Raw genomic sequence first — 114,967 nt, 5'->3', positions numbered from 1 at the left:
CGGCGATCCGGCTTGGTGGAGATCAGACCGAGTTGGTGGCGCGTCTGGGACACCTCGGGGCGGTGGCCGCTTCGGCTGAACTGACCGGGTTGGCTGATCGAGCCATGACCATGGCAGTCGAGTACGCGCAAACCCGAGTGCAGTTCGGGAGGCCGATCGGTTCTTTCCAGGCCGTCAAGCACCTGTGCGCGGACATGCTCACCATTGTCGAGAGCTCACGGGCCGCGACCGCGGCCGCAGCAGCGTCCGCCGACGACAGGCCGGACGAGCTCGCCGTCACCGCCGCGATCGCCAAGGCATGGACGTCTGAACAGTGCCCTCTGGCAACCGAACTGCTGATCCAGATCCTCGGAGGCACCGGCTACACGTGGGAGCATCCCGCACATCTGCTCCTCCGGCGGGCGCGCACCCTGGCCGTGACCTTCGGTGACGCTGCGGACCATCGGGAACGTCTGGCCGAGTTGCTCGCTGCCCGCTGAGCATGGCGCCGGTGCGCCGAGATGGTTACCGGCGCAGGAGATCATTTCGCACTTATCGAGAGGATACGGATCAGCGGACTCGGGCGCTGCGTCAGAATGCGCGCTGCTCACGTCAGAGTCGCGCGCAGCGCCTTCTTGTCCAGCTTTCCGGTGGGAAGCTTGGGCAGTTCACCGACGGAGCGGAGAGACCTGGGCAATTTGTAGCGGGCCAGGGTCGGCGCAAGGTATTCCCTCAGTCCTTCGAGGGTGAGCCGAGCGTTCGATCGCAGGACCACCACGGCCGTAACCGCTTCGCCCCACCGCTTGTCCTGAACTCCGACGACGGCGCACTCGGCCACATCCGGATGTGCGCTGATCGCATCCTCGACCTCGAGTGAGTAGATGTTTTCTCCGCCGGAGATGATGACGTCCTTCTTTCGGTCGACGAGGTGCAGCAGACCGTCGTGGTCGACGATCCCGATGTCGCCCGTATGACACCAGCCGTCTCGGATCGTCTCCGCGGTGGTGATCGAGTTGTTCCAGTATCCGAGGAACATGGTCTCGCTGCGGACGATGATCTCGCCGGCGGTCCCGGTCGGCAAATCTTCCCCGTCGTCGTCGACAATGCGTACCCTGTTGCCCGGGAAGGGTATGCCGACCGACGACAGTCGGCGGACCGACCGTTCGCCGTTGCCCCTGGTGTGGAACTCGAACGGTAGTCCCGACGTGATGACCTCTGTCTGGCCGTACATGTTGGTGAAACCGGCGTCAGGCATCGCCGTCATGGCCGCGGCGAGTGTCGAACTCGTGATCGGCGCGGCGGAGTAGACCACGACGCGCACCCCGGTCAGGCGGTGATCGGTCCTGCTGTCGGCTTCCTCCAGAAGTGCCTGGAGCATCGTCGGCGCGAGATGCAGGGCGGTGATGTCATCGGATGCGATGACGTGGAGTGCGTCAGCTGGTTCGAACTGCCTGCGCAGCACACAGCAGCCGCCGCGCGCGTGGAGGGCGAGCCCGATCGCCATGGCGCCGATGTGGAACATCGGCATCACCAGCAGCACGCGATCGGACGAGCCCGTCCTCATCTCGTTGTTCGTCGTGAACGCAACACGATGCAACCCGCGCTGTCCAAGCATGCAGCCCTTGGGTTTTCCTGTCGTGCCGCTCGTGTAGATCAGGCAGGCGATGTCGTCGGGTCGCGCACAAAGGGTTCGCGAACGGCCGTCGGCGGACGCCAGGAAGTCCTCGTAGTCCTCGCAGTCGTCAGGTGTCGTACCCGCCAGCGGATCGAGCGCGACGATGACCTCGATGCAGCCGAGGGTTGGCAGCAACTCCGCCACCGATGCATAGCAGTCCGCGTCGACGAACAACACGCGTGGCGCTGCGTCCGCGAGGATAGCGACGACCTCGGCCGGGGCAAGCCGGAAGTTGACCGTGGCCACCACTATGCCGCTGACCTGTCCCATGGCCAGGACCTCGCCGAACTGGATCGAATTGCGGCCGAACACGGCGACCCGGTCCTGGCGGCGGAGGCCCCGCGCCTCGAGTGCCGCAGTCAATCGGTCGGCGCGTTCATAGAGTTCTCGGTGCGTCCTTACCTGACCGTCGGCCAGGTACGCGGGTTGGTCGCCGAACCGTCTGGCGTTGTCCGAGACGAGGTCTGCCAGACAGACGTCGAGAGTCATTTCGGTGCTCCTGGTGCCAGGTGATCGCTGGTGGTCCCGGGGGCAATCAGCGAGACGACCAGCGGGTGATCAGCTTGTCGGTTGTGGTCAGACCGGCAACCATCGCGATCGAATGCCGCAGCGCCATCTCGGCGTATTCAGGTGGCGTGCAGGCGACCGCGTCGCGTGGCACCACCACCCGGAACCCTGACTGCGACAGGTGCCCGGCAGTGAAAGGTAGTGCGACGTTGAGGGATACACCGACGAGAACCACCGTCGCGATCCCGTGTCCACGCAGCACCGGGATCAGTTCGGTGTCCAGTGTCGGAAAGAGTCCGTGATGGCGCGGGACCACGAGATCGACCGTGTCGAACAACGCCGACACCACCTGCGTTTCGGGGGTCCCATGCTCCCAGTGGGCAGTGGCGGGACCCAGGGATCGCCACAGGCGTGCGGTCCCGGGTATTCGAGCGCCGACGTTGCCTTCGTGCGTCGCGTGGATCACCTGGATGCCACTGGATCGCGCAGTGCAGAGCAGACGCGCGAGCGTGTCGACCAAGATCGTCGAGTCGGCGGCGAGTGCCGGTAACACGGCGTCGGGTCCGAGCACGCCGTTCTGGCACTCCACACACAGTACGGCCGTCGCGGCCGATGAATCATCGCCGGTTGTCATGTCGCGCGCTACTTGGGTTGGAACCTCTGAGCGCCGTCGAGCCGCAGTACCTCGCCATTGACGTACCCGTTGGTCAAGAGGAACGTCGCGGCATCGGCGAACTCCTCGGGTGTGCCGAGCCGCTTCGGGTAGGGCACATTGGCCGAGAACTTCGCGATGGCCTCTTCTCCGACGGACTCCATGATGGGAGTCTTCATCGTGCCGGGCGCAATGGTGTTGACCCGGATCCCGACCGAACTCAGATCTCGCGCGGCGGCGAGGGTCAGACCGATCACGCCCGCCTTCGCGGCCGCATAGGACGTCTGACCGATCTGCCCCTCGTACCCTGCGATCGACGCCGTGAGTACCAGGGCTCCGCGTCCGCCGGACGCAAGCTCGGGTGCTGTGGCGACAGACGCGGCCACCAATCGGGCCACATTGTATGTGCCGGTGAGGTATAGATCGATCGTCTTGGTGAACCCACTGAGGTCAGCGGGTGAGCCGTCGCGTTGCACCATTCGTTGGGCCACCCCGAAACCGCCGTGCGCAACGACGCCGTAGCGCAGCTGCCCGAGTTCGTTCGCCTTCTCGACGGCGCTGAGAACGCTCGCTTCGCTGGTGACGTCGGTCTTGACGAACGCTGCTCGCTCGCCGAGTTCCTTCGCGAGCTGCTCGCCCTTCTCCTCGGCGAGGTCGGCGATGACCACGGCCATCCCCTCAGCGTGGAGTCGGCGCACCGCGGCTTCGCCGAGTCCTCCCGCGCCGCCGCTGACTATTGCCGATGCTTCCTCGAATGCCGCGACCATCGTGGTCCTCCAGAATTATGTTCGGTGATCATTTGTTGACGATTATGTCAGATAACTACAGCCGAGGTCCGATGGCAAGCCCATGCGCTTCGCGCCGGTACGCCCGCAGGGCCGATTTTGATGCTCAACTGCAGCTTGGACCAGATTCATTGCTCCTGGGAAGACTGGTGTCAGATCATCTGTGACCGGTGGAAACGTCCCGTCTCGCCACATCATCGAGACTGCTAGGCGGTGATCTGTACTCCATGTCAACTGGCGCCCGGGGCGTCAGCGATATGCGGTGACTCGAGCGACGAGTGCGACCTTTCCGTCGTCGCCGATTGCGCGCGCGTCGCCCACAGCGGTGCTGCGTCCCACCCGGATCGCCGTGCCCTCGTATCGGGAATTCTCTCCTGCCATGAAGGGGCGGAGGAAGTTCACCCGCAGCGAGGCGGTCTGCAGCTCACCCATATGGCCGTGGTTGATCGCTGCAGACGCAGCGAGTTCGAGGCCGGCTGACGCCACACCGCCGTGCACGATGCCGATGTCATTGTTCAGGCAGGGGTCGGACTTCTGTACCAGGACTTGACCGCCATCCGCTGATCGCGGGCTTACCGCCATGAGGTCGGCGATCGTCGTCGCGGCGGTCCGCTCCAGGGTTTCCTGTGGCCGCGGAGACAGGGTGTCACCTGCGTCGATGAAGAAAGAGCGCACCGTACCCCCGCCGATCACGGTTCCGCGATGGGTCAAAGTGCAGATGCCCAGCGAGGTGGAGCCCGTCGAACCCAGGACGTGCGCGCTCGCAGACACCAGGCCGTCGAGATCCTCGACTGCGGAGAGGTTGAGTTCGAGCGACAGTTCACTGGAGACCGTCCACTGATGTGGTCCACGGCGATGATGGTTCACGATTCCCGCGGCAGCGTCGACGAGTATGGCCAGCGGGCCCACGGTCGGCGCGCCGGTGATCGGATTGCGGTACCGCTCCATCGGCATGGACATCACGGCACTGGCCGCGTTCGGGTCGTCCTCGTCGTACGAGATCCCGAATCGGACCTGAATGTTGTCGGGTGTCTCCAGATCGTGGTCGTCGACCCGCTGTTCTGCCTTGCTCATTTGACAAGCTGTATCACGAGAAAGGCGAATGAGCTGCGTCATCGACAGCGGACCATGCAAAATCTAACATCAGTGTCACAAGACGTATGCATCACTGACTGAGGAGAGCGCATGGCGTTGAGGGTCGGCATCATCGGTGTGGGATGGGGTGCCCACGTACAGGTACCCGGGTTCCGGGCGGCGCAGGGGTTCGAGCCCGTTGCGCTGTGTGCACGCACACCTCAGCGACTGGAACGTGTCGCGGCGCGCCTCGACATCGATAGCACCTCCACCGACTGGCGGGCATTCGTCGCCCGTGACGATCTCGACGTCATCTCGGTCGCCACCCCCACGGCGTTGCACCACGATATGGCGCTCGCCGCGCTGAACGCGGGCAAGCCGGTGTTGTGTGAAAAGCCTCTGGCCGGTGATCTCGACTCGGCTCGGGATCTTGTCCGCGCCGCCGCCCAGACTGGGTTGCCCACCGCGTGCGGTTTCGAAAATCGTTGGAATGCAGACTGGCTGGCGGTCGCCGCCAAGGTGCACTCAGGCTTTCTGGGGAAGCCCTACCTTGCGCGTGTCAGCCGTAGCGCCAGTTACTGGCATCCGGACCATCCGCCGCAGGCGGCGTGGATGTACGACCGGGATCAGGGCGGTGGCTACTTGGCCGGGATGCTGGTGCACGACATCGACTTTCTGTGCAGCGCGTTCGGCCGCCCGCAGTCTGTGTGCGCCGAAGTGCGCACCAGTGAGCCTGTCCGCGACCTGCCCGACGGTGGGCGCCTCGCGGTCACTGCCGACGACACCGCCGCGTTGCTGATGCGGATGGAGTGCGGTGTGATCGCCATCCTCAGCGTCTCGGTGATGGGTGCCCACACAGACCACTATCGACTCGAGTTGTTCGGCTCTGACGGGACGATCATCGGAGACGGAGGCCTACGGTCGGCCCGATATCGCGCCGGCCTCGCCGGCGACGACGGGTTGGCGCCACTCTCGGTTGACGAACGCGAGCCGGCCAACCCCGATGTGTTGCCGAGCGGCCTGGCCGGCCATGCTGCTCGTGCACTGGCGCTGATGCTGCACGATTGGTTGCCCGCGTTCGACGGCGCGCCAAGTGCGGCGCCGACATTCGCGGACGGCCTCCTGTCGCTGGCGGTGATCGACGCCGCGCATCGCTCGGCGACGGGCGAGGGGTGGGTCGACGTCCGTCTCTGATCACGGACGCGCGCGGAGCGTTCACTGCTGTCAGAAGTGACGGAGAATAGTCACTTTAGTTCTGGTCGAATTGACCTCGTTCGTCGCGACCGTGCAGTAATCCATGATGCAGATCAATGCGTGTCGCTCCCCGTTGCTGGCCAAGTTGACTCCGGAAGGGGTGACTTGTTTCCCGGTAGTGCTGGATTGTTGCCTAGATCACGTCTATCCTAATCTGGACGCAGTGTCAGAAACCGGACCGGCCTCAGTAGGTGGTTCCCACCTCGGGCGCTTGCGCGCCGAGATTTGCGGACCAGCGTGAGCCGTGCGTCGGACGTTTACGAACTTTCACGAGCAGGAGGCCCTATGCCACTCCAAGATCACCACCAGATCGTCTCGGTCGACGACCATCTGGTCGAACACCCGAAGGTGTGGCAGGACCGTCTGCCGGCCAAGTACCGGGAGCAGGGGCCGCGGATCATCGAAGTCGACGACAAGCATCTCTGGTCCTATGACGGTGCCGTGTTCCCCACCATCGGTCTCAACGCCGTTGCCGGGAAACCCAAAGAGGAATGGGGCATGGATCCGGTTCGCTACGAGGACATGATTCCCGGGTGCTACGAGCCCAACGCCAGGGTCAAGGACATGGACCTCGACGGTGTGCAGGCCGCCCTGTGTTTCCCATCGTTCCCGGGATTCGGTGGCGGGACGTTTGTGCGCGCGCAGGACAAAGAGCTGGCGTTGCTGTGTGTGAAGGCGTGGAACGACTTCTACATCGATGAATGGTGCGCGACCGCGCCCGATCGCTATGTGCCGATGTCGATCCTGCCGGTGTGGGATATCGAGGCGACGGTTGCCGAAGCCAAGCGGACGATCGCCAAGGGCTCACGCACGGTCTCTTTCCCGGACAATCCCATCCCGATGGGCCTGCCGTCGTTGCACTCTGATCATTGGGATCCGCTGTGGGCGGTACTCAGCGAATCCGGTGTCGTGGTGTCGCAACATTTCGGCTCCGGGTCGTTCGTCCCCGGATTCTCCTTCTCGTCGATGGCTCCCGTGGCCGGGCAGATGGCGATGCCGGATGCTCCGTTCGCGGTTGCCATCACGTTGTTCTCATCCAATCTGATGTGGACCACTGTTGACTGGCTCTTCTCCGGAAAGCTGCAACAGTTTCCGGATCTGCAGATCTCGCTCGCCGAAGGCGGCGTCGGCTGGATTCCGTATATCCTCGAGCGCGCTGACTTCGTCTGGGATCGGCACCGCTACTACCAGAACATCGACTTCGACGCGCGCCCCTCGGATCTGTTCCGCAAACACTTCTGGGGCTGCTTCATCGACGACGAGCACGGTCTCAAGAACCGCCACGCGATCGGCATCGATCGCCTCACATTGGAGATCGACTTCCCGCATTCCGACTCGAACTGGCCCAACTCGCGTAAGCGGGCTGCCGAGGTGCTTCGAGATGTCCCGGACGACGAGTGTTCGCTGATTGTCGAGGAGAACGCGCGGCGGATGCTGAACTTCCCCCGCGTCGACGTCCGCGACCCGGCAATCGTCCTCTGAGATACGCACCGTAGGGGAATGGGCATGAGTGACAGTGATTCCGGTCCCGATGCACCGCAACGCGAGGAGGCCGAAGACCACGATCTGCTGACCTACGGCGAAGCCGGTGTGCGAGTGTTCGCAGAGGTGGGCAAGCAGAAGGATCTGCTTGCCGAGATGATCGCCGCCGGCGCTGATGAGGCTGCGATAGTGCGGGCCCGGCAGCGTCTGTCTGCGCTGGAAGACGCGCAGGAGCGCAACCGTAGGCAGCCCATCAACGACGAGAACTTCGAGTCGTTCTTCGGATACCCCGGAACGGCTCGACGCAACACGTGAACGAGCCGTGCCGGCTTGTCACTTTCGTGACAAGCCGGCACGCAGCCGGTCCTGGCCTGTTCGGTGCCGTTGGTGAAGCGGACGACCACTGAGTTCAGGACCTTGACATCGAAAGTAGGAACGCAGATGGCGGATCGAGCTGAAGTCGAGGAAGCATTCAAGGAGTACGTCAGGGTCGGGCTGGTCGGTGAGGACTGGGAAGCATGGACGAAGCTGTTCACCGAGGACGCCACCTATTTCGACCACTTCTACGGCACGTTCACGGGGCACGACGAGATTCTGCGCTACATCGAGGGCACGATGGGTGCGGCGCCGCACGTGTACAGCGTGCTTGTCTGGTACAACGTCGACGGAGATCGTGTCGTCTACCAAATCGTCAATCGGGCAGACAATCCCGAGCCGGGTGCACCCCCGATCGACTTCCCCTCGTGGCAGGTCATCCAGTATGCCGGCGACGGACGCTGGAAGTCCGAGGAGGACATCTGGGTGATGGGTGAGATGAAGACATTCGCACGCACATACTCCGAGGCCGCGCTTCGTCATCCCCAGTCGCTTGACGAGCGCCTCAGCCGGAAGGACTGGGGGCAATGGGTTGACTGGGCGCGCCCGGAGCCCGGTCACGTGGCGCGCCCGTCCTGGTACGACCGCCCTGACTGGAAGCCATTGGCCTACAACGATATCGACTTCGGAATACGCAGTCACTGATCGACGTGGATACGAGTTGGGTCCAGTTGTGTGAGCGCGCTGTGATTGCGTTCGCTGAACTTCGGGCGGAGTCGAGTATGTTACCTGCCACTGTGAGGGACCCGCATGAGCGTCCGTCACATCATCGCCTCCGGCCGACGGCAGATACGACGGGTACGGACCCAGCTCAGCGGAGTCCGGAAACCGCGTCGGCGGTGTGGAGATCCTCGATCGCAATGCATGCACGCCGCCAGCCGGCTTCGGCGTTGTCGGGTGCTTGCAGTCCTGGCCAGGCAATCGTCATCGCCGTCGCATCCCACGCCTCCGCAGCGTAGACGCGATACTGATCGAACGCAGTCGCCCCATCAGGCACACCAGGTGTCCCGGCTGATCGAAGACCGTCCAGGTAGCGGTCGATCAGTCGCGTTCGTGGGCCCGGCGTGTCCCCGGCTCGAGTCCGGTCACCATCCAGTAGGTGACCTCACGCATGCCAGGGCCACGCCAGATGACCTGCCAGTCAAGCAGTCCCGAGCGACCGTCGGCGCGGGAGAAGGTGTTGCCCAGGTGAGAATCGCCGTGCAACAACGTAAGCGGCCCGGTTTCGAAGGCGCGGTAGAAGGCGTCGGCATTGCCGTCGAGAGCCGAGACCAGGGCCTTCGCAGCGGGTCCGGCTTCGGGGCGGTCGAGCTTCAGGGCGGCGTGGCGACCGCGCGAGTAGAACAATTCAGGAACTGGCTGCCCGGCCGCGTGCTCCACGGGCGTACCCAGTCGAGGTCCGTGGCGAAGCGCGAGCTGTCCCAGAATGTCGAATGCAGCCTGGCGAATGCGTCGATCAGTCCGCGCGTGGTCGATGGGACACGGGTCGGCCAGGGCGTACGGCCGCCCGCCTTCGGCGACCAGATGCTCCAGGACCATCAGGAATCGGGCCCCGCAACCGGCTCGCGCATACCAGGCGCGCGGAGCCACATCGCCGCCGAGCGCTGGTGCGAGCTCGTCGTAGAAGCGGACCTCGTTGACGGCCATGTCGAGGGTGCCGACCATGACCCGGTTCTTGGCCGATAACGGCGTGCTCTTGATGAAGACGTTCTCCGGCAGACCCGCCGATTTCCCTGTGTCGTTCCACGCCACCGCGAGTCGGACGCGATCGGTGGTGCCGGTGGTCCCACCGATCGGTCCGGGTGTTGGTCCGCAGACGTGTCAATCGGGCAGATGAGGGACGTGGCATTGGTGATTCGTTGTCCTTCGAACGACGAATGCCTGGCTTCGTGGGCCGCCGAGTGCCCACGGAGCCAGGCGGGACGATGCGTCAGCGCACGGTGAACCCTGCGTCGAGCGCCCATTCGGTGCCGGTGATGAACTGTGCCTCGTCGGAGACCAGGAAGGCGACCGCGTTGGCGATGTCCTCGGCGTCGAGGATCGAGATCGGTAGTGCGTTCTGCATCGCCGAGATGTTGCTGCCGATCTCGGCGGCCTTCTTGGCCATCGCCTCGTTCATCGTCATCCCGGAGATCACCCCGGTGGGATGGACGGTGTTCACGCGGATCATCTCTGGTGCATACTGATTCGCCAACACTTGCATGTATCCGACCAGGCCGCGCTTGGCGGCGGTATACGCCTGCGGGCTCGCATCCGGTGACGCGGTGCCCTTCAATCCCGCCGATGACGATGTCAGCACGATCGAGCCGCCCCGGCCACCCGCACGCAACTCGTCGATTGAGGCTCGGACGGCGTTGAAGGCGCCGGTCAGGATGACATCGAGGGTGTCCCGCCACTCCTGCTGCGGGTTCTCCTCGTCGGCATAGCGGATCATGCCTGCGTTGGCGATCACCATGTCGACCCGGCCGAACTCGGCGAATCCCGCGTCGAAGGCGGCCTTGAGTGCGCGGAAGTCGCGCACATCGGCCACCCCGGCGTGCATCCGCCGTCCCTCGTTATCCACGAGCTTCTTGGTTTCCTCGAGCTCATCGAGCGTCGCACACGGATAGTCGAAAGTCGCCATGTCCGCACAGATGTCGACGCCGATGATGTCGACGCCGAGCTGCGCGAGACGAACTGCATGCGCGCGTCCCTGGCCGCGCCCGGCGCCGGTGATGAACGCGACGCGGCCTTCCAGCGAGCCGACCGGTAGCTTCTGTCCTTCGAGATTCAACATCAGACCAATCCCATTCCCACACTCTTGACACGGAGAAACTCTTCGATTCCGGCGCGGCCGCCTTCCTTGCCGACACCGCTGATCCCGATCCCACCGAACGGACGATGGACCGCGAGATTCATCGCGCCGTTGATGAGTACCTCGCCGGTTTCCAGCTCGGCGGCGATCCTGGTGGCGCGCGTGAGGTCCCGCGTCTGGATGTAACCCGACAGACCGTATTTGGTGGAGTTGGCGATCTCGATCGCCTCGTCATCGGTGCGGAACTTCGTGATGGCGAGCACCGGACCGAAGACCTCGGTCTGGGCCAGTTCGGATGCCGGGTCGACGTCGGCGAACACGGTCGGCTCGATGAAGAAGCCCTCGCGCTCCATGCGCCTTCCGCCGTGGAGCAGGCGTGCACCGTCGGCCTGGGCTCGCTCGATCATGCCCATGATCCGCTCGACGGCAGCCTCGTTCACGACCGGTCCGGTCAGCGTGGCGGGGTCGAAAGGGTCACCGGGGGCGATGGACGCCGCCGTGGCGAGGACGCCGTCGAGCACCTGGTCGTAGACGGACTCGTGGACGAGTAGTCGGGTGGGGAACGCGCATCCCTGACCGGTCATCAGCCCGACCGACATGAATGCGGCGTGTTGGCAGGCCGTTGCCAGATCGGCATCCTCGAGCACGATATTCGCCGACTTGCCACCGAGTTCGAGGACGACCGGCTTCATCGACGGTGCGCAGGCCTCGAGAATCCGGGTGGCGGTGACGGGACCACCGGTAAACGACACCTTCTTCACCAGGTCATGGGTGACGAGCTGATGCCCGGCTTCGGCAGTGCCCGGCAGGATGTTGACCACGCCGGGTGGGATCCCCGCCTCCTCCACCAGGTCCATGAACAATTCGGGTGCGAAGGGCGTCATCTCGGACGGTTTGACCACCACGGTGTTGCCGGCGGCGAGCGCGGCCGGCACCTTCATCGCCAACGAGATGAGCGGTCCGTTCCAGGTGATCACGATACCGATCACGCCGTACGGCTGTCGTAGTGTGTAGCCCAGCTCGGAGTCCTGTAGCGGTTGGCCGGTCACCTCACCGGCGATCTTGTCTGCCCAACCGGCGTAGTAGCGGGTCCACTCCGCCGAGATCCCGATGCCGCCGGCCGCCAGGGACATCGGCATCCCGTTGTCCAGCGCCCCGCGGCGTGCGAACTCGTCGGCGTTCGCATCGATCAGGTCGGCCAGCTTCATGAGCATGCCGCGCCGGATGGCCGGTGGTGTCCGCCGCCACGAGTCGTATGCGGTGTGGGCGGCCCCGACGGCACGATCGACGTCATCCTTGTCGGCCAGGGGGATTCGGGCATTGACCGTTCCGGTGACGGGGTCGACGTGGTCGAAGAATCCCCCAGAGCCTTCAGGGAGCTTCTCGCCATTGAGGCGTAGGTGTACCGGTGGTGGTGTGCGATCGGTCATGTGATTCTCCTGTTCTGCGGTGATCAGAGTTCGATCAGAGGGTGAGCGCGGGGTTTCCGGCGACGTCGGAGCCTTCGCGGACGCCCGCGGTGAAGGTGGTGGGCAAGTTGACCCAGCCGTTGACCACACCGATAGAGCGGAATGGTTCGGCATCATCGGAGATGTGAAAATCGGGCATCCGACGCAGGATCTCCTCGAGAACCACGCGGAATTCCAGTCGCGCCAAGTTCGATCCGAGGCATCGGTGCACGCCGATGCCGAAGGACTGATGCCGGTTGGGGAATCGGTCCAGTTCGACCTTGTCGGCATCGGGGAACAGTGCCGGGTCGAAGTTCGCCGACGCCCAGGACAGGAAGAGCCGTTCGCCCTTGCGGATCTGCTGGTCGCCGATCACGCAGTCGTGCGTGGCCGTGCGCGCGAGTCCCTGCACCGGAGAGAAGAAGCGCAAGAACTCCTCGGTGGCCTGTGGAATCAAGCCAGGATCCGCGGCGAGCCGTTCGCGCTCATGTGGATTCGCCTCCAGCCATCGAAGCACACTGCTCAACAGGCTGCCGGTGGTGTCGACGCCGCCGAAGATGACCAGGCTGATGATCTCGAGCAGGCGCTGATCAGACATCGGCTCGCCGTCGATCTCTGCGTGGACCAACGTGGAGATGAGGTCATCGGTCGGATTCTGGCGGCGCGCCGAGATGGTTTCGGTGACCGTGACGAAGAGCTCCATGAGCCTCTGCGCGGCGTCGTCGGCAGCGAAGTTGCCATCGGGATCAGGTGGGGTGTGGACCATCTCGTGAATCGTGTCGGAGAAGCTGCGCCAGTCCTCGGTCGGCAGACCGAGCAGGGACAGGGTGGTGATGGCCGGCACGGGATTGAGGACATCAGCAACCAAATCGCAAGTGCCGCTATCGATAAACTGATCGATACAGTAGGTGGTCGCACTGCGGATGTAGTCTTCCCATTCGGCGATCACCGCGGGGGCGAAGGACCGGTTCAACAGCCTGCGGTATGCCGTGAACTCCGGGGGGTCCATCTCGATGGGTACCTGCCGGATCGGGCCGGCTGGAATCGTTGCGCCGGTGTGGGTGCCGTCGTCGAGTTCTTGGTACGAGGAGAATGCTGCGTCATCCTTGGCGACTGTCGCGATGTCCTCGTAGGAGGAGAGAACCCAGAATCCGCCGTGCGCGTCGGTATGGGCAACCGGGCACGCAGCACGGTTCTGCGCATTGATCTCGCGCCAATGGCGCGCGTAATGCTCGGAGTGATGGTCGAAGTCGATGCTGGGGACGGCGGGGATGTCGGTCGTCATGGACACCTTCTCTGGAGTGATCAGGGATCAATCAACAAGGGAGACTGCCTTTTCCGGGCAAGACAGCCGCACCCGTCGCGCGGCGTCGATGAGGTGGTCGGGCAGCGTCTCGTGGTGGGGTACGGCGTGGCCCTCGTCGTCGAAATCAACGAGTGCTGGTGCCGTCACGCTGCACATAGCGTGGCCCTGGCACGCGCTCGGCTCGATCGACAGTCTCATTCTCGACCTCCGGTCGATCGAAAAACAGATTAATAGGTCATCTGTATGGTGTGGATCACAGTCACAATATACGGAACGGGAATCGTCCGCAAGTGTTTTGTGTAGACACTGTCCCGCGTCGGAAACGCGTTTCGTGAGTTCGGTGATGGAACGTGGATGTGTCGCGCGGCGGTGCCGCTCAGTCTCGAGCGTGTTCTGTGGATACTCCGTTGAGGAGCAGGTCGACCAGAGGCGTCACGTGCTCGATGGCCGAGTCACGGGCCGCGGTGCGGTCGGCCGGGGCCATTGCGAGGACGTGCATGAAGACGGCGCCGAACAGGCATTCGGCGAGTGCGGCGGCTGAGGCGCCGGGTGACAGCGCGCCGCGTGCGACATTGCGCTCGAAGAAGCGGGCCACTGCTTCTCGGTGCGCCAGCACTATTCGCTCGTAGAACTGCGCGAGCGGCGCGGTGTTGTCGGCGGCGTCCACGGCAATACGCAAGGTGGCCCATCCCGCCGGGTCCAGAAAGTGGCACATCAATTCGGCTGCCAGCGCGATCGTGTCGGACCGAAAGTCGCCCTGATCGACTGTCTCCGTCACTGGTTGTGACCGAGCCTCCAGCGCATCGACCAAGAGCCCTTCCTTTGACTTCCAGCGCCGGTAAAGGGCCGCCTTCCCGACTCCCGCGCGGCGCGCGACGCCGTCCATGGTGAACGCCGCCCAGCCGGTGCGGCTGTACTCGAGCAGGGCCGCCTCGGTGATTCGTCGCGTGACCTCCGGGTCGCGCGGCCGCCCTTGCGTGTTGTCAACCGCAGTCATGCGTCCATCCTCCCAGTCAGACCTCGGCACCCGAGACATCCATCACGGACGGCTCCCGTATCGTAAGTGTTTGCCGTGGCAACCGCACCGGTTGTCGACTGGCGTATCGATCAGCGCACGTCACATCTGGCTGCGACCGCCCGCATTCCAGTAGTCCCGATTGTTCACGATCTTGCCGTCGCGAATCGCGCCGACCGATGATCCACGCAGGCCCGCGGGCCGCATGATCCACTCCGTGGCGAAGGCGTCGTCGGTGACCACGCTGTTCACCACTTCGTAGGTGGTTCCCGGGGTGAGTGCGATTGCGTGTTCGACGAATTCGCGTGCCTGCTCGGGTCCCGATGCGACGTGGGCCATCGGCACATCCTCCAACACGATGTCGTCGGCGAACCAGTTCACAATTTGATCGACGTCTGCCGAATCCCATGCGGCGTAGTAGTCGGTCACCCAGTTTGTGGTTTTGTCGGTCACGTCGGTCAACTCCCTTGTCGTGGTACATGTCCAGTGAAAATGCATTCCAATGATGCGATCAATGGCTCGGTCTGCACCCGCTCCGGCGCCGAGATCCCGGCCGCGGCCAGAGATGGGTGGATGGCGTCGCTCTGGGCCATCTGCCGCGTTGAGAGCCAACCCACGTACAGAAAATAGGTCGCGGCGAAGATCTCGACGCATTCCTGCTCGCCGAACCCGGCGCCTCGCAGGATGTCGAGTGCGGTCTCGGTGAGTTTACTTGCCGCCGGAGACTTTCCAGTCGCCGTCAGTGCTCGGGCGCCGGTTCCGGGGTAACGGAGGAAGGTTCTGTCCATGGCCAGGACGAGTTCGATGTATTGATCCTGCCACGAGGTCGACGGGTCCAACCGTACCGTGATCTCGCGTGCCACCGCCTCGACGACGAGTGTTGCCAGATCGCGCTCGCCACGGAGGTGGTAGTGAATTGCCGGCGGTGTGACTCCGCATTCGTCGGCGACGGCGCGCACCGTCAGTGCGTCCAGGGACGAGCGCTCGACCACGCGTAGCGCTGCATCGAGAATGTCGGCGGTTGCCAACGGCGCCGATTGGACTCCGCCGCGCTGCCTTGGCATTGCACCTCCAGTATGTCCTGATCTCAAGGGGGACTTCCATTAATTATGGGTAAATGCTATCCATTTAGTGACAGTAAATCAACGGATTGGGTCAGCATGAAGACTGATGTCGTCATCGTCGGCGGAGGAGTCGCCGGCAGCGCGCTCGCGGCCAGACTCGCTGCCGCGGACGTGGGTGTCGTGGTCCTCGAGCGGGAGTCGTCCTACCGCGACATGGTGCGGGGAGAAGCGATCGTTCCGTGGGGGTTCCTCGAGGCGGCCGCACTGGGTGTGGATGGCGCAATCATGGACGCCGACGGCGTCTCCGTCATCACACGCATGGTCCCGTACGACGCCGCGCTGACCGTTTCGGGCGCACAGGAGTTGGCTACGGACCTGTCGGATGCGGCACCGGGCGCACCGGGAGTGATCGGGATCGGTCATCCGGAACTACGCGAGGCCCTTGCCGATGCCGCGGTGAAAGAAGGTGCCACCCTCTACCGCGGTGTTCGCAGATCGACGGTTCGGGCCGGGGACAGTCCGGTCGTCACGTGCGAACTCGATGGGCGCACCGAAGAGATCTCATGCCGGTTGATCATCGCGGCCGACGGAAAGTTCTCGACGACGCGCGCTGCGCTTGGTGTCGAGATGGCGTCGACTCAGGCGCGCGTGAAACTCACCGGGATGCTCGTCGACGACGCCGGAGTCTGGGATCGGCGTGTGACGACGATCGCCGTGGACGGACGCAACCAGTTCATCGTGATTCCACGAGCCGACAACCGTTTGCGTCTGTACGTGGGTCGCCACGTTGACGATCCGGAACCGCTGACCGGACGTGAGGCGATCACCGCCTTCCTGGAGGCGTACCGCACCCCGATCTTCCCGGATTCGGACCGTCTCGCCGAGTCGACACCTGTCGGACCTTGTGCAACCTTCCCGATGTGCGATTCGTGGACCAGCACACCGGCGATGCCCGGCGCCGCCCTCGTCGGCGACGCTGCCGGGTGGAGCAACCCGGTGACCGCGCAGGGGCTGAGCATCGGTCTGCGTGATGCGCGTGTGTTGTCGGAGGTGCTGCTGGACAATCAGCGGTGGGGTCCGGAGGTGCTTGCGGCCTATGCAGTGGAACGGACCGAGCGGATGAGACGACTGCGTTTCAGCACCGCACTGGCTGATCTCGTCAGCGGATTCGGAATGTCGGATCGGGATACCCGCCGGGCACGGGTGCTCAAAGTGCTCGCGCGCCGGCCCGAACTGGGCCAGGCGCTGACCGCGATACACGCAGGACCGTGGAGTATCGGCGAGGAGGCATTCGGACCGGACATACTAACCACTCTTGCGCTTGCGTGAGATGCGATGTGTGGTCTGCAGGTTCCGCCACGGGGCGGCCGTTGACAGCGTGATCTGCAGCGCGTGCAGCACATCTCGGGGAGAATCGGGGATTGGTGGTCGCCACAAGCGTGGACAGCCCTGCGCCTCGAGCGCGACATCGTGCCATAGCCGGTATGTCTACACCTCGTACTTCCGCAACTGTTGGGCCGCGGTGGATCGAGCAACCTCCGGGTCGACAGCATCGGCAAATCGGTCAGCGAATACGTATAGGCCCGGCTCGTCGAGGTGCCGGTCGACCTTCTCTCGACATCGCCGTGATCGGACCGCGAGCCCGGTTCAGCTGAAGAGATCGACGAGCGGCATGTTCTGCGGATCGAACATGAACAGGTATTTGGCGGCGATCTGCATGTGGGACCGCCAATGCTTTTCGGCGCCGTCGCCGTCCCGTGCTTCGATCAGGCGAACCATTTTCCGGTAGGAGCGCAGAGTCTTGTCGATGCTCGGCGGTTGCGCCTGTTGCTCCCGGCTCATCCCCTGAGAGATGGTGCGGGCCAGGTGGGTTTCCACGATGTCGGCGAGCACGGCGCCCTGCACCGCGAGGGTCTTGTTGCCGCATCGCTGCAGGAGTAATTCGTGAAATCGGTATGTGGTCGCGCTCCACTGAGACATGTCCGGTGTCTGCTCCGGAGCAGACTTGATCAATGAGGAGAGCTTGGCGACCACTTCTTGCAGGTCAGCGAGATCCTCGTCGGTTCGGATCCTGGCCAGCATGCCGGCACAGACCGGCTCGGACACCATGCGCGCCTCATAGACGTCCTGGATCGTGGTGCCCTGAAGTTGTAGGAGCAACGCGACGTGTCGCGCGGCGACCATCGGGTCGGGCGCGAGAACCTGTGCTCCGCCGCGGGCACCGCGGCGTACTCCGATGAGGCTCTCCGCTTCCAGAATCCGGAATGCTTCTCGCAGCGTTGGCCGCGACACCCCGAACTGCTCCATGAGCTGCATCTCCGGGGGTAGAGTCTCGCCGGGGATCAGCTCACCTCTCACGATCTGGCGACGCAGATGTCCGGCGATGAGTTCGGCGGTCTTGGGGGCGCGCATCACCGTGCCGACCCGCGGGGCCTCGGCGGACGATCCTGTAGCTGCGACAGACATGTAGATAAATGTACCGTTTATAGGTGTCACACATTCGGGTCCCCGCCCGGTGTCGTGAATCGTCGCACCTTGGTCGGTCTCCCGTGTCGCGCACACCACGAGTCCGGGTGCGGATTCTCGGCCCGGCATCGGTCACCGGATCTGCACGAACTGTCAGGACCGGACCCGGATGAGTCCCTCCTGCATCGTCGTCGCACACAGCCGGCCGGTCCCGTCGAACATCTCCCCGCGACACAGCGCGCGGCTCGAACCCGCCCATCGCGAGTCCTGTTCGTACAGGAACCAGTCCTCAACCGACAGCGGCGCGTGAAACCAGATCGAGTGACTGACGGTCGCGAACTGGAGTTCGCCGCCCTGCAGCGTCAGCTGGTGCGGCCCGAGTGCTGCGGAGAGCAGCAGGAGGTCGGAGATGTAGGCGAGTGCGGCATCGCGGTCGGCCGACGTCGTGCCCACACGGCGCCGCGATCGCAGCCAGACGCTCTGTCGGGGGTCCACGCGATGGCCACGCGCGGCCGAGGATCGTGCCGGCAACATCGGGAACCGGGCGTCCACATCGATGCTGTCGGTCAGCCAGCGGACCCACTCCAGGTTCTCGGTATCGTCGGCGAACATCTCCTCGGGGGTGGGAAGGGTCTCGGGCCGAGGTGCGTCCAGCCGTGGTACCTGGTGTTCCAACCCTTTCTCCGGCCGCTGGAATGACGCGGTCATGGTGAAGATTACCCGACCGGCCTGGGACGCCCGGACGTGTCGGGAGCTGAACGACCGGCCATCTCGGCTCTCCTCGACCTCGAACTCCACCGGGACGGTGGTGTCGCCGGGGAGCAGGAAATGCATATGTGCCGCATGGATGTCGCGATCGGCCGAAACCGTTCGGTAGGCGGCGAGCACGGATTGGGCGGCGACCTCACCGCCGTAGGTGCGCGTCGGCGGACCCGGGCTGACGCCACCCCGGAATCGCAGAGGTCCGACCTCCACGAGCGCGATCCGCTCCGGGATCGGTCGGCTCAATGCGTCGTGCGTAGTCTCGACTGCCACGGAACCAGTATAATCAGTTAAATGTATATGGGGCGACTCTCGGTAGCCGTCTCCGGTCACGAAATAGTTTAATGAATTAGTCGAAAATCCTTGCGCCATCCGTGCCCGATTGGGCAGGATGAGTGGCAACGATCACAGTCCGACGACCGAAGTGAGAGCTCCACGATGAATGTGACCCCCGATCCTGCTGTCGCACCGCTTGCCGGACTTCGCGTCGTCGACCTGTCGAGCACGCTGCCCGGCGCTCAGTTCAGTCAGTTCTTCGCCGATGCCGGAGCCGACGTGATCATGGTGGAACCTCTGGGTGGCAGCCCCGTGCGTGACTATCGGGGTTGGCCGGGGCTGCTGCGCAGCCGCCGCAGCATCACCCTCGACGTCCACGACGACTCCGACCGTGACGTGCTTCGTGGCTTGCTGGCGGAAGCCGACGTCATGGTGAGCACCATGCGGCCGTCGACCGCCGAGCGTCTCGGGATGACCGCAGAGCGGCTCTCCGCCGACTATCCGCGCCTCGTGGTCGCCAGCATCACCGGCTGGGGCTCCAACAGCCCGTGGAGTCACTACAAGGGCTACGAGGGACTGGTCATGGCGAAAGCGGGCGTGTTGCACAACAAACGTCAACTCACCTCGCGGCCGGGTCCCGCGTACGTGTCCGTGCCGTATGCGTCGTGGGGTGCGGCACAGTGTGCTGTGCACGGAGTGCTCGCCGCGCTGCATGAACGCGAACGCAGCGGCCACGGGCAGGTGGTCGAGTCCAATCTCGTACTCGGGATCGGCGCGATGGACCCGTACAACTGGTTCTACGAGATGGTCTTGGAACGCTACCCAGGGGCATACACGCCTCAGGATGTGGCTTACGACGATCAGGGCAGGCCCGCTGCTCCGCTGCTGTTCGCCCTGCTCATCGCACCGAGCAGCGACGGCACGTGGCTCCAATTCGCCCAGACCGCACCACGATTGATGCAGGCGTGGCTCACCGAACTCGGTCTCATCGAATGGCTGGCCGATCCGAAATGGAAGGGCTTCCCGGTCCTCGAGGATCCGGACCTGCGCCAGGAGTTCTGGTGGGAGATGATCTCGCGCGTGGGGCAGCGGAGCCTTGCCGAGTGGCAGGAGGCCTTCGAGCGCAACCCGGATGTCAGTGCCGAGGTCTTCCGCACGCCGACAGGTGCGTTCGAGCATCCGCAGGTGGTGCACGAAGGTCGGGCGATCACCGTCGAGCATCCGGTACTGGGGCCGGTCAAGCAGCCGTCCACCCCAGATACAGGTGAACGGGCGCCCGCTCACCGAGCCGACCGCGGCGCCGATGCCCGGCGACCACAGCGCCGAGCTCCGTGCGCTCGCTGCCGCGGCGACCCCTGTCGGTAGCTCTACGGACGCGTCATCCGGGCTTCCTCTGGAAGGAATCACCATCCTCGAGTTCGGCGTGATGTTCGCCGGGCCGTACGGTGCGACCCTCCTGACCGACCTCGGTGCGCGGGTGATCAAGATCGAGGAGGCCGGTGGCGACAATATCCGTGTGCTGGTGCCGTTCCCCGAGGCAGGTGGCGCGAAGGTGTTGCAGGGCAAGGAGAGCGTCGTGGTGGACCTCCGCTCGGAGGAGGGGCAGGCGATTGTCCACGAGCTCGTCAAGGGCGTCGATGTCGTGCTCCAGTGTTTCCGTGCCGGCGCCGCCAAGCGGACCCGTGTCGACGAGGAGACGCTGAAGTCCATCAAACCCGACCTCGTCTACATCAGCGCAGTGGGTTATGGCGTCGACGGCCCGTACGGCGCTCGACCGGCATACGCACCCTCGGTCGGTGCGGCAATGGGATTGGCGTCGGTCGACGGCCGGGGGCGCAACGACACGCCGCATTCCGACGAGGAGATCCGCAACGGAGCGCGCATCTTGCACGCGGCCAACGCTGTTCCGGTGGCTCAGGCCGATGGCGTCGCAGCGCTCGGGGTGGCGTCAACGATCATGCTCGGCCTCTACGCCCGCGATCGCGGCACGTCGATGGACGGCATCACGACGACCATGCTGGGTTCGGCTCTGGGCGCGCTGATGCACCTCAACAACGAGTACGACGGCGCCACCAGTCTGCCGGTCGTGGACGAGGGCTTCTGGGGAATCCATGCGCTCTACCGCATCTATCCCGCCGAGGATGGCTTCGTGTTCCTGGCAGCTCCGAAGGAGTCGGAGTGGGCCCCGCTCGTCACGGCGCTCGAACCCTACGTCGATCTCGGCGGCGATGCTCGCTTCGCCACTGCCCAGGGGCGCCGTGAGCATGACGCCGAACTGACAGAGGTGCTTACCGGGATCTTCGGTAAGCGGGCAAAGCTCGACTGGGAAACCGAATTGCAGTCCCAGGACGTGGGTTGCGTTGAGGTCACCGAGCGCAACTCCGAGGCCCTGTTGCAGAGCGACGAGTACTACGAGGCGGGCTACAGCGTCGACGCCGTGAGCCCGATCTTCGACGAACACCGTCGGATCGCGCCGATGCTGCATTTCTCGCGGTCGGCCACCAAGGCCGATGCTGGCTGCACCATCGGACAGCACACCGATTCCGTGCTCGGCAAATTCGGTTACTCCGCAGAGCAACTCGCCGATCTTCGGGAACGAGGTGTCATCGCCTGACGGTGGGGTCGGCACCGACAGCAAAGCGCCTCGTCCGGAACGATTCGGGCGAGGCGCTTTGCTGTGTTCTCGCGCTACGGGTCAGCGCGGGGCGAAGCGCATGCCGGCGTCGAGTCGCAGGCACTGGCCGTTGAGCATGGCGTTCTCGGCGATCGCGACGGCGAGCTTGGCGTACTCCTCGGGCTGTCCCATCCGCTTGGGGAAGGCGTTGCCGGCGACGAGTGGACCGACCATGTCCTCAGGCAGCCCGGCGACCGCACCGGTGTTGAACAGGCTCGGCGCGATCGCCAGCACCCGGATGTGTACGACCCGAGGTCGCGAGCCATCGTCAACGCCATACCCGCGATGCCGGCCTTGGCCGCACTGTAGGCGACCTGCCCGATCTGCCCTTCGAATGCGGCGATGGACGAGGTGTTGATGATGACGCCGCGCTCGCCGTCTTCGTTCGGTTCGGACTGGGCCATGTGCGCGGCCTGCAGTCGGTTGAGGTTGAACGTGGAGATGAGGTTCAGATTGATGACGCTGGTGAAGGCGTCGAGCGCGTGTGGCCCGTCCTTGCCCAGCGTCTTGCCGACGATACCGCCGCCGGCGGTGTTGACCGCAATGTGTAAGCCGCCCAACGATGTGACGGCTTGCGCGAGCTGCGCCTCGATGCCCCAGTGATCGGTGATGTCGCCTTCGAAGAATACTCCGCCGATCGCGGTGGCGACTTCCTCACCGGCACCGCCCGGGCGGTCGATGATCGCGACCTGGGCCCCACGCTCGGCGAGCAGTTCGGCGCTGGCCCGGCCCATGCCCGAGGCGCCTCCGACGACGACGGCGAGTTTGCCTTTGATCTCCATGTGATGCGTCTCCTGGTCAGGTGAATGGTGTTGTGCGCGAGAGGGTCAGAAGCCCAGGTCGCGCCCGATGATGTCTTTCATGATCTCGGTGGTGCCGCCCAGGATGGTGCTGATCCGCACGTCCTGGTACGCCTTGGCGACCGGGTACTCGAGCATGTATCCGTAGCCGCCGTGCAGCTGGAGGCACTGGTCGACCACCTTTTTGTTCAACTCCGTGCACCACCACTTGGCCTTGGCTGCATCGACCGCGGTGAGCGTGCCGTCGAGGACCTGTTGGATGTAGTTGTCGATGTAGATCTGCGCGATGTCGAGCTCGGTCGCCATCTCGGCGATGGTGAAGCGGTTGGCCTGGAATGAGCCGATCGACTGGCCGAACGCCTCGCGATCGTGCGCGTACTGCACTGTCTGGGTAAAGATGCTGCGCGCGCCGGCCACGGCACTGATGCCGATGGACAGGCGTTCGGACGGCAGGTTCTTCATGAGGTGATAGAAGCCGCGGCCCTCGGTGCCGAGCAGGTTGCTCGCCGGAACCCGGCAGTCGGAGAAGAAGAGTTCCGACGTGTCCTGGGCATGGTGTCCGATCTTGGCGAGCTTGCGCCCGGGTTCGAAGCCGGGAGTGCCCTTCTCGACGAGAATCAGGCTGAATCCCTTGTGGCCCGCATCCGGGTCGGTGCGGCACACCACGATGACGACGTCGGAGAGAATCCCGTTGGAGATGAACGTCTTCTGGCCGTTGATCACCCACTCGTCGCCGTCGCGGCGCGCCGACGTCTTGATGCCGGCGAGGTCTGAGCCGGCGGTCGGCTCGCTCATCCCGATGGCGAATGTCAGCTCGCCGCTAGCCAATCCGGTGAGCCAGCGCTGACGCTGCGCCTCTGTGGTCAGACGCAGCAGGTAGGGCGCGATGATGTCGTTGTGCAACGTGAGGGCGGGTCCGGTCAGGTGGGAGGCGCCGAGCTCTTCGGCGACGATCGCGTTGTAGCGAAAGTCGTCGACGCCGAGTCCCCCGTACTCCTCGGGAACCGAGAACCCCAGCACGCCGGCCTGTGCCGCGGCCTTGTAGACGGTCTTGTCGACTTGACCGGCCTGCTCCCATTGTTCGTGGTAGGGCGCGACATCGCGGGCCAGGAAGTCGCGGACCACTCCGCGGAACTCTTCATGTTCGGGTGTGAACACCGAACGGGGTGCAGCCATGCTTGTTTTCCTCTCCGAAAATCAGATACGAAGACAGCTTAATCATTAAACTGATTATGTGCTAGTGTGCTGATGCGAAGAGACCCCATGGCGACCCATCGCCGGGACGCCGCGCCGGCAAGACCGGCCGATCCGACCGAAGACGAGGACGAGATGTCAGACGAGGTTGTTGTCGAACGCCGCGACGGCGTACAGGTGATCACCATCAACCGGCCCGAGGCCAAGAACGCACTCAACGGTGCGGTCGCCGAGGGAATCGCCGCCGCGATCGATGAACTGGAGGAGAGTGACGATCTCCGCGTCGGTGTCCTCACCGGTGCGGGCGGCACCTTCTGTTCGGGGATGGATCTCAAGGCATTCCTGAGGGGGAGAGCCCGGTCGTGGAAGGTCGCGGGCTCGGCGGGATCACTCAGGCGCCGCCGCGTAAACCCTTGATCGGAGCTGTCGAGGGCTGGGCCGTGGCCGGTGGCTTCGAACTGCTGCTCGCCTGCGACATGGTCGTCGCTGCCGAGAACGCGAAACTCGGCGTGCCCGAGGTGAAACGAGCTCTGGTCGCCGGCGCCGGCGCCGCCATGTTGCTCCCGCAGCGCATTCCTCAGGCCGTCGCACTCGAGTTGCTGCTCACGGGCGATCCGATCAGTGCCGAGCGCGCTGCCGCCCTCGGCCTGGTGAACCGACTCACGCCTCCCGGCGGCGCGCTCGACGGTGCTGTCGAGTTGGCGTCGGCCATCGCCGCGAATGGCCCGCTTGCGGTTGCGGTGACCAAGCAGATCGCCCGATCGTCGTCGGACTGGACCATCGATGAGGGATGGGCCAAGCAGATGGAGCTCATCGGGCCGGTGATGACCTCCGAAGACGCCCGCGAGGGCGCCACCGCGTTCGCCGAGAAGCGTGCGCCAGTGTGGAAGGGCCGCTGACATGGACAGCCGATCGCGATTCGCGGAGCTCCTCGACAACGCCCCGGCCGACGCGGAGGCGATCGAGTTCGAGGAGTCATGGACCACCTGGGGAACCCTGCAGGGTGTCGACCGCTCACTGGACTCTGTGCTGGGCGAGTACGGCCACGGTGAGGGCACCCGGGTCGGGTTGATCCTGGAGAACCGGCCCGAGTGCGTGGCGGTCCTGTTGTCGCTCATCGCGCGACGACGATGCATCGTGACGTTCAGTTCCCTGCAGCCGCCGGAACGGCTGAGTGCCGACATCGCCAGGGCTGACGTGCCCGTCGTGGTCGGAACGGCAACCGCACTCGCGGGTGACGGGGTGCGGGAGTCCGCCGGCGATGCACTGGTACTGGCGTTGGGCACCGATACGGTGCAGGTGTTCGACGACCGCGCCGTTCGCGCGGCGCGGCAGTCCGACATCTCGCCCGGCGTGATCGTCGAGATGCTGACCTCTGGAACCACGGGCCCGCCCAAGCGGGTGTTGCTGCGTGAGAAGCAGTTCGACACCGCCATCTCCACAAGTGTGCCGGCGCCGCCGAAGGATTCGCTGTTCCGTAGCGGAGTCAGCATCGTCTCGACCCCACTGGTGCACATCGGTGGCTTCTGGGGAGCGCTGGGTCCGCTGTTTGCCGGCAGGCGCATCGTTCTCATGACCAAATTCGCGCTGGAACCCTGGCTGAGGGTCATCACGCGGCATCGGCCAAAGGCGACCGGTCTGGTTCCGGCGGCGCTGCGTTCCATTCTCAACGCAGGCGTGACGGCCGACCAGCTCGACGGAATCGAGGTGGTCACCACCGGTACGACCTTCTGTCCGCCTGAACTGATCGACGACTTCCTGCAGACCTACGGGATTCGAGTGCTCCCGACATACGGCGCCACGGAATTCGCCGGTGCGGTCGCGTACTGGACAAAAGCACTCCACGAGAAGTGGTGGGAGTCGAAGGCGGGCAGCGCGGGCCGCCCACTGCCCGGGGTGACGCTGCGGGTCACCGATGAGAACGGGGCCGAGATCCCGGCTGGTGAGCAGGGACGGCTCGAGATCCGAACCGCTCAGTCGCCGGTCGGGGCCGACAGTTGGCTGCGGACCAGTGACCTCGCGGTGGTGGATGCCGACGGATTCCTGTGGATACGCGGCCGGGCCGACGACGCGATCGTGCGCGGTGGTTTCAAGGTCCATCCCGACACGGTCCGTAAGGTGCTCGAGCAGCACCCGTCAGTGCATGAGGCGGCGGTGGCGCCCAGGCCCGATGACCGCCTCGGCCAGGTGCCGGTGGCGGGCGTCGAGCTCGAGCCCGCCGAGGCCGGCACCGATCGGGCAGCCCTGGCCAAAGAGCTCGACGGGCTGTGCCGCGAGCATCTGCTGCCCTACGAGGTGCCGGTGCACATCGCCGTTGTCGATGCCTTGCCCCGAACTCCTTCGTCCAAGGTCAGCCGGATGGATCTGCTCGACGTCATCGCAGCCGACATGGCTACGTCGATCTCGGCATGACGACCGCAGGTCCATCGGCATCGGTCCTCACGATCGGCTCTGCGGCGCGGAACGCTACTGCTCGGCATCCTGGCGGACACGTGGTGGTGGTCAGCGACGAACGACCGTATCGCAGCACCATCGGGATGCTGGGATGCGACGCGCTGTCCCGGGCGGCCTGGCTGCAGTCCATCGGGATCGGGCGCGGCGACGTCGTGGCCCTGCAGCTGCCGAACTGGTACGAAGGACTCGTCATCCAGGCCGCGACGTTCCTGGTGGGCGCAACTGTCCTGCCGATCGTGCCCATCTACGGACCCCGTGAGGTCGAGTTCATCCTGCGTGACTCGGGAGCGACGGTGGTGGTCCTGGCGGCGCAGGTCAAAGGCCGTCTGGTGGCATCCGCGCTCATCGAGGCCGGTGCGGTGAAGTCGGTCGGCACAGTGGTGGTCGTCGGCGACGACATCCCATCCGGTGCGATCGGTTGGGGGGACACCGCCGCCGACTGGCGGGAGGGGGAGGACCCCGCTGAGCCCGACGACATCGCCCTGCTCGTCTACACCTCGGGAACCACCTCGGATCCCAAGGGGGTCAAGCACACCCATCGCTCACTCATCGCCGACACACTGTCGCCGGTGGTGGCCGACGGGGCCGGTCCGGACTCCTCGCACCTCAGTGTGTTCCCCTCCGGACACGTTGCGGCCGCCAATGGGCTGCTCCGGATACTGATCCATGCGACACCCACCGTTCTGATGGACGTCTGGAACCCCGTTCAAGCGGCGGAGCTGATCGACGAGTACGCGGTGACGTCGACGGCCGGGGCCCCGATCCATCTGTCCGGGCTCCTGGACGCGCAAGAGCGCGGCGAGGTCGCGCTTGCGACCCTGCGTGGCTACCTCGTGGGCGGCGCGTCGGTGCCGGCAGCACTCGTCGAGCGCGCCGACGCAGCCGGCATCGCGGCTTTCCGTGCCTACGGTTTGAGCGAGCATCCGACCATCGCGGGCGGGTCGCCCGACGATCCGATCGGCAAACGCACCCACACCGACGGCCGTATCCAGCCGGGCAACGAGGTCAGGATCGTCGACGACCTCGGTCGCGACGTCGCACCGGGAATCGACGGCGAGATCCTGAGCCGGGGGACCGAGCTCTTCGCCGGCTACCTGAGATCGGAACTGACGGCCGAGGCTTTCACCGATGACGGCTGGTTTCGCACCGGGGACGTCGGCAACGTCGACCGCGACGGTTATCTGACGGTGACGGACCGGAAGAAGGACATCATCGTCCGCGGCGGCGAGAACATCTCATCGCGTGAGGTCGAGGACGTGGTGTCCACGCATCCCAAGGTCGGCGAGGTCGCCGCGGTGGGAGCGCCGGACCCGATGTACGGGGAGCGGGTCGCGGTCTTCGTGGTGCTACGCGAAGGCGCGGAACGCCTGACCATCGACGAAGTGGGCGACCACTTCCGGCTTGCGGGAGTGGCGCGCCAGAAGACACCCGAGGTGATCCGCACGGTGTCCACGCTGCCGCGGACGGCGGCCGGCAAGGTGCAGAAGGCGCCACTCCGGCAGCAGCTCCGCGCTGGGACGAATCAGTCTATTCATCTAACGGATTAATGTGTTATCGTCGTCACTCTGGAGGACATCCGACAGACTTTCGACGGCTAGGAGTTGACGAAGTGAAGCTGCGAGTGGGACTGGCACTGGCAAGTGCCGTCGACACAACGAACGTGATCATCACACGAGTGCCCGACGGCGACGTCGAGTTGACCTGTGGCGGCGCCCCGATGGTCGAGAAGGGTCAAGCCGCGCCGGAGGCGAAGGCCGATCCGGCACAGATGAACGGAACGCTGATCGGCAAGCGATATGTCGATTCCGCCGATGTGATCGAGGTGCTGTGCACCAAGCCGGGTGAGGGCTCGTTGGCGCTCAACGGGGAACTCCTCGTCACCGCGCAGGCCAAACCGCTCCCGGCGTCGGACTGAGGGGAATCGGAATCGTGCGCCTTTCGATGCTGCTGGACATGGCCGCCGACGGATTCGGCGATCGTGTTGTTGTCGGCCGCCGAGCGTCCGGATTCACTGCGTCCGATCTGCGCGCCCGGGCGCTGACCGGGGCTGCCGCCATCCGTGCCGCCGGCGTGGATTCGGTGGTCTACCTGGGTCCGAACGGGCCGGCGTTCCCGGTGGCCATGTTTGCCGCCGCCTATGCCGGGGTGCCGCTGGTTCCGCTGAACTATCGCCTCGGCGACGACCAGCTCACGGGGTTGCTCGCCAAACATCCACGCGCCATCGGCATCGGCGACGAGACCGGCGTGGCTCATCTGCGTGCGGCCGGACTGTCGGCGCAGACCATGGGGGAGTGGCTGCAGTCCACCGCTGCCGACGGCGATCCTGCCGAGCCCGACGTCATCCTCGATGACGGGCCGGCCGTGGTGATCTACACGAGCGGGACGACGTCGGAGCCCAAGGGTGTTCTGCTTCGGCATTCGAACCTGGTGTCCTATGTGCTCGGGTCGGTGGAGTTCATGAATGCTGACGAGGACGATGCCGCTCTGGTGAGCGTGCCGCCTTACCACATCGCCGCGGTCGCCAACGTCATCTCCAACCTCTACGGCGGACGCCGCACGATAGTCCTGGAGCAGTTCGATCCGACGCAGTGGCTAGACACGGTCCGGACCGAGGGTGTCACCAACGCCCTGGTCGTGCCCACCATGTTGTCGCGGGTGATCGAGGCCATCGGCGACGGTGTCGACGGTTCGGTGCCCACGCTGCGGTCGCTTGCCTACGGCGGCGCTCCGATGCCGGCGGCCGTGATCGAGAAGGCGCTGCTCGCCTGGCCGGAGGTGGGTTTCGTCAACGCCTACGGCCTGACCGAGACCAGCTCGACCGTCGCGGTCCTCGGGCCCGAGGATCACCGGGACGCGTATGCCTCGGATGAGCCGCACATCCGGGCCCGCCTGGCATCGGTCGGCAAGGTACTGCCCACCGTCGAGATCCAGATTCGTGACGAGAACGGTGCTGCGCTCCCGCCCGGGGCTCCTGGTCGTATCTGCGTCCGTGGTGACCAGGTGTCCGCCGAATATGCGGGCATCGGGCGCGCGGTCGATGACGACGGGTTCTTCGACACCCGCGACAACGGCTACCTCGACGACGACGGTTACCTGTTCATCGGTGGGCGCATCGATGACACGATCATCCGCGGCGCCGAGAACATCGCTCCGGCCGAGATCGAAGAGGTGTTGCTGCGGCATCCAGACGTGCTTGATGTCGCCGTCGTCGGTGTCCCCGACGAGGAATGGGGCCAGCGGATCGAGGCCGCCGTCGTGCTGCGCGTCGGCGCCGAACTTCTCGACGCGGACCTCAGAGAATTCGCCCAGACGTCACTGCGATCCAGCAAGACCCCGGACCGGTTCTGGTTCTGGCCCGAGCTACCGCGGACCGAGACCGGAAAACTGGTGCGGCGCAACGTGCTCAGGAAGGTGCTTTCGGCAGAAGGGGTCACCGCGTGACCGTATCGGTCACCCGACCCGCCGAGGGCATCACGCAGATCACGCTGAGTCGGCCCGAGGCGCTGAACACACTTGACCGTCGACTGACCGGCGATCTGGTCACAGCCCTCGACGAGGTCGAGGCATACACCGACTGCCGCGTGGTGATCGTGACCGGGGCGGGGCGGGCGTTCTGCGCCGGACTCGATCTGAACGGTTACCTCCCGCCCGATGGGTGGGCCGACGAGCTCGATCGACTCGGGCGCGCACAGGCTCAGCTGGTCATCCAGCGCGAGATCGCCGGACTGGCCCAGCGGTTGCACTCGCTGCGTCAACCGGTGATCGCCGCGGTGAACGGCCCGGCGGCCGGTGGCGGACTCGCCCTGGTCGCCGCCAGCGACATCCGGATCGCCGCACCGGAAGCCGTGTTCGCCGTCTCGTTCATCCGCGCAGGGTTCTCGGCATGCGACATCGGCGTGTCCTGGCTCCTTCCGCGCCTGATCGGCGCGGGCCGGGCCCATGAGTTGATGCTGACGGGCCGTCGGTTCTCCGCCGAGTACGCCCGCGAGATCGGTCTGGTGACCGATGTCGTGCCCGCCGGAGAGCTTCTCGATCGCGCTATGGAACTCGCAGCGGAGATAATGCTCAACCCACCGATCTCGGTGGAACTCACGAAGCAAGGCATGTGGCTGGCGCTGGAGACGCCCGGATTCGATGCCGCGGTCGAGTTCGAGAACCGTCAGCAGGTCTTCACCTCATTCACCGAAGACCAACCCGAGGCGGTCGCGGCATTCCTCGGCAAGCGATCCCCCCGCTATCGCCGACGCTGACGTCGGGGAAATGTGGTCGGCCCCGATCAATCGTGTGCCTCACTGGGGCCTGTCGCAACTTCCATAACGCCACGGTAATCAGGTAACTTATTTTACTGAAAGGGCAGGAGCGTCGGTGACGCTCCTGCCGACCATGCAGCGGAGGATGACCATGATCACCGGATGGACCGACGACCACGAAGAGCTCCGAGCCGTGGTGCGACGCTTCCTGAGCGAGAAGTCGTCGACGGAGAAGGTTCGCGAGCTCGCCATCGCGGGCGCAGCGGGCGACCAGGCCGTGTGGCGGCAGATGGCCGAGCAGATGGACCTGCAGGGCCTGGTGATCCCTGAGGAGTTCGGCGGCGCCGGGATGGGTGCGGTCGAACTGGGCGTGGTCCTCGAGGAGATGGGCCGCGCACTGTATGTGGGACCGTATTTCTCGACGGTCGCGCTGGCGGTGCAGACCTTGACGGCGGTGGGTGACCGGGCGGCACAGGCCCGATGGCTACCGCGCATCGCGGGGGGAGATCTCACCGCCACCGTGGCAATCGCCGACGACGCGCCGTCGTTCGACCTCACCGCGGTCACGGCCACGGCCACGGCGTCGGGCGACGGCTGGAGTGTGTCTGGCGCCAAGGCGTTCGTCATCGACGGGATGACCGCGGACCTCATTCTGGTGGCTGCTCGTACCGATGGCGATCTGGGCCTGTTCGCACTCGCGGGTGACGCCGCCGGATTGCATCGCGAAGCGGTGCCCACCGTCGACGAGACCCGGGCGCTCGCGCGAGTCGAGTTGGATGCCGTACCGGCGGTTCGGGTCGGCGACGATGCCACACAGACGCTCGCGCGTGCCGGTGACCTTGCCGCTGCCGCCTTGGCCGCCGAACAGATCGGTGGTGCCGCTGCGGCACTGGACATGGCGGTTGACTATGCCAAGATGCGTGTCCAGTTCGAGCGTCCGATCGGCTCCTTCCAGGCGATCAAGCATCGATGTGCAGATCTCAAGGTGCAGATCGAATCAGGGCGGTCCGCAGCATTTTTCGCGGCTGCGCTGCTCGATGACGGTGATCCCGAGGCGGCGATCGCCGCGTCGACAGCTCAGGCGTGGTGTTCGGCGGCCTACACCAAGGCGAGCATGGAGAACATCCAGTTCCATGGTGGAATCGGCTATACGTGGGAGTGCGACGCGCACCTCTACCTGCGCCGGGCCACCGTTTCCGACGTTGTCCTCGGCGCTCCGCGGGCGCATCGCGCCCGGATCGCCGAGCTGGTGGAGATGTGAGATGACACAGCAGATCGAGACAGGCACAGTGATGACGATCGAGAGCGACGACGAGTTCCGCGCACGGATTCGCCAGTGGTTCGCCGACAATCGCCCCGCCAAGCGCCCCAGGGATTCGGCTGAGCGCAAATCGTGGGTGCGGGCCTACCACGCCCGGATGTACGACGCCCGGATGACCGGGCCGTCGTGGCCGCTGGAATACGGCGGCATGGGCCTGTCCTTTGCGCAACAGGTGATCTATCAGGAAGAACTGGCCAAGACGCGTGTGCCCTCGCCGCTCGGGACCGGTCTCGGGATCGTCGCGCCGACGATCATCACCTACGGCACCGATGAGCAGAAGCAGCGCTGGCTCGGGCCGATGCTGCGCCAAGACCTCATTTGGTGTCAGGGTTATTCGGAGCCGGGTGCGGGTTCGGATCTCCCGGCTCTACGCACCACCGCCCGCCGTGAGGGCGACTTCTATGTGGTCAACGGCCAGAAGGTGTGGACCACACACGCCACCGACGCGGACGTCTTCTTCACGTTGGTGCGCACCGGGACCCAGGAGTCCCGGCAAAAGGGCATCACTTACCTGATCATCGATGCGCATGCTCCCGGGGTGACCGTGCGCCCGCTGAAGGACATCACCGGCGGCGAGCACTTCGCCGAGGTCTTCTTCGATGACGTGCGGGTACCCGTCGCCGATCGTATCGGCGAGGAGAACCAGGGCTGGCCGCTCGTCCGGACCTCGCTCGGGCACGAACGTGCCGCGGGAGCGATGAATCAGGCGACGAACTATCGGCGGATTCTCGACGAGCTGGTCGCACTCGCCCGCGAGCGTGGGCTGACGACCGACCCGCTGACCCGGGACCGCCTGGCCGACTTCGAGATCCGGGTGCGATTGATGAAGTACAACGCCAGCCGGATCATCAACGACATCATCGCGCACGGCGAACCCGGTCCGGCGTCATCGGTGTCCCGGCTGTTCATCACGATGTTCGAACAGGAACTCCACGAGTTCGCCGTCGAGATGCTCGGCGCCGACGGAATCGTCACCCGCGACTCCGAGCGCGCCATCCAGCGAGGTCGGTGGCTCACCGGTTTCCTCGGGTCGCGGGCATCGACGATCGGTGCCGGAACGTCGGAGATCCAGCGAAACACGATCGCCGAGCAGGTCCTCGGTCTGCCCCGCGATCCGGCCATGCCGGCGCGCTGAACCCCGGCCGTTTCAGGCGTCGCGTGCTCACCTCAGGCCGGTTGTCGCCAACATCCCGGTCGAGAATCTCCCGATGCGACCTGATTGACTGGACCGAGGTGCCGGCAGAGACCAGGTTGGGGATGACCCGGACTGTGACACAGCCGATGGGCGGCGAATGACGGTGGGCCATCGATTGAAGTTGGCGATTCTGGCGGCGGTCATGGTCGCGGGCGTCGTGGTGGCCGCGACCGTCGACATCCCCGATTCGACGACGATCCGCGACTCGGTGTCCGCCGCGGGCGTACCTGGGGTGCTGGCATTCATGCTCATTCTGGCCGCGCTGACGTTGACCCCGTTCCCCATGAGTGTGCTCACCGTGGCCGGCGGACTGATGTTCGGTTTGGTCCCCGGTGCGCTCATCGTGATCGTCGCGGCGACGTTCGGTGCCTGGGCCGGCTACTGGCTGGCCCGATCACTCGGGCGTGCATCCTTCGCCCAGATCAGTTGGTCGAGAATCGTCGCGCTCAATGCGGTGCTCGAGCGTCGCGGTATGAGTTCGATGATGGTGGTGCGACTGATCCCGGTGTTCCCGTTCGGCCTGGTCAACTATGCGGCCGGGCTGAGTTCGGTCCGGCAACGCGACTATCTGGTCGGTACCGCGATCGGCATCGTCCCGGGGGCGATCGCCTACAGCGCGGTCGGCGCCTACGGGACCTCCCCGCTGTCCTGGCCCTTTGTCGCAGCAATCGCGGCGGTGGTGGTCATCGGTGGGGGATCGGCAGTGCTCGCGCGCCGCCTGGGCGTCACCGGTTCGATTCGCGGTAACCAGACGCCGGTGTAGCCGACCGGGACCGGCAGTCTCGCCCCGCAGGCCCGACCCCTCCCGTATCGACCACCCCGCGCTTCGGGCCCGAGTGTTCTCGAGGATGGCCGCTGCCGTCGGCGGTCAGCCGGGCAACTGCGCCATCCGGTCGTGGTGGAACGCGGCATCCCCAAAGAGCACCTCGTCGACCTTGGCGCGCCGGAGGTAGAGGTGCAGATCGTGCTCCCAGGTGAAGCCGATCCCACCATGGGTCTGTAGGGCCTCACCGGCGATCGCGGGTACCTTCTCGGCGGCAAATGCCTTGGCAACACTGGCTGCGCTCGATGCTTCGGTCAGCCCGGCGTCGAGTGTCATCGCCGCGTAATACGTCGCTGCCCGGACTCCGCGCAGCGCGATCAGCATGTCTGCGGCCTTGTGCTTGATGACCTGGAACGAGCCGATCGGCCGCCCGAACTGCTCGCGCACCTTGGCGTAGTCGACGGTCATCTGCAGGAGTCGTTCGCCGACGCCGAGGGCATCCGCGGCGACCAGCACTGCAGCGGCATCGCGGACCGACTGGGCATCGACGTCGAGCAGGTGACCACCGTCCGCGATATCGCCGATCGCATAGAAGCCTCGGCTCTCGTCGAGAGTGCGGCGACGCCGAGTTGTGGACGAATCGGCCTCGACGAGCCGCACCTGCGCGTCGTCCACGATCAGGAACCAGTCCACGGCTGCGGCGGCCTGGACGAGCGCATGATCGATGACCACTGCGGCGCGTCGTCCCCCCGACGCCAGTTCGTCGACCACATCGTCCGGTGCGCCGCCGCGATGAGCTACGTACGCCGTGAGAGCGGTATCGACCCACGGGCCCGGCGCCGCCGCCCGGCCGATCTCCTCGGCGATGAGGCAGAGTTCCACGAGGCCCGCGTCGGCACCGCCGTGACTTTCCGGGACGGCGAGGCCGGTCCAGCCGATCTCCGTGCCGCGCTGCCATAGCTTGTCGTCGAGGTCCCGACCGGTGGTCGAGACCTCACGGACCAACTCAGGTGTGCAATGTGCCGACAACATGCTGCGCGATACGTCGCGTAGCATCTCCTGCTCGTCGCTGAGCTCGAAGTCCATGGCGCATTCCTCCCGTTGCGGGGCTGTCTCTCGACGGCTACGTATGATTAGATACGGTAAGATCATATAACTAATTAGGCAACGTGGACACAGGAGGTCCGAAGATGCGGATCGAGACCGACGCTCATCTCGAACAGCTCCGGGCCGAGGTGCGCGCATTCATCGCCGAGCACAATCCCGGAATCAAGCATCACACGGGTGTGCGCGCCCCGGGCCCCGATCTGGTCCCGGAGATCCGACGGTGGACGGCCATGCTGTTCGAGGCGGGTTACCTGGGCGCGGAGTGGCCGGAGCGGTTCGGCGGTACCCCGGGTGTCGACCCGCAGCGTGCGTTCGTCGTTGCCGAAGAGATCGCTCGCGCGCGGGTGTGGGCACCGATCGGGGCCTATCAGCTGGCATCGGCCGCGCTCATCGACTTCGGCACCGATGCCCAGCAGCAGTACTACCTTCCGCGGATCCGGGGCGGGCAGGACATCTGGTGCCAGTTGTTCAGCGAGCCCGGGGCCGGCAGCGACCTCGCCTCGCTGCGTACCCGCGCACAGCTCGACGGCGACCATTACGTGATCGACGGGCAGAAGGTGTGGACCACCAACGGGCAGCACGCCGACGTCGGCTACCTCTTGGCGCGCACCAATCCGGACGCCCCGAAGCACCGAGGTATCACCGCCTTCGCGCTCGACATGACGTTGCCGGGAGTGCAGGTTCGTCCGCTCCGCGAGATCACCGGCACCGAGGATTTCAACGAGGTCTTCCTCGATGGGGTGCGGGTGCCCGTCGATGCGGTGATCGGCAAGGTCGATGATGGCTGGCGAGTGGCCAATTCGAGCCTGGCGCACGAGCGGACCGGGGTGGCGTCGATGGCAACCGAGTTGCTGCAGAACGTCGACCGGCTGGTGACGCTCGCCAAGGATCGAAGCGATGATGCCGGCCTGCGACGCGACGTCGGACGTATCGCCACGCATGCCCGTGTGATCGATCTGATGAGCAAGAGCGTGCAGTCGGGGATGCTGGCCGGTCGCACCGACGTCGCCGACGCCCCGTCGGTGAAGATCTTCTTCAGTGAGACCAACCTGGCGATGACCGAGCTCGGGATGGCATTGCAGGGTTCGGATGCCGTCGCGGTCGAGGGCGACGAGGGTGCGGTCGCCGACGGGTGGTGGCAGGACGCGTTCCTGTACGCCCGGGCCTGGACCATCGCCGGCGGCGCGAACGAAGTACTCAAGAACGTGATCGCCGAACGTGGGCTCGGTCTGCCACGCGACCCGTCCTGACAAACGTCTGATCTGAAAGCGAGCCTGGATCATGGGTTTCGACACCATCCTCTACGACGTCACCGACCACGTCGCCACCATCACGATCAACCGCCCCGAGGTGCACAACTCTTTCAACGCGACGATGGTCGACGAGTTCCGGCGGCTGTGGAAAGATATCCGCGAGGACGACGATGTGCACGTCGTGGTCCTTCGTGCCGCCGGGGACAAGGCGTTCTGCACCGGGGTGGATGTCCGTGAGGGACTCGACCTCCACGAGAACTTCTGGAGTCAGGATGATCCCGGTCAGGGGCTGTCCCCGCGCGCCAACAAGGTCTGGAAGCCGGTGATCGCCGCAGTGCACGGCATGGTGGCCGGCGGTGCCTTCTACTGGCTCAACGACTGCGATTTCATCGTCTCGGCCGATGACGCGACCTTCTTCGATCCCCATGTGTCCTATGGGCTGACGTCCGCGCTGGAGCCGATCGGTCTGGCCCGGCGGATTCCGCTGGGCGAAGCGATGCGCTGGGCGTTGGTCGGCCTGGACGAACGGATGTCGGCGGAGCGGGCGTTCACCATCGGACTCGTGTCCGAACTCAAACCGCGCGAAGAACTCTGGGAGCACGTCGACGGTCTGGCACGGCGGATCGCGGCCAAACCCGCCGTTGCGGTGCAGGGCACGGTGAAGGCCGTCTGGGAAACGCTGGACATGGATCGCAACGCCGCCTATGCCGTGGCATGGAACTACCCGGGAATCGGCAACCCGATCGGTACGGCGGAGGTCTCGCGCGACGGGTTCGTCAAACCGAAGTGGACGCTGCGCTGATCGAGACCCCGCCCGTTGATCCCGCCCGTTGATCCCGCCCGTTGATGGAGACCCTCCCCGTTGATGGGGACCCTCCCCGCTGATCGAGTAGGTGACGAGCGTAGCGAGGAGCCGTATCGAGATCACGTGCTCCACCCACTCAGGTCAGCTGTGATCGGTTACGTTCCATGACGTTTCGCCGGTTCTCCTCGAGCACGTCCCAGGCGGTCGGGTGGGCCGCGGACAGTCGGGACTCGATTTCGAGGACCTGCCCGGAACCAGCCTGCCAGCCCGCGGTGTACATGTGCTTGAGTGCAACCATCACGTCGCCGCCTACGTCGCAGATCCGGCCGGCCACCTCGAGTGCATGCGGGATCAGCCGATCGTGCGGCACCACCTCGGTCACCAAGCCGATCCGTAGTGCCAATTCGGCATCGACGAGCTCACTGGTGAACGACATCCGACGCGCCCACGCCGTGCCGACCCGATCGGGGAGGCGGGCGGTCAGGCCACCGCCGGGTAGCACGCCAACGCGCGCGTGGGTGTCGGCGAACACCGCCCGATCCCCGGCGATCAAGAAGTCGCATCCCAAAGCGATCTCGAGGCCGCCGGTGACGGCGGCACCGTTCACGGCACCGATCACGGGTGTGCTGAGTTGACCGACCAGCCTGATGCAGTCGTCGTCCTCGAACAGCTTCAAATATTCGGGACCGTCGTCGGCGAGCGCACGGAGGTCCAGTCCCGCGCAGAATGCCGGGTCTGCGCCGGTGAGGACGATTGCGCCGACCTCGGTATCCGCGTCCAGGGAGCGTAGTGTCGCGCTGAGCTCACTGATCAGCTCGGGGCTCAGGGAGTTCCGAGCCTCTGGGCGGTTGAGTGTCACGAGCGCGACCCCACCATCGATCTCGGTGAGCACCACCGGAGTCATCGGACAGCGTTCTGGATCTCGCGGGCCAGTTGCATGACCAGATCGGGGTCGTCGATACCGAGCGTGTTCACCGAGTAACGACTGACCACGCCTTGACCCCGTGCGGCGAGTTTGCCCGGGATGTCTGCGGGCGTGCCCACCACGGCGAAGGCCTCGAGGACCTCGTCGGGGAGGCGTTCACCCATCTTTGTCCACCGATCCGGGTCGTCGGATTTCGACAGTGCGTGCATCTCGGCACCGAGATCCTGCCAGCCGTGGAGTTCCAGGACGGGTAGATATGCGGGGGTGGAGGCGTAGAACGCCAGTTGCTGTTTGACTGCCTTTGCCGAGGCCGCGAACTCTTCGTCGGACCGGCCGGTGACCCCAAAGCTGAGATCGACGATCTCGAAGTCGTCGCGCAGTCGGCCACCGGCTCCGCGTTCGAGGGCGGGGACGGTCATCTCCCGCAGGTAGCGCTCTCCGGTGGAGAAGCCGTGCACCAGCAGCCCGTCGGCAACGGCCCCCGCCGTCTCGCACATCTTGGGTCCCACCGCGGCGATGAACACCTTGGGTGCCGGTGTCTGCGACGGTGGAGTGAACATGGGGGTCATCAGGGTGTGGGTGTAGAAATCGCCACGGAAATCGAGCTTCTCCCCGGTCTCCCATGCGAACCAGATCGCACGGAGCGCGGCGACGAACTCGGCCATGCGGGCGGCCGGTGCACTCCACGGCATGGAGAAGCGGCGTTCGACATGGGGTTTGATCTGGCTGCCCAGTCCGAGGATGAGCCTGCCGCCCGAGTAGTCCTGGAGCGCGCGGGCCTGGGGTGGCGAGCGTCATGGGTGACCGGGCGAACGCAACCAGGATATTGGTCATCAGGTCCACCCTCGACGTGCTACCCGCAGCCACAGTCAGATGCAGCAGTGGGTCCGACGACAGTTCGGCGTACGAGATCCCGTCGAGGCCTGCGTCTTCGGCGAGACGGGCCAGCGCAGCAGTGTCGGCGAGTTGCTGACCCGGCGGGCCGATCGGCAGCACCACCTTGGGGGCGGCGACACTCGCAGTGGTGGTCTCAGGCAACGAAATCATCCCAATTCGTGGAGAGGTAGTCGAGGAACGCGGGGCCGACGGATTCGCCGACCAGGTGATCGGCCGGAACCGGCTGTTGCCGTGCGCGATACGTCGGGTCGGCGACGATGCTCCGCGCGAAATCGTGATGGAGGATGGCTGCCGTGCCGATGAGGACGAAATCGGCGCCCCGCTCCAGACATTCGCGAGCACCGGGGGCGTCGGTGATCTTGCCGGCCACGCCCACACGGGTGTTGCCGCGGGGCAGATCGGTGAAGAAGTCGATCAGGCGACGACCACGGTGAGCCTCGTCGTAGGGTTCCTTGAACGCGTCCCACAGGGACAGATCCAGATAGTCGAGGTTGCCGCGGTCGAGGACCTCGAAGGCGAGAGCGCGGGCCTCGTCGAGGGCGATTCCGTATCGCTCCGGTGAGAGTCGCAGGCCGAGTTGGAAATTCGGCGACACTGCCGCACGGATGCCGTCGACGATCTCGTGGACGATGCGGAACCGGTTCCGGGTCGATCCGCCGTAACGGTCGGTGCGGTGATTACTACGGGTATCAAGGAACTGCGCGATCAGATAGCCGTGGGCTCCGTGGACTTCGACTCCGTCGAAGCCCGCTCGCTTAGCCCGGACCGCCGCGTCGACGAAGTCGTGCACGACCTGTTCGACCTCGCCTGTGGTCAGTGCGGTCGCTCCCTTACTCGGGTCGTCCCAAGGGGCGACAACGGGACGCCCGGAGATCTGGGCATTCGCCCGCCGCCCACCGTGTTGCAGCTGTACCGACGACACCGCCCCGGCCGCTCGCAGGCCGTCGGCGAGTCTCGTGAGGCCCGGCAGTTGGGCATCGTCGCAGATACCCAACTGCCCGGGAAATGCCATGCCGGCCTGGCTCACATGTGCCGCACAGGTCATCACCATCCCGAACCCGCCTTCGGCTCGTCGGGTCAACCATCGGTACTCGTCGTCGTGGAGTGTCCCGTTGTCGTTGCTCTGCATGTTTGTCAACGGAGCGAGGGCGATTCGATTCTGCCAGTCGGGACCGTGGCGGAAGGTCAGGGCGTCGGCGAGTGCGGTCATGTGTGTGGTCCCGTCTCAGGCGAAGCGCTCGATCTCATGGGCCAGCAGCGACTGGAGATCGTCGGCGGGTGGCTTCGGCAGTTCGACGGCCGCCTCGCGAGTCGGCAGCAGTACGACCGCGGTTCCCGGGGTGTTGGTCTCGCCACGCTGGTTGGTGCATGCCAGTTCCAGGTGAACCTCATTGCGGGTGCCTTGCTCGTCGGTCACCTGCCGCTTGTCGACGACCTTGCCGGTGATCCAGGTGGTGTCGCCGATGTAGTTGAACTTGCGGTGCTGGCACGACAGCTTCCACAGCCAGCCGTCGTCGCCGATCCAGTCGGTGAGGGCATGGGTCAACCAGGTCTCGCGCATCGCACCATAGTCGTAGTTCATCGGGATGCCGAGTTCCGCGGCACGTTCGGATTCCCAGTGCAGGCGTTGCACGGTATCGGGGATATTCCGTGAGTTCGCCGGGTACAGGCCGGGGACCTTGCGACGGATCGCCCGTGAGATGCCGAATGTCCCGGGCGGGGTGAGCTGCATGCCCCAACCGACATGCCACACGATCACATCGGTGACGGTGAGTGGGCCTTTGACGCGCTTGTCGATCTGGTCGCCGATCTCGACGTCCTCCCAATAGCGGGTCTCGGCGCCGCGCCTGGTCTCGGCGTCATAGGCCGCGTCGATCTCGGCGAGTTGCTCGTCGGTGTACGGGGTGGTGAAGTCGATGGGATCGGCCTTCTTGGCATTGGCCCGCGAGGTGTGGCGCTCGGCGTTGATCCAGGTGCCGCGTTGGATGGCGTGGATCTCACCGGCACCGTTGGCGAACAAGAAGTCGTTGGTGACGTGAGCAGTGCGACCACCGAACTTCGAAGGCTTCTCCTCGACCCCGACCTGCGCACGGACGACCTGACACCGGTCGCCGAGCGTCAGCGGGCGAAACCACTCGAACTCCATCACAGCCTGGTACGAGCCGAGTCCGGCGAACGGGTCACCCTTCAACAGGGCCTTCTGCTCGGGGCTCACCGGCGGCGCGGCGTTCTCGCCCATGGTGTACATGAAATTCGGCGGCGCGATCAGGGTTCCCCAGCGGGTGTTCTTGCCGTAGTCGGGATCGCACCAGAGGGGATTGGCATCGCCATATCCGAACGCGAAATGGCGTGTGCCATCGGCGGTCACCTCGTGATTGTGCGGGGTCAGAGGGCGTTCCGGAATGCCGATACGCCGGCGTGAACGCTCGAACGACTCGTCGGTCAGAATGCCGTACTCGGCGGATTGCGGGTTGGTCACATCACTCACGGCGACTCCTCATCTAGCGGCTATTGCAGCCACTATATAGTACAATCAGCTAAATGATTAAAGGAGTCGAGATGGAGTTCGGATTACCCTGGCCCGGAGCCGAGGTCGCACAGGAGGCGGAGAAGGCCGGCATCGCGGCGTTCTGCACCGGTGATTTTGTCGACAACGACGCATATTCGGTACTGGCGGACATGGCGGCAAACACGACAAAAGCCCAGGTAGGCACCAGTATCGCCTATGCGTTCTCCCGGAGTCCGTACGCGCACGCGTCCGCGATTCGAACGCTGCACAAGCACGCTGCGGGCCGATTGTTCCTCGGGCTCGGTTCGGGTGCCTACGCGATCAATCGGGACTGGGTCGGGGCAGAGGCCGACCGCCCGGTCGCGCGAATGAGCGATCTCGCCGGAGCGGTACGCGCCTGGCTGCATGCGGAGAACGGCGAACGTGTCCGTTACGACGGTGAGTTCTATCGGGTCGACGCGCGGGTCCAGGCACCGGTACTGGGCCGACTCGATGTCCCGATTTTGTTCGCCGGCTTCAACAAAGGCATGGCCGCTGCTGCGGCCCGACATGCCGACGGGGTCATCGGCCACGGCTTGTTCACCGCGCAATGGTGGGACGACGTCGTCCGGCCGGCGACCGCCAAAGGACTGGCCGACGCCGGCAAGAGCAGCACGATCGAACACGGTTGGCTGATCACTGCGGTTGATGACGACAACCCGGATCGGGCCATCCTCGACGCCCGCCGCATGATCGCCTTCTACCTCACCGTGAAGACCTACGACGCGTTCATCGAGCAGCATGGCTGGACGGACGCCGTGGCGGCGCTGCGCGCCGCCTTCAAAGCCGGGGACATGGACACCTTCACCAATGCCGTCACAGACGACATGCTCCACACGATTGCCGTGTGCGGCACAACGGCCGATGCGCGTTCGCGTCTGGCGGAGCGCAGGGCCGAGGGGTCGCTGGCCCGGGATCTGACATATCTGGGGCAGCCGGCGTTCCTGGTGAGCGATCGGCGACGAGCGGTCTACGCTCACAACAGCCTGGCGTTACTGGAAGGCTGATACGTGAGCTTCGTCAGCTACCGCTTCGAGTCAGGTTGTGCGCGCATCACATTGACCGATGGTGACCGGGGAAACCCGGTCCACTCCGATATGGTCGAGGAACTGTTTGCCGCGGTGCGGCGGGCATCGGCTGACTCGGCGCGAGTGATCGTGCTCAGCGCGCAGGGACGCTTCTTCTCCGTCGGCGGGGATCTGGCGGCATTCGCCTCGGCTGCGGACATGTCCAACTACATCGACGACCTCGCCGACTCCTTGCATCGTGTGGTGAGCGAACTCGTCCGCGCCGACGCCGTGGTGGTCTCGGTGGTGCAGGGTCCTGCTGCCGGGGCGGGCTTTCCGCTCGCCGCCGCGGCGGACATCATCATCGCGGCCCAGACGGCGACATTCAGTCTGGGCTATACGAAGGTCGGGCTCAACGTCGACGGTGGGACCAGCCTGCTCGTGCACTCGCTGGGTCTGCATCGCTCGCTGCGGCTGGCCCTTCTCAACGATGCGATCAGCGCCGACGAGGCACTGGCGACGGGCCTGGTCGCCCGGGTGGCTCCGGATGGTGATCTCGATCGGGTAGCCGAGAAGATCGTCGATCAGGTCCTCGCCGGCCCGGCCGGGGGACAGGCCGCCACCAAGCAGCTCTTGCGGGCGACCGCGGACGCGGCTCCCGAGAGCGCGTTGCGTCGGGAGGCGCTTGCCATTCGCACCACTGCCGGTGATCCCGACGCGAGAGAAGGGGTCGGGGCGTTTCTGGCGAAACGCCGACCCGAGTTCGCCAGATGATCGACGGTGGAAGCCGCTCACCGATATCGCACAATCGGGTGACGTCGACGATGACGGAGGACCACTGATGCACCTCACCGCGCTCGCTGCCGAGCTGGGAAGCAAACCTGCTGTGATCATGGGTGAATCGGGCCAGTCGATCAGCTATGCGGAACTAGAGCGCGCGTCGAACCGGATCGCGCACGTGTTGGCCGACCTCGGGTTGCGGCCGGGGGACCACATCGCGATCCTGATGGAGAATCGTCTGGACGTTTTTCCGGTGGCGTGGGCTGCGCAACGCTCAGGGCTCTTCTACACCCCGGTCAACTGGCATCTCACCGTCGCCGAGGCGGCATACATCGTCGACAACTGCGAGGCGACGGTGCTCATCTCATCGCCCGAACTCGCAGCGCTCGCCGACGAATGCGTGCGATCGGCCTCGCGCGAGGTGACCAGGCTGACCGTCGGTGAGGATCTCGAGGACCTGGCATCCGTGGCTCCGGACATCCCGATCGCGCATGAGCTGGAGGGCTGCTACATGTTCTACAGCTCCGGCACCACGGGCCGTCCCAAGGGGATACTGCCCGAGTTGACCGGTGATGCGTTCGGAACCGGATACGCGATCGACCACATGATGGGTACCGCATTCGGTCTCGGCCGCGACACGATATACCTCAGCCTGGGTCCGCTCTATCATGCGGCGCCGTTGGGGTGGTCCATGGGGGCCATCCGCAACGGCGGCACAGCAGTCGTGATGGGGCGGTTCGATGCGGAACGCTCGCTCGCCCTGATCGAGCAGTATGGTGTGACCGCAGCACAATTCGTACCCACCATGTTCGTTCGGCTGCTCAAGCTCCCCGACGAGGTGCGCCGATCCCACGACGTCGGCTCGCTGCGCATCATGATCCACGCCGGTGCGCCATGTCCCGTCGAGATCAAACGGCAGATGATCGATTGGCTCGGGCCGATTCTCGTCGAGTTCTACGCAGGCAGTGAGGGAACCGGATTCTTCATGGTCGACTCGAAGGCCTGGCTCGAACGGCCCGGTACGGTCGGAAAGGCTCTGCTCGGAGTTGTGCACATCTGCGACGACGACGGCAACGAACTGCCGGTCGGCGAGGTCGGGCAGGTCTGGTTCGGTGACGTCCGCCGGTTCGAATACCACGGTGATCCCGACAAGACCGCTGGTGCGTGGAATGACCGTGGCTGGAACACCCTCGGAGATCTCGGTCATGTCGACGCCGACGGCTATCTGTACCTGTCCGACCGGCGAACCGATCTGATCCTCTCCGGTGGCGTCAACGTCTATCCACGCGAGATCGAGGACGTACTCATCCTGCACCCGGCAGTTGCCGACGTCGCCGTCATCGGGGTCGCCGACGACGAGTTCGGCCAGCGGGTGCACGCGTTCGTATTGCCCAGCGACGAGACGCATCCCGGACCGGATCTCGAGAAAGCGCTCGCCGCGTACGCACGCGAGCACCTCGCCGGCTTCAAGGTTCCCCGCGGGTGGACCTTCCTCGACGAGTTTCCGCGGCTGCCCAGTGGAAAGGTGCTCCGCCGCAAGCTGCCGGTGAGCTGAAAGCCGGCACTTCCGGAGGTGTGATGACGGGACGGCAAACATGACCAACGAAGCAGGCGGGCAGCCGTTGCTCGTGGATCGTCGCGGCGGCGTCACCGTCCTGACGTTGAACCGCCCTGCCCGACGCAACGCACTCGACAGGGCCTTGCGCCGTGCACTCAGGAAGGAGTTCGCCACCGCTGAAGCCGACGACGATGTGCGGGTCATCATCGTCACGGGCGCGGGAAGTGCATTCTCGTCAGGCGTGGATCTGTCGGAGGCGTTGACCGGGCCTGCGACGGCCCCGGAAGGTGCGACACCCACACAGGTGATGCGATCGCTGTCCAAGCCGGTGATCGCAGCTGTCAACGGTCCATGCTTCACCGGTGGGCTCGAGCTCGCGGTCAGTTGCTCGTTCATCATCGCCTCCGAGGAGGCCGTGTTCGCCGACACGCACACGTCGATCGGTCTGATCGATGGATGGGGCGGCAGCGCGATGCTGCCGCGGATTGTCGGACTGCCGATGGCCACCCAGATCATGCTCACCGGGAACCCCGTCGATGCGCAGACGGCGTTGCGTATCGGGCTCGCCAACGAAGTCGTGCCGGCCGATCGGCTCATGGAGCGGACCCTCGAGATCGCAGAATCCATCGCGGCCGCTCACCCCGAGGCAACACGTCGACTGCTCCGGTTACTCAACGACGGCGCCGGAAGCTCCACGGCGCACGCCCTCGGTCTCGAGGCCGAGGCAGCGGCGACCTGGCGGCCGAACGGCGCGGAGATCCGTCGTCGCTTCTCCACGCGAACGCAGAAGCCGGATCAGACGTAACCGGGTCCTACTCGGCGGCAACCTTGTCGCCGCCGAGATAGGCCGCCTCGATCCGCTCCGGATGCGCCAACAGGTCCCCGGCATCGCCGGAGAGGACCTCGGTGCCGTGGGCGAGCACAACGGCGCGGTCGGCGGTCTGCAGGGCGAGACGGACATGCTGCTCCACGAGAATCACCGCTGTTCCGGTGTCGTCGGCGACCTGACGGATCACCGGCAGGAGTTGTTCGACGATGACCGGCGCCAGACCCATGCTGAGTTCGTCGATGAGCAGCACCGTGGGGTCCTGGACCAGCGCGCGCCCGATGGCGAGCATCTGCTGTTCGCCGCCCGACAGCGAGCCGGCGGCTACCGAGGTCCGTTCGCGCAGACGAGGGAACAGATCGAACACCCCGGCGATCTTTGCCTTCTTGCGGCCGGCGAGTTTCAGGTTCTCGTAAGTGGTGAGCGTGGTGAACAGCGCACGATCGTCGGGCACCAGTACGAGCCCGTGGCCGGCGGCCTGGCGAGAGTGCCCTGACCGTAATGTGTTGCCGTCCAGGGTGACCGACCCGTCCGCCCGGTTGATCAAGCCGGCCAGCGCCAGCAGGGTAGTGGTCTTGCCTGCACCGTTGGGGCCGAGCAAGGCGAGGATCTCGCCGCGGTGAACACTCAGGTCGACATCTCGGATGACCGGTGCGCCCGCATAGCCCGCGGACAGTCCTGAACATGACAGCACTGGGGTCTTTGATGTGGTGTTCACGTGGTGACCTCCTGGGCCTGGGCGAGGGCGGGTTCTTCCAACGCGGCCTCCTCCGGGGGTGCGCTGCTGCCGAGGTATGCGCGGATGACCTCGGGGTTCTGCTTGATCTCGTCGGGAGTACCGATGGCGATCACACGCCCGAGGTCGAGGACGACGATGCGGTCACACAGGTCGAGCACCAATCCCATGTCGTGATCGACCATGACCACCGTCGTCCCGGCGCCTCGGACTGCGCGCAGTCGCTGCCCGAGCCACATGCTCTCCGAACTGTCGAGGCCGGCGGCGGGCTCGTCGAGCATCAATGCCTTGGGGCGTCCGGCCAGCGCGCGAGCGATCGACACCAACTGTCGTTGTCCCTGGGACAGTTCGGCGACCATCCGGTCGGCGACCGGGGTCAGGTGCAGGATTTCGAACAGTCGCTCGAGATCGGGGTCATCCTCGCCGCGATGCTTGGCGGCTTCGGTGCCGACGAGCACGTTCTCCCGCACGGTCAGGTCGTCGTAGAGTTCGATGCCCTGGAAGGTACGTCCGAGTCCGCGCCGGCTGCGTTCGTGTGGTGCGAGTTCGTCGAGACGCTCGCCGTCGAGAACCACCGAGCCACTCGAGTTGGCAAACCCGCTGAGCGCGTCGATGAGGGTTGTCTTGCCCGCCCCGTTCGGTCCGATCAGACCGAGGATCTCGCCTGAGCGGACTGAGAAGCTCACGTCTTCGAGGGCGATGACGCCGCCGTAACGCATTCCGACGGCCTCGGCGGACAGCACTTCGGCGCCAAGAGCGGGAGCTTCGGATATCGAGGTCGGGTCGACAGAGAGCTCCAGATCGACCGATCCGTTGGGGCGGTGGCGAAGTCGGGCGATCAGCGCGTGGACGGGGCCGACGATGCCGTCCGGGTTCACGATGACGGACACAATCAGGAGCACACCGGTGATCACGGCGAAGTAGTCGCCGAGGTTGACCCACTTGTCGAGCGCAAAGTACAAGATGCCACCCACCCCGATGACGCCGGAGAGAACCCCGCCACCGATTGAACTGATGCCGGCCAGGTACACGGTTGCGAACAGGGCGATTCCGGCCAGCGCAGAGTAGCTGGCCGCCGACGCGACATTCTGTTGATAGGCCATCAGGGCGCCGCCGAGGCCGGCGATGAACGAACCGATCGCGAACGCGATGATCTTGACCCGGTTCACCGCGATGCCGGATGCCGCGGCAGACCGCTCGTTGGCGCGCACGGCGAGCATCGACGCGCCGAGCCTGCTACGGCGCAGGAACGCGACGCCAAGGCCGACGAGTACGGCGACCACGAGGCAGAGGATTCCGAAGGTGATGCGGGGATACGCGTCGCCGTTCCCGATGCCGAAGTCCAGGCCGAACATGGTGGGGTTCTCCACCGGAGCACCCACGGCACCACCGTTGAAGTCGGTGTTTCGGAACCAGAAGGCCTCCAACGTGACCGCCATGGCCAGGGTGAGCACCGCAACGGGCAGCCCGCGCAGTCGGAGTGCGGGTAGGCCGATCACGACTCCGATGACGGTGGCGACGAGCGCCGCGACTATCGGAGCGAACGGAAACGGCACGCCGAGGACCGTGGTCAGGCGGCTCACGACGAAGGCCGAGGTGCCCGCGAGGGTCAACTGTGCGAGAGACACCTGGCCGGCGAATCCGGTGACCACCACCTGGGAGAGTCCGATGATGGCCAGCACGATGGTGGTGATCACCGCACCGCGAGTGCCCCCACTCGTGGCGAACAACGCCACGAGCCCGATGGCGACCGCAATCATCGTCGGCGTCACAAGGTTCCGCGGCCGTGGTGCGCGTCCCAGCGACAAGGAGGAGAGAGTCCCGCGCTGAGGGAGTTGAGCGCGTCGGACGACGAGCAACACCAGGATCAGCACGAGCGTGGCCAGCTCCGCGACGCCGCCTGCCGGGAACCAGTCGATGGTGTTCTGCAGGTAGATCAGCTCACCCTGGACCATGCCGATGATCAGTCCCGCCGCGACGGTCGGCCCCACCTTCGTGAAGCCGCCGACCATTGCCGCGGCGAGCGCTGGGACGATGAACAGTGTGTATGACAGTGGCACCAACGGAACGATCGGCGCGATCAGGATGCCACTGACGCCGGCGACGACGACGCTCAGAGCCCAGTTGATGGCTGCGACACGATTCGGCGAGAGGCCCGAGACAATCGCTCCACGTTCGGTTTCGGCGACCGCCCGGGTGGCCAGTCCGAACCGCGTGTATTTGATCAGCGCGCCCAGGGCGAGCGCGAGCACGATGATGATGAGCGCGAACCAGACCCGGTCGGCCGGGATGCGGACACCGGAGACCGTGTAGATCTCCTGCGACAGAATGGGTTCGACCGAGACCGGACTGGTCCCGACCCGCATGGCGAGTACGAGCTGCACGACGAGCATCACTCCGATGCTCGCGACAGCCTTGGCCACTGGTGACGACGTGCGCAACCAACGAAAGACCAGTAGGTAGAGGATGAGACCGACGGCAGCTGCGATCACCAGGGAAATTGCCGCGGCGGAGGTAAACGTCAGCGGCTGGGACGAGAGCGTGATGGTCTGCGGGAACCCGGGAATGGGGACAAGGAGTTCCCCCTTGCGTAAGAAGGCGAATGTGTAGGCGATATAGAGAGCGAGCGCACCCGTGGCGAAATTGACGACCCCAGAACTTCGGAAGGTCACCACCAGGGACATACCAAGCGCAGCGAACACCGCACCGGCACCGAGGCCGAGGATCAAGAAGGCGAGATGGTCAGACACGCGAAGGTTGCTCTCTGCTAGACGAATGGGGTCAGCCGGTTGGCCCGGTTCCGTTGACTCCGGCGTTATCCAACGGAACCGGGCCAGGACGTCAGTTCAGCTGCTTGACGTCGGTGATCTGGCCGTTGTCGACGGTGCCCACCAGGGCGCCTGCGCTACATGCCATGGGCAGGCCGGGGACGGCCTTGCCGTTGCAGCTCATCGCCAGCCCATCGCCGACCGGCAGTGGAACATTCGCTGCGGCACGAATGGCACTGTTCACCGACGCTGCAGTGACGTCGCCCTTGACAGTTCCGGCGGTGCGGACGAAGCCGAGCATCGACTGGTAGGCGGTCACCGCGGTTCCGTTGGGTGAGACCGAGGGTGCGTATTTGGCCATGATCGCCTGATAAGTCAGCGATTCCGGATCGGTTCCGGAGCCGAAGGCGGTGTTGAACACCTTGGACCCGTTCAGCTCTGCGCTGGCGGCCTCCATGACGCTCGGATCGAGGCATGGTCCGATCACCATCTTCTCCGCGTCCGTGCCGACGGTGCCGAGAGCCTTGAGCACCGAGGTGCACATCGTCGGATCGCCGACGATGCCCACGGCCTGCGGGTTGTTCTTGAGGCCGGCGGACACCTGCGGTGAGGCATCAGGATTCCCGAGGGGGATGGCAACGACGTTCAGGTTGATGCCGGCCGCCTGGAACGCCGGAACACCCATGGCCTTCGCGCCGTTGATGGCGGCTGCGGAGTCGGTGACATAGAGCGTCACGTCCTTCATGCCGCTACCCGCCGTGTACTTGGCCATCCCGCTCAGAACCGCGGGAAAGCCACCTGTCCATGAGTAGGAGTAATCCGGAGCCGTCAGCTCGGTCTGTCCTGCGCCCTGGTACGAGGTGTAGGGGATCTTGGCGCCGGTGAGGATGGGTACCATCACGTCGCCTTGGGCGGTGTTGGTCACCACGACGCCCACCACACCCGCCTCGACCATCTGGTTGGCGCACGCAGTTGCAGACGCCGGGTCTTCCTTGGATTTGCATTCCACAAGTTCGATCGGTCGACCGCCGATGCCTGCGAGATTCTCGTTGGCATACTTGACCACGGCCTCGGCCGTTTCTCGATCCTCGGGCAACGAGATCGCCGGGCCGCCTTCGGGGTTGATCAGCCCCACCTTGACCGGTGTCCCGCTGGCCTGATTGCCGGCAAATGTACCGCTGGGTGCAGCCGCGACCGCGCTCTCGGCGGCTGCCGACGATGAGCCGCCCTCACTGGAAGAATCCTCGGTACATGCTGTGGCGCCGGCGATGACGACCACGGCGCCGAGGCACGCTGCCGCATAGCGGCGACGCGAGCGGGATGACGCGAAACGCATACTGACTTCCTTTGATCGGCGAGGCTCGTCGCGAGCCTCGGCACATTTTCGCTGCGTTGTGATACAGACCACTCCGAAGGGTGATGGACGAAAGGTAGACGAATCAGTGAATACATGTCAATAAGTAAACTGATTCGCTGAATATATCTGGTCGACTATGCTCGAAACCCATGAGCAAACCGGTCATCGTCGTGGTGGGAGCAGGTCCGGGCGTCAGCGGTTCGGTCGCTCGGCGATTCGCGGCGAAGGGATACGACGTCGGGCTGCTCGGCACCGATGCGGATCGGTTGGCGGAGTTGGATCGCCAGGTTGCCGACCAGGGCGCGCAGACTCTCGCCGAGGTCGTGGACGTCACGGACGTGGCGGCGGCCACGTCAGAGATTGGTTCAATGGGGCAGTGGTGGAACCGAATCGACGTCCTTCACTTCAACCCCAGTGCTTTCCGAGAAAAGGATCCACTCGAACTCACTGTCGAGGAACTGCTCGAGGATGTCGCGCTCGGTGTGGGCGGCCTACTCACTGCGGTTCAGGCCGCGCGGCCGTTCATGTCGGCGGGTGGCCGCATCACCGTGACCGGGAGCATGGCGGCGGACAAGCCGTGGAATCGTGCGGCGTCTCTGGGCGTGCAGAAGGCCGGGATCCGGAATCTTGTCCGTAGTATCGATACAACTCTCGCACCGGAGGGCATCCGCGCCGTGTCGGTGACGGTGCAGGGTTCGCTCGCCCAGGACGGGCCCTTCACTTCCGATCGGGTGGCCGGGGCGATCTGGGAAGCCGCACACCAGGACGAGGCGTCATGGTGTGCCGAGGTGGCCTACCACGGGTGAGCGCGGTTCGATCCTCAGCGTGGCGGATCCCTTTCGCGTCAGGTGGGTTACGGGGCTGATCGGTTAAACCTCTGCACGACCACACTTTCGCCCCGAGCGCTCAGACGAGCTGCGTGCGAGGAGTGCGCTGCCGGCGATGAGAATGACGGCCGAGGTGAGTTTGCGCGCGGTGGCGACCGACACCCAGTTCGCCATCCGACCGCCCGCGGCGCCGCCCAGTATGACGGCGGGGGTGAGTAGCGCGGCGTCACCCCAATCGGATCCGCCGACATCGATCCGGGCCTATGGGACGAGCGAAGGAACGTCGTCGGTTAGCACCTGCGTTTCTGTCATTGGCCGTGTCCGAAGGGTGCCACGGTGGTCTCAGTCCCAGCTCTGGATTACTCTCAACTAGTTCTGGATCGGACAGATGGACTGGGTCGAGTCCTCTCATCTGTTTCTACTCGGCCTGGTTAAGTGCCGATAAGATACATTATGTCAACCTGTCTGTAGCGAGTTGCATCATCCGCGAACTCGACAGGCAGTCCCGCGCCGGACAGTGCTGGCTGTGTCCCTCATCGTGTTCGACTTCGAACTGTCCCCTACTCGAGACGACACGCGATCCGTTCTATGCGCGGCAACGCGATGGCCAGTACCGGCAGATACGCCACCGCCCAGACCGGCGCGCCGAAGCTGAGAACACAGCCGCCCGCCACCGGGATCACCTCATGTCGCGTCGCGTGCACCCCCGCCACTTTCCAAGCCCATAACCGTCGATCCACGAACTCGGTGATTTCGAAGGCCAGGGGCAGCCCCGCGATAGTCGTGATCGTTCCGCGTACCCCGGAGGCCAACTCGACGTCTTCGTCCACGCGTGCCCCGATGATGGTGGGCCCCCATCTCGGCCAGGTGCTCACATCGGTGATGGTTGCCCACACCGCTTCGGGGGGTAGGTTCATCCGCAGTTCGGTTGTCGGCATGCCGTGCCGAAACGAAGGGCGAATGCGCAGTGCCGACCCCAGCGAGGCGGGAGTCACACGGCGTCTCATCGGTCAGCCAGACCGAACAGGGCCCGCGCGCACTCATCGCCTCGCAGCAGCCCTTTCCACCCTCGCGGTAGCGGACTCCCGTGGTCGAAGATGTCGCGGAACATCGAACCATAGTAGTGCCCCATAGAGTGGTGTAACTCGGTGGCCGAGATCGTGTCTGACGCTGTGTTGTTGACCGATGCAAAGCGGCCACCGCGTGATCCTTCGAGTCAACCTTCCACAGAATCCTCGAGGAGTCATCGCGATGACCGCACCCCATATTGTCGACCCTGCCGGCCTACTCGGCCAAGCCCTCGCAGACGCGTCGCCGGATCTGATGCGCGAACTGCTACAGACTATGATCAACGCCCTGCTCTCGGCGGATGCCGACGCCGTGTGCGGTGCCGAATGGAACGCACGATCTTCCGAACGCACCAACCGCCGCAACGGCTACCGTCACCGCCCCCTCGACACCCGGGTCGGCACCGTCGACGTCGCCATTCCGAAGCTACGCTCGGGCAGCTACTTTCCCGAGTGGCTCCTCGAACGTCGCAAGCGGGCCGAGTCAGCGCTGATCACCGTCGTGGCCGACTGCTACCTGGCCGGTGTATCGACCCGCCGGATGGACAAACTGGTCAAGACACTCGGCATCGACTCACTGTCGAAGTCGCAGGTCTCACGCATGGCCGAAGACCTCGACGAGCAGGTCGCCGCATTCCGGCACCGCCGCCTCGACGAAGCCGGACCGTTCACCTTCGTCACCGCCGATGCGTTGACGATCAAAGTTCGTGAGAACAAGCAGGTCGTCAAGGCCGTCGTGCTGCTGGCGACCGGCGTCAATGGCGACGGCCACCGCGAGGTGTTGGGCATGCAGGTGGCCACCAGTGAGACCAAGGCATCGTGGAACACCTTCTTCGCCGACCTGGTGGCCCGCGGCCTGGGCGGGGTGCGCTTGGTGACCTCCGATGCTCATGCCGGGCTCATCGAGGCGATCGCAGCGAACCTGCCCGGCGCGGTATGGCAGCGCTGCCGCACCCACTACGCCGCCAACCTCATGGCAGTGTGCCCCAAGTCCATGTGGCCGGCGGTAAAAGCGATGCTGCACAGCGTGTATGACCAGCCCACCGCCACCGCGGTGCACGAGCAGTTCGACCGGCTCCTCGAATACACCGACGGCCGATTGCCCGAGGTCGCCGACCACCTCGGCGACGCCCGCGAGGACCTGCTCGCCTTCACCGGGTTCCCCGACGACGTGTGGCGCCAGATCTGGTCTAACAACCCCACCGAACGGCTCAACCGCGAGATCCGCCGCCGCACCGACGTTGTGGGCATCTTCCCCAACCGCGACGCCATCATCCGCCTCATCGGCGCCGTCCTGGCCGAACAGACCGACGAATGGGCCGAAGGCCGCCGCTACCTCGGACTCGAAGTCCTCAGCCGCTGCCGACTTACCCTGACCACCGACACCCCAACACCGACGGAGGCGACCACCGATCCACTGATGCAACTACCCGCCTGACCCCCGAAGGATCAGAAACGAGTTACACCACTACTCGGGGCTTGACCCGAACCATCATCCCAGAACGCGACCGGGACGGCACGCGTCGCCACTCCCGGACGTTGGCGATCCCCCTGGGTTGCGCGACTGGGGCACCAACTGTCGCCATGCTGGCGATGCGACCGTGGGTGTCCTTGTCAGCAGTGCTCGCACTGGCAGCAATGACCGCCTACGGAGTGGCGCATTGGACCGCCTTCTGGGGGCTACTGATGGTTGGTGGTGCCCCGATGACCGTGGCCGCAATAGTCATCGCGGCATCCCATCTCGGTATGAAGGCATAGCGCCTCTCTCGACAGGCGGCCAGACGCTCACCTGGAACTAACGAAACACGATCCACTCACGATTGACGGGCATGCGACTCTCCCTTCATGCCCGGCTGATCGCTCTTACTGCATCTGTATGTTTCGCCGCGTCGTCGTGGTCGACCACGATCGGCCCGAAGCGCACGGTCACCGTTCGGCCGATCGGCCCGGATTGTCTCGTCCAGTGACGGGTCTGGCCGAGGAGAATGATCACCAGCCGAGAAGGTTTCACCGCTGGTGGCGGGTCGCCCTCGCCTGTGTGGTCGTCGTGGTTTGCTCCGGAGCCATTCTCGTCGGGTTGAAATGGGCGCTGTTCGAGTGGATCGACAGAGGAATGACCGCTCGGACTTACGAGTCGGTCGACGGCGCCAGACGCATGGCCGAAGGTATGGGACTCATTTTCGTCGACGGAGACGATGTCACGTACGGCGAGGTGACCAGTTCATTCCCCGACTCAAGCGCATATCTGGTCATCACGACTTCTTCTGCTGAACGGTCGCGCCAGTTGCTCCATCGGTCGGGACTTCCCCCGTCCAGGCCAGTCACGCCCGCCTTCGCCGCACGAGCGCCGGAGAATCACGGCCCCGCGCCCAGTCCCACGCTCGTGACTTCCCACCGGTGGGATTCCCGCGGATACGTCACCGCAACCTGGGATCCGGTACGAGCGCCCCGGGTTGTCTACGTGAGTGCCAGCCAAACCTGACGACGAACCGGCCGCCCAGGCGTCGTCACCGCGATCCCGGGCAGGCCCGGAACGCTACGTGCGCCCACGTGTCCCGGACTAAGGAGCTTGTTTCCACCAGGCAACGACATACAGCGCGAGCGACGCGACGAGACCGCCGAGCACCCAGAGAACCACCGAATAGTCCACCCATGATCCGAACGGGGGCGAACCGGGAAAGATGTTGCGCAGGGGTAGTACGGCAAACAGCATCACGGCGAACCAGGTCACCATCGGAGGCTGAAACGTCTTGCGGTGGCGGACCGTCTGGATCGAGACGAACAGGGTGCAGATCGGCAGAACGATAAGCATCGCGCACAACGCGAGATCAAACGCGAGCGACGCGGCCGCCCTGGACGAGGTGACCGGGAACGCCTTTCCGCCGGCGACGGTGTCCCCGGCTTTGATGTCCCAGCCGATCAGCGAGTCGATCAGCACGACCTCTGTCAGCAACCCAGCGTCGTTCGGACCGAACGCCTGTACCGTCACCGACTCCGCGACGTATCTGTCGAAGGGCCAGAGCCGGATGTCGCCGTCGCTGTACAACGACACCGGCAGGACCCCGGGGCGTGTACCGGCGGGGAACGTCAGTTCGGTGTCGGAGACCATCGGTGAAACGTCCACGGTCAGATCCTGTTTGAGGTCGCCCCGGCCGTCGAGCAGATCACCACCGGCATCGATCGAGACGGTCCCGGCCACCTCGAAGTCGGCGCCGTTGACCGTGTTGATATCGAGGTACACGACGACGCCGTTCGCCGCCGGTCCACTTGTATCCGCACCGTCATCGGTGCCACCTTTGGCGTAGACCACCAGCACGGTGACATAAGCGATCATCAGGCCGACAACGATTGCCAGCGCCACAATCCACGAGAATTTTTTACCGGTATCCGCCATCCGCCAGCCTCCACGCTCATCACCCGTTCGGCGGCCGTGAGCAGGCGCCGGATGCCGGAAAGTCTATGGGTACACTTCGATACCGCTCCGGGCCGGGTGGAATTCGGACTACAGGTTCGGTCGAGACGGAGAGCTCGCCTCGACACGGATCGTCGCCGACGCGCCTCCCGGCGTCGCCTCGGAATCGATCACGCCGCAGCCCAATTGCTGGTTCCACGTCCGCATGATCCCAGTGGGCTCCATACGTTCACCGTAGGGGCTCGATGCGGGTGCTGCCTGATGGGTCACGGCTCCCTGCACACCGACTCTGCCGGACACGGTCCCGCAGCGGGCGCAGCGGTTCCGAGGAGGCGTCCCCGTGGCACACTTGTCGAAACGCACCACTTCCGGCGAAGCGACGAGCGCGAGGAGTACACGATGGTCATTGCAGGTTTGGTACTCGCCGCGGTAGCGGGGCTCCTCCACGTCTTCATCTTCTATCTGGAATCGATCGCCTGGACGGGCGAGCGCGCCCGTGCGACGTTCGGCATCGGGACGTTGGAGGAAGCGACTGTTCAGAAGGAACTCGCCTTCAACCAAGGGTTCTACAACCTGTTCCTCGCGATCGCGGTGTTCGTCGGAATCGTTCTGTACGCCATCGGTTTCGACGCCGTGGGCGCGACGCTGGTCTTCACGGGCACCGCGTCGATGGTCGCTGCGGCACTGGTTCTGGCGCTCTCGAGCCCCGACAAGATCGCGGCCGCACTCAAGCAGGGCGTGGTTCCGGGGCTTGCCGTGATCGCGCTCGCCGTCGGCCTGATCGTCTGAACCCGCACCCAGCATGCCGACGCCCGCCGCACGGCCAGTGCCCCAATGCAATTCGTGGCCTAGCAGCGCCTACCGGTAGGACAGTTCGCGAACCCTGAGCTCGGCGGTCGCAATCGATTACAACGCGAGGGCCTGCGGCGGACCTGCGAGACCGGCCTTGGACTGCCGACTCAGACTGTGGAAGCGCTACCTCGCGATCATCTTCGACGGACTCCGCCGGGAGGGCGCCAATCCGCTCCCCCAGCCTGCGCCGACGTTGCCCTGATCCTGACGACACCGACGTCCGGTCACAGTGGTGGATCAGACCCGACGCAGCCACGGTTGGGACGGGCCGGCAACCGTGCCCCAGAGGGCAGAACGTTCATAAAACTAAAGTATATAGATTGCGCGGCCGGCATCAACCAGGACTCGATCTGGTTGCTACCAGTCAGGCGAGCTTCAGGTCCACCGGTACCGCGCGTGGGAGGTCGCCAGAAGGTGGTGTCGACGCGGCGGCCTTCGAATGCTCGCCCAAGGGGCGATGTGCACGGTTGCCGGGGTGCTCCATGCGGCGCTGGAAACGATCCATGCCGATGGTGAACACCGTGAGCCCCACTGGGGCGAAGAGTCCCACGATGAGTGCGACCATGCGTCGTGCCTCCTGGTGTTCCGATACGTTGACCGAGAAGGTGGATAACCATTCGTTCGTATCGGTAAACATCGGATGTTGCCGCCGACGACCGGAGGCCGGAGCCCGACCATGTGAGTCAGCGAGTGTCGATCCGGAAAACTCCACAGCGCCCTGCGACGGCGGCGAAGGCGTCGGGGGTGACGTCGGTGACCACGCCGGCGTCCTTCATCATCTTCGGGCCGTCGCTACCCGACCGCTCGGGCCAGGCGCGAAGAACCGGGACCGCCTGGTCTGCAGGCAGTTCGACGAGCCGGACGTCGGTCACGTCCCCGCGGATCGACAGCTGCGCCAGCCCGTCGGCGGCGCGGACGTTGCGAGCCCAGTCGGCCCCGGGGAACCCTTCGAGGAGGTAGCGCCGCCCGTCGAGGGTGACCACGGTCAGCGGTGTCCGCCGCGGCTTCCCGCTCTTTCTGCCGGGCACGATCAGGACCGGCAGTTCCTTCATCCCACCGAAGCGTTGCAGCAACAGGAACACCTTGTTCATCGGCTTGAGCCAGCGTGGTGGCGTGACGGCTCGCGGTGACGTGGACATGGTCGCTCCTTCCGACGCCTTACTCCGTACACCGTACTAGATTTCTGGCGTCGGATACACCGCTAGCGCCGATGGTCAGCGCTGCACGTCGATCACCAGTCGCGTCGGATCGGTCAGCGCGTTGACGGTGAACGGAGATCGGGGTTCGGATACACCAATGAAAGACTGTGTGACACCTTCGAATACGAGTGCGCCCCGCACCTCCACCACCGACCCGCCCGGCTGTGCACGAATCGGATCGGGACCGTCGTACGGTTCGACTCCGCTGTCGAAGGGGTACGCCGATCCGGTGATCTGAACCTCAAGGATCGCTTCACCCGCGACGTCTACCGGGAAGCCACTTCCGTCCTGGAGTGCCTCGTCGACGTAGGCGACGTGCCAACCGGGCACACCGGTGCCACCGAGCTCGTAGACAACCCGATCGAAACCGTCGTGCGAGCCGGTACGGATGTCGGTGACGGTGAGTCGGGCGTCCTCGCCTGCGGGCGCCGCCTTTGGACCGGAGTCCTCGCTGGTCGCCGTCGAACCGGGCCTGGGCGGCGGCGTCGACGTAACCGTCTCGGTCACCGTCGACGCGACTCCGCCGCCACCGCCAGGCTCACCGTCGGCAGAAGAACAACCCGCGACGACAAGGGCAGCGATGAAGGGGACGACCGCAGCGCGCACACGCATCATGCGCGCACACGCTACCGGGGATCAGGGCCAGAAGATGGTTCCGTTCTGGAAGTCCTGGGCGAACCGATTGCCGATGCGATACTCGCCACCGAGCGGGACGCCGTAGTACCCCTTGGCGGCACCCTGTGCGCGCCACTTCTGCAAGATGCCGCCCCAGACGATCTGCGCGCCACCGGTCTTGGACCAGGTGATCGTGCCGCCCTGGAAGTCACTGGTCCGCCCCTTGCCCGACTTGTACTCGTTGGTCGTCGGGAAGCCCAGGGCGCCACGCTCGGCGCCGATCTTCTGCCAGCGGGTCCGGATCGCGCCGCCGACCTGATGAGCCGTTCCGCCGTCGACTGCCGGGTGCCAGTAGAAGGACACGTCGCGGGCGAAGGTCTGGTATCGGCCACGCTTGGCGGACGCCCGTTCGGGACCGGTTGGCGCGCCCCACTTCCAGAAACCGCCGGTCTTGGAGTACGCCTCCTCGATTTTCCCACCGACGACGATCCCGTTGATCACCCGATCGGCCTGAGCGTTCGGAGCGAGAACGACGAGGGACATGGCGGTGGCGACGATCGCCAGGCCCACCGAGGAATACCGCCAGCGGTTACGGCCGGCGGCGGGGCGGATGTCACGGGAGGCGCGTCGAAGCAGAGACCAGAGTCCAGACATGGGCGTGATCATACGGATGAAGCGGATACGTCGTTAGGTCAGCTCACGATGGTCGTCACGAATCACTCGAACAACACCTTCGGAACAACCGAAGCGCTGCGCGAAGGTCGCACCCGCTGACGCTGCCACCGCCTTCGCCCGACGCGACAACCCTGCCACCGCGTAGCCCGACCAGGGGATGTCTCGGCATTTCGCGACGGTCTCGGACGACGCTCTCTAGCTTTGACCCAAACTTGAGCAGCGGAGGCCAGATGAACGACCAGACATCACAAGGCGATGCGAACGAGGTGTCCGCAGAGTTCGGGTACAAGCCGGAACTCAACGCACGCTCGGCTCATTCCAGGTGTTCGCCGTGTCCTTCGCGTTCATCTCGGTGGCAGTCGGCATCTTCGGCACGTACGGGATGTTTCTGAACAATTCGGGGCCGGTGGGAATCTGGACCTGGCTGATCGCACTGGCGGGCCAGTTGCTCGTGGCGCTGGTCATCGCGCAGTTCGCGGCGCGCATCCCACTCAGCGGATCGTCGTATCAATGGGCCTCACGACTCGCCAACCCGCGCGTGGGGTGGATCTTCGGCTGGCTGACGTTCTGCTACCTGGTCACCGGCCTGATGGCCATCGACTTCGCAATGGCCAGTCAGTGTCTGATGCCGCGCTTCAACATGGCACCCGACGAACAGACCGCCCGCGTGATCACGGTGGTGATCCTGCTCGTCCAGGCGGCGTTGGCAATCGCGTCGACCCGACTCGTCGGACTGATCAACTCCCTGGCCGTGGGGGTCGAGGTCACCATCGTGATCGTGCTCGTCATCGCCCTGCTGGTGACGGTGGCCGTGACCGGCGACGGCTCGGTCAGCAATCTCGGATCACGCGGCGTTGCAGCAGATTCGGCGAACTACTTCGCCTTCGGGGGCGGACTGATGGCGGTGATGATCGTCGGCCTGGCGACCCTGGTCGGCTTCGAGTCCGCGGCCAACATGGCCGAGGAGGCAAAGGATCCCCATCGCACGGTCCCCCGGGCGATCGTGGGTTCCGTTGCCGCAGCCGGTGTTCTGGACAACTCGCCCGACTCGGACACACCGTCTACATCGGCGCGCGCGACACCGAACGCGGCGAGAAGGCCGCCGCCGAGGCCGGCGCGCGTTTCGTACAGCTCGATGTCACAGACGACGCGTCGGTCGCTGCGGCACTCGCACGAGTCGACGCCCTCGAAGGACGGCTCGACGTGCTCGTACACAACGCGGAGATCTCCGGTGACTGGGTCGTCGACGGCCCCACCGCCGCCCGGGTTTTCGACACCAACGCCGTGGGCATCGTCCGAGTCACCGAGGCCGCGCTGCCGCTGCTGCGCAAATCGGACCAGCCGCGCGTCGTCACCGTGTCCAGCAGCATGGGATCGTTCTGGGCCGTCACCAACCCGGACCGCCCCGAGTACGGGCTGACCGCCGCGCTCTACGCCGCGTCCAAGTCGGCGGCGACGATGCTGACGCTGCAGTACTCCAAGAGCGAACCGGGCATCAAGTTCAATGCGCTCGAGCCGGGCTTCACGTCCACCGACATGACCACCGGCACCGGGATGACGGGCGGCCGACCCGTCGAGGAAAGTGCACGCACCGTCGTGCAGCTGGCAACGATGGGACCCGACGGACCCACCGGCACGTTGCAGGACGAAAACGGGCTCCTCCCCTGGTGAACCAGGGTTTGCGCACACCTCCCCGGGGTTACGCTGAGGCATGGTCTTCCAACGCGACGTCGCACCCGGAATCCATCGCCTCGAACACGCGTACACCAACCAGTATCTGGTCGAGGTCGACGACCGACTCGTGATCGTCGACGCTGGGCTGCCCCGCTCGTACGGACCTCTGGTCGATGCGATCCATCACCTGGGCCACGACGTCGACGCGGTGTCCGCGCTGATCATCACCCATGGGCACTTCGATCACGTGGGCACCGCGCGACGCCTGGCCAGACACTGGCGCATCCCCGTACACATCCATCGTGACGATGCATGGCTCGCCGCGCATCCCTATCGATACGCGCACCAGAACGCCACCCGATTCGGGGTTCCGCTGCGCAACCCCCCGTCCTGGAAACTGCTCAGCCGCATGGCTTTTGCCGGGGCCTTCCAGGTCCGTGGAATCGACGAGGCCCAGATGTCCGCCTTCGACGACGACGCCGAACTCCCGGGAGGGGCCAAGGTGGTGCCGACCCCCGGACACACCTTCGGCCACGTCTCCCTGCATTTCCCCGACCGCGACGCGGTGATCGCCGGCGACGCACTGGTCACCCTCGACCCCTACACCGGGGCACACGGGCCCCGGTTGATCGCCGGTTCCGCGACCGCCGACCTCGAGCGGAACCGGGCTTCGCTCGACACCCTCGCGAACACCGGCGCAACGGCGTCCCGTGGTACCACGGTGTGGCGGCGGCCGTGGAGCGCGCACGCCACACCGACAGCTGACCCTGGCCGGCGTCTGCTCGACTCAGCCGAGGCGTTCGTAGATCGTCGCGTTCGCGAGACCGCCCGCCTCACACATCGTCTGCAGCAGGAAGCGCCCGCCCCGCTGCTCGAGCGCGTTCAGGCCGGTGGTCGCCAGTCGTGCTCCGCTGGCTCCCAGCGGGTGCCCGAGAGCGATCGCCCCGCCGTTGACGTTCACCTTGTCGAGGTCGACGCCGAGATCCCGGGCCCAGGCCAGCACGACCGGCGCGAAGGCCTCGTTGACCTCGAACAGGTCGATGTCAGACAGGGCGAGTCCGCTGCGCGCGAGCACCTTTCGGGTCGCCGGGATGATCGCGGTGAGCATCAGGAGCGGATCGTCGCCGGTCACCGCGATGGTGTGGACCCGCGCCCGCGGGCGCAGGCCGAGCTCGGCCGCTTTCTCCTCGCTCATGACGAGGACGGCGGCCGACCCGTCGCTGATCTGGCTCGCACTGGCGGCGGTGATCTTCCAGTCGATCTCGGGGAACCGCCGAGCGATCGCCTCGTCGTAGTAGGCGGGTCGGAGACCGCCCAGGCTCTCGAGGGTGCCGCCGACCCGAATCCCCTCGTCGGCGGTCAACCCGGCGACCGGTGCGACCTCGTCGTCGAACAGTCCGTTCTTGGTCGCGTGCGCCGCCAGTTCATGGGAGCGCAGGGAGAACTCGTCGATCGCCGTCCTCGAGATGCCCCATCGCGCGGCGATGAGTTCCGCGGAGATGCCCTGTCCGACCAGTCCATCCGGATAGCGCTCGTCGAACGCGACACCGTTCAGGTCCGACGCCCCCACCGCGGCCGAGCCCATCGGAACCCGGGACATCGATTCGACTCCCGCGGCCACGACCACGTCGTAGGTGCCCGCGATGACTCCCTGGGCCGCGAACGCGATCGCCTGCTGTCCACTGCCGCACTGGCGGTCGATCGACACACCGGGCACCGACTCCGGATAACCCGCCGCCAGTAGGGCACGTCGTGCGATGTTGAAGCTCTGCTCGCCCACCTGGCTCACGACTCCGGTGATGACGTCGTCGATCTCCGCCGGATTGATGCCCGTCCGGTCGACGATCGACCGGAGACTGTGCGCGAGAAGGTCGACCGGATGGACGTCCTGCAGCCCACCCGAAGGCTTCCCCTTTCCGATCGGAGTGCGTACCGCGTCCACGATGACTGCAGTTGCCATGTCTGACCTTCCGGTAGGCGGATCGTCGCCGACGATCCGAAGGTGGCTGACTTTTGTCTGCCATAGCCAGAGGTCTACGCCCTGACTATAGCTATGTCAAGCCAGGGTAGGATGGATCACATGATGAAGCTGGTGGGACCGCTCGCGGAACGTGACCGGTGGGAGGCGACGCACTGCTCGATCGCCAAAGCGGTCGAGCTGGTCGGTACCCGATCGGCGATCCTGATCCTGCGCGAGGCGTTCTATGGCGCGACCCGGTTCGACCAGTTCGCCCGCCGGGTCGGCATCACCGATGCGGTCGCCTCGGCCCGATTGAAAGAGCTCACCGAGGCGGGTGTCTTCACGAAGGTCCCGTATCAGGACCCTGGTCAGCGGGTCCGGTACGAATATCTGCTCACCGACATGGGTCGCGACCTGTTCCCGGTGGTGATGTCACTGATGCAGTGGGGCAACGAGCATCTGCAGCCCGACGGCGCACCGCTCACTGTCACCGACACGACCCACAATCCGGTTCGGGTCGGGGTGGTGACGGGCGAGCAGAAGACCCTCGACCCCGAGGATGTCGAGGTGAGGGTCAACCGCTCGGTGCGATGAGCGCCCCATCACGGATTGGCCGCTGGACGGATCCACCTGATAGTCTCGGGCTCACGTTCACGCGGTGCTGTAACCCGCTTGTCGAACCAGAGGCCGGGGCGCTTACAGGAACCCCCGGTCTTGTCCAAACTTCCGCAGGCTCCGGCGTTCTACTTCGCCGCGGTGCGCCGCAGCTTGGTGTTGACGAATTCGCCCAGGCCCCACCGTCCGAGTTCACGGCCGTAGCCCGAACGCTTGACGCCGCCGAACGGCAGGCCCGGCAGTGTGGTGCCGTGCTCGTTCACGTAGGCCATGCCCACCTCGAGTCGGTCGGCGACCTCCTCGGCCCTCGCGGTGTCGGTGCTCCACACCGACCCACTCAGACCGAACTCCACGTCGTTGGCCAACGCGACGGCCTCGTCCGCCGAGGACACCTTGTACACCATGGCCACCGGGCCGAAGATCTCCTCGGAATAGGCATCCATGTCGGGCGTGATGTCGGTCAGCACGGTCGGCTGGAAGAAAGCGCCGTCACGATCGATCGCAGCGCCGCCGGTCCGCAGCGTCGCACCCTGGTCGACCGCGGTCTTGACCTGGTCTGCGACGGTGTCGCGCGCCGAGACCGACGACAACGGCCCCATGCGCGTCGACGAGTCACCCGGGTCCCCCACGGTCGTCGCCTCGAACTTCTCGACGAGCCCCTGTACGAAATCGTCGTAGAGCTCGTCGAGCACGATGAATCGCTTGGGGTGAGTTGCAGGCCTGACCCGCATTCGACAGCCGGGCCCGCGCGGCGATCGTGGTGGTTCGGTCCATGTCGGCGGAGTCGAGCAAAATGAACGGGTCCGAACCGCCCAGTTCGAGGACCGACTTCTTGAGGTTCTCGGCGGCCACCTTGGCCACGGCGGCGCCGGCACCCTCGCTGCCGGTCAGCGACACCCCGCGGATGGCGGGATGCGCCAAGAGCTCCGCGACCTGGCCGCTGCTCGCGTACACGTTCGCGTAGACATCCTGCGGCACGCCGGCATCGTGCAGGATCTCCGCCATCAACGCCGACGACGCCGCGCAGATCGAAGCGTGCTTGAGGATGACGGTGTTCCCGGCCAGCAGGTTCGGAGCAGCAAACCGGGCCACCTGGTAGTACGGGTAGTTCCACGGCATCACACCGACCAGCGGTCCGATCGGCGCCGTCTGCACGATCGACGACTCGGCACCCTGCGGATCGAGCTCCTCGCTGACCAGCAGATCGGGGCCGTGCTCGGCGTACCAGCGGTAGATGTCGGCAGCGAGCTGCACCTCACCTGCCGCCTCCTTGGCCGGCTTGCCCATCTCGGTCGTGATCGTCGACGCCAGTTCGTCGGCCCGCTTCTCGTACAGATCCGCGGTCCGGGACAGGATGGCCGCACGCTCCGCGACGTCGGTGCGTCGCCAGCTCTCGAAAGCTTCGAGCGACCGTGTCGCGAGTCCGTCGATCTCGTGGTCAGCGAGTCCGGGAAACTCCCGATCCGTGACGCCTGTGGCGGGATTCGCGGTGACGTAGGTGCTCATGGAGAACCGTCCTTCCGATGTCGGTGGTTCTGGTCGGCTGTGTTTGACGGGCCCACACGATGGGCGCAGCCCGAGTCACGAACGGGTACCCGCGGGATCTCCGCGCAAACACGAGCACCCGCGGCCCGCTCGCGACGCCATGCTCCGCCGCCTATAGAAAACTCGGCGAAGTGTTGGTGGCGGACGCGCGGACACTCGTCCCAAACCTCGGCGGGTCGGCAGCGTCTGGTACATGATTGAGCCGATATCGCCGACGCGGAGCGTGGGGGCGCATCGTCGAAAGCACCAAGGGGAGAAATGTCTATCTGGCAGAGAGCCGTCGCACTCGCATGTGCGGGCGTCGTCGCCGTGACCGGAAGCCTGGCCATCGGGGGGTCGGTCGCCGCAGCGCCGAAGGATACGTCGAGCCTCGAGGTGGCACGCGTGCTGTCCGTGTCGCCGACCACGCCGACCCGTTCGACCGTGACGGTCTATTCGGTCGCCATGGAGCGGCCCGTTCGCGTCAGCGTGCTACTCCCCCGAGACCGTGAGAAACCCCGCCCGACGGTGTACCTCCTCGACGGGATCGACGGAGGCATCTACACCAACTACACACAGAGCGGTTGGACGTTCCAGACCGACATCGTGAAGTTCATGGCGGACAAACCGGTCAACGTGGTCATGCCCATCGGCGGGATGGCCGCCTACTACACCGACTGGCAGAAGCCGGATCCTGTTCTGGGACGGAACAAATGGGAGACGTTCTTGACCAAGGAGCTGCCCCCGCTGATCGACAAACGCTTCAACGGCAACGGCCGGAACGTCATCGGCGGACTGTCGATGGGCGCCCTGGGCGCGATGTCGATCGCCGTCCGCCATCCCGACCTCTATCGCGGTGTGGCGGCGTTCAGCGGCTGCCTCGACCAGGGTTCACCCGAGTACCGTCAGGCCACGGCCGCGTCGGTGTCGACCCGCGGCGGCAACCCCGACAACATGTGGGGTCCGGTGGGCCACTCGACCTGGGACGACCACAATCCGGCCGCCCACGTGGACGTACTGAAGGGCAAACCGGTCTACGTCGCGGTCGGCAACGGCCTGCCCGACCCGTCGCTGGGAATCGCCGGCGTCGCCTCCCCGGTGGGCGGTGTTCTCGAAGGGGTCGTCCTCCAGTGCACGCAGAGCTTCAAGCGCCGGGCCGATGCCGCGGGCGTCAAGGTCACCTACGACTTCAGGTCCGGCCTGCACTCGTGGGGCTACTGGAACGAAGACCTCCACCGTGCGTGGCCCACCATCGCCAAGGGACTGGGCGTTCCACGCTGACGGGTCCCGTCCAGAGCTGTGCGTGGGACCGGGCGGGTCGGACCCGGTCCCACTCACAGGGTGTGACTATCCGGCGGTGAGAGCAGCTCGGCGAGATCGGCTGCGGACCGGCCGATGCACTCCGGCCGGTGCTCGCCGGAGGTCGAGTGTCCGGCGAGCCACATCGAGGTGATGGCGGGCGATCCCGAGCGCGGCGTGATAGCCGACTTGGAACTCGCTGTCGTCGGCGTCGGCCGCCCACCGACCCTCACGCTCGAGCCGATCCAGGAGCCCCTGGATGATGTCGAAGTCCCGGCGCAGACCCCCTGAAAGCACAGCTGCGCCGACGAACGCATCGGGACGGAGAGACTCGGTCGTGATCTCGTCGAGGACGCAGACACGGGCGTATGTCATGCCCGCCCGGAATCCCCGAAGGAGCTCGGACTGCGGCCGCTCGACCGCGGCCAGCGTCGAGAAACGGTCATGGAGATAGGCGAGAACCTCTGCGAGGCACGTGTTCTGGTCCACGTCATCCCGCATTCTTCCGTTTTCGGAAAATCGAGCCTTCCTCACTCGCACGCTTTTTCTCGCGCCGCAACTTCAACTCTTGGCGACGTTTTTTCGGACTGGAATTCTTCTCTGCCATGATTCCTCGCTGACATGAATGATGAAGTTGGGTTGGACACCCACTCACCTCCGTGACCATAGCCCAGAAAAAACAAAAGTCCAGTCGCCGAATCTCCTGCGGAACAGTAGGTCTGGCAGACCGGTCGGCTGAGGTCGCGACCGACTGGCTTTTATATTTTTTTCGGCTAGAGTCCGTGGCACCGGCCCGACAGGCCGGTTTTCAGTGAAAGGGAGAGTCGCCGTGCAAGCGGTTGTCATGGAGTGTCGTATCCGAGTCTGCGCATCTAAGAGTCGAATGAGGAAATTTATCGACCAGGCGTCGTCGCGGGCATTTGACGCTTTTCCGAAGTCGGTGAAATATTCGCTTGTCATCGAGGATTCCGACTCCCGACTCCTGCGTCGTCAGTGGCATCGGGAGAACGATGTCGACGACTTCGGGGTGCCCGTGGGCAAGGACATCTGCTTCGCGTTCGCGGGTCCGTCGGGCCGGCTGACGGCACCGAAGCTGGAGAGCCTGTCGCGGGACATCCTCGCCGACCTCGAGCTCGATCCCTGGGACTCGGATTCGGGAGTCGAATCGTCGTCGGGCGGAGCGGCTGAGTCGGTGCCCTGGATTCTCACCCTCAGCACCGCCCCGGACCACCTCTCGCGCGTAGAGATCGCGGCTCGCCATCCGATGCTCGAGCTCCGCGCGAGGTCCCTGATCACGACGTCCTGACGCCGCCGTCGACGTCACGCCACCGAAGCAGAGGAAGCAACGATGACCACCGCAGCACCTGTCCCGACAACGCCCCTGACCCGAGATGCGCTCGAGCGTCAGCTGGCCGCCGAGATTCGCGATCGAGCCGTCGTCAGTGCCGAGGTCCTCGATCACCGCGCCGCCGGCGATCTGGACAACAACGACGCCTACCATCGCACCCTGGAGCGCCTCGAGTCGCTCGACCGGCGTCTGGCGCAGCTGTACGCCGCGCTGTCCACGGCAGAGGCCGAACCGTCAGCAGACGGCACCGTGCAAGTCGGCTCGGTCGTCACGGTCGTCTTCGATCACGATCCAGCCGATGTCACAACCTTCCTGGTGGGAGCACCGGAACAGTATGCCCTGGTGGGTATGGACGTGTGTTCGCCCGACTCACCGCTCGGTCGTGCGGTGCTGGGCGCGGACGTCGGCGACGTCCGGACCTATCCGCTGCCGAACGGGCAGACATGCACGGTCGCGGTGAAAGACCACCGGATCGAGCTTCTCTGACGCAACGTGGCGATGCGTTCGGGGGCGCGGTCGTCCGGCGGTGCCCCGGTGAAGGCCGTCGTGGGGTCGGCCGAGGTCACCTTGAGCCGCCCGCGGCCGCCTGCACCTTCGGCAGGAAGCCCGGCGGCGACAACCGAGGTGGTCGTCATCGGCCGACCGGGTGCGCTGACCGCGAGGCTGTGCCGAACCCTCCGCGACCGCGGGCTGAACATCGAGATCGTGGACCCCGGGTTCGGTGGCCCGATGGTGCGCGACGACACCCGCACCCCCGTACCGGAGCAACGCAGGTCAGCTGGAGCGAGGTCGTGTATCGCCGTGCTGGGTCGCGCACCTCGGCCACGGCGCAGGTGGTGGGACTGGCGGGGGCGTCGACTCGAACGGCGACAGGAGGACGAACTGATAGACGCGGTGTCGATCGCCGCGTCGAACGCCCGCAGGCTCGGTTTGCTCGTGGTCGCCGAGGCATCCACACGCGGTGAGACCGAGATCGCACGAGAGCGCGCCCGCCACGTCGCACGCGTCGCCGGCTACGAGGCGGCCGTCAACGGAAACGCTCTGACCTCGACCTTCTATCTTGTGACGAGCGCCTCCGACGGTTTCTCCAGGAGCTCTCCGGCGATTGTCGGCTGGGTGCGGCGCCGACTGGATTTATAGATCTTTCCTGTCGCTCGATAGGCTGCGGGGCGGTGACCCGATTCGGGGTGCACCGGCGTTCCCTCAGATATCGAAGAAGGAAGTGGGGGCCACCGTGGCCGTGCTCGACGAGAAGATCAGCGATCTGTACGAACAGGTGGTTGCCCGCAACCCCGGCGAGGCCGAGTTCCACCAGGCCGTTCGGGAGGTCTTCGACAGCCTCGGACCCGTCCTGGCCAAGCACCCGCACTACGCCGACGCCGGCATCATCAAGCGTCTGACCGAACCCGAGCGCCAGATCATCTTCCGCGTGCCGTGGATCGACGACCAGAACCAGGTGCAGGTCAACCGCGGATTCCGCGTCGAGTTCAACTCGGCACTCGGCCCCTACAAGGGCGGCCTCCGCTTCCACCCCAGCGTCTACCTCGGCGTGGTCAAGTTCCTCGGCTTCGAGCAGATCTTCAAGAACGCACTGACCGGCCTGCCCATCGGCGGCGGCAAGGGTGGTTCCGACTTCGATCCCAAGGGCAAGTCGGACCTCGAGATCATGCGGTTCTGCCAGTCCTTCATGACCGAGCTCTACCGCCACATCGGTGAGTACACGGACGTGCCCGCCGGTGACATCGGCGTGGGTGGCCGCGAGATCGGCTATCTGTTCGGCCAGTACAAGCGCATCACCAACCGCTACGAGTCAGGTGTCCTGACCGGCAAGGGACTCGCCTGGGGCGGGTCGCAGGTCCGCACCGAGGCCACCGGCTACGGCGCGGTGTTCTTCGTCCGCGACATGCTCGCGGCGGCCGACGACAAGCTCGACGGCAAGACAGTCGTCGTGTCCGGCTCGGGCAACGTCGCCATCTACGCCATCGAGAAGATCCAGCAACTCGGCGGCCGCGTCGTCGCCTGCTCGGATTCGAGCGGGTACATCGTCGACGAAGCCGGCATCGACCTGGAACTCCTCAAGGAGATCAAGAACGTCCAGCGGGGTCGCATCGGTGACTATGTGAACGCCCACCCCTCGGCGCGGCTCGTCACCAGCGGCTCGATGTGGAACGTGCCCACCGACATCGCCATCCCGTGTGCGACGCAGAACGAGCTGAACGGCGCCGATGCCGCACAGCTCGTCAAGAACGGCGTGCGGATCGTCGCCGAGGGCGCCAACATGCCCTGCACCCCCGAGGCCGTGCGCATCTTCGCCGAAGCGGGCGTCAGCTTCGCACCCGGCAAGGCGGCCAACGCCGGAGGCGTCGCCACGAGCGCACTCGAGATGCAGCAGAACGCATCTCGTGACTCATGGAGCTTCGGTTACACCGAAGAGCGCCTATCCGAGATCATGACCTCCATCCACGACCACTGCCTGCACACCGCCGAGGAGTACGGCGCTCCCGGCAACTACGTGCTGGGCGCGAACATCGCGGGCTTCACCCAGGTCGCCGATGCGATGCTGGCTCTCGGCCTGATCTGATCCGGACCAGCCGCCGGTTCGCGAGCTCACCAGCGAACCGGCGGCATCTTCGATGGCGCTGTCGACCGCGCGGACTATTGACACCTCGGTGACCACGGGTTTCACTGAGCCAACTCACAGGTCGGCGCGATTGGCAGGTCCCCCATGCATGTCGAGGTCACACCACTTCACCGTCAGCCGGGTGGGCGGCTGCGATCCGGGCCCGTCGCCGTGGTCCTGGCAGTACTCGCAGCGGCCACTCTCGCTCTCGGGATCGCCCCGAAAGCAGCGGCGGCCCCGGGGAGTACAACAGGCTTCGACCTTCCGTTCTCGGGTGCACCGGCTTTCGAGCGCTTCGCGCCATCTAAACTCTCCAACCCGGCGCAACTGAACCAACCGCTCGGCCTCGCCGCCGCCAATCGGGTGGCCGCGGCCATCGGCTTGTCGCCGAAAGATGCACTGTCCGAACAGCAGTACCGCGCATTTCTCTCCGGTGGCGGAGTCGGCGGCAGCCGTCAGGCCGCGAAGATCATCGACGCCTGCCTGATCATCCTGACCAACACCAATGGACGCCCGATGTTCGGGGACTCCGTCGTCGGCAGCTACGGCCTGTACGTGAACAAGCAGGGCATGCTGCAGAGCCCCGCAAACGCGAGTGCACCCACGCGGCAGGTCAATTCGCTGATCGCCCCCGGCGGCTACGTCGGCACCTGGCTGCGGAACAACGGAGCGACCGACACCCTGCTTGCACTCTGTCGGTCGGCGTACACCGTCGAGGTCCCGTTCGGCTTTGTCGCGCAACAGATGTCGGGAACCGCTCAGCTGGTGACGAACACCGAGGCCGGGGTGACGAGCACCGTCGGGATGTCGATGGCTCCCCCACTCTGGATCGTCAACTTCGCGCTGCTCTACATCGTGAAACCGTCGCTCGCGGCGGCAATGCCCGCCTACTGGGCACCCATCCCGCCCGCGGTCGCCGCCGCGATCAAGGCCAGCCCCAACGGTCAGGTTCCCTACAGCAAGTACGCCTCGTACTTCGAGTGAGTCTGTTCAGTCGTGATCGAACCTCGGTTGACCGTCGGGTACTCAAGTCGTGGTAGGTGTACACGCCATATCGATGAGGGTCGTGGCAATCTCCCGACCGAGCGTCGACTTCCGTAACGGGTTGTCCCGCAGACGCATCGCGAGTTCGCCAGTGACGACGACGAGAATCTGTTCGGCAAGGTGGTCCGAGTCCGCGCACGGAAGTTGTGCGGCGAGCTCGCGCAGAGTCTCGCGCATGTGGTCGGTATCGCGGGTGACCGCGTCGGCGATCTCGGCCGGCGGGTCGGACATCTCGGCCGCGGTGCCGAGAAACGCGCACCACCGCGCGCCGTCCGGCCGTGCGGCGAACTCGTCGATGGCGTCGAAGATCGCAAGCAGTCGGCCCTCATCGTCGGGCGCTGCGGCGATCGCGCTTCCCCAGGTCTCGCGCCAGCGTTCGTGCCGTCGTTCGAGCGAGGCGGCGACGAGCGCCTCCTTGCTGCGGTAACCCCTGTACAGCGTCGCGGCCGACACGCCCGCACGCGCGAGAATGGCGTCGACGGGCGTCGTCTCGATTCCGCGCGAGAACACCAGGTCGTCAACTGCGTCGAGCAGTTTTTCCTCGGAGCTCTTGCGCATCGGCATGGTCATCAGCCTAGTATCGAAAATATGAAACGCACGTTTTCGTTTGGTCCAGGGCACGAGACGCTGGTCATCGTGACCGGTATCGCGTTCATCGCGGCGACCTACGGGCTGGTGCGACTCGCCTACGGGCTGTTCCTGCCCGACATCCAAACAGACCTGGCCCTCGACTCTGCCGGAGCGGGATACATCTCCACTGGATCATCGCTGGTCTACTGCCTTGCCGCGCTGTGCGGATTCTTCCTCGGGCGACAGTTCCCACGCATGTTGATCATCGTCGCCACGGCGACCGCTGCCGGCGGTGTCTGGGGTATGGCCGCCGCGACCCATCTGGTCATCTTCGGGCTCTCCGCCGTGATCGCCTCGGTCGGGGCAGGCCTGGCGTCGCCCGCGATGGTGAGTGTCGTCAGACGCAACATCGCCGCGAAGCGCGTCGATCGGGGGCAGTCGATGGTCAACTCCGGCACCGGCCCCGGCCTCGTCGGCGCCGGTTTGCTGGCGCTGCTCTTCCTCCCCGGATGGCGACTGACCTGGGTCGTCATCGGCGTGATCACCGTGCTCATCTCAGCCGCTCTCCTGACGGCCGACCGACCTGATCCCGCCGAGCGGGACGAGCATGCAAAGGCCCTGTCCGCAGACTGGGTCCGTCGTCACCGAACCGCACTGACCGTCGCAGTGCTGCTCGGTGTGGCGTCGAGCGCCATGTGGACGTATGGCCGCGTGATCCTCGTCGACACCGGCGGCTCGTCGCAGCGCGGCACGATCGTCGCGTGGATCATGATCGGGATCGGCGGTGCCGCAGTGGCTCTCACCGCCACCCCACTGGCCCGATGGTCGGCGACGTCGGCGTGGACCCTCAGCTGCGGAACGATGACCGTCGGCATCCTCGTGGTCGCAGCCGTTCCGGGACAGCTGATCGTCTCGCTCGTCGGCTGCCTGTTGTTCGGGTGGGGATTCACCTCGTCGACGTCAGCACTCATCGCCTGGACCTCGACCATCGATGCGGCACGCTCCGCCGCAGGTACCGCGCTCCTGTTCATCGCGTCGATGTTCGGGCAGGCTGTGGGCGCCACCGCCCTCGGCGCCATCATCACTGCTGCGAGTTATGGTGCCGCATTCGTGGTGGCCGCGGCGGTCGCGACGATGTCGATCGTCGTGTCGACTCTCGACCGGACAGACCGGCGAGCAGATGCCGTCGCGGCGGACGCTTCGGTCGACTCGGTACGTGCGCCGTCACTCGAACCAGGACAACAGCTCTCCGCGGGCCCAGCACCGGCCGAGCGCGAAGCCGGCGAACTCGGAGCGCGGCAGTGTCATTGACGGCTCGAAGACCGTGACGCCGATGATGCTATGTCCCGAGGCCGGGCGGTCCCCGAGCGTCGGTACGGTCGGCGCGACACCGACTCCCTCGACGGACACCCAGGCCACTCTCCGCACGGCGGAAGCCTCCCCCATCGCGTGCACGAAGCGGCGTCGCCTCTCCGGGGTGAACCGCGACAGCGACCACGTCGTGAGGACGACGGGCAGCGCACGGTCCGGGACACGTGCGACCGCTTCTGACAGCGTCGTGACCGGATTCCCCGAAATGCGTTCCGGCGAACTCGATTCCACCAGACCGATCTCGGCATCGAGAACGGGCCAGTCCTCGATGACCTGCCGGATCCGGTATCGGTCGCCGGGGTCTCGGACGTCGAGCGGCGAACGGTCGAGGATCATCCGTGCATCGACCTCCGGCAGTGGCGTTCTCGGCACTCGACCACCGCCCACCACCGAGCAGTCCACCTGTACCGGCGACGATGCGTCACCCAGATGTTGATCGTCGCCATAGGAGATCCCCACGCGGTCGACGTTGAGATTCAGTCCCAGGGGCCGTCCGACGTCGATCAGGCCGGTGTGCTCGGCGTCGCAGCGTCGGGAGGCCTCGGCGATGGCGGGATAGAGCACCGCATACCGTCCCGCGTGGTCCGCGGACCGCTTGATCACAGTCAGGCCTCTTGGCGCGCGACCATCTCGGTGATCCAGACCGGCGCGTAGGGCGAGATGCATCCCGGCGACGTCGGATAGTCCTCGAGAACCCTCAGTCGCTCCCCGATTTCGATTGCGCGAGTGCGGAGTTCGGGATGCTCGATGCCGATCGTCGCCAGGCAGGTGTTCATCGCCCACTGCAGGCGCTGGGGGGCGTCCTTCATCCGCGCCTCGATGGTCTCGAGGAGCTCGACGAGGTCCAGACCGTCAGGCCTCTTGGCCACTCGCTCGGTCGTGAGGGCCCAACCCGCGCTGCACGCCGCCTCATCGGCGTCGTCCATCCACGCGAGGCGCAGCTCCTCCTTGTACCCGCTCTTCTTCACCACGTAGTTGACCAGCCAGTCGTGCACCTTGGGGCGTCGGGCTTCGCGGACCATCGTGTCGAGCTGCGCGGCGTCGAAGGCCTTCGGCCGGCAGATGAGCAGCGCGACCAGCCGAGCTGCCGTGTCGCCGGTGGCCCACAGCGCCAGCGCCAGATCTTGCTGGGTCTTGAGTCGTTTGGCGACGGCCCGCAATCTGGTCAGGTTCACGCCGTGGTCGTCGCCGTGCTTCTCGTTGACCGTACGAATCCTCGGGTCCTCGAGCTCGGCCAGCTCGGCGAGTACCTCGGCAACAGTCGCGTCCAGGTCGGTACTGCTCGTCATCGATCTCCACCTCGTCGTCGCCCCGGCACGTCCGTTCATCAGCCTACGACGCGGACGTCCGGACTCGATCGCATCCCACGTCACCAGAGACCGACCTCACCGAGGGCCGAGAGGCTTACGCTGGGTCGCATGGCCTTGATGCTCGGACCGATCCTGCGGCACGTCGACGAGACATCCGCGCTGGTCTGGGTCCAAACCGAGGCACCGGCAGAGGTCGAGGTCCTCGGCAGCCGAACACGCACGTTCGAGGTTCTCGGCAACCACTACGCTCTGGTCGAGATCACCGGGCTGATCCCGGACACCACGACCGAGTACACGGTGACCATCGATGGTTCCCAGGAGTGGCCGCTACCGGATTCGACCTTTCCGGCCAGCGTCATCCGCACCCGTGGCCCCGCGTCCGCCCATCATCACCGGTTCGTCTTCGGATCCTGCCGGTACCCCCGGGCCGAGGACCCGAAGATCGACCGGAAACTCGGCCTCGACGCGTTGGACTGCTACGCCGTTCGCATGCGCCACCTGCCCGTCGCAGCGTGGCCGGACACGCTCATCCTGCTCGGCGACCAGGTCTACGCCGACGAACTGACCCCACAGGTCAAGGAGAGACTCGAGTCGACCAGGACCGCGACGGCCGGCCCGTCCGACGAGGTGGTGAGTTTTCAGGAGTACGAAGGTCTCTACCGGCACACCTGGGGCGACCCGGAGATCCGCTGGGTCCTGTCCACCATCCCGACCGCGATGATCTTCGACGATCACGACATTCGCGACGACTGGAACACCTCGGACACCTGGCGCCGCGAGATGGACGACAAACCGTGGTGGCGTGACCGGATCCGGGCCGGACTCGCGTCGTACTGGGTGTACCAGCATCTGGGCAATCTGTCGCCTGCCGAACTGGCCGCCTCCGCGGACTACCGCACGGTGAAGGAGATCGGCGGGGACTGCTGGCCGTACCTGCTCGACCTCGCCGACCGTGCCGACGCCGAAACCGACGGCGTCAAGGGGATTCGGTTCAGCTTCCGGTGGGACCTCGGTGCGACCCGTCTGACGATGATCGACTCGCGCAACGGCCGCATCCTCGCCGGCGGCGCACGGAAGATGCTGGGTGACACCGAATTCGAGTGGGTCGAACGCCAGGTGAACGACGACATCGAGTCGGTGGACCACCTGGTGCTCGGGTCGTCGTTACCGTGGTTGCTCCCGCCCGTCCTCAGCGACGTCGAGACTCTCGACGAGATCGGCGCCCGGAACGACGGCTGGGTCGGCAGCCTGGCCGAGAAGCTCCGGCAGGGCGCCGATCTGGAGCACTGGCCGGCCTTCTTCGATTCCTTCACCCGGTTGAGTCGGATGATCAGCGGTGTCGCCAGACGCGGCAACGGAACAACCGGACCGGCGACCGTCAGCGTCTTGTCGGGCGACGTCCACCACAGCTACGCCGCACGAGCAGAATTCGACGAGCCCACGAGCGCGTCCGTGTTTCAGCTGGTGTGCTCGCCGGTGCACAACGCCATTCCGCCATACATGAAAAGCGTGTTCCGCCTTGGCTGGTCGCCGCGCATCGCACGGGTCGTCCGACGCTGGGCGACCTTCCGCGGTTCACCGGAGCTCCCGGTCCGATGGCACAGCGAGGTCGGCCCGCTGTTCGGCAACACCATCGCATCCCTGATCGTCGACGGCCGGGAGGCGCGGGTCACCTTCGAGCAACCCGACCTGAACGGCACCCTGCGTCTGGCGGGCGACATACCGCTGACGGGCCAGGAATCGGTAGAGAACGTCGGGACATAGCACCGTCGTTCTCTACGAAATGCGGTCAGTCCAAGCAGAATTCGTTGCCCTCGGGGTCCAGCATGACGATGTGTCCGGCGCCGAGCGGGGGTTCGGGTTCGACTCGTCGGACCCGCGTCGCCCCCAGCGCGACGAGTCGTGCCGCCTCGGCCTCGTGGGACGCCATGCGTTCGTCGCCTGCCTGGCCCGGAGCCGACCGGACGTCGAGGTGCACCCGGTTCTTCGCGGTCTTGCCCTCCGGAACGCGCTGGAAGAAGATCCGCGGACCCCGACCGTCGGGGTCGATCACCGCCGACGCATCGTTTCGGCGTTCCTCCGGGATGCCCATCGCCTCCAGTGCGGCGTCCCAGGTGTCGAATCCCGCAGGCGGCGCCTGGATCCGGTACCCGAGCACCTCGGCCCAGAACGCCGCAAGGGCCGCGGGATCAGCACAGTCGAATGTCACCTGGATCTCTCTGGTCATATCTCCACTGTGGCCTACATCGAGGACAGCCACGGTCCTCATCGCAAGGAAGCCCTGGCGTGGATCAGCGAAGCCGCTCGCCGTACACCCGCTTGACCGACATCACCATCAACACGCGACGATCCGACACCATCACGCTGCGGTACTCATCCCAGTCCGGGTGCTCGCCGGCGGCCTTCCGGTAGTAGTCGACCAGCGCCTCCACCTCGGGGCCGTGGGGATCGGCGCCCGGCCCGATCAGCGTGACATCGCCTTCTGCGGTCGCCCAGGTGTAACGGTCGGGTCCGGTGACCTCGAGCGCCGCGCGCGGATCGCGGCGGAGGTTGACCGTCTTGGCCCGCCCCTCGGTCATCGACACGTAGATCGTGTCCGCGTCGCGGTCGTAGAACGGGGTCACCGGCGACAGCTGCGGCAGGCCGGAGGACTTGATGGTGGCGAGAACGCCGAGACGTGATTCGGCGAGGAGATCGCGCGGGTCGTACGCAGAGGTGGTCATGATCTGGGCAACTGCCCTCGGTCAGCGACTATTCCGGCGCGACGGACGCACCGGACCCGGCGCGGAACCCGGACATCGGACCACGAGGGCCGATACCTTCATACGGTGTTCACGATCGGAATAGTGGCGGCATCGCTTGCCGCGGTGGCCTATGGACTGTCGACGGTCCTTCGCGCACTCGGCGCCCGGAACGCCGCCGGACCCGACGCCGGCGGTGTCACGGCCAAGGGCGGGCCGTCGTTGCGTTCGACGCTCGACACCTTCCGCGACCCGGCCTTCCTCGTCGGCACCCTCATGGTGGTCCTCGGTTTCGCCGGTGGCGCCGTCGCCGCACGACTGCTCCCGCTCTTCCTCGCACAGACGATTGTCGCCGGGAACCTGATCGTCACCGCGCTTCTCGGCAGCGTCCTGCTCGGGACCAAGCTGCGTGGCCGGGACCTGACCGCGATGGGCATCGTCGTCGCCTCACTCTGCATGCTCGGCGCGTCGGCGTCGCATGAGGCCGCGACCGCCCACGACATGACCTTCCACTGGGCTCTGTTCATCGTGTCGATGGTGGTCGCGGTCGTGGGTCTGATCGTCGTGCACCTCCTCGGAAGGCGCGGCGCGATCCTCGCGGGGGCGCTCGCCGGCGCGATGTACGGCGCCCTCGCGGTGGCGGTGCGCGTCCTCGACGGCGTGCACCCATTCGACCCCGCGGCGCTGCTGACCGATCCGGCGGCCTGGACCATCGCCCTCGCCGGCGCCCTTGCGTTCTACGTGCAGACGGTCGCGCTCCAGCTCGGTCCGGTCAACGCCGTCACCGCCGTTCTGGTGGTGGGCGAGGTCGGCATTCCGTCGGTGATCGGCGTGCTGTTCCTCGGTGACCGCGCCGTCGACGGACTCGGGTGGCTCGCCTACGTCGGTTTCGTCGGTGCGATCGCGGGCGCCTTCGCGGTCGCGTGGCTCACCTCCCAACCCGACGGCAACGACGCGCCGCGCGGAGTTGCCGCAGGTTCGACCTCCTGACATTGCAACATTCTTCTCTATTTGTGTCTTTGGCCGTAGGATCGGCGACATGGACGTGCGCGAGATCCTGACCACCATTCCCACCGAGACCGCCGAGGCGCTCGAGCTGTTCGACTCCTGCGACGCGATCGACCCGGAGTTCATGATCGGCACCTGGCGTGGCGCGGAGCTGCCGACGGGCCATCCCCTCGACGGCTTCCTCGCCGCCAGCGGATGGTGGGGCAAGCAGTTCGTCGACGCCGAGACCGTCCACCCGCTGCTCTTCCCCACCCGCGACCACACCGCGCTGTGGGCGATGAACCCGGCGATCGCCTTCAGCGGGCTCTCCGTTGCGGAGAAGACACCCCAGGTGAAGACGATGTCGTTCGCGACACCGATCGCCGCCACCCGACTGCTCAGCCAGACCAGGAAGGCGCGCGCACGGCTGCGCACCACGCGCTATCGCGGCACCGACACCGCGACCATGGTCTACGACCAGCTGCCGATCAACGATGTCTTCCACCGCCTGTCCGACGATGCGGTCATCGGCGCCATGGATCTCAAGGGTTCACCGGCGCCGTACTTCTTCGTGCTGCGACGCGACGATTCGCTGCGATTGATCTGAGGTTTCAGAGATCCGCGAGTGCGGCCCGTAGCTTGTTCGCCTCGGCGACCGCATCGCGGAGCGCGACCTTGGCCTCCGAGCGACCCTGCTCGGCGGTCGACAATCGCTGACGTGCGAAGCGCAGCGAGTCCTCGACCCGGGACAACTGCTCGCGGAGATCCCGCGCCTCGGCGACGAGTTCGTCGACCTCCGCGGACGCCTCGTGCACCTCGGAAGACGCGTCACCGAGGCTTTTCCGCGCGGACTGCTCGCCGTCCTCGGCCCGGGCGATTCGCGCCTCGAGTTCCTGTCTGACCCTTGCGCTCTCATCGGAGTCCTCGTTCTCGTCGACGGAATCCGCGTCGACGCCCTCCCGGTCGGCATCGTGGTCGTGTCCGGCGGTCCGTTTCGGTTCGGCCGGCGGGTCGGGCACGACGAAGACCCCTGCGGGACCGAAACCGCTGTACTCGGCAGAGGTGACGAGACGTCCGCGTCGGAGGTCGTCCAGGACCGCGGCATCTGCGATCGCGGCGCGCAGCGTCGTCGCGACTTCGCGAACCGCACTGTCGGACAGCCGCACCCCGAGCGAGGAGGCGGTGCCGGCCACGCCGTCGGCGGAGGAGTTGATCAACTCCTGGCGCCGTCGGGACAGTTCGCGCATCGTGTCGGCCGCCGAACGTCGTTGCGCCGCAGACAGGTCCGCGGCCAGTGCGGTGACCTGGTCGCAGTCATCGGGATTTGTGCGCACCCACTGATTGATCGCCCAGGCGGCCTGCGTCGGCCTGCGCAACTTCGAGATGTCCTTGGCCAGAGCGGTTTCGCCGTCGGCTTTGGCGTCCTTGGCGATCTCGTTTCGTCGCTTCACGAACACGTCCGGCGTCAGGCCGTAGAGTTCGTCGACGATCTCGTCGTAGCGGGACATCACATCACCCGCAACCGGCGGGATGTCGGTTCCACATGAGCCGATCGTACGTCTCCGGCTACCCGCGGTCCCACATCACACCGATCTAAACTTGAACTGTTCCAGAAACGGGTGCATACTCGTCCACATGCTCACCGACGACGACTGCGCCACCCCAATTGCGCGCGGCTCGACTCCGCGTCACCCGTCCGCGGGTCGCGGTCATGCGCGCGGTGCATGCACACCCCCACGCCGACACCGACACCGTGCTCGGTAGCACGAGAGCCGAACTCGCCGACGTCTCCCAGCAGACGGTCTATGACGTGTTGGCCGCGTTGACATCTGCCGGTCTCATCCGGCGGATCCAGCCGTCAGGGCACGTGGCCCGCTACGAGTCCCGCATCGGCGACAACCACCACCACGTGGTCTGCCGCTCATGCGGTGCGATCGGGGACGTCGACTGTGCCGTCGGCGCAGCCCCGTGCCTGACCGCATCCAACGACCACGGTTTCGTCATCGACGAGGCCGAGGTCGTCTACTGGGGCTTCTGCCCCGACTGCAAGGCCTGATCCACCGAGGATCCGAACACACCTGACCGGCCGGTCCACATCTGTGGACCGGTCGCGATCACGGCTGTGGTCGGTCACCACCACCATTTCCCGAAAGGAATGACATGGCGCAAGAACACCCGCCGATCGCCGAGGCCAACACCGAACCGCCCGCCGGCGGTTGCCCGGTCATGCACGGCCAGGCCAAGCAGCCCACCGAGGGCGGCGGAAACCGTGACTGGTGGCCGAACCAGATGAATCTCAAGATACTGCAGCACAATCCGGATGTCGTAAATCCTCTCGACACCGACTTTGACTACGACGAGGCACTCAAGGGCCTCGATGTCGAGGCCCTCAAGGCAGACCTGACCGCCCTGATGACCGATTCGCAGGACTGGTGGCCCGCGGACTTCGGCCACTACGGCGGCCTGATGGTGCGCATGTCGTGGCACGCGGCGGGCACCTACCGCGTTCAGGACGGACGCGGTGGCGCCGGGGCCGGCATGCAACGCTTCGCGCCCCTGAACAGTTGGCCGGACAACGCCAACCTCGACAAGGCGCGTCGTCTGCTGTGGCCGATCAAGAAGAAGTACGGCCAGGCCATCTCGTGGGCCGACCTGCTGGTCTTCGCCGGGAACGTCGCACTCGAGTCGATGGGATTCGAGACCGCGGGCTTCGCCTTCGGCCGCGTCGACGAGTGGGAACCCGACGACGTCTACTGGGGCCCCGAACTCGAATGGCTGGCCGATCAGCGGTACTCCGGCGACCGCGAACTCGAGAAGCCGCTGGCCGCTGTGCAGATGGGTCTCATTTACGTCAATCCCGAAGGACCCGAAGGCAATCCGGACGTCCTGGGATCGGCCGCCGACATCCGGGACACCTTCGCCCGGATGGCGATGAACGACGTCGAGACCGCGGCACTGATCGTCGGCGGTCACACCTTCGGCAAGACCCATGGCGCCGGGGATGCGAGCCGGGTTGGCCCCGAGCCGGAGGCCGCCGCACTCGAGGACGCCGGCCTCGGCTGGCGCAGCTCGCACGGCGATGGCAACGGTGCCGACACCATCACGAGTGGTCTCGAGGTCACCTGGAACCCGACCCCCACCCAGTGGGACAACGCGTTCCTGGAGACCCTCTACGGCTACGAATGGGAGCTGTACAAGAGCCCGGCGGGCGCCAACCAGTGGCGGCCCAAGGACGGCGCCGGCGTGGGCACCGTACCGATGGCCTTCGGTGACGGCAAGACCCACCCGTCGATGCTCACCAGCGATCTCGCCCTTCGTTTCGACCCGGAGTACGGGAAGATCACCCGGCGCTGGCTGGATCATCCGGAGGAGCTGGCCGAAGAGTTCGCGAACGCCTGGTTCAAGTTGCTCCACCGCGACATGGGCCCTGCGATCCGTTACCGCGGACCGCTGGTTCCCGAGGTCACCTACGGCTGGCAGGACAACGTGCCGGTGCACGAGGGACCGATCGTCTCCGACGCGGACATCGCTGCGCTCAAAGTCGCACTACTCGGGTCGGGACTGTCGGTCTCGCAGCTGGTGAAGACCGCGTGGGCGTCCGCATCGTCGTTCCGCGGCAGCGACTTCCGCGGTGGCGCCAATGGTGGTCGCCTACGCCTGCAGCCGCAGGCGGACTGGGAGGCCAACGAGCCCGCCGAACTCGCCGACATCGTCGCGAAGCTGGAGGGTATCGCCGAGTCGTTCACGGGTGAGGCGGGCGCGAAGATCTCCTTCGCCGACCTCGTCGTGCTCGGGGGCGTCGCCGCGATCGAGAAGGCCGCTCGGGATGCGGGAGTCGAGGTCGCCGTGCCGTTCACCCCGGGTCGCACCGACGTGGCGCAGGATGACGTAGACGTCGACTCGTTCGCCTACCTCGAGCCCACCGCCGACGGTTTCCGCAACTACATCGGTGAGGGCCTCACCCAGCCTGCCGAGTTCAAGCTGCTCGACCGGGCGAATCTACTCACCGTGAGCGCACCGGAGATGACCGCCCTCATCGGCGGCCTGCGCGTCCTCGGCGCGAACTACCAGAACTCGGCACTGGGTGTGCTCACCGACAAGCCGGGCGTGCTGACGAACGACTACTTCGTCAACCTGCTCGACATGTCCACCATGTGGTCGAAGACCGACGACGAGAACGTCTTCGTCGGCACCGACCGTGCGACCGGCGAGCAGACCTGGACCGGCAGCCGCGTCGACCTGGCGTTCAGCTCGAACTCGCAGCTGCGCGCCCTGGCCGAGGTGTATGCCTCCGACGACGCCAAGGGAAAGTTCGTCAAGGACTTCGTCGCGGCATGGGACAAGGTCATGAACCTGGACCGGTTCGACATCTGATCACCTACGGCAGCTGAGCAGTCTCAGCCGCGCACGATGCGGTGGTGCCCACATGGGTACCACCGCATCGTCGTCGCGACCGGGCATGCCGTTCTGCCCGGCACGATCGTGGATTCGGAACTATGCTGGCGCTTTCCTCGAGGTGGCGGGTGACCGTCGTGGCAGAAGGAGATCGTGATGTCCGGCGAGCACAAGTCCTTGGGGCACATCCGACTGACCTCGCACAGTGGCGGAGTCGACGCCCCGCCCATCCACTGGGGTGCACCCACCGCGGCCGAGCGCGGGCCGGTCATCGGGACGACCGGAGTTCGCGCTCACCGCAACGTGATCGGCACGCACAGCGGGTCGTACAGCGTGTACCGTGCGCTGGCGGTGGCCGCCGGGGCGCTGGCCCGCGACCATCGCGCGGATCTGACCAACACCTCGCCGACCGACCACATCGGTCCGTACCCGCAATGGGGAGATCCGAAGGCGATCGTCTCGCTCGATCCCTGGGGCGCGACGGTCGCGGAGAGCTTCCCCGACAACATCGCCGCCGGCTACGACATCCGGCCGACCATCGCGGTCACCAAGGCGCACGTCATCCTCCCCGAGATCGCCGAGGCCATCGAGAAGGGCCGGCTCGTTCCCGACGGCAAGCTGCTGCTCCCCAGCGGCGCCGCCCTGGTGACCAAGGCGGCGGTCGAGCCGGTCTGGTATCTGCCCGGTGTCGCCGAACGCTTCGGCTGTTCCGAGGCCGAGCTGCGACGCGTGCTGTTCGAGGAGACCGGGGGCATGTATCCCGAGCTCGTCACGCGATCGGACCTGGAGGTCTTCCTGCCGCCGATCGGCGGACAGACCGTCTACGTCTTCGGTGACGCACGTGATCTCGCCGATCCGTCGGTCGAGCTGACCGCCCGCGTCCACGACGAATGCAACGGGTCGGACGTGTTCGGCTCGGACATCTGCACGTGTCGTCCGTACCTCACGCATGCGATCGAGGAGTGCATCCGCGGCACCCAGCGCGGTGGCGTGGGCCTGGTCGCCTACTCCCGCAAAGAGGGCCGGGCACTGGGCGAGGTGACGAAGTTCCTCGTCTACAACGCCCGCAAGCGCCAGGAAGGCGGTGACACCGCCGACCAGTACTTCGCCCGCACCGAATGTGTTGCCGGAGTTCAGGACATGCGCTTCCAGGAACTCATGCCCGATGTGCTGCACTGGTTCGGGATCACCACGATCCACCGGCTCGTCTCGATGAGCAACATGAAGTACGACGCGATCACCGGCTCGGGTATCGAGGTCGGCGAGCGGGTCAACATCCCCGACGAGCTGGTGCCGGCCGACGCCCGTGTGGAGATCGACGCCAAGATGGCCGCCGGCTACTTCACGCCCGGACCGGTCCCCGACGCCGAGGCGTTGCGAAAGGTCAAGGGCCGGGGGCTCGAGTGAACGGCACCGCGCAGAACGACACCGTCGAGAACCCCGACACCGACACCGCCGCCGACGCCGCCGCGCAGCTGCGAACGAGCACCGCGGTTCGCGCGCGTTCGCGCCAACTCCTCGAACGTGCCCGCGACGGCCGATCCCCATGGTTCACGGTCCACGACGACGCCCTCGGTGCGGCCGCGGACATCGTCGTCGAGACCACCCGCGATCGCTATCCGGACGGCGCGATCCCCTTCCACAGTCGCTGGCGTCATTTCGAGGCCGGAGGCGTCGACCGGCTCGGATCGCTTCGAAAGGCGCTCCCGCCGGCGGACTCCCCCGACCACACCCGCGGCCTCATCGACGTCGTCCTGGTCAGCGTGCTGCTGGATGCCGGGGCCGGTCCCGAGTGGTCCTACCGGGAGGAGGCGACCGGACAGGTTCTCACCCGTTCGGAAGGACTCGGCGTCGCCAGTTGGGCCGCCTTCACCGCCGGGTTGTTCTCCGACGATGCGTCGCAACCGCTTCGGGTCGACGCCTCCGGCCTCCGCGCGGTGACGGTCGAGAGCCTGGGCAGCGCCTTCCAGGTCTCCCCCACCAACCCACTCACCGGACTCGAGGGTCGTGTCGAACTGCTCCGTCGCCTCGGCGACGTTCTCGCCGACGATCCGACTGTGTTCGGACCCGACGGCCGGCCGGGAGCACTGTTCGATCACCTGACCACGGACGGCCGGCGGACGGTGACCGCCGCCGAGATCCTCGGCGCCGTGCTGACTCACCTCGGACCGATCTGGCCTTCGGACAACAGGATCGGGGCGATACCGCTCGGCGACTGCTGGCCGCACCGGGCAGTGACCGGACCTGGGCTCACCGCCGGCTGGATCCCGTTCCACAAGCTGTCCCAGTGGCTGACCTACTCATTGCTGGAGCCGTTCCTCTGGGCCGGCGTAGAGGTCACCGGGATCGACGACCTGACCGGCCTGCCCGAGTACCGCAACGGCGGCCTCGTCCTCGACACCGGGGTTCTGTCGCTTCGCGACCGGGACTGGGCCGACGTCGAATGGGAGGTCGGTGATCAGATCGTCGTCGAATGGCGTGCCCTCACCGTCGCATTGCTCGACGAGATCGCAGACCTGGTTCGCGATCGTCTCGGGACCGATGCGACGGAGATGCCGCTGGCCTGCGTCCTCGAGGGCGGAACCTGGGCGGCGGGACGGGTCCTGGCGGCCCGGTTGCGGAACGGGTTGCCGCCCTTGTCGATCCGCAGTACCGGAACCGTATTCTGAGAACCACGACAGGGGAACCCATGGGCACCGTCGCCGTCATCGATCATCCGCTGGTGCAGCACAAGCTCACCCTGATGCGCCGGAAGGAGACCTCCACCAACGACTTCCGTCGTCTGCTGAACGAGATCTCGACACTGATGGCCTACGACGTCCTGCGGGACATGCCCATGCACGAGGTCACCATCGACACGCCGCTGGAGACCACCACCGCGAGTGTGATCGACGGCAAGAAGCTGGTGTTCGCCGCTGTTCTCCGGGCCGGGGCGGGAATCGCCGACGGCATGCTCGCCGTAGTGCCGGGTGCGCGCGTCGGCCACATCGGTCTGTATCGCGACCCCAAGACTATGGTGGTCGTCGAGTACTACTTCAAGATGCCGTCGGATCTGGACGAGCGCGATGTGGTGATCGTCGATCCGCTTCTCGCGACCGGGTTCTCGGCTGTCGCGGCGATCGACCGGATCAAGGAGTACTCGCCGCGGTCGATCAAGTTCGTGTGCCTGGTCGCCTGCCCCGAAGGCATCGACGTCCTGCACGAGGCACATCCGGAGGTGCCGATCTACACCGCCGGAATCGACCGCGAGCTCGACGCCAACGGATTCATCCGGCCAGGGTTGGGTGACGTCGGCGATCGGGTGTTCGGGACGGCGTGAAGCCGATTCACGACACCTGCCACGCCACTGCGGCACCGATCGCGCCGGTGGCGTTGAGGGCCCAGTGCAGGGCGATGGGAGCGAGGAGACTCGTGGTGCGCTGCCGTAGCCAACCGAGGACGAAGCCTGCGACGCCGGTCACGACAACTGCGCCCGCGATCCCGGCGTACTGGGCGACGGTGCCCGACCCGAGGGTGTCACTGAGTCCTTCGTTGCCCTCGGTGAGTCCGGTCGAGGACAGGATGTGCCACAGTCCGAAGGCGACGGCGCCGTAGACCAGGGTCGCGGTCGGACCGCACAACCGGCCGAGGGTGCCCTGCAGTACGCCGCGGAACATCAACTCCTCAGGGATGGCGGTCTGTAGCGGGATGACGACGAACGCGGCCAGCAACGCCTCGGACGTGTCGTCGTACCGGTCCGAGAGAAAGAACTCGCGGGTCGCCGGGATCGCGACGGCGGACGACACGATCGCGGCCACGACGATCACCGAGGCGACGGCGAACGGGACACCCGCGCGCAATTCTGCGCGGCTCAGTCCCAGTTCACGCCAGCCGAGGCCGCCGAGCCGCACGGTGAGCAGCAGAAGGATCGCCGCCACCGGGACGATCAGCACCGCGAACACGCCGCTCGCGCGATGCGCCACGATGTTGATGGCGATCAGGGCCACGACGACGACGACGAGAAGCGCCGTGTCAGAACGTCGGGACGGTGCGGTCACCCGTCGAGTGTCGCGCAGTCGCCCGGCCCGTGGCGCCGATCGCCCTGCGTTGGCCCAGAATGGTGCGGTGCCCGCCACCGTCAGCGTTCCCGAACGTCTCGAACAGCACCAGGTCGCGCTGTATCTCCTCGCGATCGGTGCGGGGCTGGGAGTCGGACTGAGCATGCCGTCGGGTGCCGAGTCGGTGGATGTGGCGGTCACGCCGCTGCTGGCTGCCCTCCTCTACGTCACCTTCCTCCAGGTCAGGGCAACCGATCTCGTTGCCTCCCTGAGTGACCGGAAGTTCCTCACGGTGACCCTGGCGGTGAACTTCGTCGTCGTACCGCTCGTGGTCGCGGCGTTGTCGCCGCTGTTACCGACCGACGACGCGATCCGGGTCGGCGCGCTACTGGTCTTGTTGTGTCCCTGCGTGGACTATGTCGTCGTCTTCGCCGGCCTCGCCGGAGGTGACCGGCAGCGACTGCTCGCAGCGACGCCGCTGCTGTTGCTCGCCCAGATGCTGGTCGTCCCGGTGTATCTGACGTACCTGCTCGGGGACGCTCGCGACGTGATCGAACCGGAGCCGTTCCTGTGGGCGTTCGCGATTCTGATCGCCCTTCCCCTGGCCTTCGCCTGGATCACCCAGGCATGGGCCGCGCGCAGCGACATCGGGCGACGTGCCGGTGACGCGGTGTCGACGACGATGGTGCCGCTGATGATGGCGGTGTTGTTCACCGCGGTCGGTTCGCAGGTCTCGCGCATCGATTCCGGGTTCGACGACATCGCCGGTGTCGTCCCGGTTTACGCACTGTTCCTGGTCGTCATGACCATCGTCGGACTCGGCGTGGCCCGTGGCCTCCGATTCTCGGCGGAGTCGGGCACGGCTGTCGTGTTCTCGGGCGCCACCCGCAATTCGCTCGTGGTCCTTCCGCTGGCGCTGGCACTTCCGGTCGGTGCCGAACTCGCCGCGGCGACGGTGATCACCCAGACGCTCGTCGAGCTGATCGGGATGGTGATCCTCGTCTGGGCGTTCACCCGGGCGGCACGTCTGCGCGCTCTCAGACCATCCCGGCGTCGTGCATGAGGATCGCCACCTGGACGCGGTTCGACGCGTCGAGCTTGGTGAAGATGTGGGAGATGTGCGCCTTGACCGTCGCGAGGCTCATGTAGAGCCGGTCGGCGATCTCTGCATTCGACGCCCCGCGGGCGAGTTCGACCGCGACGTCGCGCTCGCGCGCCGTCAATGATCCGATCCGGTTCGCCGCCGAGGCGGATCGGGCTCCCCCGCCGCCGACGACCTGCTTGATCAACGCGGCGGTGACCGACGGACTCAGCGCGGGTTGGCCGGCGAGCACGTTGTGGATCGCGGCGACGATCTGGTCGGGCGCGGTGTCCTTGAGGAGAAAGCCGTCGGCACCCATGGCGAGCGCGCGAACCACGAAGTCGTCGGCGTCGAAGGTCGTCAACACGATCACCGCCGGCGGCGTCGGCAGCGCCTTGAATCGCCCGGTGGCCTCGATGCCGTCGAGAACCGGCATGCGCAGGTCCATCAGGATCAGGTCGACCGGATCGTCGCGATGGATGTCGAGGGCTTCCTGACCGTTGGCTGCCTCGGCGACGATGTCGAGCCCGGCGTCACCTCCGAGGAGGAGCCGGAGTCCCGACCGGACGAGCGGGTCGTCGTCGACGATCATGATGCGCGCTGTCATGACTGCCACGGTAACCAGACGTGCAGCAGGAATCTCTTGTCGTCACTGACGGTCGCCGACTGCCGACCACCGTGCAGGCCGACACGCTCGGCGAGTCCGACCAGGCCGTAACCCGGGGCGGGTGAGGCGGATCCGGCCGTCAGCGGCAACGGGTTCTCGACGAGGAGATCGACGCCGTGGTCGGGGCCACCGCGGATGTGCATCGTGACCGGCGCGCTCGGTGAGTGTCGGCGGGCGTTGGTCAGGGCCTCCTGCACACAGCGGTAGAGCGTGCGGGCGATCGCCGGAGACAGTGCGGCGACATCGATCTCACACCTGGCGTCCACCCGCATCCCCAGCCGCTGTGCCTCGTCGACGAGCGCCATCAGATCGGGTGCGTTCTGCGGCTCCTCCGGCGCGGCGTCGCCCGGGCCCTCCCGCAGTACTCCGAGCACTTCGCGCAACTCGGTGAGCGCGAGGTGTGAGGTCTCCTGGATCGTGCGTGCCGTCTCGCGCACCTGCTCACCGGTCAGGTCCGTCCGGTAGGCCAGTGCCCCGGCCGACATGCTCATCGCCGATATCCGGTGGGCGAGAATGTCGTGCATCTCGCGCGCGATCCGCGCACGCTCCAACGATCGGGCCTGCTGCACCTTGGCCTGTTGCTCGGCTTCCGACGCGAGAGCTCTGGCCCGCCAGCTCGCGAGGAGTTCGCGTCGCGAGCCGATGTACATACCCCAGGACACCATCGCCGCGGTGATGGCGACGACGACGGCGAACACCACGATCGCCGGATCGTTCTGCTCGGCGGGGGTTGAGAAGAACTGCGACGCGACCACATTCGCGACCACGCACAGGAGCGTCAGCGGGATGATCTCGACCCACCGCCGGCGGGTCGCCATCGACACCAACGAGAGGGTCGCCGGCCCGAGCGACGTCGTCGACACGATCCCCGCGAGGTTGGTGAACACGGTCACCGCAACGGGATACCGACGCCGCCACCAGACCGCCGTGTACGACGCCACACCGAGAGCGAGGTCGGCGAAAAACCACCAGCGCACCTCGTTCCACAGGTATCCGGAGCGGGTGCTGAACACGGCCGCGGAGACCAGCAGCATGAGCGCGAGTCGCCACGCGTGACCGGCCCAGGTGAGCGGGGGTTGGTACTGCTCGGGTTTCACACCCGTTCACGCTAGTCGGACAGTTCCGGCGCGACCTCCGACCATCGGATACGTCACGTCTACGACTTTCGGCTGATGTAGCTGTGGACCGGCGACCGATGCGGGTGATCACCTGCGCCGACGACCATGAGACCCATGATCACAGTGCAGAACCTCACGAAAAGGTATGGCGACCACGTAGCGGTCGACGATGTGTCCTTCACCTGCCGACCGGGACAGGTCACCGGCTTCCTCGGCCCGAACGGCGCCGGCAAATCGACGACCATGCGCATCATCACCGGGCTCACCCCGGCGACCTCCGGGGTCGCGCACCTCTACGGCGTCGACTACCGGACCATCCCGAACCCGGCCACGCAGGTCGGCGTCCTGCTCGACGCGTCGGCACAGCATGCCGGACGGACCGGCGCCGAGATACTCCGACTGGCCGCGATGACAATGGGAATCAACCGGGACCGGGTCGACGAGATGCTCGAGATGGTCAGCCTCACGCCGGAGGAGGCGGGGCGCCGGGTCCGCAACTACTCCCTGGGCATGCGCCAGCGCCTCGGTATCGCCGCTGCGCTGCTCGGCGATCCCAAGGTCCTGATCCTCGACGAACCGGCCAACGGGCTCGACCCGGCCGGAATCCACTGGATGCGAACCCTGTTGCGCGACTATGCCGATCGTGGCGGCACGGTTCTACTGTCCTCGCATCTGCTCCACGAGATCGAGATCATCGCCGACGACATCGTCGTCATCGGCAACGGCCGGATCGTCGCGCAGGGCACCAAGGCCGAACTGCTCGCCGGCGCGGGGTCACGCGTCCACTCACTCGACGACGAAGCGCTGTTGCGAGCACTCACCGCGGCCCAGATCATCGCCCGCCCCAATGCATCCGGAGGACTCGACGTGGACGCCGACCCGGTGGAGGTCGGCCGCGCCGCGGCTGCGGTCGGCGTCGTCCTCACCGAGTTGCGTCCCGCCGACGGTGCACAACTCGAAGCCATGTTCTTGCAGCTGACCTCCGACACGCAGCGCGAGCAGCCCACCCTCGAAGGAGCCCTCCGATGACCATCGCCGACTTCACCACACCGCTCGCACCGACGGCGGGTGTCGACGTCACGCGCCCGGGAATCCCGTTCGGGCGCCTGGTGCGGGTCGAACTCCGCAAGCTCGTCGACACCCGGGCCGGCTTCTGGCTGACCGCGTCGATCGGCGTCCTCGCGGCGATCGTCATGGTCGCGATGCTCATCGCCAACCGGAACAACCCCGAGAACCTCAACCTCGGAGAGTTCTTCGGGATGATGAACATTCCCACCGCGATCATCCTGCCGATCCTGGCGATCCTCCTGGTCACCGGCGAGTGGAGCCAACGCACCGCGCTCACGACCTTCGCCCTCGAACCCCGACGGGAAAGGATCATCGGCGCGAAACTGGTCGCGTCGCTGATCACCGCGGTGGCCGCGGTCGTAGTGGCGCTGGTCCTCGGGATCATCGGGAACGGTATCGCCGCCATCGCCTTCGCCGACCCGGCCGGGTCCTGGGGGCTCAGCATGGCCGGCTTCGTCAATTCCTTTGCGATCCAGGCGTTCGGGCTGCTGCTCGGTTTCGGTTTCGCCGCGCTGATCCTCAACACCCCGGGAGCCATCGTCGCGTACTTCGCGCTCCCGACCGCCTTGTCGGTGGTCAGCGAACTGGTCCCCTGGTTCAAGAACAACCTCGGCCAGTGGGTCGACACCACCCTGACCAACATGCCCTTCCAGTCCGGCGAATGGGCCACCGGCGGCGAATGGGCCCGACTGCTGGTGTCGGGCCTGATCTGGATCGCTCTGCCCCTCGGCGTCGGAGTGCTGCGGGTCATGCGGTCGGAGGTGAAGTAGGACAACTCGCCCGGATCAGGCACGCAACGACCAACCGCCGGCGGCTCGACGTCGCCGGCGGTAACCGTGCGGGAGCAGTATTGGGCCGAAGTGGGCACAGCCCGTGTCGCGGATGATGATTCGCTGCTAGGTTTGCCAGGTTCTCGAGAAATGAGGAACCCACGTGTCGTCGTCGACCCCCACCAGCGACCCGGTCGCAGAACTCCCTGCCGAACCTCCGGTCGAGGCACCTGCGGACCTCGGCGCGGAGTCGCCGGCAGACGTCGAGAGCGGCGATGCCGCCCGCCCGGCCTGGTGGCGACGCCGCCTCGACCGCTTCTCCTGTGTCGGGCTGGCCGTCGCCCTGGTCTTCCTCTGGCTGTCGATGACACCGTCGCTACTGCCCCGCGGCGCGCTGTTCCAGGGCGTGGTCAGCGGTGCGTCCGCAGCAGTCGGATACGCGCTCGGCGTGTTCTTCTCGTGGCTGATCCGCTTCATGATCTCGCGCGACAAGCCCTGGCCGGCCCCGATGCACCGGGTCTGGGCGGCCCTCGGACTCGCCGCGATCGCGGGCACGGTCGTCATGCTCGTGATGTTCCAGCGATGGCAGGACGACATCCGCACGATGATGAGCGTCGACCTGTTGTCCTGGACCGCATACCCGCAGATCGCAATCATCTGTGTGGTGGTGTTCTTCCTGCTCATCCTGATCGGACAGGCATGGGGCGACGGGGTTGTCTGGCTCGTCCGGACGATGAACCGCTTTGCGCCGCCGCGAATCTCCGCGGTCGCGGCGATCGTCGTCGCGATCCTGGTCACTGTGTTCGTCCTCAATGGCGTGGTCGCGAACTACGGCATGAAGGCACTGAACTCGACCTTCGCCTCGGTCAACGACGAGACGACCGCCGATTCGAAGCCTCCGACCTCGCCGCTTCGCTCCGGTGGTCCGGGCTCCCTGGTGACCTGGGATTCACTGGGACGTCAAGGACGGATCTTCGTCTCGGTCGGTCCGAGCGTCGAGGAACTCTCCGCGTTCAACGGCGCGCCTGCAATCGAACCCATCCGCGCATACGTCGGACTCGGCTCGGGCGACGACCTGCGCGCCAACGCGAAACTGGCCGCCGAAGAACTCGAACGCACCGGCGGGCTGCAGCGAAAGGTCGTCGCGGTCGCCTCGACCACCGGCACCGGTTGGATCAATCAGGCCACCGTGGACTCCCTGGAGTACATGTACAACGGCGACACGGCCACGGTCAGCATGCAGTACTCCTACCTTCCCAGTTGGCTCTCCTTCCTCGTTGACAAAGAGCGGGCCCGCCAGGCCGGTCAGGCGCTGTTCGAGGCCGTCTCAGAGCGGGTGCGCGCGATCCCGGAGGCCCAACGGCCCAAGCTCGTGGTCTTCGGCGAGAGTCTCGGTTCGTTCGCCGCCGAGTCGGCCTTCGGCACGATTCCGTCCCTCAACGCCCGGACCGACGGCGCCTTGTTCGTCGGCCCGACGTTCAACAACTCGCTGTGGGTCGACACGACCACCAACCGCGACCCCAGCACGCCCGAGTGGCAACCGACCTATGACGAAGGCCGACAGGTCCGCTTCATCGCCGACGCTCCGGATCTGTACAACGCCAAGGGCGAGTGGGTCCCGGGTCGCGCGGTCTACCTGCAGCATGCCTCCGACCCGATCTCGTGGTGGTCCCCGCGCCTGATCCTGCGCGAGCCCGACTGGCTCAACGAAGCGCGTGGACGGGACGTCCTGCCGGCGATGCATTGGATTCCCTTCGTGACCTTCCTGCAGGTCAGCGCCGACATGGCGGTGTCGACCGGAGTCCCGGACGGTCATGGACACTTCTATCTGGCAGCCATCCCGGCGGCGTGGGCAGAGATCCTGCAGCCACCGGGCTGGACCCCGGAGAAGACCGAGAAGCTCATCCCGCTGCTGAATCGCGACTGAGCGGCACCCGAGGCGGTTCTGCGAACGAGCAAGATCGGTCGGGTCGGGAAGGCCTTCGGCGTTCCATACTCGATGGGTGAGCCCAACCCCCAACGACCGTGATCGTCTGCGCGAGTTGCTCGACGCCGTGCTGGCCGACGAGCACTCGAACCTCGACGAGATGGCGACCGGCGCATTCTCGTCGCCGTTCCACTTCTCCCGGCAGGTGAGCCGAGGTGCGGGCGAGTCGCCGGTCGCGCTTCGTCGGCGCGTGTTCCTCGAGCGAGCGGCATGGTTGCTGCAGCACGGCAAGACGGTCACCGAGGTGGCCTTCGACTCGGGCTACGAGTCCGTCGACGGGTTCGCCCGGGCCTTCACACGCGCCTTCGGGCACAGTCCCGGACGAGCGGCGTCGACCGCCGCACCGGCCGAGCACAGCCACTGGCTGCCGGCGCCCAACGGCATCCACTTCCATTCGCCCACTGTGCTCTACGTCGACAGCGGCACTCCCACCACGGAGAGCGCCGGCGACGTCCTGATGCTCATGGTGCGACACGACCTCGACGACGTCGAGGTCCTGCTGGACGCCGCCAAGGGGGTCGACGACGACGAGTGGACCCGGCGACGACTTCCCGGTCACGAACCGCTGCACTGGAACGGCCCGGAAGAGTCGCTCGCGCAGGTGATGTCACATCTCGTCGCCGACAAGCAGCCCTGGCTGGCGACCATCGAGGGCGCCGACACGCCGCCCGATCCGCCGTCGGATCTGTGCGCACTCGTCGAACTCCACCGCGAACTGACACCGAGGTGGCTGGCGCTGATCCGCGACATCGACCGGCGCAGCGCCTGGCAGGACCGCGTCATCGACGCACTGTGTGATCCGCCCGAATCGTTTCTGCTCTCCCAGATCGTCGCGCATGTACTGACCTTCTCCGCTCATCGTCGCCAACTCGCGCGGTGGATGCTGCGCGACGCCGGCGTCGATGTCGGAGTCGCGGCCCTCGACCCCGATCCGATCATGTGGCACCGCAAACACTCCGGAGGTTTCTAGATGGCGTTCCGCTACTACACCGCGACCACTCTCGACGGTTATCTCGCCGACGACCGCGACAGCCTCGACTGGCTGCTGACCCAGCCGCTCGATGAGGGCGGTCCGATGAACTACGACGACTTCTACGCCGGGGTCGGCGCGGCGGTCATGGGATACACCACCTACCAGTGGCTCCTCGACAACGAACTCGCCGACGGCAAACCGTGGCCGTACGAGATCCCGTCCTTCGTGTTCACCCATCGCACGATCACTCCGGTGGCCGACTCCATCACCGTCCTCGACGGGGACCCCGCCGACCACCGCGACCGGCTGACGGAAGCAGCAGGCGGCAAGGACGTGTGGGTCGTCGGCGGAGGTGATCTCGCCGCGCAGTTCGCCGAGGCCGGGATGCTCGACGACATGATCGTCTCGATCGCGCCGGTCACCCTCGGGGCCGGACGCCCCCTCTTTCCGCGACGCTACGATCTCGAACTACAGGATTTCGCCCGCAACGGCGCATTCCTCTGCGCGCGTTACTCACTCATCGGAGCACGGACTCGGCTCGGCGAGGTCTGAGGCACTACGCGCAGTTCCGGACACTCAGCCCTCGCCCACCGACTTGCGCAACACGTCGGACACCTCACCGCGAGCCCACTTGGGCAGGATGAAGATCCCCTCCGCTTCGGCGCTGACCTTGCCGTTGCTCGAGATCGTGCCGGTGACAAAGGTTTTCACACCTTCGACGCGGTCGACCCGCGCCTCGCCACGGATCTTGCCGAGCGGCGTCGCACTCCGGTAGCGGACGCTGAGGGTGCCGGTCATTCCCGGGACGCCCTGGAACTCGGCGGTCGAGCCGAGGAGCTGGTCGAGGATCAGGGCCAGGACACCACCGTGGACGAGCCCGGCCGGGCCCTCGTAGGCGGCCCCGAGTTCGACCTCGGTCCAACTGAACTCGGACTCGTGGTGCAGCTCGACGGGCGGTGCGATCGGATTGCGCCGCCCCAGAACGGCATTGCCCCACGAGTGCTTGGTGCCGTCGGAGTTGAACCGGATGCCGTAGGCGCCGGGCAGCTGGTCCCTGCGGAGGATCTCGGTGGCGGCCTCGATGAGCCGGCGCGCCTCGGCGATGTCGGCCTCCCCGACCTCGGTGCGCACGGTCGCGTCGATCAGTTCGCGCACGCTCCCGGCGATCGACGACGCGAGCTCGGAACGATGCGCGAGCTCCTCGGGGTCGATGTCCTCCTGGATGTATCCGCTCATGGGTTTCATCTAACAGGGCGCCTCCGGCAGTCCGCCCATCGGACGTCCTGACTGCCGAGTAAGCTCCCTCGCATGACAGCGCAAGCCTGGAATGAACGCGACTGGACCGCGTTCGACGTCACCGTTGCCGACCACATCGCCGAGGTCGTGCTCACCGGCCCCGGCAAGGGCAATGCGATGGGCCCCGACTTCTGGCGCGAGCTCCCCGAGATCTTCGGCCACATCGACACCGATCCCGAGGTGCGCGCCGTCGTGCTGACCGGCGCCGGCAAACACTTCTCCTTCGGACTCGACCTCGTCGCGATGGCCGGCACCCTGGCCAACGTCCTGGCCGACAACGCCAAGGCCGCCGCGCGCACCGAGTTCCTGGAGTCGCTGCGCAAGCTGCAGGCCGGGATCACCGCGGTCGCGGACTGCCGCAAGCCGGTCGTCACCGCGGTCTCGGGCTGGTGCATCGGCGGCGGCGTCGACCTGATCTGTGCCGCCGACGTCCGCTACGCGAGCGCCGATGCCAAGTTCAGCATCCGCGAGGTCAAGGTCGGCATGGTCGCCGACGTGGGCACTCTCGCCCGACTGCCGTACATCATCGGCGACGGCCACATGCGTGAACTGGCGCTGACAGGCAAGGACATCGACGCCGCGCGCGCGGAGAAGATCGGGCTCGTCAACGACGTCGCCGACGATCAGGACGCCGTGCTCGCGCTCGCCCGCGCGACCGCCCGCGAGATCGCCGACAACCCGCCGCTCGTCGTCCACGGCATCAAGGACGTCCTCGACCATTCCCGCAGCGCCGCCGTGCACGACAGCCTGCGCTATGTCGCGGCCTGGAACTCGGCATTCCTCCCCAGCGAGGACCTCTCCGAGGCAATCACCGCCGTCTTCGAGAAGCGCAAGCCGGAGTTCAAGGGGCGCTGACCTCACAACTGGCTGCGGTGGACCTCCGCGGCCAGCGGGTGCGACTCGTCCAGCCCGGCCAGCAACCGCACGCCGTCGAGGGGTTGCCCGTGCGGCGCCCCGATGTCAACACCGGGCGTAGCCTCGCCGATCACGCCGACGAAGCGCCCGCGGAGTCGGTCGTTGGCCGTCATCACCGTGCCCATCCAGCTGATCCGCGCCTTCTCGCCGGGTCGGTGACCACTGCGTTCCAGCGCGGTGAGCGCCGACCCGGCGAGTTCGTCCGCGGCGTCGTCGATGATCTGTTGCGCGACCACGTCACCATCCCGGGCGGCCGCGTCGACCGCGCGGGCGAATCCGGCCACCCGCGCCACGCGGTCCGGATCACCCTGGACGACCATGTACAGCTCGTCGAGCGGACCGAACATCTCGGCGGCCCGATCCCGTAGGACCGTCGCGCTCCCCCGTCCGTCGAAAGCACGCAGCGCGGCATCGATCCCGGCTCGTCCGATCCAATAGGCGCTGCCCGCGTCACCGAACAGATGGCCCCAGCCGTCCACCCGGTGGACCCCGGCGGGTCCGACGCCGAGTGTCACGACGCCGGTACCGACCGCGGTGACCACGCCGAACCCGTCCCGGTTCGCGGCCAGGTACGCGGTGACCGAATCGTGTGCCAGCGCAACCGACGTCACCCCGAGGTCGGCGACCGCGGCGAGCAACGCCGACGGGCGCGCAGCCTCAGGTGTGAGTCCGGAGACCCCGGCGGCCAACGACCAGGTGGCCTCCGGCATCCCGGCGTCGTGGACGGCCTGCGCGATCTGTTCCACGACCGGCCGGTCCGTACGGATCGCTCCGAGCTCGCAGTCGTCGGTACCGGCCGGCGTCTCCACACGCAGACGCGTTCCCGTCTGCCCGCCGTCGATGAGGATGTGTCCCGTCGTGTGGCCGCCCATGATGTGCACGCTATCCGGCACCGTGCCGACGCGGCGACGATGTCATGTCACACTGGGCGGATGAAGGTGCGGCGCAGCCTCGCGATCAAGATCGGGTCGATCCCCTGGATGCCTCGTTTTCTCCCACAGATCGTGGTGGGCGACAACGCCATTCAGACCGTCACCGGTCAACGGATGACCCTGCTCGACATCGCCGATCTCCCGAACATCACCATCCGGGTGGCGGGTCGCAAGACCGGTGCCATCCGGACCACCCAACTCCTCGCAGTTCCCGACGGCGACGACTGGCTGATCGCCGGCTCCTACTTCGGTGGACCCAAAATGCCTGCGTGGGTGTACAACATACGGGCCGCCGACACCATCGAGATCGTCGTCGCCGGAGTGGTGTCCGTCGCGGTCCCGACCGAACTCGAGGGAGCCGACCGTGATGCGGCGTGGCAGAAGCTGCGTACCGTGTGGCCCAACTTCGACCTGTACGAGAAGCGCACCGACCGCCGGATCCCGGTCTTCCGGCTCCGCCCCGCACCGCCCGCCGGGTAGCCGCACCGAGTCGAGGTCAGGACACCGGCTCGGCGGTGAACGACGGTGTGTCGGCGGTGAGATCGACCTCCCCGACCAGGTACTGGATGTCGGTCGTCTCGACGCGGGGCCCGTCCCGGTCGTAGTCCGGGGTGTAGGCCACCCGCCATTCGACCGCGCCGGCGACGTCGACCGTGCCGAGGTCCTTCTCGCTCGGCGTCGCATCGTTGCTCGCATCGGGGCTTCGGAGCAGGTACCGCAGACCAGACAGGTCACGAGGGGCGGTCCAGCGCACACTGCCGTCCGCCGCCGACCGGAACAGTCGCTGCGTACAACCGGGCATGTCGGTTCCGGCGTCGGCACGGGTCGACGCCGCGCAACGGGTGAGCTGTGCCGAGACGGCGTCGCTGACCGCCGACACCCCGGTGGGGCTGAGCTCGGCCACCACCATGACCGTCATCGGTGCATGGGGACCGGTCGGCGGGTCGTCCGTCGGCCGCCCGACGAAATCGGTGTCCCGGGAACCCCATCGCTGCGGACCCGGGAAGAGGTGGACCGTGTCCCCGGCCTTCACTTGGGCTCCGAACAGCGTCGGCCCGGGCACCAACAGGGACTCGATGCGCACCTTCACCGCGCCGTCGACGACCGCCCAGCCGTCCCCGGCCCGCGTCACCCTGATGGACGTGTCGACCTCACGTGACCCCAGCCGATACCGCGCCCGGACAGTCTGCGCGGACTCCCCCGGATCGTCGACCTCGATGTCGGAGATCGGCGCCTCGGCACGCTGCTGGCGCAACACTCCGTCGGTGAGGAACCGGGCGTCCGGACGCGGGGCGACGACGGCGAGGGCCGCCGAGGCGTCGGCGCCGGAGAGCGCGGTCAGATAGGTCCGGACGGCGTCGGCGGGCGTGCGGGCCCGCTCGTCCTGGCGGGACAGTCCCACGAGGAGAGCGGACACCAGCACGACCGCCAGGACCAGAGCCCCGACGCCGATGGTGATCGTCCACCCGCGACGGGTCATTCCGGGCAACCTGCCCGGGGCGGCGCGAACCCGATCAGGAATCCGATCCGGCCGCGAACGACTCGGTGAGGCTGCCCGCGAGCAGCTTCGCGAACTCCGCCGGGTCCTCGAGCTCGCCGCCCTCGGCGATCACGGCCATGCCGTAGACGAGTTTCGCGGTCGGCACCAGCTTCTCGTGGTCGCCGTTCGCATACGCCTTGTTCAGCGCCTCGACCAACGGGTGCTCGGGGTTCAGTTCGAGCGCCCGCTTGGACTTCGGGAATTGCTGTCCCGAGGCTCGGTACAGCTTCTCCAGCTGGGGTGACATCGAGAACGTGTCACCCACGAGGCAGGCCGGGGACTCGGTCAGACGCGACGACAGCCGGGTCTCGCTGACGTCGTCGGACAGCGTGGTGGTCAGCCACGACAGCAGGTCGGCGTAGGCCTTCTCCCGCTCGTCCTTGGACGTGTCGTCGGAGTCCTCGTCGTCGGCATCGAGGTCGACCGCACCCTTGGCGATCGACTGGAACGTCTTGCCGTCGAACTCCGCACCGGCGGAGACCCACATCTCGTCGACCGGGTCGGACAGGACGAGGACCTCGATCCCCTTGGCGCGGAACGCCTCCATGTGCGGGGAGTTGACGATCTGCTGCCGGGACTCGCCGGTCATGTAGTAGATCGTGTCCTGACCGCTCTTCATCCTGCCGATGTAGTCGGCCAGCGTCGTCAGCTCCTCCTCCGAGTGGGTGCTCGCGAAGGACGAGGCCTTGAGCAGCGCGTCGCGGTTGTCCGGGTCGTTGACGAGGCCTTCCTTGAAGACGCGGCCGAAGCCATCCCAGAAGGTGCGGTAGTCGTCGGGCCGGCTGTCGCGCATCTCGGTGACCGTCGAGATGACCTTCTTGGTGAGGCGACGACGGATCGCGCGGATCTGTCGGTCCTGCTGCAGGATCTCGCGGGACACATTGAGCGAGAGGTCGGCGGCGTCGACGACACCCTTGACGAAGCGCAGGTACTCCGGCATCAGCTCGGCGCAGTCGTCCATGATGAACACACGCTTGACGTAGAGGTGGATGCCCACCTTGCTGTCGCGCATGAACAGGTCGAACGGCGGCTGCGTCGGGATGAACAGCAGCGCCTGGTACTCGAAGGTGCCCTCGGCCTGCAGGGTGATGGTCTCCAGCGGCGCATCCCAGGCGTGGGACACATGCCGGTAGAACTCGTGGTACTCCTCCTCGGAGACCTCCGACCGCGACTTGGCCCAGAGAGCCTTCATCGAGTTGATCGTCTCGGCCTCGATGACCGTCTTGGTCTCGGGGGTCTTGTCCGTCTCCTCGTCGGACTCCGATTCGGGCTTGTCGACGGGGACGGTCTTCTCGACGTCCATGCGGATCGGCCAGGCGATGAAGTCGGAGTAGCGCTTGACCAGCTGACGGAGCTTGGACTTGTCGGCGTAGTCGTACAGGTGGTCCTCGGTGTCGACCGGCTTGAGCGCCAGGGTGACCGAGGTGCCCTGCGGGGCGTCCGGCACGTCGTCGATCGTGTAGGTGCCGTCGCCGGTCGACTCCCAGCGGGTACCGGTGGTCTCGCCGGCCTTGCGCGTGACCAGGGTGACCTTCTCGGCGACCATGAACGTCGAGTAGAAGCCGATGCCGAACTGTCCGATCAGTTCCTCGGCGGCAGCGTCCGAGACACCCTTCTCGCGCGCCTCGGCCAGCGACCGGCGCAGTTCCGCGGTACCCGACCGGGCGAGCGTGCCGATCAGTCCGACGACCTCGTCGCGGGTCATGCCGATGCCGTTGTCGGCGACGACCAGGGTGCGCTTCTCCGCATCCGGGGCGAGCGTGATGTGCAGGTCGGAGGTGTCGACGTCGAGGTCCTTGTCGAGCAACGACTCCAGACGCAGCTTGTCGAGCGCATCGGATGCGTTCGAGATCAGCTCACGCAGAAAGCTGTCCTTGTTGGAGTAGATCGAGTGGACCATGAGATCCAGCAGCTGCCGGGTCTCCGCCTGGAACTCATGAACTTCGGGCTGAGCGCTCATCGCAGACCTCCATGTTCTGTTCTCGGATGTTCGGTTGTCACGTGTTCGGTTGTGGACGTGGCGTTTCGGTGCAGGGCCCGATGCCGGGCGCGAGTCCGGCGCGACACGTCGTGACGGACACCGACTTTACCGAGCGCCGGTGTGGCTACCCTGGGTCGGGGACCGACTACCCCGGATTGCGGATGGTGCGCGAGTGAACACCACCCGCGGGGAACGATCAGGAAGCCAGGTGGATGGGTACGCCTCGACTGCTGCTGGTGCATGCACACCCCGACGACGAGTCGCTGTGGACCGGCGGGCTCACCGCCCGTCACGTCGACGCCGGCGGCGAGGCCGACCTGGTGATGTGCACCTGGGCCGAGGGAACGATCCGGCACCGGGAACTGACCGACGCCGTCGACATCCTCGGCATGCCGCGGCCGCCGATCATGCTCGGATACGCCGACGACCGGCGGCCCGAATCGGCGCCGGACGCCCCCCGACTCTGCGCGGCGTCCTTCGACGAGCAGGTCCGGGCGTTGACCGCCCATATCCGCGAACTCCAGCCGGACATCGTCGTCACCTACGACGCGCTCGGCATCTACGGCCACCCCGACCACATCCACGCCCACCGGCTGGCGTGCGCCGCTGCCGACGCCGCCGCCTCGACGAAGCTCTACCACCGGGCCGGGCCGGCCTGGCGGGTCCGCTCGCTGTACTTCGCGACCATCCCCGAGTGGATGATGGACCTGCTCGCCCCCAGCCTCTTCCCCGAGATCCCCCGCGAGCAGTTGCCCGGGACACCGGAGTCCGACATCGACGTGACCGTCGACGTGTCGGATCTGGCGGCACGCAAGAAGGCAGGGGTCACCGCACACCGGTCGGAGATCGACCGCAGCCGCGCGATCGCCGGCTTCATGTCGCTCCCCGACGACATCCAGCACAGACTGCTGGGCGTCGAGTGCTACCAGCGCCGCGACCTGGTTCCGGGTGGGTGTGACCTGATCTGAGGGTCAGATGACGCTGAGCGTGGACCGCAATCCGCTGGCCCGCTGCACGCGTCGGTTGACGGCCGCGGCGAGCACATCGGCCGTGCCGACGATGCGCACCCGGCTCCGCGCACGGGTGATGGCAGTGTAGAGGAGCTCACGGGTGAGCAGCTCGGAGCCGGCCGGCGGCAAAACGACGGTCACCCGATCGAACTGGCTGCCCTGGCTGCGGTGGATCGTCATCGCGTGTACCGACACGACGTCGGCCAGTTGGGTGGGATGTAGCAACCGGATCTCGCCGCCACGCCGGAACGCCACTCGGACCGCATCCGACGAACCCGGACGAATCGCGGGCTGCGGCTCCGCGTCCGGGTCGGCGATGACGACACCGGTGTCACCGTTGAAGGTCGAGGTCTGACGGTCGTTCGCCGTCACCAGGATGGGTTGTCCCACATACCAACCCATGTGTTCGGCCTCGGTTGTGCCCAGCCAGTCGGTGATGCGCGTCGTCCATCCGCGTACGCCCCACGAGCCCTCGCGGTGCGCACACAGGACCCGGTGAGAATCGAGGGCGTCCAGGGCTCCCGCCGCGTCGCCCGTACGAGCCGCACTGCGCAGACCGCGTCCCCAGGACAGGATGTCGCCGGCCACTCCGTCGAGGTCGTCGGGGGCGACCAGTTCGACATCGTCGATGTCCGGAGAGGTGACCAGCTCAAGGACCGCGTCGGGATCGCCGGCGTTGACGGCGGTCGCGACCTCGGAGATGCCGCCGCCGAACCGGAACTGCCTGCGGAGCGTGATGACGCCATCGGCCAGGCGTGCCACGTCGTCGGGATCGAGATCCTCGGCGGCGGGGTCGAGGCCCGCGGCGCCGAACGCCTGTGTCAGCGTCGCCGGCGGACCGTCTGTTCCGTCGGTTGCCGGGAGATCGGTCCGTTCGACGAGGTCGGCCAGCACCGCGCCCGCCTCCACCGAGGCCAGCTGATGCGGATCGCCGACGAACACGACCCGCGCGTCGGGACGAACCGCATCGAGGAGACGGCTCATGGCGGTCATCGACAGCATCGATGTCTCGTCGACGACGATGACGTCGTGCGGCAGGGTGCGTCCACGTCCGTAGCGGGGATTCGAGCCGGGCCGCCAGCCCAGCAGCGAGTGCAGGGTGACCGCGTGGGCGGTGACCGGCAGGGTGGACTCTGCCTCGACGGAGGCCTGCAGCTGTGCAGCAGCCCGCCCGGTGGGTGCGCAGAGTCCGATGCGGAGGCCGGGTCCCTGGAGACGGTCGAGGACGGCGAGGATGCGCGCGACCGTGTAGGTCTTGCCCGTTCCCGGCCCACCGGCCAGCACCGTCGTCCAGCGGGTCGCCGCGACCGCGGCGGCCAGTTTCTGCAGGGCACCGTCGTCGGGCGCGGAGTAGACCGCCGCGACGGCCTCGCGAAGCGCCGCCGTGTCCACCGAGGGTGCGGTCTGCGAACGGCGGTCGAGGATCTCCCGGATCGTCTGCTCCTGCCGGAAGTACTTCTGCAGATAGACGAGCGGGCCGTCGGCGGAATCGCGGACCACGAGCGGTCGCAGCGGTCCGGCGTCGCTGCCGGTGACGAGTGGGCTCACCGCCAACGCGTCCAGAAGATCACCGGGCGAGGGCACCTCGATCTGCGCGAACTCCTCCCCCGCCGCCACCTCCCCGATGCGGTCGAGAGCGAGGCAGGTGGACCCGAGGCGGACGGCACGAACCGCGAGGGCGGCACCGAGTCGGGCGTTGTCGGACACCTCTTCCCCGCACATCCGGACCAACCGGTCGGTGATGTGCAGGTCGGCGGCGGCGAGCAGGCCGGCGGCATTCCAGTCGGCGAGCGTGCCCGTCGCCGAATCCACGCGCTGGACATCGGGTGTGCTCATCGGCTCCTCCCTCCCGTACCGGCACTCGAATCCGCACCGGCCAGCGCGTCGGACAGGTCGACGACGAGCCCTGGGGGCAGGGTCCATTCGAAGACACCGCAGCCGGGCGGGGTGTCGGGTCCGGCCATGCCGCGCACGAAGTGATACTGCACCGGACCGAGATGCCGGGCCGGGTCGTAGTCCCGAATCCGCCAGCGCAGGTACCGGTGCAGCGCAACCGAGTACAGCATGGCCTGGAGCGGGTAGTGGGCGGCGATCATCTCGCCGGCCATGGCGTCGACATCGAAGTCCTCCACCACGAGGTCCCCCGGGCGGATGCGGTTGGTCTTGTAGTCGACGATCACGTAGCGGCCGTCGGGGATCCGCAGCACCGAGTCGATACTGCCGGTGAGGAATCCGCGGAGGCGCCGTCCCGGCACCGCGCGCAGGTGGTCGGCGTAGGCGCGCAGCGGGTCCGACTCCGGCAGATGTTGTTCCATCAGGTCGGCGAGACGCCCCAGGGTCGTGCCGCCGCCGGATGCCGCCTCGTCCGCGGGGCCGAGAGGCAGTTCGAAGTCGAGTTCGGCCAGGCGATCACGGGGGTCGATGCTCCAGAGGTCGCCGAATCCGAGTGGCGTGGTGAGCACGCCGATCAGGGCGGCGACGAGCCGGTCGGGGTCGATGTCGCCGGCGAGAGCGCCGAGTGCTCGCGAACAGAGTTCACGCACATGGGTGTCGATGTCCGGCGCCGAGGTGTCGACGTATTCGAGTACCTCGTGGACGAGGGTTCCGAAGGCGGCACCGAACGGCAGACCGTTCATCAGCGACGGCGTCCCGGGACGCGTTGCGATCGAGTCGGTTCCGGCATCCCCCGCGACGTCACCGGGAAGTGCGATGGGTTCGTCGTCGAGGATGTCGGTCACCTCGTCGTCGGGTTCGCTGCCGGTCTCGACGACCGAGGCCGACGGCCCACCGGGTGAGCCGTGCGCTCCGTGGGCCACGTCCGCGGTGAGAGCCGAATACGACGTGCGACGCCAGTCCTGGTCGATCCGACGGTCGAAGTGCGCGATGCCCAGGGCGGCGGGATCGTCTCCGTCGCCTGGGGCCGGCGCCACGGTGTCCGTGCCGAGTCGGCCCGCCGGCTCGACGGAGATCGCCGGGTCCCGCTCGGCGAGGGTGCGCAGGACGCCCACGCAGTCGACATCGGCCTCGGGGATCGGTACCTCCCCGGCGACCGTCCATTCCGGGTCCCCGGTCGAGGATCGAACGGCGTTCTCGCGACCGAAGATCAACCGGTGCAGCGGCCCGGTCGTGGTGTTTCGCGACGGCGCCCACCAGGCCACGACCTGTGACTGGGCGCGGGTGAGGGCGACGTAGAGCAGACGCAGATCCTCGCCCGCGACCTCGTCTGCGTAGCGACGGCGTCGTGCGGCGCGGTCCGGTGCCTGCTGCCCGCCCACGTCGAGCCGGCGAGTACCCGTTTCGTCGTGGTAGGTGATGTTGCCACGGTCGTTGATCCAGGTGCCGTCCCATCCGTAGGGCACATAGACGATCGGGAACTGCAGTCCCTTGCTCGCGTGCACGGTCATGATCTGCACGGCCTGGGTGTCGCGGTCGAGGCGTCGGCTCTGGTCCTCGTAACGCTGCCGCGACGAGGTGTCGGTGATCCGTTCGGTCAGCCACTCGACGAGGGCGCTCAGTCCCCCGCCGGTTTCGACGACGTGTTTGTTGCACAGCGCCGACACCTGGATGAGGTCGGTGAGGGTGCGTTCGCCGTTCTCGACGGTGAGAACCCGTGCCGCGACCTCGTGTGCGTCGAACAGGCGCTGGGCCATCGCCGCGAATCCGCCCTGCGCGAAAACCCGGGCGAGCATGGACAGTTCGGCACCGAGCTCGGCGATCTCCGGCTCGGCGGCGGTCGCGACCCGTTCGGTGGACCACCCGAAGAGCGTGGTCAGGGCGGCCATCCGCACCCGGTCCGAACGGGATGGCTGTTCGACAGCACGCAGGACCCACAACCAGTGCTGGGCAGCCGATGTCGAGAAGACGTTGACACCCGACCCGATCACCGAGTTGATGCCGCGCTCGGCGAGCTCCCGCTGCAGCGGTTCGATGGTGCTGTTGAGCCGCACGAGGATCGCGATGTCGCCGGGATCGACGGGGCGAGAGACACCGTTCAGGTCGATCCGGTCGCCCTGGGCCAGGACGTTGGCGATGTCGTCGGCGACGTCGGCGGCGATGCGTGACCGCACCTCTTTGACGCCGGGGAGGTTGAACGAGTTGAGGGACGTGAAATCCTGGCGGAGGAACGCCCGTAACCGCAACGGTGGGCGGCCTTCGAGCCGACTGCCGGCGAAAGCGGCCTGGACTGGACGCGCGACGATGTCCGGATGTCCCAGTGTCGCTTCGCCGTACAGGTGCTCCAGGGCATGCACGAGCGCGCCGTCGGACCGACGGTTCACATCAAGCGCTTTCAGGGTGTCTGCGGACGACACCGCGGCGAGGTAGCTCAGGACCTCGGCCCCGCGGAACCCGTAGATCGACTGCTTCGGGTCGCCGACGAGGATCATCCGGCGATGGCCGTGGAAGCAGCGGCGCAATATGTCCCACTGCAGCGGATCGGTGTCCTGGAACTCGTCGACGAGCACCACCGAGAAGGTGTCGCGAATCCGTTGGCACGCACGGTCACCGACCACCTCGTCGCCGACAATCCGGTGCAGGATCGCCTGGAGGTCGTCGTAGGTGCGCACACGGGCGTCCCGCTTGCGGGTCTCGACATGCTGCCGCACCGCCTTGGCGAAGCTCACCCGGCGGGCGGCGACGTGGTCCGCGGCCGGCCCGTCGGCGAGTGCGCTCTCGTCCGGGGCGAGTTGCACCGACGCCTGGCGGACTGCGTCGCGGGCGATCTCCCGCGCCTCGGCGAAGCTGAACTCCGGTGAGTCGCTGGCCCAGAAGCCGCGGAGATACAGGTCGAGCGCGACCTCCTCGGTGAGTTCGTCGACCTCTTCGACAATCGAGTAGACGAGCTCTCGTTCGCCGAGGAAGCCCAGTGCCTCCAGCATCCGGTTGCAGAAGGTGTGGGTGGTGGCGATCGTCGAGGCGTCGAAGTCGCTCAGTGCGCGGGCGAGGTTGCGGCGGCGCGTGCGGACCTCCTCCGGTGTGCCGCTCGCCAGTTGCCGCAACAGTGCGTCGTCGTCGGCCTGCGCCGGTCCGGACAGGACCTCCGCGGGTTCGGCGAGCGCGTCGAGCAGCTCACGCACACGGGCGCGCATCCGTTCCCGCAGTTCGGCGGTCGCCGCCCGGCTGAAGGTGACGAGCAGCATCTCCGAGATCGGTACGCCGTCGGCCAGATATCGTGCCGCGAGCCCGACGATCGCGTAGGTCTTGCCCGTTCCGGCGCTCGCCTCCAGAACGGTGGTGTGCTGGGGCAGTTCGGCGGTGATGTCGAAGGGCTCCGGGCGTCTCATGTGCCCTCCCGGTGCTGTCCGACGGGAACCCAGATCGCACGGGCCAGGCCGATGAACAGCGGTTCGTCTTCTGACAGAGCGAGTTCCACGCCGCCGACAACGCGGTCGGCCGGTGCCGTTTCGTCCAGCAGGACGTCGAACTCGACGTCGGCCAGGACATCGCCGCCGAAGGCCAGCTTCAGGTACCGGTCGTGGCGCGGGCCGTAGGTGTCGTCGAAGACCCTGCGCGCGCTGTTCAGTGCCCAGTGGCTCCGACGACCGGGCCCGTCGTTGTCGACGAAGGCGAACGCCGGTTCCAAGGGCAGCGGCAGCGGGCGACGCAGGCCCTCGTCTCGTAGCTTCACCACCTGATCGAGCAGCGGCACCGGGTCCTCAGGGCGTCGGAGCGTGAGAGTGGTGGTGCCGCCCCCTCGGGCGGCTCGACCCACCGACACCGCGGAGCCGACCCGGGCCGCGCCGGCATTGCCCTGGGTCGCGGCCGCCGCGACGGCCAGCAGCGTGATCCAGGCGCTCAGTTGCTGTTTGGCCTTGAGGCGCGAGTACGTGGCGCGGACGAGACGGGCCTGCCCGTCGTCGGCGGTGAAGACGTCACTGACCGTACCGTGGACGCGTCGCCCGTCCGGCAGGGTGACGAGGATGTCGAGGGTCTCCGGGGATCCCGGGCGCAGGGGCGCGACGACGCCGTGCAAACGGGTCACCGCACGCGAGATGGCCTGGAGTTCACGGGTGCCGAAAGCGAAGGGAGGCAACGTACCACGTCGGAGTTCGGCGGCCTCGCAGTCGCCGATCGGAACACCCGACAGCATTCGGGTGAGGAAACGGTCGCCGATCCCCCACTTGTCGAGCGGGTCCAGCTCGACGTCGAGCTGGTCGTCGTGCGGCGTCTCGTCGTCGGGGATCCGGGCGCCCAGGCGTTGACGCACGAAGGCGGTGATCGGGTCGATGTGGAAGTCGATGAGCGACGCGAGGTCGATGTCGGCGAGCTCGGGCGTCGGTTCGGGTGCGGGAAGGGTGCGCCGGGCGGCGGGGACGACCGGATCGGCCGGGCCACGGAGTGCCTCGGCCCCGGCGAGCAGCGATGCGTCGTGGCTGAAGGGTCCGGTGATCCCGGGGACGCCGCCGCCGACGAAGTTGCGCGCGTCGAAGCCGTGCAGGGAATGTCGCCGCACGATCGTGGGCAGGCCGGGTCCGGTGAGACCGTCGAGGGTGTCGATCAGTTCGCTGACCACCACAGCGGGTGGGATGTGCCGGCCCGACACGGGGTCGGCACCGCTGTAGAAGACGAGCAGGTTGTCCTGCGCCGCATCGATCGCGTCGAGGAAGCACTGCCGGTCCTCGTCCCGCGGGTTGCGTTCTCCCACCAGCGGATCGACACCGAGCACATCGTCCCCGTCGATGCGCTGCACACGCGGGAACACCTCGGCGTCGATGCCGAGCAAGACGATGACGCGGTGGGGCACCGACCGCATCGGGACCATGGTGCACACGGTGAGCTCACCGGTCCGGAAGTTGGACCGGGTCGGGCGACCCGCGATCAGGGCGGACAGCAGGTCGCGGATGTCGGCGAGACGGAGCACCTCCTCGGTGCTGCCGAAGGCGTCCTCGAGCATCCTGATCGCCTGTGCGCGTTGCCAGTCGTCGGCGGGCGCGGTCGCGGTGAGCGAGCCGACCGCCTCGACGAGGGTCTGCGCCCACCGATGAGCCGGCGCGGTGGCGGTCAGCTCGGCGAGCACGCGTCCGAGGCGATCGAGGAACTCGTCGAGTCGGCCGACCAGGTCGATACCAGTACTTTCCACACCTGCGAGAGGCAGTGCGGTGCCGAGCCATTCGTCGTCGGTCTCCTCGGCGACCACGCCGAGCGCGATGCGGTCGAGACCGGCGTCGAAGGTGCCCTGGCGAAAACGTTCGAGACCGAACCGGGCGCGTTCGGCCGTGCCGAGTCCCCAGCGGACATTGCTGTGGCCCAGCCATTCCCGGACCAGCTCCAGGTCGTCGTCGGTCATCGCGAATCGTGTCCGGACGGGTTCGGTCCCGAGCAGGTCGAGCACGTCGCCCGCCGTCACCCGACCGGCCGCGAGTTCGACCACGCCGACGACGGTGTCGATGACCGGGTTGACGTGACGCACCCCTCGGTCGGCGAGGCGTACACGCAGGTCGAAGGCGGGGTGTGGCAGTCCGGCCTGCCCGAAGGCACCCCGGATGAGCGGCGCGAAGGTCTCGACGTCGGGGCACATGATCAGGACATCGCGGGGTTCGAGCGCCGGGTTGTCGGCGAAGAGGTGCAGCAACCGGTCGCGGAGCACCTCGATCTGGCGTTCGGGACCGTGGCACGCGTGGACCTCGACGGACCCGTCGTCGGTGAGTTCGACCGAAGGTGCCGCGCCCGTGTCGTCGGCGGTCCCCGCGTCGTCGCGGATACCCGCCTGGAGAGCACCGAGAAGCGTGTCCGGCAGCGGTGTACGCGGCGGATGGTGGACGTCACGGTCGACGATGTCGTCCAGTCGGAGCTGGAGCTCCTGGAGGTCGCGGGACAGCCCGGCCAGCAACGAGTTCCGGAGTTCGGGGACCGGACGCCTCCGTCGACGCGGCGGGACGCTCACACCGGGCGCTCCCCCGGCGGGCTCACCCCCGGAGGCGGCTCGGAGTTCGTCCCACAGACGGGGGCTCGCGTGCGGGACGAACAGATGGACGTCGTGGTGCACGCTCACCGCGGAGATGATGTTGCGGAACGACTCGGTGATCCGGGTCGGTCCGAACACCGACAGCCGGTCGGGAAGGTCGGCGACCCCGGGGTCGGACCGCAGCCGGTCGCACACCTCGCCGAGTACCTCCGCCGGATGGGGTTGCCCGATCTCCGCCCGTACCGCACGCCAGAACCCGGCCTGCCACGCCAGGTCGTCCCGCAGCGGGCCACCCGCGCCGTCGAGATCGTCGCCCGCCGCCCAGCCGGCGATCATCGTCGGACGGGATCGTCCGTATCGCTCGAAGAGCTCGGCGAGATGTCGCGCGGTGGCATAGCGGCGGCCGATCCGGGGTGACGCGTCGTCGCCCGCACCGATGTGACGGGCGATGACCGTCAGTTCGGGGTCGTCGATCCGTTCATCGAGGACCCGGAGCACCGGCCAGGTCAACTCGGGAGCGCGCCAGGGATTTCCGGTCGTCAGCGGGGTGTCGCCCGTGAAGCGGTCCCCGGCGAGGACCGCCGCCGAGATCGCATCCGACAGTCGCCCCGGACCGGTGAAGTCGATGTTCGCCGCGATGCCGTCGGACAGCGCGGATCCGGAACCGAGCCGGCGGGCGAGGTGCTGGGCGAGCCAGCGTTCGACACCGGCCGCCGGTACCGAGATGATCTCGGTACGCATCGGATCGTCGAGCGGCGTGGCCAGCACCTCGGCCAACGCGTCGGCGAGGGTGTCGGTGCGCTCGGCGCGATGAAGGATGAGCACCAGGCGCGGTCAGCCCGCGGTGTCGGCGCGTGCCGAATGGAACTTCACCGGTTCGCCCAGGCTGTTCAGGAGGACCTCCCGCAGCTGATCCGGTATCGGTGTCGGCCGGCCGGTCGCAGGGTCGACGACCACCAGCGTCGTCTCCGCCGTCGCGCAGAGGACACCCTCCTTGTCGAACAGGCGCAGCGCCATCGTGAACGACGAACGACCGACCCGCCCGATGCACGAACGCACGATCACCGGGTGGGTCGAGTAATGGACGGGCGCGGCGAACTCGATGTCCTGGCGCGCCACGAGGAAGTAGAAGTTCCGCGGCCCGTCGGAGATCCACTCGTGGAAGGAACGGACCCGCGCCTCCTCGAAGAGGCGGGAGATCTGCACGTTGTTGATGTGATTGTTGATGTCCATGTCGCCCCATCGGAGATGGACGGGGATCTCGAGGACATAGTCCGGTGCAGAGGGTTCAGAAGCCACGGCAGCAACCTTAACGGCGGGACACGCCCGCTGCGTGCTGCGGTGCCGACCGTGTCGAGACCGTAGACTCGCCCCCGGGGATCGGCAGAGATCACAGGTGGGCGCTCGCCGCCGGGTGTCTCGCCGCAGGGTGCGCCCGCGCGATTCGCGGGCTCGAGTCGGGCAGTGAGGGGCCTCGGGTGAACATCGACACGGCACGGGCACGTCTGCGCCCGGTGACTGCGATGGACATCGACGACCTCGTCCACCTCGACAGCGACCCGGAGGTCATGCGATTCGTCAGCGGCGGCACACCGACCCCGCGGACGGTCATCGAGGACTGGGTGGTCCCGCGGGCCGAATCCGAGCGTCGGATGTACGGGACCGGCACCTGGGTGCTCTGCGATCCCGCCACCGGAGCGTTCCTCGGCTGGGCGTCGTTGCGGACTCCCCGTCACAGCCGACGCCCCGAACTCGAACTCAGCTACCGCATCCGCCGGACCGTCTGGGGCCGCGGGCTGGCCACCGAAGCAGCCTTCGCCCTCATGGCCTTCGCCTTCGACCATCTGGACACCGAACGCGTCTTCGCCAGCACCGTCGCGGGCAACCTGCCGTCGCGGCGTGTCATGGAGAAACTCGGCATGATGCTGTCGGGAATCCACGTGGCCGACGAAACCGTTGGAACGCACATGCCGCCACACCCACTCCATCTCGGTCCCGATCGGTATGAGGTGGAGTACCAGATCCTCAAGACCGAATGGCAGCGACGATCTCTGCGCTGGTCATCGGCGAGCGATCTGACCGCCTGACCGTGGGGCGGCAGCTTCCGGACGGCCGTGAGCCTGTTCATGGTGTCGCGCCACGCCGTCCTGGTCGCGCCCGGTCGAGCATCATTGACTACCGTTGTGGGCAAGTACGGTTTTGCCTCGATCCCCGTCGCACGCGGTTCGGCCTCGTGACGACACGAACCCGCACGGTACCGAAGCACGATCCGTCCCCCATCGAGCGAGAAGGAGATGTCTGGAGATGAGCAGCCCCGCCGCCCAGGCCCCCGCTGTAGCGGCCACCGACCGCAGGAAAGTGGTCATCATCGGCTCCGGCTTCGGCGGATTGTTCGCCGCCCAGCGTCTGGCGAAAGCCGACGTCGACGTGACGCTGATCGCCAAGACCACCCACCATCTCTTCCAGCCGATGCTGTACCAGGTCGCCACGGGCATCGTCGCCGAGGGTGAGATCGCCCCGGCGACCCGCGTCGTCCTGCGCAAGCAGAAGAACACCTCGGTTCTGATGGGTGACGTCTTCGACATCGACCTCGAAGCCAAGACCGTCTCCTCGCGACTCCTCGAGCGCATCACGGTCACCCCGTACGACGACCTGATCGTGGCGGCCGGCGCCGACCAGTCGTACTTCGGCAACGACCACTTCGCCGAGTACGCGCCCGGTATGAAGACCATCGACCACGCTCTCGAACTGCGTGGACGCATCCTCGGCGCCTTCGAGCAGGCCGAGCTGTCCCACGACCCCGCCGAACGCGCCAAGCTGCTGACCTTCGTGGTCGTCGGTGCGGGCCCGACCGGAGTCGAGCTCGCCGGCCAGATCGCCGAGATGAGCGACAAGACCCTCAAGGGTGCATTCCGCAACATCGATCCGACCGAGGCGCGGGTCATCCTCCTCGACGCCGCGCCGGCCGTGCTGCCGCCGTTCGGCCCCAAGCTCGGCGGCAAGGCCGCAGCCCGTCTGGAGAAGATGGGCGTGGAGATCCAGCTCAACGCGATGGTCGTCGATGTCGACTACGACGGCCTGGTCGTCAAGGAGAAGGACGGCACCACCCGCCGTATCGAGTCGCAGTGCAAGGTGTGGTCGGCCGGTGTCCAGGCCAGCCCACTCGGCCAGCAACTCGCCGAACAGTCCGGCGTCGAACTCGACCGCGCCGGCCGAGTGAAGGTCGGACCGGACCTGACGATCCCGGGTCACCCCGAGGTCTTCGTCGTCGGCGACATGATGGCCGTCGACGGCGTGCCCGGTGTCGCCCAGGGCGCCATCCAGGGCGGTCGTTACGCCGCGGACGCGATCAAGGCCGAACTCAAGGGGCAGACGCCGGACCAGCGCAAGCCGTTCAGCTACTGGGACAAGGGTTCGATGGCCACCATCTCGCGGTACTCCGCGGTGATGCAGGTCCCGGTCCCGGGCTTCAAGAAGCAGTTCGAGACCGAGGGCTACTTCGCGTGGCTCGGCTGGCTCGCGCTGCACCTCGTGTACCTCGTCGGGTTCCGCAACCGACTGAACACGCTGATCAACTGGTTCTTCGCCTTCACCACCCGAGGCCGCTCGCAGCTCGCCGTCACCGAACAGCAGGTGTACGCGCGCACCGCGATCGGACAGTTGTCCGCGCTGGAGAAGCAGGCCGCGGAGGGCAACGGCAGCGGGTCCGACGCCGAGGCCGCCCAGACCGACTCCGGAACGGTCGACTCGAAGGCCACCGACGCGTCGGGATCGGTACCGACCGAAGGCAAGGACGCAGTCGGCAAGGAGTCCGAAGCGGCCAGCTGACGCCGACAGACCCAGCAGCGCTGGTCCCCTATCCGTTGGGGACCAGCGCTGTTGTGTCGAGGGCGTCGGTGAGACGGCGCGTGGCCGTCACCGACGCACCGAGCGCACTGGTGAGGGTCGCTTCGCCGGTCAACCGCAGGCGAGCCGCGAACTCGCTCGGGAGTACTTCCTCGGCGCGATCGTCCGGGTAGCGGAAGACGCTGCTCATCGCACGATGGCCGATCGCGGCGGCCGGTGTCGATGCACCCAGTGCCACGCGATGTGCCAGCCACACCTCTCCGCCGACCGTGACCCGTAGGCCCCCGGTCCAGGCACCGGCGCGGTCGCGCTCGATCCGGTCGAGATCGGTGGTGGTCGCCCCGTCGATCTGCACCGACCGACCGATCTGCACATGTTCGTACAGATCCAGGACCGCGGTCGGGTCGAGGTCGGCGACGATGTCCGAGGTGTGGACCGCGCCTCCGGCGACCACGGTCGGTTGCGGATCGAAGCGCAGGCGGCCACCCGCACCCACCTCGATCTCCCACCTGGCTCGGGAGTCGGCCCGGTCCCGCGCCGGGAGGGCGATCGTGGCGGCGACGCTGCCCACGCGCAGGTGCGCGCCCGGCTCCACCCGAATGCGGACCAGGATCTCGTCGCCGCCCAGCGGCGTCGCCGCGGTACCGATCAACTGGACGTGGCCGGGTGACGTCACCCGAACGGCGAGACCACCGGTCGCGCTGTGCCGCACACCGCGGTCGGCGGTCGCGGTGATCTCGACGTCGGTGCGCATCGCTATCCGGTCGTCACGGGGGCGGCCAGCTGCTCGCGGACCCACGCCAGGACGTCGGTCGCCGCCGGGTCGTCGGTCAGCGAGATCATCGCCGTCGGACGACCTTCGCGAACCTTGTCCGCATCGCGACGCATGACACCGAGGTCGGCGTTCACGCGCTCGGCGAGGTCGGTCTTGTTGATCACGAGAAGGTCGGAGAAGGTGACGCCCGGACCGCCCTTGCGTGGGACCTTGTCGCCGCCGGCCACGTCGATCACGAAGATCTGGACGTCGATGAGGCCCGTCGAGAACGTCGCGGTGAGGTTGTCGCCCCCGGACTCCACCAGGATGAGGTCGAGCGGCGGGTTGGCCTCGACGAGGTCGTCGATGGCGTCGAGGTTGGCGGTGATGTCGTCGCGGATCGCGGTGTGCGGGCACCCGCCGGTCTGGACGGCGGTGATGCGCTCGTCCGGCAGGACCGCGTTGCGGCGCAGGAAGTCCGCATCCTCGGTCGTGTAGATGTCGTTGGTCAGCACGGCCACCGACAGTTCGTCGCGCAGCTGGCGGCACAGCGCTGCGACGAGAGCGGTCTTGCCGGATCCGACGGGACCGCCGACGCCGATGCGCAGCGCCTCACCCGGTACACGCTTCCGGCGGGGCCGGTCGTGGTCGTGGCTGTGCGGCTGACCGTCGATGAGATGCGGGGGCATCGTTGACTCCTCTTGGTCGGGACCTGCCGGACTGGTGCCCGCAGGGCAGGGCGTTCAGGACATGAAGAGCGGCATCGGTTGCCGCTCATGGCGTTCGGCGAAGACGTCGAGGACCGGGTCGGACAGATCGGCGAGGCCCACCGCGGCCTGCGCCGCGACTCGT

At 66.5% G+C, this 114,967-nt stretch carries 103 protein-coding genes and 8 pseudogenes (2 of these 111 running past the window's edge); 57 read left to right on the top strand and 54 right to left on the bottom strand.

Going from position 1 to position 114,967, the window contains the following annotated elements; translation table 11 throughout:
- A protein-coding gene (locus tag RVF83_RS17170; protein ID WP_005199136.1) for an acyl-CoA dehydrogenase family protein crosses the window boundary here: on the top strand, nt 1-479 show its 3' end. 601 nt of this gene lie to the left of the window's left edge; the window shows 479 of its 1,080 coding nt (coding positions 602-1,080); the start codon falls outside the window, past its left edge; it ends in the stop codon at nt 477-479.
- 107 nt (nt 480-586) lie between these two features.
- Here the strand turns inward: RVF83_RS17170 and RVF83_RS17165 are convergent, their stop codons facing one another.
- The 4 genes from RVF83_RS17165 to RVF83_RS17150 all read right to left on the bottom strand — a co-directional run bounded on the left by RVF83_RS17165 (nt 587) and on the right by RVF83_RS17150 (nt 4,672).
- Nucleotides 587-2,143, bottom strand: a complete 1,557-nt coding sequence (locus tag RVF83_RS17165) for an AMP-binding protein (RefSeq protein WP_005199137.1) — start codon at nt 2,141-2,143, stop codon at nt 587-589.
- Nucleotides 2,144-2,189: 46 nt separating this feature from the next.
- Complete coding sequence (locus RVF83_RS17160; RefSeq protein WP_005199138.1) at nt 2,190-2,795, bottom strand: cysteine hydrolase; 606 nt, start codon at nt 2,793-2,795, stop codon at nt 2,190-2,192.
- 8 nt (nt 2,796-2,803) lie between these two features.
- Nucleotides 2,804-3,580: an SDR family oxidoreductase gene (locus RVF83_RS17155; RefSeq protein WP_005199139.1), complete on the bottom strand. Its 777-nt coding sequence runs from the start codon at nt 3,578-3,580 to the stop codon at nt 2,804-2,806.
- A gap of 267 nt (nt 3,581-3,847) precedes the next feature.
- Nucleotides 3,848-4,672, bottom strand: coding sequence for a PaaI family thioesterase (locus RVF83_RS17150; RefSeq protein ID WP_005199140.1), 825 nt, complete (start codon nt 4,670-4,672; stop codon nt 3,848-3,850).
- A gap of 111 nt (nt 4,673-4,783) precedes the next feature.
- Between RVF83_RS17150 and RVF83_RS17145 the strand changes: the two genes are divergently transcribed.
- The 4 genes from RVF83_RS17145 (at nt 4,784) to RVF83_RS17130 (ending at nt 8,428) form a co-directional block, all read left to right on the top strand.
- Entirely contained in the window at nt 4,784-5,866 is a 1,083-nt protein-coding gene (locus RVF83_RS17145; protein ID WP_005199141.1) for a Gfo/Idh/MocA family protein, read from the top strand.
- A 345-nt stretch (nt 5,867-6,211) separates the two neighbouring features.
- A complete protein-coding gene (locus RVF83_RS17140) occupies nt 6,212-7,408 on the top strand; it encodes an amidohydrolase family protein (RefSeq protein WP_005199142.1) in 1,197 nt (398 codons plus the stop codon).
- 24 nt (nt 7,409-7,432) lie between these two features.
- The gene (locus RVF83_RS17135) at nt 7,433-7,723 is read left to right on the top strand and encodes a hypothetical protein (RefSeq protein ID WP_039880608.1); all 291 of its coding nucleotides are present in this window, start codon (nt 7,433-7,435) and stop codon (nt 7,721-7,723) included.
- A 126-nt stretch (nt 7,724-7,849) separates the two neighbouring features.
- Entirely contained in the window at nt 7,850-8,428 is a 579-nt protein-coding gene (locus RVF83_RS17130; RefSeq protein ID WP_005199144.1) for a nuclear transport factor 2 family protein, read from the top strand.
- A 396-nt stretch (nt 8,429-8,824) separates the two neighbouring features.
- On the opposite strand, the gene RVF83_RS17125 is transcribed toward RVF83_RS17130, so the two are convergent.
- The 8 genes from RVF83_RS17125 to RVF83_RS17090 all read right to left on the bottom strand — a co-directional run bounded on the left by RVF83_RS17125 (nt 8,825) and on the right by RVF83_RS17090 (nt 15,374).
- Complete coding sequence (locus tag RVF83_RS17125) at nt 8,825-9,535, bottom strand: phosphotransferase (protein ID WP_005199146.1); 711 nt, start codon at nt 9,533-9,535, stop codon at nt 8,825-8,827.
- Between the two features lie 178 nt (nt 9,536-9,713).
- Nucleotides 9,714-10,559 (bottom strand): mycofactocin-coupled SDR family oxidoreductase, encoded by an 846-nt coding sequence (locus RVF83_RS17120; protein WP_005199147.1) that lies wholly within the window; start codon nt 10,557-10,559, stop codon nt 9,714-9,716.
- The gene (locus RVF83_RS17115) at nt 10,559-12,007 is read right to left on the bottom strand and encodes an aldehyde dehydrogenase family protein (protein WP_005199148.1); all 1,449 of its coding nucleotides are present in this window, start codon (nt 12,005-12,007) and stop codon (nt 10,559-10,561) included. The genes RVF83_RS17120 and RVF83_RS17115 overlap by 1 nt, the downstream gene beginning before the upstream one ends.
- 34 nt (nt 12,008-12,041) lie before the next feature.
- On the bottom strand, nt 12,042-13,310 hold the full coding sequence (locus RVF83_RS17110; protein WP_005199149.1) for a cytochrome P450: 1,269 nt from the start codon (nt 13,308-13,310) through the stop codon (nt 12,042-12,044).
- A gap of 27 nt (nt 13,311-13,337) precedes the next feature.
- On the bottom strand, nt 13,338-13,478 hold the full coding sequence (locus RVF83_RS17105; protein ID WP_174351897.1) for a ferredoxin: 141 nt from the start codon (nt 13,476-13,478) through the stop codon (nt 13,338-13,340).
- Between the two features lie 229 nt (nt 13,479-13,707).
- Complete coding sequence (locus RVF83_RS17100; protein ID WP_005199151.1) at nt 13,708-14,328, bottom strand: TetR/AcrR family transcriptional regulator; 621 nt, start codon at nt 14,326-14,328, stop codon at nt 13,708-13,710.
- A gap of 120 nt (nt 14,329-14,448) precedes the next feature.
- On the bottom strand, nt 14,449-14,799 hold the full coding sequence (locus tag RVF83_RS17095) for a nuclear transport factor 2 family protein (RefSeq protein WP_005199152.1): 351 nt from the start codon (nt 14,797-14,799) through the stop codon (nt 14,449-14,451).
- Between the two features lie 5 nt (nt 14,800-14,804).
- Nucleotides 14,805-15,374 (bottom strand): TetR/AcrR family transcriptional regulator, encoded by a 570-nt coding sequence (locus tag RVF83_RS17090; RefSeq protein ID WP_210735697.1) that lies wholly within the window; start codon nt 15,372-15,374, stop codon nt 14,805-14,807.
- 132 nt (nt 15,375-15,506) lie between these two features.
- Between RVF83_RS17090 and RVF83_RS17085 the strand changes: the two genes are divergently transcribed.
- The gene (locus RVF83_RS17085) at nt 15,507-16,739 is read left to right on the top strand and encodes an FAD-dependent oxidoreductase (protein WP_005199154.1); all 1,233 of its coding nucleotides are present in this window, start codon (nt 15,507-15,509) and stop codon (nt 16,737-16,739) included.
- A gap of 318 nt (nt 16,740-17,057) precedes the next feature.
- On the opposite strand, the gene RVF83_RS17080 is transcribed toward RVF83_RS17085, so the two are convergent.
- Nucleotides 17,058-17,876 (bottom strand): FadR/GntR family transcriptional regulator, encoded by an 819-nt coding sequence (locus RVF83_RS17080; RefSeq protein ID WP_039880603.1) that lies wholly within the window; start codon nt 17,874-17,876, stop codon nt 17,058-17,060.
- Nucleotides 17,877-18,029: 153 nt separating this feature from the next.
- Complete coding sequence (locus RVF83_RS17075) at nt 18,030-18,911, bottom strand: acyl-CoA thioesterase (RefSeq protein ID WP_005199156.1); 882 nt, start codon at nt 18,909-18,911, stop codon at nt 18,030-18,032.
- Nucleotides 18,912-19,076: 165 nt separating this feature from the next.
- Between RVF83_RS17075 and RVF83_RS17070 the strand changes: the two genes are divergently transcribed.
- Nucleotides 19,077-20,279 carry a CaiB/BaiF CoA transferase family protein gene (locus RVF83_RS17070; protein ID WP_341261960.1) on the top strand — a complete coding sequence of 401 codons (1,203 nt, stop codon included), beginning with the start codon at nt 19,077-19,079 and terminating at the stop codon, nt 20,277-20,279.
- Nucleotides 20,179-21,528, top strand: coding sequence for a CaiB/BaiF CoA-transferase family protein (locus RVF83_RS17065; protein WP_341261959.1), 1,350 nt, complete (start codon nt 20,179-20,181; stop codon nt 21,526-21,528). Before RVF83_RS17070 ends, RVF83_RS17065 begins: the two co-directional genes overlap by 101 nt.
- Before the next feature lie 81 nt (nt 21,529-21,609).
- Here the strand turns inward: RVF83_RS17065 and RVF83_RS17060 are convergent.
- Together RVF83_RS17060 and RVF83_RS17055 are read right to left on the bottom strand one after the other, a co-directional pair.
- Nucleotides 21,610-22,370, bottom strand: a pseudogene (locus RVF83_RS17060) (SDR family NAD(P)-dependent oxidoreductase).
- Between the two features lie 45 nt (nt 22,371-22,415).
- Nucleotides 22,416-23,564 (bottom strand): acyl-CoA dehydrogenase family protein, encoded by a 1,149-nt coding sequence (locus RVF83_RS17055; RefSeq protein WP_005199160.1) that lies wholly within the window; start codon nt 23,562-23,564, stop codon nt 22,416-22,418.
- A 153-nt stretch (nt 23,565-23,717) separates the two neighbouring features.
- Here RVF83_RS17055 and RVF83_RS17050 point away from each other — a divergent pair.
- The 9 genes and pseudogenes from RVF83_RS17050 (at nt 23,718) to RVF83_RS17010 (ending at nt 33,565) form a co-directional block, all read left to right on the top strand.
- A pseudogene (locus RVF83_RS17050) lies at nt 23,718-24,481 on the top strand (crotonase/enoyl-CoA hydratase family protein).
- A gap of 1 nt (nt 24,482) precedes the next feature.
- Nucleotides 24,483-25,994, top strand: coding sequence for a class I adenylate-forming enzyme family protein (locus RVF83_RS17045; RefSeq protein ID WP_005199162.1), 1,512 nt, complete (start codon nt 24,483-24,485; stop codon nt 25,992-25,994).
- On the top strand, nt 25,991-27,583 hold the full coding sequence (locus tag RVF83_RS17040) for an AMP-binding protein (RefSeq protein WP_083877544.1): 1,593 nt from the start codon (nt 25,991-25,993) through the stop codon (nt 27,581-27,583). The genes RVF83_RS17045 and RVF83_RS17040 overlap by 4 nt, the downstream gene beginning before the upstream one ends.
- Nucleotides 27,584-27,645: 62 nt before the next feature.
- Nucleotides 27,646-27,951 (top strand): hypothetical protein, encoded by a 306-nt coding sequence (locus RVF83_RS17035; protein ID WP_005199164.1) that lies wholly within the window; start codon nt 27,646-27,648, stop codon nt 27,949-27,951.
- Nucleotides 27,952-27,965: 14 nt separating this feature from the next.
- The gene (locus RVF83_RS17030) at nt 27,966-29,477 is read left to right on the top strand and encodes a class I adenylate-forming enzyme family protein (protein WP_005199165.1); all 1,512 of its coding nucleotides are present in this window, start codon (nt 27,966-27,968) and stop codon (nt 29,475-29,477) included.
- Complete coding sequence (locus tag RVF83_RS17025) at nt 29,474-30,286, top strand: enoyl-CoA hydratase/isomerase family protein (protein ID WP_005199166.1); 813 nt, start codon at nt 29,474-29,476, stop codon at nt 30,284-30,286. Before RVF83_RS17030 ends, RVF83_RS17025 begins: the two co-directional genes overlap by 4 nt.
- 115 nt (nt 30,287-30,401) lie before the next feature.
- Nucleotides 30,402-31,547, top strand: a complete 1,146-nt coding sequence (locus RVF83_RS17020) for an acyl-CoA dehydrogenase family protein (protein ID WP_005199167.1) — start codon at nt 30,402-30,404, stop codon at nt 31,545-31,547.
- A 1-nt stretch (nt 31,548) separates the two neighbouring features.
- Entirely contained in the window at nt 31,549-32,742 is a 1,194-nt protein-coding gene (locus RVF83_RS17015) for an acyl-CoA dehydrogenase family protein (RefSeq protein ID WP_005199168.1), read from the top strand.
- Nucleotides 32,743-32,923: 181 nt separating this feature from the next.
- Entirely contained in the window at nt 32,924-33,565 is a 642-nt protein-coding gene (locus RVF83_RS17010) for a TVP38/TMEM64 family protein (RefSeq protein WP_119033722.1), read from the top strand.
- Nucleotides 33,566-33,670: 105 nt separating this feature from the next.
- Here RVF83_RS17010 and RVF83_RS17005 read toward each other — a convergent pair whose 3' ends face one another.
- Entirely contained in the window at nt 33,671-34,651 is a 981-nt protein-coding gene (locus RVF83_RS17005; RefSeq protein ID WP_005199170.1) for an acyl-CoA dehydrogenase family protein, read from the bottom strand.
- Between the two features lie 104 nt (nt 34,652-34,755).
- Here RVF83_RS17005 and RVF83_RS17000 point away from each other — a divergent pair, with 104 nt between their 5' ends.
- A complete protein-coding gene (locus RVF83_RS17000; RefSeq protein WP_005199171.1) occupies nt 34,756-35,922 on the top strand; it encodes an acyl-CoA dehydrogenase family protein in 1,167 nt (388 codons plus the stop codon).
- A 31-nt stretch (nt 35,923-35,953) separates the two neighbouring features.
- Nucleotides 35,954-36,727, top strand: coding sequence for an enoyl-CoA hydratase/isomerase family protein (locus tag RVF83_RS16995; protein WP_005199172.1), 774 nt, complete (start codon nt 35,954-35,956; stop codon nt 36,725-36,727).
- 139 nt (nt 36,728-36,866) lie between these two features.
- On the opposite strand, the gene RVF83_RS16990 is transcribed toward RVF83_RS16995, so the two are convergent.
- The 5 genes and pseudogenes from RVF83_RS16990 to RVF83_RS16970 form a co-directional block, all read right to left on the bottom strand.
- A complete protein-coding gene (locus tag RVF83_RS16990) occupies nt 36,867-37,634 on the bottom strand; it encodes an enoyl-CoA hydratase (RefSeq protein ID WP_005199173.1) in 768 nt (255 codons plus the stop codon).
- Complete coding sequence (locus tag RVF83_RS16985; RefSeq protein ID WP_341262033.1) at nt 37,631-38,377, bottom strand: TIGR03617 family F420-dependent LLM class oxidoreductase; 747 nt, start codon at nt 38,375-38,377, stop codon at nt 37,631-37,633. Before RVF83_RS16985 ends, RVF83_RS16990 begins: the two co-directional genes overlap by 4 nt.
- A gap of 124 nt (nt 38,378-38,501) precedes the next feature.
- A pseudogene (locus RVF83_RS16980) lies at nt 38,502-38,702 on the bottom strand (LLM class F420-dependent oxidoreductase); the annotation flags it as partial.
- The gene (locus RVF83_RS16975) at nt 38,686-39,762 is read right to left on the bottom strand and encodes an NADH:flavin oxidoreductase (RefSeq protein ID WP_005199175.1); all 1,077 of its coding nucleotides are present in this window, start codon (nt 39,760-39,762) and stop codon (nt 38,686-38,688) included. The gene RVF83_RS16975 and the pseudogene RVF83_RS16980, both read right to left, overlap by 17 nt.
- 15 nt (nt 39,763-39,777) lie before the next feature.
- The gene (locus RVF83_RS16970) at nt 39,778-41,040 is read right to left on the bottom strand and encodes an FAS1-like dehydratase domain-containing protein (protein ID WP_005199176.1); all 1,263 of its coding nucleotides are present in this window, start codon (nt 41,038-41,040) and stop codon (nt 39,778-39,780) included.
- A gap of 71 nt (nt 41,041-41,111) precedes the next feature.
- Between RVF83_RS16970 and RVF83_RS16965 the strand changes: the two genes are divergently transcribed.
- The 4 genes from RVF83_RS16965 (at nt 41,112) to RVF83_RS16950 (ending at nt 45,250) form a co-directional block, all read left to right on the top strand.
- Nucleotides 41,112-42,107, top strand: a complete 996-nt coding sequence (locus tag RVF83_RS16965; RefSeq protein ID WP_005199177.1) for an LLM class flavin-dependent oxidoreductase — start codon at nt 41,112-41,114, stop codon at nt 42,105-42,107.
- A gap of 3 nt (nt 42,108-42,110) precedes the next feature.
- Nucleotides 42,111-42,881 carry an enoyl-CoA hydratase/isomerase family protein gene (locus tag RVF83_RS16960; RefSeq protein ID WP_005199178.1) on the top strand — a complete coding sequence of 257 codons (771 nt, stop codon included), beginning with the start codon at nt 42,111-42,113 and terminating at the stop codon, nt 42,879-42,881.
- 67 nt (nt 42,882-42,948) lie between these two features.
- Nucleotides 42,949-44,442 (top strand): AMP-binding protein, encoded by a 1,494-nt coding sequence (locus RVF83_RS16955; protein ID WP_005199179.1) that lies wholly within the window; start codon nt 42,949-42,951, stop codon nt 44,440-44,442.
- A 40-nt stretch (nt 44,443-44,482) separates the two neighbouring features.
- Entirely contained in the window at nt 44,483-45,250 is a 768-nt protein-coding gene (locus RVF83_RS16950) for an enoyl-CoA hydratase (protein ID WP_005199180.1), read from the top strand.
- Between the two features lie 7 nt (nt 45,251-45,257).
- Here the strand turns inward: RVF83_RS16950 and RVF83_RS16945 are convergent, their stop codons facing one another.
- From RVF83_RS16945 to RVF83_RS16935, 3 genes are all read right to left on the bottom strand, one after another.
- Nucleotides 45,258-45,989 carry an ABC transporter ATP-binding protein gene (locus tag RVF83_RS16945; RefSeq protein ID WP_005199181.1) on the bottom strand — a complete coding sequence of 244 codons (732 nt, stop codon included), beginning with the start codon at nt 45,987-45,989 and terminating at the stop codon, nt 45,258-45,260.
- The gene (locus RVF83_RS16940) at nt 45,986-48,757 is read right to left on the bottom strand and encodes a branched-chain amino acid ABC transporter permease/ATP-binding protein (RefSeq protein WP_005199182.1); all 2,772 of its coding nucleotides are present in this window, start codon (nt 48,755-48,757) and stop codon (nt 45,986-45,988) included. Before RVF83_RS16940 ends, RVF83_RS16945 begins: the two co-directional genes overlap by 4 nt.
- Nucleotides 48,758-48,848: 91 nt before the next feature.
- Nucleotides 48,849-50,111 carry an ABC transporter substrate-binding protein gene (locus RVF83_RS16935; RefSeq protein ID WP_005199183.1) on the bottom strand — a complete coding sequence of 421 codons (1,263 nt, stop codon included), beginning with the start codon at nt 50,109-50,111 and terminating at the stop codon, nt 48,849-48,851.
- A gap of 170 nt (nt 50,112-50,281) precedes the next feature.
- Between RVF83_RS16935 and RVF83_RS16930 the strand changes: the two genes are divergently transcribed.
- Nucleotides 50,282-50,938, top strand: a complete 657-nt coding sequence (locus tag RVF83_RS16930; protein ID WP_005199184.1) for an SDR family oxidoreductase — start codon at nt 50,282-50,284, stop codon at nt 50,936-50,938.
- A gap of 581 nt (nt 50,939-51,519) precedes the next feature.
- On the opposite strand, the gene RVF83_RS16925 is transcribed toward RVF83_RS16930, so the two are convergent.
- On the bottom strand, nt 51,520-51,897 hold the full coding sequence (locus RVF83_RS16925) for an SRPBCC family protein (protein ID WP_039880618.1): 378 nt from the start codon (nt 51,895-51,897) through the stop codon (nt 51,520-51,522).
- A gap of 313 nt (nt 51,898-52,210) precedes the next feature.
- On the opposite strand from RVF83_RS16925, the gene RVF83_RS16920 reads away from it, so the two are divergent.
- A complete protein-coding gene (locus tag RVF83_RS16920) occupies nt 52,211-53,464 on the top strand; it encodes an IS256 family transposase (protein WP_005199596.1) in 1,254 nt (417 codons plus the stop codon).
- A 1,122-nt stretch (nt 53,465-54,586) separates the two neighbouring features.
- On the opposite strand, the gene RVF83_RS16915 is transcribed toward RVF83_RS16920, so the two are convergent.
- Complete coding sequence (locus RVF83_RS16915; RefSeq protein ID WP_005196040.1) at nt 54,587-55,420, bottom strand: DUF4436 family protein; 834 nt, start codon at nt 55,418-55,420, stop codon at nt 54,587-54,589.
- Nucleotides 55,421-55,837: 417 nt separating this feature from the next.
- Between RVF83_RS16915 and RVF83_RS16910 the strand changes: the two genes are divergently transcribed.
- Together RVF83_RS16910 and RVF83_RS16905 are read left to right on the top strand one after the other, a co-directional pair.
- Nucleotides 55,838-56,227 carry a DUF1304 domain-containing protein gene (locus RVF83_RS16910; RefSeq protein ID WP_005196043.1) on the top strand — a complete coding sequence of 130 codons (390 nt, stop codon included), beginning with the start codon at nt 55,838-55,840 and terminating at the stop codon, nt 56,225-56,227.
- A gap of 175 nt (nt 56,228-56,402) precedes the next feature.
- Nucleotides 56,403-56,492: pseudogene (locus tag RVF83_RS16905) on the top strand (TetR family transcriptional regulator); the annotation flags it as partial.
- 162 nt (nt 56,493-56,654) lie between these two features.
- Here the strand turns inward: RVF83_RS16905 and RVF83_RS16900 are convergent.
- The 4 genes from RVF83_RS16900 to RVF83_RS16885 form a co-directional block, all read right to left on the bottom strand.
- Entirely contained in the window at nt 56,655-56,855 is a 201-nt protein-coding gene (locus RVF83_RS16900; RefSeq protein ID WP_005196044.1) for a hypothetical protein, read from the bottom strand.
- A 118-nt stretch (nt 56,856-56,973) separates the two neighbouring features.
- A complete protein-coding gene (locus RVF83_RS16895; protein ID WP_005196045.1) occupies nt 56,974-57,429 on the bottom strand; it encodes a nitroreductase/quinone reductase family protein in 456 nt (151 codons plus the stop codon).
- A 75-nt stretch (nt 57,430-57,504) separates the two neighbouring features.
- Entirely contained in the window at nt 57,505-58,104 is a 600-nt protein-coding gene (locus RVF83_RS16890) for an AMIN-like domain-containing (lipo)protein (RefSeq protein ID WP_005196046.1), read from the bottom strand.
- A gap of 21 nt (nt 58,105-58,125) precedes the next feature.
- Nucleotides 58,126-58,758, bottom strand: coding sequence for an LGFP repeat-containing protein (locus RVF83_RS16885; RefSeq protein ID WP_005196047.1), 633 nt, complete (start codon nt 58,756-58,758; stop codon nt 58,126-58,128).
- A gap of 251 nt (nt 58,759-59,009) precedes the next feature.
- On the opposite strand from RVF83_RS16885, the pseudogene RVF83_RS16880 reads away from it, so the two are divergent.
- From RVF83_RS16880 to RVF83_RS16870, 3 genes and pseudogenes are all read left to right on the top strand, one after another.
- Nucleotides 59,010-59,872 (top strand): annotated as a pseudogene (locus RVF83_RS16880) (APC family permease); the annotation flags it as partial.
- Nucleotides 59,845-60,450 carry an SDR family NAD(P)-dependent oxidoreductase gene (locus tag RVF83_RS16875; protein ID WP_085950784.1) on the top strand — a complete coding sequence of 202 codons (606 nt, stop codon included), beginning with the start codon at nt 59,845-59,847 and terminating at the stop codon, nt 60,448-60,450. The pseudogene RVF83_RS16880 and the gene RVF83_RS16875, both read left to right, overlap by 28 nt.
- Nucleotides 60,451-60,490: 40 nt before the next feature.
- Nucleotides 60,491-61,218 (top strand): annotated as a pseudogene (locus RVF83_RS16870) (MBL fold metallo-hydrolase).
- A gap of 22 nt (nt 61,219-61,240) precedes the next feature.
- Here the strand turns inward: RVF83_RS16870 and RVF83_RS16865 are convergent.
- Nucleotides 61,241-62,413 (bottom strand): acetyl-CoA C-acyltransferase, encoded by a 1,173-nt coding sequence (locus RVF83_RS16865; RefSeq protein WP_005196053.1) that lies wholly within the window; start codon nt 62,411-62,413, stop codon nt 61,241-61,243.
- 120 nt (nt 62,414-62,533) lie between these two features.
- Here RVF83_RS16865 and RVF83_RS16860 point away from each other — a divergent pair, with 120 nt between their 5' ends.
- Nucleotides 62,534-63,007 carry a winged helix-turn-helix transcriptional regulator gene (locus tag RVF83_RS16860; protein WP_005196054.1) on the top strand — a complete coding sequence of 158 codons (474 nt, stop codon included), beginning with the start codon at nt 62,534-62,536 and terminating at the stop codon, nt 63,005-63,007.
- 149 nt (nt 63,008-63,156) lie between these two features.
- On the opposite strand, the pseudogene RVF83_RS16855 reads toward RVF83_RS16860, so the two are convergent.
- Nucleotides 63,157-64,534 (bottom strand): annotated as a pseudogene (locus tag RVF83_RS16855) (NAD-dependent succinate-semialdehyde dehydrogenase).
- Nucleotides 64,535-64,831: 297 nt separating this feature from the next.
- Between RVF83_RS16855 and RVF83_RS16850 the strand changes: the two are divergent.
- Nucleotides 64,832-65,833 carry an alpha/beta hydrolase gene (locus tag RVF83_RS16850; protein ID WP_005196057.1) on the top strand — a complete coding sequence of 334 codons (1,002 nt, stop codon included), beginning with the start codon at nt 64,832-64,834 and terminating at the stop codon, nt 65,831-65,833.
- Nucleotides 65,834-65,899: 66 nt separating this feature from the next.
- Here RVF83_RS16850 and RVF83_RS16845 read toward each other — a convergent pair whose 3' ends face one another.
- Nucleotides 65,900-66,340 carry a hypothetical protein gene (locus RVF83_RS16845; protein ID WP_244971610.1) on the bottom strand — a complete coding sequence of 147 codons (441 nt, stop codon included), beginning with the start codon at nt 66,338-66,340 and terminating at the stop codon, nt 65,900-65,902.
- A gap of 451 nt (nt 66,341-66,791) precedes the next feature.
- On the opposite strand from RVF83_RS16845, the gene RVF83_RS16840 reads away from it, so the two are divergent.
- From RVF83_RS16840 to RVF83_RS16820, 5 genes are all read left to right on the top strand, one after another.
- A complete protein-coding gene (locus RVF83_RS16840; RefSeq protein ID WP_255220643.1) occupies nt 66,792-67,157 on the top strand; it encodes a hypothetical protein in 366 nt (121 codons plus the stop codon).
- Between the two features lie 42 nt (nt 67,158-67,199).
- Nucleotides 67,200-67,685, top strand: coding sequence for a GreA/GreB family elongation factor (locus RVF83_RS16835; RefSeq protein ID WP_005196065.1), 486 nt, complete (start codon nt 67,200-67,202; stop codon nt 67,683-67,685).
- 12 nt (nt 67,686-67,697) lie between these two features.
- Complete coding sequence (locus RVF83_RS16830) at nt 67,698-68,339, top strand: hypothetical protein (RefSeq protein WP_247602489.1); 642 nt, start codon at nt 67,698-67,700, stop codon at nt 68,337-68,339.
- Nucleotides 68,340-68,421: 82 nt separating this feature from the next.
- A complete protein-coding gene (gene gdhA, locus RVF83_RS16825; RefSeq protein WP_005196069.1) occupies nt 68,422-69,780 on the top strand; it encodes an NADP-specific glutamate dehydrogenase in 1,359 nt (452 codons plus the stop codon).
- Nucleotides 69,781-69,924: 144 nt separating this feature from the next.
- On the top strand, nt 69,925-70,803 hold the full coding sequence (locus RVF83_RS16820) for a hypothetical protein (protein WP_005196070.1): 879 nt from the start codon (nt 69,925-69,927) through the stop codon (nt 70,801-70,803).
- 42 nt (nt 70,804-70,845) lie between these two features.
- On the opposite strand, the gene RVF83_RS16815 is transcribed toward RVF83_RS16820, so the two are convergent.
- Nucleotides 70,846-71,427, bottom strand: a complete 582-nt coding sequence (locus RVF83_RS16815) for a TetR/AcrR family transcriptional regulator (protein WP_039880114.1) — start codon at nt 71,425-71,427, stop codon at nt 70,846-70,848.
- Nucleotides 71,428-71,451: 24 nt separating this feature from the next.
- On the opposite strand from RVF83_RS16815, the gene RVF83_RS16810 reads away from it, so the two are divergent.
- Nucleotides 71,452-72,744 (top strand): MFS transporter, encoded by a 1,293-nt coding sequence (locus RVF83_RS16810; RefSeq protein WP_005196072.1) that lies wholly within the window; start codon nt 71,452-71,454, stop codon nt 72,742-72,744.
- On the opposite strand, the gene RVF83_RS16805 is transcribed toward RVF83_RS16810, so the two are convergent.
- Entirely contained in the window at nt 72,658-73,407 is a 750-nt protein-coding gene (locus RVF83_RS16805; RefSeq protein WP_005196073.1) for a DUF2332 family protein, read from the bottom strand. The two genes, RVF83_RS16810 and RVF83_RS16805, sit on opposite strands and share 87 nt — an antisense overlap.
- 2 nt (nt 73,408-73,409) lie before the next feature.
- The gene (locus RVF83_RS16800; RefSeq protein WP_005196077.1) at nt 73,410-74,093 is read right to left on the bottom strand and encodes a DNA alkylation repair protein; all 684 of its coding nucleotides are present in this window, start codon (nt 74,091-74,093) and stop codon (nt 73,410-73,412) included.
- A gap of 129 nt (nt 74,094-74,222) precedes the next feature.
- Here RVF83_RS16800 and RVF83_RS16795 point away from each other — a divergent pair, with 129 nt between their 5' ends.
- Entirely contained in the window at nt 74,223-75,878 is a 1,656-nt protein-coding gene (locus RVF83_RS16795; RefSeq protein WP_168432651.1) for an alkaline phosphatase D family protein, read from the top strand.
- Between the two features lie 25 nt (nt 75,879-75,903).
- On the opposite strand, the gene RVF83_RS16790 is transcribed toward RVF83_RS16795, so the two are convergent.
- Both RVF83_RS16790 and RVF83_RS16785 read right to left on the bottom strand, forming a co-directional pair.
- Nucleotides 75,904-76,341: a VOC family protein gene (locus tag RVF83_RS16790; protein ID WP_005199278.1), complete on the bottom strand. Its 438-nt coding sequence runs from the start codon at nt 76,339-76,341 to the stop codon at nt 75,904-75,906.
- A 64-nt stretch (nt 76,342-76,405) separates the two neighbouring features.
- On the bottom strand, nt 76,406-76,837 hold the full coding sequence (locus RVF83_RS16785) for a PPOX class F420-dependent oxidoreductase (RefSeq protein ID WP_119032097.1): 432 nt from the start codon (nt 76,835-76,837) through the stop codon (nt 76,406-76,408).
- 105 nt (nt 76,838-76,942) lie between these two features.
- Here RVF83_RS16785 and RVF83_RS16780 point away from each other — a divergent pair, with 105 nt between their 5' ends.
- Together RVF83_RS16780 and RVF83_RS16775 are read left to right on the top strand one after the other, a co-directional pair.
- Nucleotides 76,943-77,845 carry a hypothetical protein gene (locus RVF83_RS16780; RefSeq protein WP_119032096.1) on the top strand — a complete coding sequence of 301 codons (903 nt, stop codon included), beginning with the start codon at nt 76,943-76,945 and terminating at the stop codon, nt 77,843-77,845.
- Between the two features lie 49 nt (nt 77,846-77,894).
- Entirely contained in the window at nt 77,895-78,449 is a 555-nt protein-coding gene (locus RVF83_RS16775) for a DUF4334 domain-containing protein (protein ID WP_005198236.1), read from the top strand.
- Between the two features lie 4 nt (nt 78,450-78,453).
- Here RVF83_RS16775 and RVF83_RS16770 read toward each other — a convergent pair whose 3' ends face one another.
- Complete coding sequence (locus RVF83_RS16770) at nt 78,454-79,350, bottom strand: hypothetical protein (RefSeq protein ID WP_005198237.1); 897 nt, start codon at nt 79,348-79,350, stop codon at nt 78,454-78,456.
- Nucleotides 79,351-79,477: 127 nt separating this feature from the next.
- Between RVF83_RS16770 and RVF83_RS16765 the strand changes: the two are divergent.
- From RVF83_RS16765 to upp, 5 genes and pseudogenes are all read left to right on the top strand, one after another.
- A pseudogene (locus RVF83_RS16765) lies at nt 79,478-79,898 on the top strand (Fur family transcriptional regulator).
- Nucleotides 79,899-80,002: 104 nt separating this feature from the next.
- A complete protein-coding gene (gene katG, locus RVF83_RS16760) occupies nt 80,003-82,216 on the top strand; it encodes a catalase/peroxidase HPI (protein WP_005198239.1) in 2,214 nt (737 codons plus the stop codon).
- 177 nt (nt 82,217-82,393) lie between these two features.
- Entirely contained in the window at nt 82,394-83,644 is a 1,251-nt protein-coding gene (locus tag RVF83_RS16755; protein ID WP_005198240.1) for a GTP cyclohydrolase II, read from the top strand.
- The gene (locus RVF83_RS16750) at nt 83,641-84,906 is read left to right on the top strand and encodes a URC4/urg3 family protein (protein WP_005198241.1); all 1,266 of its coding nucleotides are present in this window, start codon (nt 83,641-83,643) and stop codon (nt 84,904-84,906) included. The genes RVF83_RS16755 and RVF83_RS16750 overlap by 4 nt, the downstream gene beginning before the upstream one ends.
- 20 nt (nt 84,907-84,926) lie before the next feature.
- Nucleotides 84,927-85,556, top strand: a complete 630-nt coding sequence (upp, locus tag RVF83_RS16745) for a uracil phosphoribosyltransferase (RefSeq protein WP_005198243.1) — start codon at nt 84,927-84,929, stop codon at nt 85,554-85,556.
- Nucleotides 85,557-85,563: 7 nt separating this feature from the next.
- Here the strand turns inward: upp and RVF83_RS16740 are convergent, their stop codons facing one another.
- Nucleotides 85,564-86,274 carry a CPBP family intramembrane glutamic endopeptidase gene (locus RVF83_RS16740; protein ID WP_039880386.1) on the bottom strand — a complete coding sequence of 237 codons (711 nt, stop codon included), beginning with the start codon at nt 86,272-86,274 and terminating at the stop codon, nt 85,564-85,566.
- Between the two features lie 67 nt (nt 86,275-86,341).
- Here RVF83_RS16740 and RVF83_RS16735 point away from each other — a divergent pair, with 67 nt between their 5' ends.
- Nucleotides 86,342-87,337 carry an arsenic resistance protein gene (locus RVF83_RS16735; protein ID WP_005198247.1) on the top strand — a complete coding sequence of 332 codons (996 nt, stop codon included), beginning with the start codon at nt 86,342-86,344 and terminating at the stop codon, nt 87,335-87,337.
- Here RVF83_RS16735 and RVF83_RS16730 read toward each other — a convergent pair.
- A complete protein-coding gene (locus tag RVF83_RS16730) occupies nt 87,312-87,962 on the bottom strand; it encodes a response regulator (protein ID WP_005198249.1) in 651 nt (216 codons plus the stop codon). The two genes, RVF83_RS16735 and RVF83_RS16730, sit on opposite strands and share 26 nt — an antisense overlap.
- Complete coding sequence (locus RVF83_RS16725; protein WP_005198250.1) at nt 87,959-89,119, bottom strand: sensor histidine kinase; 1,161 nt, start codon at nt 89,117-89,119, stop codon at nt 87,959-87,961. The genes RVF83_RS16730 and RVF83_RS16725 overlap by 4 nt, the downstream gene beginning before the upstream one ends.
- A 135-nt stretch (nt 89,120-89,254) precedes the next feature.
- On the opposite strand from RVF83_RS16725, the gene RVF83_RS16720 reads away from it, so the two are divergent.
- From RVF83_RS16720 to RVF83_RS16700, 5 genes are all read left to right on the top strand, one after another.
- On the top strand, nt 89,255-90,169 hold the full coding sequence (locus RVF83_RS16720) for an ABC transporter ATP-binding protein (RefSeq protein WP_005198252.1): 915 nt from the start codon (nt 89,255-89,257) through the stop codon (nt 90,167-90,169).
- On the top strand, nt 90,166-90,978 hold the full coding sequence (locus RVF83_RS16715) for an ABC transporter permease (protein WP_005198254.1): 813 nt from the start codon (nt 90,166-90,168) through the stop codon (nt 90,976-90,978). The genes RVF83_RS16720 and RVF83_RS16715 overlap by 4 nt, the downstream gene beginning before the upstream one ends.
- Nucleotides 90,979-91,141: 163 nt before the next feature.
- Entirely contained in the window at nt 91,142-92,905 is a 1,764-nt protein-coding gene (locus RVF83_RS16710) for an alpha/beta hydrolase (RefSeq protein ID WP_005198255.1), read from the top strand.
- A gap of 76 nt (nt 92,906-92,981) precedes the next feature.
- The gene (locus tag RVF83_RS16705) at nt 92,982-93,935 is read left to right on the top strand and encodes a helix-turn-helix domain-containing protein (protein WP_005198257.1); all 954 of its coding nucleotides are present in this window, start codon (nt 92,982-92,984) and stop codon (nt 93,933-93,935) included.
- Entirely contained in the window at nt 93,936-94,490 is a 555-nt protein-coding gene (locus RVF83_RS16700) for a dihydrofolate reductase family protein (RefSeq protein WP_005198260.1), read from the top strand.
- A 24-nt stretch (nt 94,491-94,514) separates the two neighbouring features.
- Here RVF83_RS16700 and RVF83_RS16695 read toward each other — a convergent pair whose 3' ends face one another.
- Nucleotides 94,515-95,174, bottom strand: coding sequence for a PaaI family thioesterase (locus RVF83_RS16695; RefSeq protein ID WP_005198262.1), 660 nt, complete (start codon nt 95,172-95,174; stop codon nt 94,515-94,517).
- A gap of 72 nt (nt 95,175-95,246) precedes the next feature.
- On the opposite strand from RVF83_RS16695, the gene RVF83_RS16690 reads away from it, so the two are divergent.
- Entirely contained in the window at nt 95,247-96,089 is an 843-nt protein-coding gene (locus RVF83_RS16690; RefSeq protein WP_005198264.1) for a crotonase/enoyl-CoA hydratase family protein, read from the top strand.
- A gap of 2 nt (nt 96,090-96,091) precedes the next feature.
- Here the strand turns inward: RVF83_RS16690 and RVF83_RS16685 are convergent, their stop codons facing one another.
- Entirely contained in the window at nt 96,092-97,021 is a 930-nt protein-coding gene (locus RVF83_RS16685) for an N-acetylglucosamine kinase (protein WP_005198265.1), read from the bottom strand.
- Nucleotides 97,022-97,081: 60 nt separating this feature from the next.
- Here RVF83_RS16685 and RVF83_RS16680 point away from each other — a divergent pair, with 60 nt between their 5' ends.
- A complete protein-coding gene (locus RVF83_RS16680; protein ID WP_005198266.1) occupies nt 97,082-97,561 on the top strand; it encodes a nitroreductase family deazaflavin-dependent oxidoreductase in 480 nt (159 codons plus the stop codon).
- Nucleotides 97,562-97,577: 16 nt separating this feature from the next.
- Here RVF83_RS16680 and RVF83_RS16675 read toward each other — a convergent pair whose 3' ends face one another.
- Together RVF83_RS16675 and htpG are read right to left on the bottom strand one after the other, a co-directional pair.
- On the bottom strand, nt 97,578-98,561 hold the full coding sequence (locus RVF83_RS16675) for a hypothetical protein (RefSeq protein ID WP_005198267.1): 984 nt from the start codon (nt 98,559-98,561) through the stop codon (nt 97,578-97,580).
- A gap of 34 nt (nt 98,562-98,595) precedes the next feature.
- Complete coding sequence (htpG, locus tag RVF83_RS16670) at nt 98,596-100,581, bottom strand: molecular chaperone HtpG (protein ID WP_005198268.1); 1,986 nt, start codon at nt 100,579-100,581, stop codon at nt 98,596-98,598.
- Between the two features lie 233 nt (nt 100,582-100,814).
- Between htpG and RVF83_RS16665 the strand changes: the two genes are divergently transcribed.
- Nucleotides 100,815-101,570 carry a PIG-L family deacetylase gene (locus tag RVF83_RS16665; RefSeq protein ID WP_005198269.1) on the top strand — a complete coding sequence of 252 codons (756 nt, stop codon included), beginning with the start codon at nt 100,815-100,817 and terminating at the stop codon, nt 101,568-101,570.
- Between the two features lie 3 nt (nt 101,571-101,573).
- Here the strand turns inward: RVF83_RS16665 and recD are convergent, their stop codons facing one another.
- From recD to RVF83_RS16645, 4 genes are read right to left on the bottom strand one after another with little or no spacing between them, the layout of a single operon-like run.
- Nucleotides 101,574-103,448, bottom strand: a complete 1,875-nt coding sequence (recD, locus tag RVF83_RS16660; protein WP_005198270.1) for an exodeoxyribonuclease V subunit alpha — start codon at nt 103,446-103,448, stop codon at nt 101,574-101,576.
- Nucleotides 103,445-106,894, bottom strand: coding sequence for a UvrD-helicase domain-containing protein (locus tag RVF83_RS16655; RefSeq protein ID WP_005198271.1), 3,450 nt, complete (start codon nt 106,892-106,894; stop codon nt 103,445-103,447). The genes recD and RVF83_RS16655 overlap by 4 nt, the downstream gene beginning before the upstream one ends.
- On the bottom strand, nt 106,891-110,340 hold the full coding sequence (gene recC / locus RVF83_RS16650; protein ID WP_005198272.1) for an exodeoxyribonuclease V subunit gamma: 3,450 nt from the start codon (nt 110,338-110,340) through the stop codon (nt 106,891-106,893). Before recC ends, RVF83_RS16655 begins: the two co-directional genes overlap by 4 nt.
- Before the next feature lie 9 nt (nt 110,341-110,349).
- The gene (locus RVF83_RS16645) at nt 110,350-110,814 is read right to left on the bottom strand and encodes an acyl-CoA thioesterase (RefSeq protein WP_005198273.1); all 465 of its coding nucleotides are present in this window, start codon (nt 110,812-110,814) and stop codon (nt 110,350-110,352) included.
- A gap of 179 nt (nt 110,815-110,993) precedes the next feature.
- Here RVF83_RS16645 and RVF83_RS16640 point away from each other — a divergent pair, with 179 nt between their 5' ends.
- A complete protein-coding gene (locus RVF83_RS16640; protein WP_005198274.1) occupies nt 110,994-111,602 on the top strand; it encodes a GNAT family N-acetyltransferase in 609 nt (202 codons plus the stop codon).
- Nucleotides 111,603-111,819: 217 nt separating this feature from the next.
- Nucleotides 111,820-113,343: an NAD(P)/FAD-dependent oxidoreductase gene (locus RVF83_RS16635; protein WP_005198277.1), complete on the top strand. Its 1,524-nt coding sequence runs from the start codon at nt 111,820-111,822 to the stop codon at nt 113,341-113,343.
- A gap of 28 nt (nt 113,344-113,371) precedes the next feature.
- On the opposite strand, the gene RVF83_RS16630 is transcribed toward RVF83_RS16635, so the two are convergent.
- The 3 genes in view from RVF83_RS16630 to RVF83_RS16620 are tightly spaced (at most 54 nt apart) and all read right to left on the bottom strand, a layout consistent with a single transcriptional unit that may run on beyond the window.
- Complete coding sequence (locus RVF83_RS16630; protein WP_005198279.1) at nt 113,372-114,115, bottom strand: urease accessory protein UreD; 744 nt, start codon at nt 114,113-114,115, stop codon at nt 113,372-113,374.
- 2 nt (nt 114,116-114,117) lie between these two features.
- Nucleotides 114,118-114,804 carry an urease accessory protein UreG gene (ureG, locus tag RVF83_RS16625; RefSeq protein WP_005198281.1) on the bottom strand — a complete coding sequence of 229 codons (687 nt, stop codon included), beginning with the start codon at nt 114,802-114,804 and terminating at the stop codon, nt 114,118-114,120.
- A gap of 54 nt (nt 114,805-114,858) precedes the next feature.
- Nucleotides 114,859-114,967: the final stretch of an urease accessory protein UreF gene (locus tag RVF83_RS16620; protein ID WP_005198283.1), read on the bottom strand. 563 nt of this gene lie beyond the right edge of the window; 109 of the gene's 672 nt are visible here — the last part of the coding sequence; its start codon lies off the right edge, out of view; it ends in the stop codon at nt 114,859-114,861.

This window comes from Gordonia rubripertincta, assembly GCF_038024875.1.
GTDB classification, from domain to species: Bacteria; Actinomycetota; Actinomycetes; order Mycobacteriales; family Mycobacteriaceae; genus Gordonia; species Gordonia rubripertincta.
This window is presented reverse-complemented; position numbering and strand designations above follow the sequence as displayed.

Excerpts from the sequence above, each read along its gene's own strand:
- RVF83_RS17165 (WP_005199137.1), bottom strand. The coding sequence starts at position 2,143 with ATGACTCTCGACGTCTGTCTGGCAGACCTCGTCTCGGACAACGCCAGA.
- RVF83_RS17160 (WP_005199138.1), bottom strand. The coding sequence starts at position 2,795 with ATGACAACCGGCGATGATTCATCGGCCGCGACGGCCGTACTGTGTGTG.
- RVF83_RS17155 (WP_005199139.1), bottom strand. The coding sequence starts at position 3,580 with ATGGTCGCGGCATTCGAGGAAGCATCGGCAATAGTCAGCGGCGGCGCG.
- RVF83_RS17150 (WP_005199140.1), bottom strand. The coding sequence starts at position 4,672 with ATGAGCAAGGCAGAACAGCGGGTCGACGACCACGATCTGGAGACACCC.
- RVF83_RS17145 (WP_005199141.1), top strand. The coding sequence starts at position 4,784 with ATGGCGTTGAGGGTCGGCATCATCGGTGTGGGATGGGGTGCCCACGTA.
- RVF83_RS17140 (WP_005199142.1), top strand. The coding sequence starts at position 6,212 with ATGCCACTCCAAGATCACCACCAGATCGTCTCGGTCGACGACCATCTG.
- RVF83_RS17135 (WP_039880608.1), top strand. The coding sequence starts at position 7,433 with ATGAGTGACAGTGATTCCGGTCCCGATGCACCGCAACGCGAGGAGGCC.
- RVF83_RS17130 (WP_005199144.1), top strand. The coding sequence starts at position 7,850 with ATGGCGGATCGAGCTGAAGTCGAGGAAGCATTCAAGGAGTACGTCAGG.
- RVF83_RS17120 (WP_005199147.1), bottom strand. The coding sequence starts at position 10,559 with ATGTTGAATCTCGAAGGACAGAAGCTACCGGTCGGCTCGCTGGAAGGC.
- RVF83_RS17115 (WP_005199148.1), bottom strand. The coding sequence starts at position 12,007 with ATGACCGATCGCACACCACCACCGGTACACCTACGCCTCAATGGCGAG.
- RVF83_RS17110 (WP_005199149.1), bottom strand. The coding sequence starts at position 13,310 with ATGACGACCGACATCCCCGCCGTCCCCAGCATCGACTTCGACCATCAC.
- RVF83_RS17100 (WP_005199151.1), bottom strand. The coding sequence starts at position 14,328 with ATGACTGCGGTTGACAACACGCAAGGGCGGCCGCGCGACCCGGAGGTC.
- RVF83_RS17085 (WP_005199154.1), top strand. The coding sequence starts at position 15,507 with ATGAAGACTGATGTCGTCATCGTCGGCGGAGGAGTCGCCGGCAGCGCG.
- RVF83_RS17080 (WP_039880603.1), bottom strand. The coding sequence starts at position 17,876 with ATGTCTGTCGCAGCTACAGGATCGTCCGCCGAGGCCCCGCGGGTCGGC.
- RVF83_RS17070 (WP_341261960.1), top strand. The coding sequence starts at position 19,077 with ATGAATGTGACCCCCGATCCTGCTGTCGCACCGCTTGCCGGACTTCGC.
- RVF83_RS17055 (WP_005199160.1), bottom strand. The coding sequence starts at position 23,564 with ATGGCTGCACCCCGTTCGGTGTTCACACCCGAACATGAAGAGTTCCGC.
- RVF83_RS17045 (WP_005199162.1), top strand. The coding sequence starts at position 24,483 with ATGGACAGCCGATCGCGATTCGCGGAGCTCCTCGACAACGCCCCGGCC.
- RVF83_RS17040 (WP_083877544.1), top strand. The coding sequence starts at position 25,991 with ATGACGACCGCAGGTCCATCGGCATCGGTCCTCACGATCGGCTCTGCG.
- RVF83_RS17015 (WP_005199168.1), top strand. The coding sequence starts at position 31,549 with ATGACACAGCAGATCGAGACAGGCACAGTGATGACGATCGAGAGCGAC.
- RVF83_RS17005 (WP_005199170.1), bottom strand. The coding sequence starts at position 34,651 with ATGGACTTCGAGCTCAGCGACGAGCAGGAGATGCTACGCGACGTATCG.
- RVF83_RS17000 (WP_005199171.1), top strand. The coding sequence starts at position 34,756 with ATGCGGATCGAGACCGACGCTCATCTCGAACAGCTCCGGGCCGAGGTG.
- RVF83_RS16995 (WP_005199172.1), top strand. The coding sequence starts at position 35,954 with ATGGGTTTCGACACCATCCTCTACGACGTCACCGACCACGTCGCCACC.
- RVF83_RS16990 (WP_005199173.1), bottom strand. The coding sequence starts at position 37,634 with ATGACTCCGGTGGTGCTCACCGAGATCGATGGTGGGGTCGCGCTCGTG.
- RVF83_RS16975 (WP_005199175.1), bottom strand. The coding sequence starts at position 39,762 with ATGACCGCACTCGCCGACGCCCTGACCTTCCGCCACGGTCCCGACTGG.
- RVF83_RS16965 (WP_005199177.1), top strand. The coding sequence starts at position 41,112 with ATGGAGTTCGGATTACCCTGGCCCGGAGCCGAGGTCGCACAGGAGGCG.
- RVF83_RS16955 (WP_005199179.1), top strand. The coding sequence starts at position 42,949 with ATGCACCTCACCGCGCTCGCTGCCGAGCTGGGAAGCAAACCTGCTGTG.
- RVF83_RS16950 (WP_005199180.1), top strand. The coding sequence starts at position 44,483 with ATGACCAACGAAGCAGGCGGGCAGCCGTTGCTCGTGGATCGTCGCGGC.
- RVF83_RS16935 (WP_005199183.1), bottom strand. The coding sequence starts at position 50,111 with ATGCGTTTCGCGTCATCCCGCTCGCGTCGCCGCTATGCGGCAGCGTGC.
- RVF83_RS16930 (WP_005199184.1), top strand. The coding sequence starts at position 50,282 with ATGAGCAAACCGGTCATCGTCGTGGTGGGAGCAGGTCCGGGCGTCAGC.
- RVF83_RS16925 (WP_039880618.1), bottom strand. The coding sequence starts at position 51,897 with ATGCCGACAACCGAACTGCGGATGAACCTACCCCCCGAAGCGGTGTGG.
- RVF83_RS16920 (WP_005199596.1), top strand. The coding sequence starts at position 52,211 with ATGACCGCACCCCATATTGTCGACCCTGCCGGCCTACTCGGCCAAGCC.
- RVF83_RS16915 (WP_005196040.1), bottom strand. The coding sequence starts at position 55,420 with ATGGCGGATACCGGTAAAAAATTCTCGTGGATTGTGGCGCTGGCAATC.
- RVF83_RS16910 (WP_005196043.1), top strand. The coding sequence starts at position 55,838 with ATGGTCATTGCAGGTTTGGTACTCGCCGCGGTAGCGGGGCTCCTCCAC.
- RVF83_RS16900 (WP_005196044.1), bottom strand. The coding sequence starts at position 56,855 with ATGGTCGCACTCATCGTGGGACTCTTCGCCCCAGTGGGGCTCACGGTG.
- RVF83_RS16895 (WP_005196045.1), bottom strand. The coding sequence starts at position 57,429 with ATGTCCACGTCACCGCGAGCCGTCACGCCACCACGCTGGCTCAAGCCG.
- RVF83_RS16890 (WP_005196046.1), bottom strand. The coding sequence starts at position 58,104 with ATGATGCGTGTGCGCGCTGCGGTCGTCCCCTTCATCGCTGCCCTTGTC.
- RVF83_RS16885 (WP_005196047.1), bottom strand. The coding sequence starts at position 58,758 with ATGTCTGGACTCTGGTCTCTGCTTCGACGCGCCTCCCGTGACATCCGC.
- RVF83_RS16865 (WP_005196053.1), bottom strand. The coding sequence starts at position 62,413 with ATGGCAACTGCAGTCATCGTGGACGCGGTACGCACTCCGATCGGAAAG.
- RVF83_RS16860 (WP_005196054.1), top strand. The coding sequence starts at position 62,534 with ATGATGAAGCTGGTGGGACCGCTCGCGGAACGTGACCGGTGGGAGGCG.
- RVF83_RS16850 (WP_005196057.1), top strand. The coding sequence starts at position 64,832 with ATGTCTATCTGGCAGAGAGCCGTCGCACTCGCATGTGCGGGCGTCGTC.
- RVF83_RS16835 (WP_005196065.1), top strand. The coding sequence starts at position 67,200 with ATGACCACCGCAGCACCTGTCCCGACAACGCCCCTGACCCGAGATGCG.
- RVF83_RS16830 (WP_247602489.1), top strand. The coding sequence starts at position 67,698 with ATGCGTTCGGGGGCGCGGTCGTCCGGCGGTGCCCCGGTGAAGGCCGTC.
- RVF83_RS16820 (WP_005196070.1), top strand. The coding sequence starts at position 69,925 with ATGCATGTCGAGGTCACACCACTTCACCGTCAGCCGGGTGGGCGGCTG.
- RVF83_RS16815 (WP_039880114.1), bottom strand. The coding sequence starts at position 71,427 with ATGCCGATGCGCAAGAGCTCCGAGGAAAAACTGCTCGACGCAGTTGAC.
- RVF83_RS16810 (WP_005196072.1), top strand. The coding sequence starts at position 71,452 with ATGAAACGCACGTTTTCGTTTGGTCCAGGGCACGAGACGCTGGTCATC.
- RVF83_RS16800 (WP_005196077.1), bottom strand. The coding sequence starts at position 74,093 with ATGACGAGCAGTACCGACCTGGACGCGACTGTTGCCGAGGTACTCGCC.
- RVF83_RS16795 (WP_168432651.1), top strand. The coding sequence starts at position 74,223 with ATGGCCTTGATGCTCGGACCGATCCTGCGGCACGTCGACGAGACATCC.
- RVF83_RS16790 (WP_005199278.1), bottom strand. The coding sequence starts at position 76,341 with ATGACCAGAGAGATCCAGGTGACATTCGACTGTGCTGATCCCGCGGCC.
- RVF83_RS16785 (WP_119032097.1), bottom strand. The coding sequence starts at position 76,837 with ATGACCACCTCTGCGTACGACCCGCGCGATCTCCTCGCCGAATCACGT.
- RVF83_RS16775 (WP_005198236.1), top strand. The coding sequence starts at position 77,895 with ATGGACGTGCGCGAGATCCTGACCACCATTCCCACCGAGACCGCCGAG.
- RVF83_RS16770 (WP_005198237.1), bottom strand. The coding sequence starts at position 79,350 with ATGTCCCGCTACGACGAGATCGTCGACGAACTCTACGGCCTGACGCCG.
- katG (WP_005198239.1), top strand. The coding sequence starts at position 80,003 with ATGGCGCAAGAACACCCGCCGATCGCCGAGGCCAACACCGAACCGCCC.
- RVF83_RS16755 (WP_005198240.1), top strand. The coding sequence starts at position 82,394 with ATGTCCGGCGAGCACAAGTCCTTGGGGCACATCCGACTGACCTCGCAC.
- upp (WP_005198243.1), top strand. The coding sequence starts at position 84,927 with ATGGGCACCGTCGCCGTCATCGATCATCCGCTGGTGCAGCACAAGCTC.
- RVF83_RS16730 (WP_005198249.1), bottom strand. The coding sequence starts at position 87,962 with ATGACAGCGCGCATCATGATCGTCGACGACGACCCGCTCGTCCGGTCG.
- RVF83_RS16720 (WP_005198252.1), top strand. The coding sequence starts at position 89,255 with ATGATCACAGTGCAGAACCTCACGAAAAGGTATGGCGACCACGTAGCG.
- RVF83_RS16715 (WP_005198254.1), top strand. The coding sequence starts at position 90,166 with ATGACCATCGCCGACTTCACCACACCGCTCGCACCGACGGCGGGTGTC.
- RVF83_RS16700 (WP_005198260.1), top strand. The coding sequence starts at position 93,936 with ATGGCGTTCCGCTACTACACCGCGACCACTCTCGACGGTTATCTCGCC.
- RVF83_RS16695 (WP_005198262.1), bottom strand. The coding sequence starts at position 95,174 with ATGAGCGGATACATCCAGGAGGACATCGACCCCGAGGAGCTCGCGCAT.
- RVF83_RS16690 (WP_005198264.1), top strand. The coding sequence starts at position 95,247 with ATGACAGCGCAAGCCTGGAATGAACGCGACTGGACCGCGTTCGACGTC.
- RVF83_RS16685 (WP_005198265.1), bottom strand. The coding sequence starts at position 97,021 with ATGGGCGGCCACACGACGGGACACATCCTCATCGACGGCGGGCAGACG.
- RVF83_RS16680 (WP_005198266.1), top strand. The coding sequence starts at position 97,082 with ATGAAGGTGCGGCGCAGCCTCGCGATCAAGATCGGGTCGATCCCCTGG.
- RVF83_RS16675 (WP_005198267.1), bottom strand. The coding sequence starts at position 98,561 with ATGACCCGTCGCGGGTGGACGATCACCATCGGCGTCGGGGCTCTGGTC.
- htpG (WP_005198268.1), bottom strand. The coding sequence starts at position 100,581 with ATGAGCGCTCAGCCCGAAGTTCATGAGTTCCAGGCGGAGACCCGGCAG.
- RVF83_RS16665 (WP_005198269.1), top strand. The coding sequence starts at position 100,815 with ATGGGTACGCCTCGACTGCTGCTGGTGCATGCACACCCCGACGACGAG.
- recD (WP_005198270.1), bottom strand. The coding sequence starts at position 103,448 with ATGAGCACACCCGATGTCCAGCGCGTGGATTCGGCGACGGGCACGCTC.
- RVF83_RS16655 (WP_005198271.1), bottom strand. The coding sequence starts at position 106,894 with ATGAGACGCCCGGAGCCCTTCGACATCACCGCCGAACTGCCCCAGCAC.
- RVF83_RS16635 (WP_005198277.1), top strand. The coding sequence starts at position 111,820 with ATGAGCAGCCCCGCCGCCCAGGCCCCCGCTGTAGCGGCCACCGACCGC.
- RVF83_RS16630 (WP_005198279.1), bottom strand. The coding sequence starts at position 114,115 with ATGCGCACCGACGTCGAGATCACCGCGACCGCCGACCGCGGTGTGCGG.
- ureG (WP_005198281.1), bottom strand. The coding sequence starts at position 114,804 with ATGCCCCCGCATCTCATCGACGGTCAGCCGCACAGCCACGACCACGAC.